Below are 89,580 nucleotides of genomic sequence, written 5' to 3' on the forward strand. Positions count from 1 at the left end.
AACTTATTTCAGGACAAGACATTAAGCACTTTCCACTTTGACACTGTAACCGCAATCTTTCTGCGGGCAGACTTTTTCAGTACCTTTACTCTTGGTGGTTTTGATACTCAAAATCGGCCAATTACAATTAGGGCAAGGCTCGGCAACCGGCTCATTCCATATCGCATAATCACAGGTTGGGTATTCCGAACAGGAATAGAACACTTTGCCGCGTCGTGATTTACGGGTAAGGATCTCACCTTTTTTACACTTCGGACATTCAACACCGGTTTTATCCGGTTGTTCTAATGATTCAATATGCTTGCATTTAGGATAACTGCTGCAGCCGATAAATTTGCCGTATTTACCTGTGCGAATCCATAAGTCCGAATCACATTTAGGGCATTTACGTCCTTCAACAACTTCAGGTTCACTTGCAGTAGTTTCTTCACCATCAATATTGCGGGTGTAATCACACTCCGGATAGCCAGTACAGCCGATAAATCGACCACTACGCCCCAACCGGCTGGATAGTTTTTTACCGCACTTGGGGCAGTCTTCGTCTAACAGCTCCTGGGTCACATCGCTGCGCTGGACTTCTTTATCCTTAGTTTCAACCTGCTCTTTAAACGGGCCCCAGAAGTTGCGTAATAGAGGAATCCACTCTGCCTCACCACGTGACACCGCATCCAGATCGTCTTCCAGTTTGGCAGTAAAGTCATAATCCACATAGCGGGTAAAGTGTTCAACCAGAAACTTGCCGACGACTCTTCCCACATCAGTGGGATGAAAACGCTTCGTTATCAATTCGACATATTCACGTTGCAGCAAGGTGGATATAATGCTGGCATAAGTCGAAGGCCGACCAATATCGTGTTCTTCCAGACTGCGTACCAGACTGGCTTCACTGTATCTCGGTGGTGGCTCAGTAAAGTGTTGTTCCGGTCGAATAGCGACCAGATCAACCACCTCGCCAACTTCCATGGGCGGCAGAATATTTTCGTCCTTATCGCCTTTGGTATCGTCTTTACCCTCAAGGTAAACGCTCATAAAGCCGGGATTCACCACGGTAGAGCCATTAGCGCGGAACGTATTGCCTTTGCCACAGCCTAAATCCACAGCAACGGTATTCAAGGTTGCATGAATCATCTGACTGGCCAGGGTGCGCTGCCAGATCAGGTTATACAGTTTGTGCTGATCGACGGATAAATATGCCTTCATTTCATCCGGTGTACGCAGCACCGATGTCGGCCGGACAGCCTCATGCGCTTCCTGTGCATTTTTGGATTTGGTTTTATATTCCTGTGGTTTACTCGGCACTGATTTGGCGCCATAACGCTGACCGATAAACATGCGGATTTCTTCAATCGCCTCTGCTGCCAGAGACACCGAGTCGGTACGCATATAGGTGATTAAACCTTCCGCACCCTCGCCAGTATCCACACCCTCGTATAATTGCTGGGCAACACTCATGGTGCGCTGCGCACCAAACCCCAATTTACGCGAAGCTTCCTGTTGCAATGTTGATGTGGTGAAAGGTGCCGCCGGGTTACGTTTGCGTTGTTTTTTCTCAACGTGAGTAACCAGTAACTTGCCTTCAGCAGCCTTCGTTAGGGTTTTAACGACATCCTCCGCCTGCTCAGTTTTCTCGATACTGAACTGGCTGAGCTTTTCATTTTTATAATGCGTTAATTTTGCCTGAAACGGGGTTTTCTCAGCGGTTGCGTCTGCCTCAATGGTCCAGTATTCCTGAGCTTTGAACGCTTCAATTTCCAGCTCGCGCTCGACGATCATTCGTAAAGCAGGACTTTGCACCCGACCCGCAGATAACCCTCTACGCACTTTTTTCCACAGTAATGGTGAGAGCGTAAAGCCGACCAGGTAATCCAGAGCGCGACGTGCTTGTTGTGCATTCACCATGTCCATCGACAGTTCACGTGGATTGGCGACCGCATCGTTAACAGCCTGTTTGGTGATTTCGTGAAAGACGACACGGAAAACTTCTTTATCTTTTAAAACGCCTTTCTTTTTAAGCAACTCAAATAAATGCCAGGAGATTGCCTCTCCTTCACGATCCGGATCCGTCGCCAGATAGAGCGAATCGGCTTTTTTCATGGCTTTGGCAATTGCATCAACATGTTTACTGTTGCGATCAATTATCTGATATTTCATCGCAAAATCATTAGACGGGTCGACTGCGCCTTCTTTAGGCAATAAATCCCTGACGTGACCATAAGACGCCAAGACTTCTACATCTTTGCCCAGATATTTTTTGATGGTCTTGGCCTTGGCCGGTGACTCAACAATGACGAGTTTATTTCCCATAAAATCCTGTACCAAAAATAGACGCTCTAAATAACACTGCCCGTGTAAAACGGGCAGTGTTATGAATTATAAGAGCGGTCAAATTCAGTGAATAACCGCCTCCAAATCTTCAAACACCAGATCTTCCATCCAGGCATAAGCCACTTCTCTGCCCGGTTGATAAAACAGCACCATAAGTACCACCCATTTGAGCTGTTCCAGATCAATTTCTTCACTATCCAGTGCCAACACACGCTCGATGACAACTTCGCGGGTTTCGACATCCAAAACACCCACCTGTTCCAAAAACAATAAATAGCCGCGACACTGAATGTCGAGACGCTCTATTTCACTTTCGCTGAAAACACGGATATGTGTATTGGGATTGTCTGTCTGCGGGGCCACCACAGTCATATTGTCAAGCCAATCAAGCGCTTTGTGTATCTCCAACTCCTGAAAGCCTACCTGCTCTAATTCAAGTTCCAGGACATCTTTATCAGGTTGGCTGCTATCTTCAGTATCGATATAGTTTTCGAACAGATAGAGCAACACATCAATTACATTTTCTTTCATCGGCTTCTCTATTGTGGGCCTGATCAGGTTCCGGCTCGGACGTATCGTCCTCCGGGTAATGATGCTACCTGACCTTGCAGCTCCAGTAATAACAGCATGGATGAAACGGCATCAGCCGTCAATCCGCTTTTGTCAATAAGTATATCGATGTGGATCGGGTCATATCCCAGAAACTCAAACAGTTGTTGATAATCTTTATCTAATTCCGCTGTCGCCAAAACCTTCTCTGTCGTCGCATAAGGATCCTCCAGTTGCGGGACAAATCCAGCTAAAGCTCCCAGCTCTTCAATAATATCATTGGCTGTCTCAACTAACTTGGCACCTTCTCTAATCAACTGATGGCAGCCCCGTGATAACGGGTTGTGTATTGAGCCTGGTATGGCAAATACCTCCCTTCCCTGCTCCATCGCCATTCTTGCCGTAATCAGCGAACCACTTTTAACGGCGGCCTCAACCACCAGCGTGCCTAAACTCAAACCGCTGATAATACGGTTTCGCCGGGGAAAATTTTCAGCTTTGGGTGAAGTCCCCAAAGGAAACTCCGAAACGATTGCACCGATTTCTGCAATATGGTGCGCCAAATCCCGATTGGCTGCCGGATAAACCCGGTCCAGTCCAGTACCAATGACGGCGATTGTTTTGCCGGATGCCGCTAAAGCGCCTTTATGTGCCGCCGCATCGATACCTGAAGCCAATCCACTGGTAATGACAATATCGCCATCTGCCAGATAGCGGGCAAATTCAAATGCTGTATCACGCCCCGAAGCCGATGGATTTCGGCTACCCACAATGGCCAGTTGCCATTTACCAAGCAAATTAATATCGCCCTGAACAAACAATAAAGCAGGTGGATCCGGTATTTGCTTGAGCAGCTCTGGATAGAGCGGATGCTGCTGATCAATAACATGACGATTATCAGCCGATAACCATTCCAGATCGCGTTCAACCTGATCCCAGTCCGGAGATTGCAGTAAGGTCAGGATTTTCGAATCAACACCTTTTAACAGGCGAGCTTCACGAAAGATATCGGCTGGCTGATTAACTTGTTGAACAAGTTTGGCAAAGGTAGCTGGCCCGACACCGGGAATACGCTGTAAAGCCAGCTGACATGCCAGGGACAGTTGCGAAGCGGAAAATCGATGCAAACTGTTTCCTTTATTCTGCGGAACGCACCTTGTCAAACAGGTGCATGGAGGTTGTTGCTTTCATCACGATGGCGTAACTTACTTTGTCATAAAGCTTGAAGACCATTGCTTCCCCGGCATGTTCATCCGGTAGGGTTACCATTGCTTTGCGATCTTCACTGACCGCATCGCGAATCGTTTTTCCTGCTTTATATACGGATAAAACATGGCCGGTTTCCAGGCCGTCGCGACGACCGATATTTAATACAACAATCTGATACTGACCCACCTGAGAAACACCATCAAAGACAGAAATAATCACCCCTTCCATCGGTTGCGAGGGTGCTCTTGGGAAGAAGTTAAGATCAAAGTCTTCCTCTTCAACCGCTAACAATCTATCACCCACCATGACTTCCCGATTGGTGTAGGTTAAATCCATGGTGGAAACGTCCCCAGGCTCCCTGACCACTGCATCGCCTGAATAAATAGCTTCAACACCAAGCTCTTCACCAGTATTCGGATCAAAATAAATCTTTCCGCCACGAAATACACTGAATTCATCTTGTTCCGGCTCGGTAATTCCGCGTGCATAAACAATATCACCGGCTCCGGATAACAATCTTTCATCAGCGGTCGCGACAACATAGGGGGCAGCATCAAGCACTTCGGCCCCAACGACCCGCGGCTTGGTGAGAAACGGACGAATAATCGATAAAGGAATGGTACTTATTGCTTCATCCATCCTGATTTCACGCATTTCTGGTGAAAGTTTGAATGTTTGCTGACCACGATTCAGTTCCAGTACTGGCCGACCATCCCGGTAAACCAGTACTAATTCATCACCGGGGAAAATAAGATGGGGATTTTCAACCTGTGGATTAACTTGCCATATTTCCGGCCAGTGCCAGGGGTATTGGAGAAACTTCGCAGATATATCCCAGAGCGTATCGCCTTTGACTACCACGTAGCGTTCAGGATGGTTTGGATTAAGGGCTACCTGATTCGCAAGTAACGCAGAACTCATCAATAGGGCCATTAAACCCAAACAGATGTGACGTATCATCATAAAATCCTCATGGACGCTACAGGGCAGCCATTATCCCTGGATAAGCAGCAACGGCTCATAGTGTCTAATAAGCGTATACACTTATCAAGTCATCCGGCAACAAACTTGGTCTATAATGTGTCGATATCTCGACTGGTTAAACTTTTTTTGCCTGGAAAGGCCCTCTTCCTTGACGGAGTAAACAATGAAATTATCAGCTTTCTTTATTGCCAGCATGGCTACGATTGGCATTAATTCCGCTGCGATGGCTGCAGGCGATGTAGCTGCCGGAAAAGCAAAATCCGCTGTATGCGCTACTTGTCATGGTGCTGACGGCATTGCCATTATGCCGGTATACCCAAATCTCGCCGGGCAGAATGCGGAATATTTAGAGTCAGCACTTAAAGCTTACAGAGATAAACAACGTCAAGGTGGCATGGCCGCCATCATGCAGATGCAGGCAACAAACTTATCTGATGAAGATATCGCAAACCTTGCCGCATATTACGCAAGTTTAAAATAAATAAACTGCTGGTTAATTGATTCATAGCAGGTATTAACATGGCCTTACTAAACATATTGCATTTTCCGGATCCCAGACTGCGTCAGAAAGCCTTGCCGATAAAACAGGTAACGGATGATATTCGCCAGTTGGCTCAAGATATGCTGGAAACCATGTACGATGCTCCCGGCATAGGTCTGGCGGCGACTCAGGTGAACGAACAAAAGCGGTTAATCGTGATTGATGTTTCCGAAGATAAATCCAGTCCGCTGTTTTTAATCAATCCTGAATTACTGAACACTGAGGGTGAACGTGATTTTGAAGAGGGTTGCCTCTCGGTTCCTGAAGCCTACGAAACCGTTACCCGTGCCGATAAAATTCGGGTTCGCGCATTAAATCTTCAAGGCGAAACCTTTGAAATGGATGCTGACGGTATTCTGGCCACCTGCATTCAACATGAAATTGATCATCTGGAAGGAAAACTGTTTGTGGATTACTTGAGTAATCTCAAACGTCAACGCATCAAAAAACGGCTGGAGAAACACCAGAAACAAAAACTATAAGGACATCCATGCGCATCATTTTTGCCGGCACTCCGGACTTTGCTGCAACTATGCTGGCAGCTCTACTGACGACGGATCATGAAATCTGCGCCGTCTACACCCAACCGGACAGGCCTGCCGGTCGTGGCCGGAAACTCACTGCCAGCCCGGTTAAGCAACTCGCTTTACGGCATCAGATTCCTGTCGAACAGCCCATTAATTTCAAAGCCGAAGCGGATCGGGGAAAACTCGCCAGCTATCAGGCCGATCTGATGATTGTGGTGGCTTATGGGTTGTTACTGCCTCAAACGGTATTAGATACGCCCCGATTGGGCTGTATCAATGTTCATGCTTCTTTATTACCACGATGGCGTGGCGCTGCGCCCATTCAGCGCGCCATATTATCCGGGGATACGAAAACCGGCGTTTGTATTATGCAAATGGAAGCCGGATTAGATACCGGACCGGTTATCCAGCGTAGTGAAATTGCTATTGAAATGTCGGATACCGGTGAGACTTTACACGATAAACTTGCTCTTCTCGGCGCTTCTACCCTGCTGGATACGCTAAGTCGTTTTGATGAGTTACAGAAACACGCTGTTCCACAAAATAATGCTGAGAGTTGTTACGCTACAAAATTACACAAAGCCGAAGCCAATATTGACTGGTCACATTCTGCACAGCAAATCGATCGTCAAATCCGTGCATTTAACTCGTGGCCGGTTGCTCAGACCCTCTGGCAAGATAAGGTACTCCGCGTCTGGAGTGCTGAAATAATCGATAGTGCCAACAATGCAGAACCCGGCACTATTCTTCAAGTTAATCGTCAGGGGATAGATGTGGCTACCGGAGCCGGAATCATTCGTCTGTTATCTATCCAGGCACCCGGAAAAAAAGCGATGCCTGTCAATGATTTTCTGAATGCCCACCCATTGATAGCGGGTGATCATTTTGGCTAAAAGCAAAATATTGTGCGCACGTAGTGCAGCAGCTTTAGTTATTCAGCGGGTGACTCAGGGTCAATCATTAACGACGGCTTCTGTTGATATCATCAAGCGTCTGGACGAAACACAGCGCAGCTTATTTCAACAGCTGGCTTATGGTGTGATTCGCTGGCATCCCTTGCTTGAAGCACTCAGCCAACAATTACTTTCCAAACCATTAAAATCCAAAGATGGCGATATTCAAGCGCTTTTACTGATTGGAATTTATCAACTTCGCTCATTACGCATTCCGGATCATGCCGCCCTGTCTGAAACCGTTAGCGCCTGCAAATTGCTCAATAAATCATGGGCTAGCGGCTTAATGAATGCATGTCTGCGAAATTATCAACGGCAGCAGCAAGCAATGGAAAAATCCATCGCGGAACAGCCTGTCAGTCAATATGCGCATCCCGCATGGTTGATTGAAAAGTATCAAAACGACTGGCCGGAGTTATGGCAGAACATTTTGACAGCCAATAATCAGCAACCACCCATGATGCTGCGGGTTAACCGCCGGGAGTATTCCACTTCGGAATATCTGGAATTATTGGCTAAAGCCGGCATCCAGGGTGAAGCTATTGAAAATTGCCCTCAAGGCATCTTGCTGGAACAGGCATGTGATGTATTTGCCTTGCCGGGTTTTGTAGAAGGTGCCGTTTCAGTACAGGATGGTGCCGCACAAAAAGTTGCTGATTTGCTTGAATTACAGTCTGAACAACGCATTCTGGATGCCTGTGCAGCGCCGGGAGGCAAAACCTGCCATATTCTGGAAAGATTTCCAGCAAACCAGGTAACCGCACTCGATATTAGTGAGGAGCGGCTCAAACAGGTGAACGAAAACCTTTCCCGATTACATTTATCAGCTGATTGTCTGGCAGCAAATGCCAGCGATACTCTAAACTGGTGGAATGGTGAGCAGTTTGACCGTATATTGATTGACGCACCATGTTCAGGCAGTGGAGTCATTCGTCGGCATCCGGATATCAAACTGCTGAGAAAACCAGACGATATCGAACAATTGGTTCTGCAACAGCGAGCTTTGCTGGATAATTTGTGGCCATTACTGAAACCCGATGGTTTACTGGTTTACACTACCTGCTCTGCATTTAAGCAGGAAAATGAATTACAGATAGAAGCATTTTTGCAGCGTCAGCCTGACGCGATGGAGCAGCATCCAGCAAAGGCTCCAGCACGAAGAGTACGTTTTGGCTATCAATTGCTACCGGGAGATAACGATCTGGATGGTTTCTATTATGCCTGCCTGCGTCACCGCTAAACGTCTTCTGACGTCTGTTTTTTTGGTCTTTGTATCAGTGCAAACTGTACACGCGGAAGTTTTTCGTGTTGAAGAAGCTCGGACATCTCCAGCAGGCAATGGTTATCTATTGAATGCCAATATCAGTTATCCACTGAATCCCCGTGTAAAAGAAGCGCTATACAATGGTGTCCCTATAACGTTCGTGCAGGAGATTCAGCTCATCAGGATCTATCCTGTTTTGGGTGAATGGTGGCAATGGCGCAGCAATATCTGGTCAACCGAAATCCGTTACGTTTTGCGTTATCACGATCTCTCCCAACAGTATTTACTGCACTCAATGGAAACCAAAACGCATCGTAATTTTCCGACGATGGAGAGCGCGCTGATGGGTATGGGGGTGATAAAAGATTTCAGCTTACCCCCTCAGCATACCCTCGATACGCATAACCTAGTTCTCAGAGTACGCAGCCAGATTGATTTGAACGCCCTGCCGTCACCGATGCGGCCCGGCGCATTTCTGTCCAGCAAATGGGATTTAGCCAGCGAATGGTATGAGGTGGCATGGCCTTCCAACTAATCAGGGGACTCAGCTCAGGAACTGCACCGTATTTTTCACTGGCCTTGCTACTGTTAGTTCTGGCCTATTTACTCAGTGCGGCAACTCAGGATACCTCACGACTCAGTGACTTGTTTCTCTATATTTTCGGGCTGGGGCTGGTGTGCCTTTTATTGCTGGCCGGAATTCTGGCCCGTGGGTTATATCGGCTTTACCGGGATTTTAAACGCAAAGCACCGGGTTCCCGACTCACACTGAAACTGGTCAGTTTGTTTGTATTATTAATCGTCGGCTCAACCAGTATTGTTTACGGATTCTCTGTCCACTTCCTGCAACGCGGCATTAACAGCTGGTTTGATGTAAAAGTTGAGCAAGCTCTGGAAGATTCTCTTGAGTTAAGTCGCAGCGCTTTTGGTATACGTATGCGTACTTTACTGCGACAGACACGAATGATGGCGGGTGTATTATCAGAATTGCCAGACACCCGTCTGACCAATAGTCTGCGAGAGCTGGTGCAATTGAGTGGCGCCCTGGAAATCAGTATCTGGAATATGAGTGGACAACTAGTGGTTTCCAGCATTGAAAACCCGGCCATTTTTCTTCCCCAAGGTCCTGATGAATCGATTGTGCGCCGTTTGCAGCAAGGCGAAGACTATATAGGTCTGGATCCAGCAGCAAATGATGAACTGGAATTACGGGCTGCAGTAATGTTACCGCGTAAATCGATTCTGGCCGAAGAACGGTTTTTACATGTGGCTTTTCCGGTCAATGAACACTTGAGCTCCCTGGGCAAAAATGTTCAGGATGCCTACACGGATTACAAAGAGCTGAGCTATTTACGCAAACCGTTAGTCACCATATTCACCCTGACACTGAGCCTGATAGTATTTTTGACCATGCTTGCTTCAATCTGGTTTGCAGTATGGATTTCAAGACGTATGGTTCAGCCGCTACAGGAACTGGCTGCAGGAACCCAGGCCGTCGCTTCTGGTAACTACAATATGCAATTAACCGCATCCGGACATGATGAGATCGGTTTTCTGGTACGTTCATTTAATCAGATGACGCAACGCCTGACGCAAGCCAGAAATGCCTCCGATAGAAGCCATCGGTTACTGGAACAGCAAACCAGTTACCTGACGACAGTACTTGGCAGCCTGTCAAGCGGTGTTATTACCATTGATAACGATCTGTATTTGCGTACCGCCAATGTCGCCAGCAGTAAAATACTTGGCGTGAACTTGCAGCAACGATTGGAAAGCTCTCTGGATACATTGGGCAAAATCAATGACAACCTGCATAGCTTTTCCCTGTTAATACAAAACTACACATTCAAATCAGTTGCCTGGCAACAGCAGATAGAACTGCAACAAACCAAGGGACGTCAAACACTGATGTGTCACGGCACCCCTTTACCGGCTGACACGGGCTGGGTTATCGTGTTTGATGATATAACGACATTGCTTCAGGCACAGCGAAATGCAGCATGGGGCGAAGTGGCCAGACGTCTGGCACACGAAATCAAAAATCCGTTAACCCCAATCCAATTATCTGCCGAGCGCTTACAACACAAGTACGCTTCATTAGTGCCACCGGATCAAACAGAGACATTACAAAAACTCACTGATACGATCGTGCAACAGGTTGAAGCCATGAAAGATATGGTCAACGAGTTTTCTGATTATGCCCGCAGTCCCGGATTACAGCTGGAAAAAGTCTCCATCGGCGAATTACTCAGAGAAGTATTGACCCTGTATCAAAGTCATTCCAATCATCAATTCACTTTACTGAACAGTCCAACAGAGATTCCTATCAGGCTTGATAAAAACCGGATGCGACAGGTATTCCACAATTTACTGAAAAATGCCATTGAAGCCAGTGAAGAAGCGGACAAAGCTGTGGATATTGTGATCAGTTATCACGTTATCATTCAGCAACATATGCCGTGGTTGGAAATTACCATTAATGATCAGGGGCCGGGTTTTCCCCAGGAAATGATCGATAAACTGTTCGAGCCATACGCTACCACTAAAATAAAAGGCACCGGGCTGGGACTGGCAATAGTAAAAAAAATCATCGAAGAACATGGCGGGGATGTTTGGGCAGAAAACCTTAACCCCGAAGGAGCAGGTATAATAATCCGGCTACCACTGGAGGAAGATTAGGCGTGAGTACTGAAAAACCACTTATTTTAGTTGTAGATGATGAGCCTGATATCCGTGAGCTCATTAAAGATATTCTCGAAGATGAAGCCTACAGGGTCATCACGGCAAGTAATGGTGAGGAAGCGCGTCTGATCTTTACCCAAAAACAGCCACAACTGGTGCTGCTGGATATCTGGATGCCTGATGTAGACGGTATCAGCTTGCTGAAGGAATTTAAGCAACAAAATACAGGTGTCACCATTGTTATGATGTCAGGGCATGGCACTATCGAAACGGCCGTAGAGGCTACCCGCTCCGGTGCCAGTGATTTTATTGAAAAACCCTTATCCATGGCAAAATTACTACGTGCAGTGGAATTAGCCATTGAGAACCGTGCAAAACAGGCTGCTCAGCGTTATGAGTTTGCTTTAGAACCGGTCGGTAAAAGTGCCAAAATGGCGCAGCTGCGTGAACAGGCCGAACGTGTTGCCGGGCATGAAATGCCGATATTACTGATTGGCGAAGGTGGCACAGGGAAACATTGTTTTGCCTATTATCTGCACAGATTAGGCTTATATAACAACGGGAAATTCATTGAGTTCAGTCCCGAAAGCTTCCCGCTTGATAGCCACAAATTGATTTCACTGGCTCAGAACAACACGATCTATATCAATGATGTCGCTTTACTCAGTGACGAAGCTCAAGCTTTGCTATTGCACTTGCTGGAAAGTGGCCGTCTCAGAGAATGCCAGTTGATTTGTGCCACCCAGCAGGGACTGGACAAGGTTATTGCTCGTGGAGACTTCAGTGAAGGTCTGTTTTATCAACTTAATACCATCACGTTACAATTACCCGCATTACGGGACCATGTTGAAGATATACCCGAACTGGTGCATTTCTTTGTTGATCAGCAGACCTCACAAGCGGATTTGCCCTATCGCCGTTTTACCGTAGCGGCTCAGAACCGCTTACGAAATTATGCCTGGCCAGGCAATGTACTGGAATTAAAAAATGTCATTCAACGGTTGTTGGTATTTGGCGATTCTGATGATATTGATGTCGATGATGTGGAAGCGGCTTTGCTGGCCGAGCAACCACCCCAGGCGGATGACGTAACCGGTATCAACTTTGATCAACCCTTGCGTGAGGCACGCGAACAATTTGAACGGATTTATTTACTGCAGAAACTGCAGGAAACCGATGGCAACGTGGGCAAAGCCGCTAAATTAGCCGGTATGGAACGCACCCATCTGTACCGGAAGTTACGGGCGCTGGGCATTGATAGTAAACAAGTTTAAGGATTTGCAATGAAGATTCTAATCCTCGGCGCTGGACAGGTTGGTGCCTCCGTTGCAGCTACTCTCGCCCGTGAGGATGATGACATTACCTTAGTTGATACAGACGCCAATAGTCTGCATAAACTTCAGGATCATTACGATATTCGTACTATTCAAGGTCTTGCTTCGCATCCGGCCGTATTAGAACGAGCAGGAGCGGCTGATGCCGATCTGGTGCTGGCTGTGACCAATAGTGACGAAACCAATATGGTGGCTTGCCAGATATGTCATACGCTGTATAACACACCCACCAAAATTGCCCGGATTCGTGCTCCTGAATATCTTACAAAACCAGAACTTTTCAACAATGAAGCCATTGCTATTGATGTGCTGATCAGTCCTGAACAGCTGGTCACCGACTACATTGAAAGATTAATCAGTCATCCTAATGCCCTGCAGGTTCTGGACTTTGCTGATGGCCTGGTGCAACTGGTTGCTGTCCGAGCTTTTCATGGGGGGCCTTTAGTCGGTAATCCGCTGCGCGAACTACGAAAACATATTCCAAAAACCGAAACCCGGGTGGCGGCAATCTTCCGTAATGGCAAAGCCATCCTGCCGGAAGCCGAAACCGTCATCGAAGCGGATGATGAAGTATTTTTTATCGCCGCCAGCAAAGATATCCGCTCGGTGATGGCCGAATTACGACGACTGGAAAAACCGTATAAACGCATCATGCTGGCCGGTGGTGGCAATATCGGTATCCGGTTGGCCAGAGCGCTGGAAAACGACTATCAGATCAAAATCATCGAAGCCAATAGCGATCGGGCAGATTATTTATCAGAAGAATTATCCAAAAGTATCGTCCTGTTAGGCGATGTCGCCAATGAAGAGTTATTACTCGAAGAAGAAATTGATAAGGTGGACTTATTCTGCGCACTGACCAATGATGATGAAGCCAATATCTTATCGGCAATGCTGGCGAAGCGCCTGGGTGCCCGCAAAGTATTGTCATTAATCAATCGTGCCGCGTATGTGGATCTGGTTGAAAGCGGCACCATTGATATTGCACTGTCTCCCCAGCAAGCCACAATCGGCAGCCTGCTCGCCCATATTCGGCGTGGTGATATTGTAGCGGTGCATTCCTTGCGCCGTGGCGCTGCTGAGGCTTTGGAAGCCATTGCTCATGGCGATAAAGGTTCTTCCATGGTAGTTGGCCGACGCATTGATGAAATTGATTTGCCACCGGGCACCTCTATTGGCGCAATCGTTCGCGGTGAAGAAGTTATTATTGCTCACCGAAACACCATGATTGAAGCAGAAGATCATGTCATTCTGTTTTTAACCAATAAACGCTACATCAAAGAAGTTGAACGCTTATTCCAGGTCGGGTTCACCTTCTTTTAATCTTATGTCCTATTCACTTAAACATCATTTTCTGATCGCCATGCCAACCCTGATAGACAGTTTTTTCTATCATTCAGTGGTGTATCTATGTGAACACGATGAAGAAGGTGCAATGGGCTTAATCATAAACCGTCCCACCCGAATCATGATGCAGGAGCTACTTAACCACCTGCAAATCACCAATACTTCCGAATGGGCTAGCAACACCGCCGTTTTGTTTGGTGGTCCAGTGCAAAAAGATCAGGGTATGGTGGTGCATGATGGTGGGGAACAATGGAAAAATACCCTTAAGATATCCGAGCAAACGTTTTTAACCACTTCCAGCGATATCCTGCAATCATTAGGCACCCAGAACGGGCCGCCACATTCAATAGTCACTTTGGGTTATGCTGCATGGGAAGCCGGTCAACTGGAACAGGAAATAGCGGAAAACAGCTGGCTGACCGTGCAGGCGACCCCTGAACTGCTATATCAAACGCCCGCAGAGGAACGCTGGCATGCGGCAGCTAAATTACTGGGCATCGACATCAATCTGATGTCTAATACAACTGGTCATGCATGAATTCTGAGAAAAATATACTCGGTTTTGATTTTGGCATGAAAAGCATAGGTGTTGCGGTCGGTCATCAATTAACCAACACGGCCAGAGGCATTGCCGCTTTATCCGCCCGTGATGGCATTCCGGATTGGGATAGCATCGCTAATTTAATTAAGGAGTGGCAGCCTGGTCTTATTGTGGTTGGCTTGCCGCTGAATATGGATGGCACCGAACAGTTAATGACCGCCGCCGCCAGAAAATTTGGCAACCGGATGAACAATCGTTTTAATATTCCGGTGGCCTGGCAGGATGAACGCCTGACAACCTTTGAAGCACTCGATCAAATGGGAATACGCAGTAAAATGCAGTCCGATAAACGCAGCGATGTCGATAAACTTTCGGCTCAAATTATTCTTCAATCATGGCTGGACCAACAATGACAATGCCCCAAACCACAGCGGAAATTCAAAGTCTGCTAGAAGAGATGGCTGAATCCATACGTGATGATCTCGCCGACAAAGATCCGTTGCTGATCGGAATCCATACCGGTGGCGTCTGGGTCGCAAAAGCCTTGCAGAACATTCTTGGCGAAGACTTTTTTGATGCGCCGCTTGGCACCCTGAATATTGCCTATTATCGTGATGATTTCACTCGCATCGGCATGCATCCTCAGGTTTCGCCTTCCGATCTGCCCTTTGAAGTAGACAATCGCCATCTGGTGTTAGTAGATGATATTTTTTACAGTGGTCGCACAACACGGGCTGCGCTGAATGAAATTTTTGATTATGGTCGTCCAGCGAGCGTGACGTTAGCCGTGCTGATTGAACGGGATGGTCGTGAATTACCCATCCGTCCGGATATTGTTGGGGCCTCCGTTATTTTACCCCGCAATCAACATTTAAAACTTCGTAACCGCGATGGTTTGCAACTGGAAACACGCGCAGCAGGAGCGCTGCATGCCGAGTAATCAACTGACAGAAGGTGGCCAATTGCGGCATTTTCTGACGATTGAAGGTCTGAAACGCCCATTACTGACAGAAATCATGGATCGGGCTGAGCAGTTTTCCAGTATCAGCCATCGCCAGGTAAAAAAAGTCCCATTGCTACGTGGCAAAACCATTATCAATTTATTTTTTGAAAACAGTACACGCACCCGTTCAACCTTTGAGTTAGCTGCCAAACGTCTTTCAGCCGATGTGATGAACTTTAATATCAGCACCTCTGCAACCTCTAAAGGTGAAAGCCTCCTCGACACACTGCATAACCTTGAAGCCATGCACACGGATATGTTTGTGGTTCGCCATGATCAAAGTGGTGCAGCAGAGTTTATTGCCCAACATGTCGCACCGCATGTCAGTGTTATCAACGCAGGCGACGGCTGTCATGCTCACCCCACTCAGGCCATGCTGGATATGTTTACTATCCGCCGCCATAAACAGGATTTTGCCAACCTTCGCGTGGCAATAATCGGCGATATTCTGCACTCGCGGGTAGCCCGCTCACAAATTCAGGCGCTAGCCACACTTGGTGTAGGTGAGATCCGCGTTATTGGTCCACAGACGTTATTACCGCGTGAGAGCCAAACACTGGGTGTGCATGTTTATCATGACATGGCTGCGGGTCTTGAGGGTGTAGATGTGGTCATTACCTTACGCTTACAGCTTGAACGTATGCAAGGCGCTTTATTACCCAGTGCACGGGAATATTTCCGCTGTTATGGGCTGACCGAAGAAAAACTTAAATATGCAAAGCCGGACGCCATTGTCATGCATCCCGGCCCGATCAATCGTGGTGTTGAAATAGCCTCGTCAGTTGCCGATGGGCCACAATCAGTGATTCTTGAGCAGGTAACCCACGGTATCGCCATTCGCATGGCGGTGATGTCGATGGCCCTGGCCAGTCAATCAGAACAGGCAGAAGTCGAATAATGAAGATTTGTATTCAAAATGGTCGTGTCATAGACCCTGCCAGCCAACTTGATATCGATCACAATGTTTACATCGAAGATGGCCGCATCATTGCCATCGCTGAAGAGTTGCCCGGTTTTGATGCCGATATCGAAATTGATGCCTATAACAAAATCGTCTGTCCCGGACTGGTCGACCTGAGTGCCCGGTTACGTGAACCCGGACAGGAGCATACTGCCACCATTGAGAGTGAAACCCGTGCTGCTGCTGCAGGAGGGATCACCACATTGGCCGTTCCACCTGATACCGATCCAGTAATCGATAATCCAGCAGTAGTTGAATTGATCGAGGATCGAGCAAAAAAGGCCGGCCGCACGATGGTGCTCACCGTAGGTGCATTGACCCAAAAACTGAATGGCGAACTGCTGGCAGAAATGGCCGCGTTAAAAGCAGCGGGCTGTGTGGGGGTCAGTAATGGCGTGACCGAAATTAAAAATACCGTAGTCTGGCGCCGTGCACTTGAATATGCTGCTACGCTGGACTTGACTGTATTTATTAACCCCGCTGATCCCTGGTTACAAAAACAGGGCTGCGTGCATGAAGGAACGGTCAGTGCCAGATTAGGTTTATCCGGTATCCCGGAAAGTGCGGAAACCATTGCCGTAAGTCGGGACTTAATTCTGATTGAACAAACCGGAGTGCGTGCTCACTTTCACAGTATCTCTACAGGAAAAGCGGTCAAACTTATTCGCGAAGCACAAGAGCGTGGCTTACCTGTTACTGCTGATGTCAGCGCCCATCACTTACATCTTTGTGAACATGATCTGGGAAATTACGACAGTTTCAGTCATGTGATGCCACCCTTACGAAGCGTACGGGATCGCGAACAGTTAAAACAAGGCTTACGTGATGGAGTCATTCAAGCGGTCTCTTCTCATCATCAGCCGCTGGATGCCGATGCCAAATTAGGTCCGTTTGCCGAAACCCTGCCGGGCCTTTCGGCACTGGAAACCCTATTACCCCTGACACTCAAGCTGGTAGAAGATGATGAAATCACCCTGCATCAGGCTATTGCCAGTCTGACCTGTCAGCCAGCCGCTATTCTGGGTATTGAAGCAGGACAACTCAAAGCCGGTGCCAGTGCTGATATCTGTATTATTGATGCGGATGTACAATATGACTGTCAGCCCTCCGAATTTGTCAGTGCCGGAAAAAACAGCCCTTTTGGCGGGTGGTTGTTTCAGCATCAGGTCAGCCATACGCTGTTTCAGGGTAAACTCGTTTATCAGCGCCAGCCCAACTAGCCCATGCGGAGTCTTTAAAATGACAATTATGCGTTATTGTTTTCGAGTTCTTGGTTTGCTCGCATTTACTGTACTGTTTTCAGCCTGTACTCCTGAAATTGGTTCAGATGAATGGTGTGTGCATATGAAAGAGAAGCCCAAAGGTGACTGGACAGCAAATGAAGCCGGTGCTTATGCGGAACATTGTCTGCTCTGACTATCATGTCGCAACCGTTATTTGCATTTGATTTTGATGGGGTAATTTGCGACAGCGCCATTGAAACCGGATTAAGTGGCTGGCAAGTTGCAGCGCAAATCTGGGGAGATATGCCAAAGCAAATGCCGGAACAAATCCTGACGGATTTTCGTCAGGTGAGACCGGTGATGGAAACTGGCTTCGAATCGATTCTGATATGTCGACTATTGTTTGAAGCGATTAGCCCAGATAGTTTATTAAATGATTTTACCGGCCAAATCGACAATCTTGTGCTACGGGACCAGCTTGATAAAACGGATTTAAAAAAACGGTTTGGTGTGTACCGGGACAGCTGGATTGACGCCGATTTTGCCGGCTGGATCAAAATGAATCCGCTTTACCCGGGTGTTATTGACCTGTTAAGTCAAATCCCCCGTCACCAGCTTTTTATTATTACAACCAAACAGGAACGATTTGTCAGTGCGATCCTTGAAGCCAATCAAATAACTGTGGAGCCTACACAAATCTATGGTTTGGAACGTAATCTGAAAAAGCCTCAAATTCTTAATCAGCTTCAGCAATCACATCCACAAACCGCTATTCTGTTCATTGAAGATCGACTGCCCACATTACTGGATGTTATTGCGACCGCTTCCCTGTCCAGCGTTCAATTGTATTTCGCAAACTGGGGTTACAATACTGAAGATGACAAACATCACGCATACCTGCATCCCAGAATCACCCATATAGATTCACCTTCTTTACAAAACTTGACACCATGTTGAGGTAACATCCCCTTGGAACTCTCGGCAGGGAAATTTGCCCATAAACGGAAACCAGACATCGCACCTAGCTGAATTCAGTTTAGACCATCATTCGAGACAACATCAGCCAATGAAGCACAAACTTTTATGGCATGCTCTATTGCTTACCATTATGGGCCTTACAGGGTGTGAGCGTGACAGACCACAGGCAACACAACAAATAAAACCTCACCTGGTTGAAGTCGTCACAGCTGAATTAAAAGATATTTCCGTTTCACGCGAACGTAACGGCACATTAAGAGCCATTCAGGAAATTCAGATCTTCAATCAGGAAGAAGGGCAAATTGCGGAGCTGCCTTTTTTTGAGGGCGATCAGGTTGAGAAAGGCCAGGTTATCGCCAGACTTGATGATCGCTTGCTTCGCTCCCAACTCACCCGCGCCCAGGCATTAACCAGAAAATCTGCTACCGATCTTGCCCAAATCAAAGATCTGGTTGCCCGAAAATTGACGACTCAGACCGAATTAACCCGTATTGAAACAGAACTCGCTGTCGCCCAGGCTGAACAGGAATCCCTACAAACCCGCCTATCCTATTTTGTCATTCGTTCTCCGATAAGTGGCGTCATTACACAGCGTAACAGTGAACCCGGCAACATTGCTGAGCGTTATTCACATCTGATGACGATTGCCAATCAACAGACGTTAATTACCGAAGTGCGCCTCTCAGAATTACTTTTAAACAATATTCAGGTCGGTGATGATGTATCCATTCAAATTGATGCATTACGTACTGGCCGACGTCCGCATCCAGACCTCACCGGTAAAATCAGTCGAATCTTTCCGGATATTGATCCAATGACCCGAACCGGAACACTTGAAATAGCGTTGTCCCCCGTTCCGGAAGGTGCCAGGGCTGGCCAATTTGTCCGTGTAACGCTCACCACACAACAGGCAAAAAGACTGTTAGTGCCATTTATCGCGCTGCGCCGTTCTGTCGAAGAGGAGTATGTGTTTATTGCAGATAGCGATAATGTCGTGAAGCGTGTGCCCGTCTCTACCGGGCTGGAAATTGCAGATCAGATAGAAATTGTAGAAGGCCTGGAAGGCGGTGAGCAGGTTGTTATTCGTGGATTTACCAATCTTCGGGAAAATAAAGCGGTGAAAATCGTTAATGCGCCTGCTGCAAGACAAGCCATGCCGGCATCAACCAAACAAATCACTTCCCAATGAAAATCCAGGGAGGTGGGCTGGCAGCCTGGTCGATTAAGCACCCGATCGGTGTCTCAATGATTGCAGCAACAGTCATCGTCCTTGGATTAGCGGTTTTAAGCCGCCTGGCAATCGATCTGCTACCCCAAATTGTCTATCCCGATATTCGGGTACGTATTCTCGATCCAGGTGTCCCCGCAAGTGTCATGGAAGATCAGGTCACACGGTTAGTCGAAGAACAGTTAGCGATTACCGAAGATGCGTTAAACGTGCAGTCCTCTTCTGATCTCGGTTTGGTTGAAATTGATATTACCTTTGATTATGGCAAAGATATCGATATCGCCCTCCGAGACGCCAGTACGCGATTGGATCGGGCCAAAACCCAGCTCCCCGATTCCATTCAACCACCTGAAATCTACAAACGTGACCCATCACAGATCCCAGTTATTGAATTTGTCGTTAGCTCTGATTTAATGGATTTAGTTGATCTGCGAACCTGGACCGACGATGTCTTAAGCAAATGGTTTATTAATTTGCCTGGGGTTGCTGCCGCAGAAATCGGTGGCGGGGTTGAACGCGAAATTCAGATCATCCCAGACCAGCAGCGCCTGGCAGCGATGGGACTCAGCTATCGCAATATTGTAGATGCCATTCAGACAGCCAACGATGATATCGCAATTGGACGATTGCAAATGCCGGGCAATGAGATTACCGGTCGCATTGGTGGCCGATTGAATTCGGTTGAAGCAATTCGGCAACTACCGATTGGACGATCAGATAATAATATTATCAAACTGCATGAAGTGGCTAAGGTTGTCGACAGCAGTGAAGATGAGAGACTGCGAATCCGGGCCAATGGTATCAGCGGCATCAAAATGGCCATCCAAAAACAGCCAACGGCCAACACGAATAATGTGGTTGAAGTGGTGAAACGCCAACTGCTCTGGCTTGAAGAACAGAATGTCATCCCCCCCGGCATCGATGTGACAACCGTGACAGACCAATCTGTCTATATCAAACAGTCTCTGAAAAATGCTGCAACAGCCGCTATCAGTGGCGGTATTCTGGCCATGCTGGTGGTGTATCTGTTTCTCGGCAATTTACGTCGTACCTTAATCATTGGCAGTGCTATCCCAATTGCCATTATGTTTACCTTTGTATTGATGGGCATGGGTGGACTGACGCTCAATATCATGACCTTAGGCGGTCTGGCGCTTGGTGTGGGAATGCTGGTGGACAACACCATTGTCATGCTGGAAAACATCTATCGTCATCAATGCAAGCATGAGCAACCCCTGGAAGCCGGTACCCATGCAGCAGCGGAAGTCAACGGTCCGATTATCGCTTCAACATCAACCAACCTTGCAGCCATTTTGCCGTTTTTATTTATCGGCGGTTTAACCGGATTATTGTTCAGCGAACTGATTTTCACTATTTCAGCAGCCATTTTTGCCTCTATGGTGATTGCCCTCACCCTGGTTCCAGCCTATGCCGCCAAAGTCACCCAAATCAGCAATAATCCCATCCGTAGAATGATGGATGGTTTAATTGGCTTTTTACAATTGGGTTACGGCAAAGTCATTCGTTTTTTCCTGAAAATCAAATTGTTAATCATCGCGTTATTTATTGGTGGCTTTGCCCTGAGTTTGCCAGTTTTTACCAGTGGTCATCAGATCTTACTGCCCAATATCGATGACGGTCGTATTGAAGTACGGATGATTTCTGACTCCGGTGTCTCGGTGGATGAGATGGACAGTTATGTTCAGGAGCTTGAACGAATCATGCATGCCAAACCGGAAACGATGACCATCTTCACTCTGGTAGGGGGCAGCGTCTTCGGACGCTCTCAGCGTGAAGAACCCAGTCGGGCAGAAATGACTGTTGAGCTTGTGCCTGCGGATGAAAGGGAGATATCCAGCCAGCAATGGATAAAAGATATCCGCAAACAGGTCGATGAACTGCAGATCGCGGGACTACGCGTGTTTTTATTTCAACGCGGCATTCGGGGATTACGCACTCATAGCGGAGATCAGGATATAAGTCTGCGATTACAGGGCAATGATTTTTCTGTCATGAAAACCGTTGCCGATGAGATCGCCGATAAAATGCGACGAATTCCGCAATTAAGCAATGTAGAACACTCTGCAGAAGATGAACGGTTTGAAATTTCCATCAAACTGAATCGGGATAGAGCACAGGAACTTGGGTTAAACATGCAGGATCTTGCTGAAGCCGCTCAAACGGCTTTGCAGGGACGCGTTATCAGTGATTTTCTTGAAGGTAACCGCTCTTATGATATCCGTCTGAGACTTCCTCAGGAAGAAATGAACAATCCACAGGCGTTACGATCCATCATTCTGTTTCCTTCATCAGATGGAAGCACACCGTTATATCTTGGCGATGTTGCCGAAATTGAATTACTGGATACACCGTCACGGATTCGTCGTGAAAACCAGATGCGTATTGTAGAGTTATCAGCTGCATTGGTTGATGGTGCAACGTTAGGAGAAGCCTTGATTCAACTGGATCAAATGCGTCAGGAAATTAATTTACCATCGGGTTATACCATCTACGATGGGGGGCAAAGACAAGCCCTTGAACAACAGCAAAATCAAAACCTTCTTCTGATTGCTCTGGCATTATTTCTGGTTTTGGTCGTTATGGCGATTCAGTACGAATCGTTGCTTAACCCTATCATTATTCTGTTAAGCGTTCCGTTTGCTGCGATTGGTGTAGCACTGGGAATTTATTGGATCGATCTGCCACTCTCCATGCCAATTTGGTTAGGTACGATTATGCTGATTGGCATTGTGGTCAATAACGCGATATTACTGGTGAACTATATTGAGCTTGAACGACGACACAACAACAACTTAACCGAAGCCGTCGTTGAAGCCGTGCGACTGCGGTTGCGTCCGATATTAATGACCACATTGAGTACGGTCATGGGGATGCTGCCACTGGCGATTGGTTTTGGGGAAGGTTCTGAAATGTTGCAGCCACTGGCGATAGCCGTAGTATGGGGATTAAGCTTTTCGATGATGGTCAGTTTACTGCTGGTTCCTCTGGTATATCACCTGTTTCACTCGATTAGAGATCGAAACACACTTGATAACCAGGCAGCTTTAACTTAGAGGGAAAGGTCTACCAAATAAATGGCGGAGCGGACGGGACTCGAACCCGCGACCTCCGGCGTGACAGGCCAGCATTCTAACCAACTGAACTACCGCTCCGCGACCTGATGGTTAACAGACAACCGGTCAGGAAGCGTGCAAGAATACAGCAAAAAATCAAAAGGTGTTAGTGTTCAACGGAAAAAAGCTTTTAGGACCAGATAAGTATTTGAAAAAACGTCTATTAAATGGGTCTATTGATTGCTGGACAGCTGCCTTGGCGAAGAATTAAAGACAAAAAAATCCCCCGGAAGCGTTAATAATTGCCTCACGGGGGATTTGGATTACATTGCTTCAGCTGCCTGGACCGCTTTATTTACCAATCGTTTTGCAGCACCCTTCGCGCCGGAGTTTTTGATCTGTTCCAGATTGACTGGCTCGCCTACGATAATAGCGCCGCCCATGCCAGCGCCGAAATGCGGTGTGCATTTATATATGTAGATACCTTCCTGAGTAAAAGTACGGCTGTAGTTTTCACTCATTTGAGACACCCACATTTCTGCACCTTCCGGAATCAGGCCTTCGATTGACTCGGTATTATGTGTACTCATATTGGTCCAGGATACAGAATCACCCGGTGCAATCGTGACAACAAGCGGTTCATAAATCAAACCTTGAGCAGTCACTGTATGATTTTTTGATTCTACCGTGGCGGGAGCAGCCACCTCTTCCGGCTCTGCCTTAATACCAGCTTCTTTAGCGACTTCTTCGAGTCTTGCTTCAGCATCAGCCCGGCCTTCAGCAGCTGCATTTTCTGCCGCAGCAATAGTTTCGCTGGCACGTTCACTGACACTTTGACTGGTTTCCTGAGCGCTCTCAATGGCAGACTCTACCGCATCGCTCGCGTTATCCACTACCTCTGTGTGTGTATTACTTTGCAATGCTTCTTTTTCCTGCTGTGAGGCCTCAGAAACCTGTTCACTGATTTCCGAAGTGGGTTCTGATTGAGCAACCTCCTCCGTCGACTCAGCAACCTCCGTCATTTTTTCGATTACTTCCTTAGGAGAGCTTGGTCGATCGTAATGATCACTGCTTCCAGAGATAAAGGATGAAACAGCAGCCACAACAAAAACCGCTATGGCAATAATAATGACCGCAGTAATAATTGAACGGGAATGACGCATTAGACTCTCCAATTTGATAAATTTTTACCGATCATACCATCCCCCTAACGCTATTTATAAGCAATTCAGTCCTTTTCTTTGACCTGGGACAATTTATGGTTAGCAATCCGTTTTCTTGGTGTTTTTACAACACGCCAAAATAGTTTTGCACTTTCATCCTCAATTAAAGGTGTTAACTAGCAAAAAAAGGGCATTACTCCTGAAATTATGTGCGCAACTTCCCGAAAAACATCGATAAAAATAAGTGAAAAGCATCACCTCGTTGCATTTATACAACAATTTTTTATGTTTTTTTTCATTCAAACAACACGTTACAGGTGGGGCTGCATTAAACCAGATGGACGGCTACTTACAACCAACTATTTACAGGCCATCCAAGAAAGCATGTTTTTTATGACTTCAACTTAATTCCTTCCCAAATTCATATTGGTTAAAAACAGCCACCCCCAAACTATGGCCATCTTAAACCGCATAAACACTTGGATTAGCGTGGTGATTTGCGTTGTTTTAGGAATTTTTCCTATATGAAGCTAAAACGGCTAAAGCTAGCCTGCATGAGCTTTTTACGCACAGGAGAGAGAAATGAATCTAAAACCAAAACTCATCAGCTCGGCGATAATGTCATCGCTGATGCTGATGCCTTATGCCGTTCTGGCTGAGGAAGATGCAATTGATACAGGTAAAATGACCGTCACCGGCATTTTGCCTGATCGTCTTGAATCTGTTCCAGGCTCTTTCGATATTATCGATGAGGAATACCTTGAAGAGCGCCGCCCCATTTCCAATATTGAAAGAATGAGATCTGTACCAGGGGTTCATGTTGTTGCGGATGGCAGCATGGGTTTTGATACCAATATTGGTATACGTGGCCAAAATCCACGTCGCAGTGCAAAAACAATGATTATGGAAGATGGCATGCCGTTGCAGCTTGCTCCATATTTAGATCCTGTTGTGCATTACACACCAGCATCAAGCGCTGTAAGTCGTATTGAGGTTGTTAAAGGTGCGGGCCAAATCCTTTATGGACCACAAACACTAGGCGGTGCGGTTAACTTTATTACTAAACCTGTACCGCGTAATGGCGAAATCGAAGGTAGTGTATCCACAGTTTTTGGTAATCAGGATTACCGTTTACTGCATGGTAATGTAGGTTTTGGTAATGAGATCGGTGGCGTGATGTTCGATTTCACCCAGAACAAAGGTGATGGCATCTTCAAAGGTGGTGAGTTTGATGTAAAAGATTATCGCTTTAAAGGTGAACTGAATATCACTGATCGCCAAACGCTTGGCTTAAAACTGGTTCACACCCGTGATCGTCGTAATCAAACAGAAAATTACTTAACCATTGATGAATATGATCGCGATCCATTTAGTCATCCAACAGTTGATCTGGATGATTGGGAGCAGGATCGTGATGTTGTTCAGCTGAGTCATATTTTTGAAGTCAATGATAACCTTACCTTACGGTCACAGGCTTATTATACGGATACTTTCCGGAACGGTTTACGTGCGTCTAACACTGGTCGTATTGATGGTGATGGTTTTAGTTCATCACGTCTACGCTCTTGTCCTGCGGCTGGTGGCGGGACTATTCTTGCCAGTGAAGTAGGTGATGTAAGCATTTGTGGTGGCCGTCATGCGCCACGCCAATACTACACCTGGGGTGCTGAAACGCGTGCTGACTTTGGACATAGTCTGTTTGGCCTAGAAAACGACGCGATTGTCGGTATTCGTTATCACGAAGAAAAAGCACATCGCCAGCAGGTCTTTGCTACCAACCCTGCTCAACGTGAAGACTACAAGCTTGCCTTGATTGAAGGTGAAGATCGCGAAGGTTCAAGGTTAGACGCTCAAGCTATTTCCTATTTCGCACAAAACACCACTTACATCGGTAACTGGTCATTAACTCCGGGGTTCCGTGTGGAAGATGTTCGTACCACGGATAAGGATGAGTTCACTGGCGAAAAAGAAAATGATAACTTCACCGAGTTTTTGCCAAGTTTTGGGGTTGCCTGGAATGGCATCGCCAATACAACCATCTTTGCTGGTGTGCATGAAGGGATTTCCCCAGCGCGTGCAGATCGTGAGTTCACAGCCGATGGTGGTAGAGCTGAACCTGAAGAAAGTACTTTATATGAATTAGGTTTCAGAAGTGCTTACTTTAACGGCGTTGTTGTCTCTGCAACCCTGTTCCACAACGATATTGAAAATACAGTTGTAGATAACGGTGCGACTTTTGACAACAGTGGTGAAAGTGAGCAGCAAGGTATTGAGTTAGCTGGACGTATTAATTTTGGTGATATCTATGGTACAACCAATAATTTCTATATTTCAGGTGCTTATACCAACTTATGGACAGCTGAATACAAGAAAGCTGAAAACCCAGATAACGATGGCAACAGAATGCAATATGCACCTGAGCATTTGTTAAATCTGGATTTTGGTTATGAACACGTCAGCGGTATCAATGCACGTATGGGTGTACAACACGTTAGCAAGCAATATGTTGATGACGAAAATACCCGTGATGAACTTCGTGATGGTGAAAATCCTGAGCGTCGTACAGGTGTTGCGGGCATTATCCCAAGCCAAACCATTTGGAATGCCAGCATTGACTATCGAGTACCAAATTCTGGTGTAACACTGTTTGCCGGTGTTGAAAACTTGTTTGATAAAGAATATCTGGCAAGTCGAAACGAAGGGAAATTACCAGGTCGTGAGCGTCTGTTCTTCGGCGGTATTACTTACGACTTTTAACCAGCTTCAACGTTGACGGAGAAGGTATGCAGAACATGTTTTAAATATGTAACAAAAACAGCCATTTCTCCCAGATTTGCTGTTTCTGCATCACCATTGCCGACAAGCCCGCCCTGTGCGGGCTTTTTTTTGCACAAAAAAACCCACCTTTTCTGGTGGGTTTATTGTGTTTTACAGGTATCTTTAGGGTTAGTCTTTTTGTATTTATGGTTTATCGAGATCCATCAGTATGATTTGTCTATCGGTATATTTCGTTTGAACCGCTTTTTCTGAACGTGCCATAAAAGCTTTTTAACCCGGGAGCAGGTTTCTTCATTTCCCAAGATTATCCAGAAGAACCAAGACCTGGAAGGTCATGGGAGTAGTATAAAAATCGTATGCTGCAATAACTGGAATAGGTTATTCGGTAGCTTCCAACTTTGTTTTCAATGACTTCATCGAAAATATACTGTCGATAATTTTCATGCTCTGCCAGAACGTAACCAGACAAAAACAAACCGCTGACATCAATAAGCTGAGCTTTCACGCCCCCAGTACTTTATTTAAAGCTCAGACTTAATTCTCACAAACCCCGGGTCCAGGTTATTAAGACTTTGAATCTCCCATTTTGCTTATGGTTTTGATAACCTCCATATAAGCTTCACCATGATCCCGTACTGCATCTGCATCATATTTTTCAGAGGCCAGGTGCACTTCTTCAAGTGTTGCAGCTAATTTGTCCAGCTCTTCATTTATTTTGGCCAGTGCATTTTCCAGGGTATAAGTCAGCTCATGGATTTTGGTCACATCTTCTGCCGACATTGAGTCTTTTTTCAGTAATGTCTCCAATCGATCGTTGTAGCGTTTGAAGTGCGTTACCGCTTCTTCTAATGACTCGGCTGATTCGCCTTTAAAATGCTCTACCGTTTCCGCTTTCGCCATTGTGGCCACACCAAAACTCAGTGCTGCCGCTGCCAGGTAATTTATTACTTTCATGTTGATACCTAAATGTAAATAAGAACCGTTAACATATACAACGATAACCAGACTTGCAAATATAATTGGATAAACAAATACAAAACTCCAAGGCATAAAAAAACCTTCCGTCATTTAACGGAAGGTTTTTAACGTGTGATTCTGAATATCGGGTTACATTGCTTCTGCTTCCTGAATGGCTTTTCTGACTACACGCCCTAAGCCCCCGCTAGCATCAGACGCCTTGATGTCGTCCAGATTAGTCGGTTCACCTACAATCACGGCACCACCCATACCGCTTCCGATATGCGGGGTACAGATATAAACGTAGATACCTTCTTTATCAAAAGTATGTTGATAGTTTTCACCCATTGGAGACATTATTTTTTCAGTACCTTCTGGCACAAGACCTTCAATGGTTTCCACATTATGTGTCGGCATGTTTTCCCAACGAACGGTATCACCGGGCGCGATCTTAACGACCATAGGCTCAAACTTCATACCTATGGCAGTAACCACATGGGTTTCCGCAAATACCGACTGAGTTATAAACAATAATGCTGCAGGAATCGTTAGAGCTAGTTTAGTTTTTGGCATAATGCCTCCTCTACAGAAGATGTATAAAAAAACACCATCAGGGTAAATTATTAATAATATTGAACGCTTTTCTGTGTGAAAAACTCCCTAATAATATTCAGGACAACGTTTTAGCCTTAGTGTTCCTATTTGATATATATAGATTTTTTTCATTTTGATAGTGGGATGATTTCCCGGGGAGTGCATTAACATGCGTTAATCATTTTGGGTCAGGCATTAAGTTTCGTGTTTAAAAAAGCTACTGACCTGGAAAATGAGAAAGCCCAGCGCCGATAAAACAATGGCAATTTCGTAATGAGCATAAGCGACCGACAAGCCAATAGCACCCGTCAGCCATATACCTGCTGCACTAGCTGTACCATTTATGGATCCTGATGTATTCATAATGGCGCCGTCACCAGAGGATAGGTTCGCATCCCAGCCCCTTTTGTCTTTTACTCACGGTTCAAGGCAATCGGAAGGCCAGCAAAAGACGATACCCAGTTGATATGAGTGATACCAAATCAGACCGACATTGATATCCATAAAACAACCTACTTTTGGTTAGGTTGATTTTGAACAAATAAATATAAAATGCTTACTTAATCTGAAGCAATTTGTGATTTTAAACTTCGTGGCCAGGCTGTCACCAGTGCCTTGAGTAAGGTTGCCAGAGGGATAGCAAAGAAAATACCCCAAAAACCCCAAACCCCACCAAAAAACAAAACGGCCAGAATGATCGACACCGGGTGCAGATTAACCGCTTCAGAAAACAAAATTGGAACCAGCACATTGCCATCTAAGGCCTGAATAATTCCGTAAGCCACCAATACATAGGCAAACTCCTCAGTGAGACCAAAATGAAAGCCTGCAACCGCTGCAACCGGCAATGTTGCTACTGCGGCACCGATAAACGGAATCAATACTGAAAATCCAACTAACACGGCCAGCAATGCCGAATAAGGCAAACCAAACCAGGCAAAAGTTATAAAAGCCACTGTACCCACAATAATGATTTCAACCACCTTGCCACGCACGTAGTTAGCAATCTGACCATCCATTTCATTCCAAATCCTGCTCATCAAGCCACGTTTTTCCGGCATCATTGATAAAATAAAGCCCACCAGCTTTTCTCTGTCTTTAAGCATGAAAAACACCAGAATTGGTACCAGGACCAAATAAACAATCAGACCAATCACATTGCCTAGTGAAGCTAAAGATAAAGTCAGTGCACGCTGACCGTAGATACTCAATTCTCTTGCCACCATTGAGATCCAGTTCTGAATTTCATCCGGAGTTATCAGTGTGGGATATTGCGCCTGAAGCTCATCCAGCCATTGCTGTCCGCTCGAAAGCATTCTGGGTGTTTCCAATACCAGATTAACCAGCTGATTCCATAACAATGGCATCAACAAAAAGGCCAGCGCTAACATCACACTGACAAAACCGACAAAAACGATTGCCACGGCAATCATTTGCGGCACGTGCCTCCTTGTTAGCATATTCACTACGCCCTGCAACAGAAACGCAATGATTAACGCCGTAAAAAAAGGGGCTAACATACGACCAAACCAGATGATCACAGCAAAGCCTAATACCAGTACAATCAGCATAATGACGGCTTCTTCATCAGAAAAATATCTTTCCGCCCACTTTTTGAATACTGCTCGCAAGGTCATATCTGTTTTGGTCCTGTTCAGCGTCTTAAGGTATGTCTGTTACTATTTTGGCATATCGTCATCAGACTTGTAGCGCATTAAATGCAGTCTAACATTCAAATTTGAGGAACTATCCAGGTGGATATCGTTCATTAATTGCATTCACCAACCATGCGAACCACTATGTTGAAATCATTTTCGTCAAGCAACCTGCTGGGTTGCGGGTTTATTTTTATACTATTCACTCAACCCGGCCTCGCGGCCACACCGGTAAGTGTCAGTAAGCCGATAGTATCAGAATCGACTGAAACACTGACCCTATCAGGCTCATTAACAGCTGAACGCAGGGCATTGCTGTCTCCAAGAGTTGATGGCTTAGTCAAAGAAGTTTTAGTGGATGCCGGCTTCCGGGTTAAACAGGGTGATGTTTTACTGAGACAGGATCCAGCTATCGCCAAACAACAGCTGGAACAGGCAAGGGCTGCAACAAATGAAGCTCAGGCCAGTGCAAGTGAAGCCGAGCGATTAGTCGAAGAAGCCAAACGGCTTCGTGGAGATAATTACATTTCGGCTACAGAGCTGGCTAATCGCGAATCCAATCTCTTATTGAGTCAAGCAGCTCTGGCAGCGGCCACGGCCATGCAAAACACCGCGGCAGAACAGCTGAGTCGACATGAACTGCCAGCCCCCTTCAGTGGTGTTATCAGCGCCAAAATGACGGAAGCCGGTGAATGGATTAATCGAGGTGATCAAGTGCTGGAATTGGTAGCTCTGGAGCCTGTCAGACTTGATGTTAACGTGCCCCAGGAACGATTTTCTGAGATCACGACAGAAAGCCGGGTCGAAATACTGCCTGATGCACTGCCGTCACAGAAACTCTCTGGAAAAATTACTGCTCTCGTCCCGGTCAGTAATACACAGGCCCGCTCATTTTTAGTCCGCATTGTTGTGGATTCAAATGATGTGACTCTGTTACCCGGCACTTCTGCCAGTGCAGTAATCTATATGGGTGGGGATAAAGCAAAAGGGTATCTCATTCCTCGTGATGCAGTATTACGTCATCCTGATGGCGGAAGAAGTGTATTTATTATTGATGACAACAACCGGGCGCAACGCCGAACTGTGAGTGTCGGTAGTGAAAGTTCTGACGGTATCATTATTACTGAGGGGTTAACAGCCGATGACTTAGTGGTAATTCGCGGTAATGAGGTGCTTAGCGATAACGATGAAGTTGAACTTGCCAGCGACGCCAGATAAAAGGAATTAACCCCGCATGCTAGAAGCACCGATTCGTAACGCCAAACTACTTACTGTCATGGTGCTGATTGTTTGTGTTCTCGGCATCTCTGCCGCACGAATGATCCCCGTACAGATGATTCCTGATTTGGATGTACGCACCATCAGCGTTGTGACGCAATGGCCTGGAGCAACGCCTCAGGATATTGAAAAGGAAATCCTGATCGAGCAGGAACGCTATCTGCGTAATATTCCAAACCTTAAACGAATGGAATCGTTTGCCGAAACCGGTGTTTCATACGTTGAGCTGGATTTCCCGTTTGGCGTCGATATAAATGAAACCTTAATAGAAGTCGCCAATGCGCTAAGCCAGGTTCCCAGCTATCCGGAAAATGTCGATCAACCCAGTATCCGCAGCAGCTCGTTTTCGGAAAACGCTTTTATGTATTTTGCGGTATCCCCGCTACCAGGCAACCCGCTGAATCTTGATATCGACATGATCACCGACTTTATCGATGACAATATTCGTACTCAGATGGAGCGTGTGCCGGGTGTTTCCGAGGTTCAGCTCCGCGGCGGCGCCGAACGACAGATGCAAATCTTTATTGATCCCGCCAAACTGGCTCAAAGAGGCTTAAGCCTTACCCAGGTGCGCGATGCCATCCGTGCCCGTAACAGCGATACCTCTGCCGGTGACCTGGATGATGGAAAAAAACGCTATTTAATCCGAACGGTTGGCCGGTTTGATAATAAGCAGGAACTGGAAGAATTGATTCTGGCGCATCGCAACGGCACTGATATTTTCCTGAAAGATGTCGCCACGATTAATCTGGGTCACTATGAAGTTCGTGAAGTCGCCGTGGTCAATGACGAGCGTGGCCTGACGATGGCGGTTAAGCGCGAACCGGGTTCTAATGTAATCGATATAAAATCCGGCATGATGCAGGTGGTTGAAGAGATGCGGCGAGATTTACTGCATCCGAATGGCCTGGATTTAGTCCTGATTGGCGACGATGTTCGCTATGTCGAATCATCAATACAGAATGTCTCTCAGAACTTGCTGCTAGGGGCATTGCTGGCCACCATCATACTTTTTTTATTCCTTCGCAGTATTCGTGGCACATTAATCGGTTTGATGGGGATGCCGGTGTGTATTATTGCGGCATTTTTAGGGTTATTGGTTTTTGATCGTACGATCAATGTGATTTCCTTGGCCGGTATTGCCTTTGCGATAGGCATGACGGTCGACAACACGATTGTTGTACTCGAAAGCATTGAACAGGCCAGGCGCCGCGGCCTGGATAGAATTGAAGCCGCTATTACCGGTGTTCGTGAAGTGTGGACAGCGGTCCTGGCTTCCAGCATGACAACGATTCTGGTTTTTGCTCCGGTATTATTTGTTCAGGAAGAAGCCGGCCAATTGTATTCGGATATCGCTATTGCCATTTCGGTAGCCATTCTGGCTTCAATGCTATTTGCCGTAACCGTGGTGCCCGCCGCCTGTGCTCACTTCGGCCTTGGCAAAAGTCGTGGTACTCATGAAGATTTACATCGTCGAGGCGTCATCCTCCATAGCGTCAACTGGATTACCGGTGGTTTTTTCAGACGCCTGATCACCATGCTCATTACGGTATCAGCAACCCTGGTTGCCGCATGGCATTTAATGCCGCCGGCTGAATACCTCCCTGAAGGTGAAGAACCCAAAGCCTTTACCAGTATGATTCCCCCCCCCGGCTATAACCTCTCGGAAATGTTGCGAATCAGTGAAGAGGTCATTGAAATTCTCAGTGAGGCCAAAGGAGCTGATCCAGCCTTATTTGATCGTGGAGAAGCCCCGCTTCCATCACTTGCCTATTATTTTATTCGTACCACTCCAACCGGTTTACGCGTGCTCAGTGAGCCTACCCGAACGCAAGATATCGAACTAATGATGAATGCGTTAACCGATTTATTTGAAAGTTATCCGGGTATGCGTGCTTTCTCAGGTCGTGGTTCAATTATTTCCAGCGATCAGGGCGGAACACGTGCGGTCAGTCTGGATATTGCCGGTCCGGATATGGAAAACCTATACAGTACGGCAGAATTTGCGCTCAAACGAGCCGAACAGTTGTTTGAAAACCCACAGATAGATTCCATTCCTGGATCGTTATCGCTGGATCAACCATTAATTGAAATCCGGCCTCGCTGGTCGCGGTTAACCGAGGTCGGGTTTACAGCCAACGATTTTGGTTTTTCAGTTGCAGCATTAAGTGATGGCGCTTTTGTTGATGAGTTTTTTATTGATGATGACAAAGTCGATATGTTTCTGTTCAGCACTGCAGGGCAACAACAGAATTTGTCAGGCTTAGCCGGTCTGCCCGTACTCACCCCCAATGGCGGTATTATTCCATTGAATGCTTTGGCTGATTTGGTCGAAACCGTTGATAGTGCAACCCTTAGACGGGTTGATAGTCGCAGAACCGTCACCCTGCTGATTATTCCGCCGAGAGATGTGGCTCTGGAAACCGCAGTGAATAAAGTTCGCAACGAAATGATTCCCGCCATGCAGGCTGAAGGTGAAGTCGCCAAAGGAATTAACCTTTCTATTTCCGGCGCTTCGGATCAATTGGATGCCACAAGAGAATCCTTATCTGAAAATCTTGTGGTGGCTGTTATACTCATCTATCTGGTTCTGGTCGCTATATTCTCACATTGGGGCTATCCATTAATTATTTTAACCACTGTGCCATTAGGCATCGCCGGAGGTATTGTCGGGTTGGTCGCCATCAATGCCTCCGGCAGCCTGTTAAACTCGTTCGGCTTACCGGCAATCATCCAACCATTCGATATGATTACTATGCTGGGCTTTGTCATCCTGCTGGGTACAGTGGTCAACAATCCGATTTTGATTGTTGAACAGGCAAGACGTAATTTGACCGACAAAGCCATATCGGTACATACGGCCGTTAATCAAGCCGTAGCAACTCGGTTGCGCCCGATATTGATGTCGACATTGACCACCATTTTTGGTCTGGCACCGTTAGTGTTTATCCCTGGTGCCGGTACTGAGCTCTACCGAGGTGTGGGTATTGTGGTTCTGGTGGGCATCGCGGTTTCCACCCTTATCACGCTGACATTCCTGCCAAGCTTGTTAATATCGATTTTATCGTGGACACAACGTAAACAATTGTCTCGGCAGCCTCAATCATCTAACGCTTGATCCTGTTCAACAAAGATCAGCTTGTCAGTATCAAAACCACGTTGCTCAGCCTCGTTAATAAAGCTGGCAATTAACTCGTCACTGACTTGCGGTGTACGGGCCAATAACCATAAATAGTTATGGTTAGGGCCTGACACATACGCATACTGGTAATCCTGTTTATCCAGACCAAACACCACATAACCACCATAAAATGGTCCAAAAAAGGATACTTTCAGGTGTGCAATATCAGCGTCTCTGACGAACTTTGCTTTACCTTCAGCTTCTTCCCATTGTCCTTTCTCACTGTTGTAGCCGCGATTGATCACCCTGACGGATCCATCTTCCCGCAAGCTATAGTCGGCGGTCACCGATGTTAAACCCCGTTCAAAAGAATGATCCAGTCTCGCTATTTCAAACCATTTACCCAGATAACGATCCAGCTCAAAATCAGGGACAGGCTCAACCCCTTTGGGAGTTCCAGTGCAAGCAGTTAACATCAGTGATAGCAGAAGAATGGTAAATAGACGCATATTTCACACACCTTTGGTTAATTTACGAGTTTATATCTGAGGTCGCATGTATGAGTGAGACGCTAAGTTTGGCGGATATTTCCCGAATCATTGAAATGGCGTGGGAAGATCGTACACCGTTTGAAGCGATTTTCCGGCTGTATGGCTTACCGGAGAATCAGGTCATTAAATTGATGCAACGCGAAATGAAACCAGGTTCATTTCATCTGTGGCGGGAACGGGTTGCAGGGCGAAAAACCAAACATCAGGCTTTGCGTGATCCGCGTATCTCGCGGGCCTACTGTCCGACTCAATATAAACCACGCTAAGCCACTTGAGTTTTATTAAACGGCGGTAAAGGCTCTTATCGCAATATAAACACAACTTAACCAGCCGACCATAAAAATCAAACTGCGAAAAACAGCCAAATCCAGGGCGTAAAAAATCGGGTGTAGAATACGACAGGCCAGAAACAAAATGGCTGCTTCACTCAAATCCCGCAGATTTACACTGGAATAAAACGCCAGCAACGTGACGGCGGAATAGAATATCAACGCCTCCCAGGCATTTTTCTGTGCCGCTAACACGCGGGCAGCCACACCGGTTAACTCAGACTGTTGCTCTCTGGGATGGCGGTTATCAAAGATATCAACGTGTTTATAACGTAAGTAGCCGCCGATAAATGCCAGTATCATCGGGAAAAACGTAACAATAAATAACACGATAAACAACGCAGGCATGTATTACTCCAGGCAGCAAAAGTTAAAGGAATTAATCAGCTGAATTCAGCTGCAATTTTCAGTTGGGCATAATTTTTTACAAACAACTCACTGAACGCTGGATCAAATGCTTTTCCTGATTGTTCGGATAAATATTCAAGTACTTTATCTTCCGGCCATGCATCTTTGTAAACCCGGCGATGATAAATCGCATCCCAGACATCAACAATGGCAAAAAGTCTTGCTTCAAAATGTATCTCGGTTCCCTTCAAACCCTGTGGATAACCTAATCCATCCCATCGTTCATGATGTTCATAAGGAATCATCATATACTGTCGCAGGTAATCGTTCTTTGACAAAATATCATAAGCGATTTGTGGGTGCTGTTTCATGATTTCCCATTCTGCATCGGTGAGCTTTCCGGGTTTTGTCAAAATCTCATCCGGGATGCCGATTTTGCCAATATCATGCAGAATTGCGCCATAACGAATCGATTCCAGTTGTTTTTCATCACTTATGCCGGACAGTTTTGCCAGTGCTACCGTCATTCGGGTAACCCGCTCGGAATGATCTTTGGTTTCCTTGTGCCGTGCATCCATCACATGAATCCAGCCCATCACTGCCTGTTCAATACTGTCCAGAATTTTACGATTGGCTGCCTGAATCGCCTTGAAGTCATGACGAATCAGCACATACAGGAATGCAGCCGTTAAGATTACAAACGCCCAACCTTTGAAATGTTGTATCTGAGTAACACGTTCTCCTGAAAATAAATACTCTACAGAGATATCTGAAAAAAATATCCAGGCTATCCCAACAAGCAAATACACCAGAACAATTCGGTAATGAGGGGGTAAATTCATGTATTTTTTATTGTTAGCTGTCGGGAAACCATCCTTCAGACCCCGCGCAATAGATTAATTTGGCAGTTTTGCTTCCAGAAACTGCAATAGACGCTGCCACGATTTCTGATCAGCTGCAGCATTATAGCGATCAACACCAAACACGGTAAAAGCATGTTCCGCACCGCCATAGGCAATCATTTCGTTGGGGACATTATAGGTTTCAAGCTCTGTGCTCAGCTGAGCAAACTCCTGCATGCTTATCGCTTTATCAGCGGCACCATGCAATACCAGAATTTCTGCTGAAGTACTGGCATAATCCTGTCCCTGAGGGGTTTTTAAGCCCCCATGGAAACTGACAAAACCTTGCAGATTCTCCCCCGAACGAGCCATTTCAAGCACCGCTGCACCACCAAAGCAATAACCGATAACAACAACCTTTTGCCGGTTGGCTCCCAGTTCAGCGGCTTTGTCCAAAGCACCTTTCAGTAACTGACGCATTTTCTGTCTGTCCTGATACAGCTCACCGGTATGTTGCTTTTTATCTTTATCTTCCGTGGGTCGAATGCCTTTACCAAATAAATCCGCGGCAAAAACCGCATATCCCTCTTCAGCCAGCATATAGGCACGTTTGATTTCGTAATCCGTCAAGCCGTCCCAGTCGTGGATCAATAACACCAAAGGGGCGCTATCTGCTGGACTGACATAGAAACCTTCGTAGGTTTCATCATTCACCTGATAATCGATATTATCAGCGGCTGCCGCCACTGAAAAACAGGTAAGCCCGATTAATAAATATTTTTTCAGCAACATGCTATCTCCCTGGCAATCGTCTATGAACTATTACGACCAAATGATCGCTGCAGAGTTGGCAAAAAAGCTACTTTATTGAATGCATCTTTAGTTAGCCATCATGATGGTAGCGAACCACTCTGTCGACTTCGTTTTTTGAGCCCATGATGACGGGGACGCGCTGATGAATGTTTTCCGGCTGGATATCCAGAATCCGCTGGGTTCCGGTAGAGCTTACACCACCGGCCTGCTCGACAATGAAACTCATCGGGTTTGCTTCGTACATCAGGCGTAACTTACCGCCTTGCCTGGCAATTTTGGAATCTGTCGGATACATAAAAATGCCACCTCGTGTCAGTACGCGATAAACTTCTGCGACCATTGATGCCACCCAGCGCATATTGAAATTTTTCTCCCGTACACCCTCGGTGCCTTTCATACATTCTTCGACATATTTCTGGACCGGAGCTTCCCAGAAGCGCTGATTAGACATATTGATAGCAAATTCAGCGGTCTCTTTGGGAATACGCATATTTGGGTGGGTCAATATAAATTCACCGACATCACTGTCCAAGGTAAAGCCATTTACACCGTTACCGGTGGTCAAAATTAACATCGTCGCTGGTCCATATACTGTAAATCCAGCACAAACCTGCTCTGTGCCTTTTTGCATAAAGTCTTTTAATGTCGGATTTTTACAATCATTGGGGCAACGTAAAATGGAGAAAATAGTGCCTACTGAGAGATTGATATCAATATTGGAGGAGCCATCCAATGGATCAAAGCAAATCAAATACTTACCTTTGGGAAATTTGCTGGGGATCTGAATGATTTCTTCAATTTCTTCAGAGGCCATTGCGGCCAGATGGCCGGTCCATTTAAGATGATCAACCATTACATCATTGGTAATGATATCAAGTTTTTTCTGCGTTTCGCCCTGAACGTTTTCACTTTCAGCAAAACCACCGAGACCAATGATGTTGCTGCGACTGACTAAATGAGAGATTTTTTTACAGGCACTGACTATATCGCCTAATAATCCCGTCAAATCGCCTGTCGAATCCGGATGGGATCTTTGCTCTTCAACGATAAGTTGATTCACTGATTTGCCGATATCAGACATGGCGTTTCTCTCTTTAACTATTTATTTTTCAGGGTGTCGAGCTGATGATTCGCAGCTGTTTAAAGCGAGAGTAAACCAGTGGCGATGAAAATGCCAAGAGCAGTTAGAAGTGTTTTAAAATGCAGGGGAACAGACCCGCTTTTCCCCTGCTAATAATAACTAGATTTTAACGAGAATCTCACCCATACCAATGCCACCGAGATCACCCGCATAACGCTGCACCCTGGAAAAACTCTCCACCTTGGCAAATTGGCTGTCCAGCTTTTTAAACGACGCAAACATCAGGGGTAAAAATGCCAGCGTGTGCGATCCACAATCATTGAAATTGGCGGTAATGCCATGCTGTGGCATTTTGGGCAGCAATATTGTGCCCCGTTTCATCGCATATCCCAGATGTTTGCCGACCTCACCGAGCACTGCAATAGTGCCGGATATCATTCGTGAACCACAGTAATCACCAGCATTGCCTTCAATCAGAATCATGCCACGGCGCATATGATCACCGGTACGTGCGCCGGTATTTCCGGTGACGATAATAATACCGCCGGTCATCCCGTTTTTATAACCGCTGCGTGCTGCGCCAACAAAATCACCTGCGTTACCGTTAATTTTGATTTGGCCACCTTTCATTTCACAGCCGGTATAAATAAATGTGTTTCCGGTAATTTCTATATTTCCGCCTGTCATAAACTGGCCCAGATAGGCACCGGCATCGCCCTCAATAGTGATGCGTCCATGAGTCATCGCATGACCGATATGATCCAGTTTGGCAGAACTGTTCTCAAAGCGGATATCATTGACATCATCGCCGCTGATATCAAACAGCTGATCAACCGGTAACGTTAAACGTCCACTGACCAGTTCCATCGCAGCAATATCGGCTACATCTTTACCCGCCAGTTTATCAGGCGTTAATGGGGAGCAATCGACACGTTGTGCCAAATCCATTTTGAGTTTAAGAGTCAGTGCTTTCATGCCATGATCTCCTGCAAATGAAAGTGGAATGGGCCGAGTTTGCCACCATAATTACCAGCACTGATTCGGCGAATACCGTTTTCAGCGCCTAAATCACATGCCGCCTGAATGCCGACCCGCATGGCTTTATCAATATCTTCTTTGCTCAGACCATCAATAACGATTTCCATCACCGATTCGACTTCCGGCGAACATTCGGATTTAGTCTGACCTTTTAACGTTGGACAGAAGGCATCATTGGTTGACGCATTAAGTGCTTTGTACTTTGAACCGACTTTCGATCCACTGCGAACGACGCCTCCGGGAAACGGCATAATGATATTCGGTAACTGTTTCATCGCCTTAACTGCTGCTTCGCAGGCCGCCAAGGCCTGAGGCTGAGATTCCGCCAGAATCAGGAAGTTACCCCCTCCAACAGAAGAAACCACACCGGTGTTTTCCTGGGTAAGGAATTCACCATCCATAACCGGAATACGCCAGTAACGCTTACCATCAATCATTTTTGAGATTTGATAACCATCACCAAAGAAACGCAGGTTTTTACCCAGGGCAATTTCTTTCCCATCTTCACCTTCAATACCCGAAAATAAAGCAGATGTTGGGGAAGTAAGTACACACTGACCAGCACGGGTTTCAACCTGTTTGGCTAACCCTTTGCCACCCATAGCAAAAATCAGACAGGCCACACCGGGACGACCATCAGGGGTTTCAGAAGGCTCTAATATTCTTTCCATCGAAGCTTCACAACCGCAGGCAATAACCGAGGTTGCAAACCCAGTGAAGGCAGTTGCTGAATGCATCGCCCATTCAAGATTCTGAGCAGTAATAATGATTCGCGTGCCTTTCATCGGAAAGGCTTCGGCAAAGGTTTTATCAATGCTGACGCCATTGATGATCATAGTCTGCCTCCCTTATGCAGCGGCTGAATGGTTAAGCTACCACGACCATCATCGACGATTTCGTCATTACTGATTTTGAAGTTGCTCATTTTCAAAGTGTGGAATTTATCAAAATATTCCTGTAACGGTTTTTCGATACTCACATCATATTCCGGTTTAACCACATGTGTGGTGCCCCAGGTAATTTTGATGACCTGGCCTTGACGCACCACCATTTCCCCATCTTTAAAGACATAATCCGGTTTTTCGAACATCTTCTCACGATCACTGTTATCGGTGTAAACAGTGATATCCGCTGCCGCGCCAATTCCCAAATGTCCACGATCTGCCAGACCAACGAGTTTGGCTGCACCTGCCCGGGTCATGATGGCAATTTCATACAACGAATATTCACGATCCAACGACGCCAGATGGGTTGCTTTTTGTGCTTCCGGATGCAAAGTAGAGAGCATGTCGTTACGGAAAGACTTATCCATCAATAACTTAATCAGATGCGGATAGCTGGTAAACGGTGCACCATTCGGATGATCGGTGGTCAGGAAAATCCGCCAGGGATCATCGACCATCAGGAAGGTTTCCAGACCAATCATCCATTGCAACGCGTTTACATAACTTTGATCTTTATATTTAAACGGTACTACACCGCAACCGGCTTCACATTCGATATCCATACACACCCATTTATTAGGATGTGCATGTGGTGCTCCGGCAAACTGACGCATATTGTCGCCCGATGCCGTCACCGTCTGGCCGAACAGGATCTGCCCGACATCCACAGTAATATTTTTATGTTTATTAATCGCTTCAGCGATTTCAGCTGCGCCGGATGAGAATTTAAAATCACCTTCGGTGCCGTAGCTGTGGAACTGAATATGCGTCAAATGCATCGGCAAACCTTCAGCGCCCTGAATGGTATCCAGCGTCGTTTGCATATTCCCGGGTACGCCCAGATTACAACCATGCACATGTAACGGGTGCGGCACACCGATTTCTTTTACTGCTGTAGACAGCCGGTGCAGGATATCGCGCGGTGTCACCCCATAAAAATCGTTCTTTTCATCCAAATCAAGTTTGCGCTGATTAAATTTAAAAGCACTGATACCACCAGGATTAACTACTTTGAGGCCGACTGCCTGTGCATGATTAATGGTCCAGGCAACATAATTGTTAATCGCTTCCTGATCCGAGTTGGCGGCCATCATCCGCAGCAGAAAATCATCACTGCCGAGCATCACGTAACCACCTTTATCAATAATCGGTGTGTCATGCATTTCCATATGGGCCTGGCGTGCATTAATCGGTAATACGGCTGGCTCAAACCCGGCGGTATAACCCATTTCTGCGTAACGGTAGCCCGTCGTTAACGTGCTGGGTGCCGCGTGACCAGTTCCTGACCGTAACAACTCCGTCCGTTCATAAACTGCTTGAGCATGATCTTCCGGCAACATGGTTCGGGCAATATTGACCTTCCCGCCACCAATATGGGTATGCATATCAATGGCACCGGCCATAATGACTTTGCCACGCACATCGATTTCTTCATCAACCCGACCATCTGTCGGTTTTTCGACAATACGCCCATCGCGGATATAGATATCCCGTACCACATCATTTTGATCGTGTGCCGGGTCAAAAATACGTCCGCCTGTTAATTTTAAAAGCATCTTTATCTCCGTTTACAGGGCCTGTTCGACCGCACTGAGTACTTCAAACACGCTGGGTAAGCCGCTGTCACGTAATTTTCTTAAAGGAACTGAAACAACACTGTCGGTACGAAAGGTCCGGCCTTCGTGATCGATACCGGGCACACCAACCGGAATATAGACTTCCGGTTCCGTTTCAAACTGCATACCGCTTCGTCCAAGCACAATAGTGGTGGCTGACGTTTTGGGTGGCGTAACGGTGGTGTTAAAGCTGGAAACCCAGATAACAACATCACTCTCACCTTCAGCAAGAATGCGTCGACCGTCATTTAAAAACGGGTCGTAATCTGGAAAGCGACGATTGAAGGTGGTTCGCATCGGATATCCACTTTGCCAGGAAGCTACGGCATTCACAGTGGTATCACCTTCTTTACCGCCTAATGGCAAGCCATTGCTGCGGGTGGTAGCGTTAATTTCCTTGATCAGTTCACAGACGTTTTGAATGGTGGCCTCAGCATGATCAAAATCCAGTTGGCCAGCTGACCAGGTCACTACCGAATATTTAGCGGCCATTAGTCTGTCGGCCAAGGTTTGTAATTCACTGACTGCTACTCCGGCAACGGCTTCTGCCTGAACCGGTTTACCTTTCAGCAAAGCGCGCAATACCGAAACCACTTCCGGCAAGTCAGCATTATCGCAGCCGATAACCTGAGCCTTTTTACCTTTTGGCGAAGTGGAGGCATCTCCACTTGGTTTCTTGCCTAAATAGATAACTTCACGCGACTCAATATCCTGGCCGAACATGCTCTCTTTGTTCCAGATCATTCGTTCAAAAAAGCGTGGGAATGTGGATTCGACATCCGTTCCTACAACCAGTAACAGATCGACCCGGTTTCTTACTTCGGTAAGCGTGGTCGTCATATAGCCGGTGTCCTGTAATACTAGGATATTGCGAAAGGCGGCTGGAGAATAAAAACTATCAATCGTGGCGCCGCTTTTATCAGCCAGTGCCATGGCAGAACGCGCACCGTTTAAGTCCGTACCCAAACCTGCGATTAACGGTTGTTTGCTGTTAATGAGTAAATCAGCAATATGGGAAACGGCCTGATCCAGAGTAACTGCTTTGCCTTGAATGCGGGGTTGTAAATCGGATATCGGCGTTTCAAAACCCGGACGAGTGACAGCATCACCATTTTCCAGAACTTTAATGTTGTTACCGCTGACTTGAATTGTCAGATCATCGGATGCTATACCACAAAATGGGCTGGCAACTTCATGCCAAACGGTTGCCGTGCTGTTTTCTGTCATATCGCTGTCCTCGATAAATCTCACATAAATAAACTGGGGCCGTTATAACCTGCTTCAAGTCCAGGCGGATATTTCAGCCGCAATATTGAAAAGCATTAACCATGTTTTGCGCGTAATAAAAGCGAATCAATATTGTTGTCACGTAACTGTTTCTGTAAGGCATCGGCTTTATCACGACCGATGACTGGTCCAACCTGAACACGGTGCCAGGTATCAGTATTATCTATTGTCACAGTTTGCACTTTTGATTCAATACCTAAAAAGGCTAACCTGGCCCGAAAACCATCCGCATCATCAAGCTTTTTAAATGAACCGACCTGAATCATATAGCTGACTGCATCAACGGCGGGCTCCGCAGCGGCTTGCTGGGTTTGTTCTGCAGTTTGTGCAGATGGCTGAGGGGCCTCAGCGACCTCTTCAGGTGGAGAAGAGACGATTGGTTTTTGCGGCTGATTGGCAATAGTTCTGGGTTTTTCAACCACCACTTCCGTTTCAGGCAATAAGGTATAAAAATCAAAAGTGGGCTCCACAGCTGATTTTTTTTGCTGTTGTTGCGTGGTTTTTGCCTGTTGCTGATCCGCTGGAACATTATCTTTCAGATGTAATAAAAACATCACAAAAGCACCTACCGCGAAACTGATTAACATAGGTCCCCAAGGCATACTTCCGCCCTGCTTTGGAGACTGTTTACGGGTATTTCTTCTGGCTGCCACAAAAACCTCTTACATCGTTTGTGGCGCTGAGACGCCCATTAAACCCAAACCATTAGCAATAACCTGTCTGACAGCAGTGATCAGTGTTAAACGCGCCTGACTGACATTGATATCTTCTGTCATAAACTGATGGGCGTTGTAATACGTATGGAAATCACGGGCCAAATCCATCAGAAAATGCGCCAGCAGATGTGGCGTGTAAGTTACTGCGGACAGTTCAACTACTTCCGGATAACGTGAAAGCATAGTCAGCAACGCTTGTTCGTGATCTTCGGTTAATAAAGACAAGTTCTGCAACCCGGCCTGTTCATCCCAGTTCAGTTGTCTTTCAGCTAATTGACGGAACACACTGCAAATCCGTGCATGCGCATATTGCACGTAATATACCGGATTATCATTACTTTGTGATTTCGCCAGCTCCAGATCAAAATCCATATGCTGATCAGCCCCACGCAGCACATAAAAGAAACGGGCAGCATCCTTACCAACTTCATCACGCAGTTCCCGTAGCGTGACAAATTCACCACTGCGAGTCGACATACCGACCTTTTCCTTGCCACGATACAATACGGCAAACTGCACCAATAAAACACTTAGTTTGCTGACATCCTGATGTAACGCCGTCATTGCCGCTTTAACACGTGGAATATAGCCATGATGATCGGCACCCCAGATATCAATGATCTGCTCAAAACCACGCTGAAATTTATTCAGATGGTAGGCAACATCAGAAGCAAAATAGGTTGCCTGACCATTATCCCGCACCACAACGCGATCTTTTTCATCGCCAAACTCTGTGGACTTGAACCACCAGGCCCCATCCTGCTGATAGAGCACATCAGCTGCTTTTAATTGCTCGATTGCCTCATCAACCACGCCCGATTCAACCAGTGATCGTTCGGAAAACCACTCATCATATTCGGCGCCAAATTCAGCCAAATCATTACGAATATCATCCAGAATGGCATTTAAACCTAAATCAAATAATTCACGGTACAGTTCAGCACCAAGTAATTTTTTGGCCTGTTGTGTCAGGCCATCAATATGCAATTCTTTGTCACCACCTTGCGGTTCGTCTGTGGGCACGCCATCAAATACCACTGCAGCTGGGTGTAATAGTGCATCGGCATGCTGATTTTTAAGGGTCTCAGCAATGTCAAAAACATATTCACCACGATAACCATTACTGGGAAAAATAAACTGTTCACCACATTTTTCCAGATATCTCAGCCAGACACTGGTGGCCAGAATGTCCATCTGACGGCCAGCATCGTTAACATAATATTCGCGATGTACATCATAACCTACCGCTTTAAGCAGACTGCCGACGACTGAACCATACGCAGCACCACGACCATGACCAACATGCAAAGGACCTGTCGGGTTGGCAGAGACAAATTCCACTTGAACTCTCTGGCCCTTACCGTAATCACTCAAACCGAACTGACCGGCTTTTTTCAATACCTCAGCAACCACTTCCAGTCTGGCATTTGCTGATAAAGTGAAGTTAATAAAACCGGGGCCAGCAATATCGACTTTATCAATCATCTCATGCTGCGGCAAAGCATCAACAATTAAAGTTGCTATCTGACGTGGATTCATTTTGGCCGGTTTGGCCAATACCATGGCAATATTGCTGGCAAAGTCACCATGGCTGCGATCTTTGGTTCGTTCCAACTTAACATCAACCGAGGAAATATCTGCAGGGAGGCTTTGTTGTGAAATCAGCGAAGCTAACGTGCTTTCGATAATTGTTTTCAATTGGTCTTTCAAGGTAATGAAGTCCAGATAACAGAAATGTGATGGCGAATTTTAACCGATCAGGCTGGTGGATGACACTATCCTTAGGTTCATATTAACTCCGTAGGATCGATGTCTATCGACCAGCGACCTTTTCGCGCCAGTTTAAGCTTACTGATGGAATTGATATGTTGATCAATTAATCGATGCAGAGCAGCACGATCTGCGGATCGCATCAGTAGTTGTGCACGATATCGTCCTGCACGCTTTTCCATTAAAGCGGGAACCGGTCCCAGAATCAGTACTGACGAAGTTGTGTGATGTAATAATTCAGAAATCTGTTGCAATAATTGCATAGCCAGATCCGCTTCTTTGCTTTCAGCACGCCAAACCGCCCAGAAACCATGAGGCGGTAATTGCATCTCCATCCGCTCTGCTAATAAATTTTCGGCTATGGTTTCATAACCGTGTTGTAACAGTTTTTTCCAAAACGGATGTTCCGGCTGTTCGGTTTGAATCAAGACTTCCCCGGCTTTTTTGCCACGTCCAGCTCTTCCCGTCACCTGAGTGATCAATTGTGCAAGATTTTCGGTCGCCCTAAAGTCGGCACTGAACAATGCCTGATCAGCATCTACCACCCCTACCAGGGTTACATCATGGAAATCATGGCCTTTAGCTAACATCTGGGTGCCGACCAGAATCGCGGCCTGCCCCTGATTAATCTGTTTAACCATATCGGCAAATGCATTCACCCGCTGGGTGCTATCCCGATCAATTCGCATGACAGGCACATCTCTAAAAATCGTTGTCAGAGCCTGTTCGACTTTTTCAGTGCCAATGCCATAACTTTTCAGTTCCGTGTTACCACATTCCGGACAACTTTTTGGCAACGTTTGTATCAATCCACAATGGTGACAGAAAAGACGGTTCTGCTGTTGATGTACCACCATTTTTGCATCACAACTCCGGCAATTAGCCTGCCAGTTACATTGGTGACACATCAGTACCGGAGCAAATCCACGACGATTGATAAACAGTAAAACCTGATGATTTTGCTCAATATGTTTTTCGATGGATTTTAACAATCCTGTACTTAAGCCATTGTTATCAATAGCACTATTTGCGGCTATCAGTTTCACTTTGGGTAAGGTGGCCCCACCGGCTCGTTGCGTTAACTTAAGCAGCTGATAACGTCTCTGATTTACTTGATATAAGGTTTCCAATGAGGGTGTTGCACTACCCAGCACAACAGGAATATTCAGTCTTTTAGCACGCATTAATGCCACATTTCTGGCGTGATAGCGTAATCCATCCTGTTGTTTATAGGAACTGTCATGTTCCTCGTCAATGATGATCAACCCCGGATTAAGCATTGGCGTAAAAACAGCTGAACGGGTACCGATAATAATATCTGCTTTTGCTGCTCTGGCCAGTAACCAGGCTTGTTTCCGATCGTTATCTGAAACGGAAGAATTTATGACTACAATATTTGCCGTTAATGATTGACGGAAACGTTCAACAAATTGCGTGGTTAATCCAATTTCCGGAATTAATACTAATATCTGTTGCTGGTTTTCAATGAGCTCCCGACAGATTTCAATATAAACTTCTGTTTTGCCACTTCCGGTTATTCCCTGTAGCAAAAAAGTGGAAAATTTATCCCTGGCCTTCAGTATTGTTTCAACAGATTGTTTTTGTTCATCATTTAGCAATACCCCCTGCTGTATTTGTAAACAAGGTAGTGGTAATGCAACTTGTTGGCTGGCAATAATCGATTCTTGTTTTTGCAGGGCAGTCAAGCTGCTTTTTACATTTCCTAATTGAACCCGCAATGCCTTTTCACTGAGTCCTTCCGGATAATCTTCCAATAAATTCAGGATCTGCTTCTGCTTTTTGCCGGGTTTATTGTTTGGTCGTTGTTTTAAAGACCAAAATGTTTCGGTTTGCATCTCATCAGCATCACCAAGTCGTAATTGTTTTGGTAAAGCGGCTTGAAAGCATTCTCCAATGGGATGATGGTAGTAACGGCTTACCCATTGCACCAGCTGCATGATTTCTGTTGGCAAAAATGCCTGTTTATCGACTTGCTGATCAATTTTTTTTAGTTTACTGACTGAAGCTTCCGTTATGGGTTTTATCGCAATGACAATTCCAATCAGTGGTCTACTCCCAAAAGTGACAGCTGTACGCATACCGGTTTGCCAGCTCTCTGCAGGATCATCACTTAGATAATCAAATGTCTGACGTAATGGACAGGATAAGGCGATTTCGACGATGCAGCTCATTAATCAATACTAAATAAATAAAAGAGATCTTTTTAATGATGTTAATGCTTTAGTCCTGTGTATAGCTGTATTAATCCAAAAAATACTTATTATTCATTGTGTTAAATAATGGTTAGGTTGTGCATAACTTTAAGCTTGCGGGATGGATCTCCTGTGTATAACTTTGCGACTTATCCACAGATAATTTTATCCACAGCTTATGATCTGTTTTATAAGCAAAGCATACCGTAGTTGTTAAGCTTGTTTTACCAGATTATCAATAGGGGGATCGGCTTGGCTGGTTTTAAAAAATGCTGTGGCTTTTACAGCTTGCTGACAGAGCCGCCTGAGTTGAGATATGGCTTGCAATTCTTTTTCCATGCGAGCAATAGAAAGTCTTCCTTCTGCACCACGTCTTAACAATAATGATTTTAATGAAAGATACGTTTTTTCGAGGGTATCGAGCTGATTGGATAAATCTGGACCGGGTTTATCCAGGGTGGCGATATCCAGCAACATTAAACAGTCCACATTGAAATGTGCCAGTTGTTGTTGTAATTCAGCCGCAATAGGATGATTGGATAAAGCACGATTTTCAGCAATACCAACCGTAAGTGAGGAAATAGCGTCACAGTATTGGGAAACACGTATCAAATCAGCTGTTTTTTCTGCGATCTGCTCATTAATATGTTGCTGGTAGAGTAGCCGACTGAATTCCCCTATTTTTAAAACATTTTGTTCAGTGAAACTGTGTTGCTGTTTTAACCAGCTCACAGGCCGATTTTTATGAATACAATGCGTCGCCATTTTTATTACATGCTGATTTAATCGAATTAATTCAAGACGGATTGAAGTAAGTGCCAGGTTCGGAATTTTTAACGTCGTTTTATCAAGATATTTCGTTTCGGCAATACTTTGATCAACACCGGAAAACTTGGTTTTCAGCCAGTTTTCCAAAGGGGCTGCCAGCTTCCAGATAAGTGCAACTCCTAATACATTAAAGACCGTGTGAAATAAGACTAATGTGGTGGTGAACTGCACATCGTCAACTATTAATTGCTGAAACCAGTGGATCAGCCATATTAACGGCACCAATAAAATTAGACTGACAATGGCCGTTAAAAGATTAAAAATGACATGGCTGGCAACGATACGCTTGGCTACTGGCTGACTACCGATAACCGAAAAAATGGACGTTGTGGTGGATCCCAAATTACTGCCGATGACAATTGCAGCTGCAGGCAATAAACCAATTATTCCACCAGCGAGCGAGGTTAACGCCAAGGTTAAGGTGAGGCTGGATGATTGCAGTAGCGTTGTCAGGAGCAACCCAGCTAACGCAAACAATATTATATCAACGACTAATAAGCCACTGGAAAAATGCAAATCAAACAAGCTGTCGGCACCACTGAAAGTGGCTTTTAAAGCGGCTATTCCTAAAAATAGCAGGCCAAAACCGGTTAATGCCAAACCGATATTGGCATAACCACGATTAATGCCTAATAAGCGCATCGCCATACCGATACCAATTAACGGTAAGGCAAATTTTTCAATATTCAGGTTGAAACCAACCAAGACAACTAACCAGCCCGTGACCGTGGTGCCGACATTACTGCCAAACACAATCCACATTGCTCTTCTCAGGCTGATAATGCCGGCATTGGCAAAACCAATTGTGGCCAGAGTGACGGCACCTGAGTGTTGAATAATAGCCGTGAGCAGGAAACCCGCACTGAGGCCGCGTAGACGAGTGTTGGTCCAGCTTTGCAGGATTTGATTGAGCTTATCTCCGGCAATTTGTTTGAGTCCGTCAGTCATCAACCACATGCCTAACATAAACAAACCCAAGCCACCGATTAGCGATCCCAGCATATTCAACATGTAACACCTACCAGATTCCTGAAGCATTGAATTGATGATACCGGATAAAATTTCAGCGATGCTATGCTATGCAAAGTAAATCAATGAGGTGTGAGATGAAAACGGCGTTTGTAGTAGCAATGGATGAACAGGGGTTAATTGGACGCGACAATGATCTGCCATGGCGACTGTCAGCGGATCTGCAATATTTTCGCTGTATTACTATGGGTAAACCCATTTTAATGGGCCGTAAAACCCACGAGTCGATCGGCCGAGCCTTACCTGGTCGGCAAAATATTGTGGTGAGTTCGTTAGCTGATTATCAGGCTGAAGGATGTGATGTCGTCAATTCGATTGAAGCCGGATTAAAGCTTGCCGCAGATGCGGATGAAATAATGGTGATCGGTGGATCGTCATTGTTTGAGCAGATGTTCGATAACGTCGATAAACTTTATCTCACAAGAGTTCATGCTGAATTGGAAGGCGATACCTGGTTTCCTGAATGGGATAAAACTCAGTGGCAGTTAATCAGCCAGGAATCGCACCCGGCAGATGAAAAAAATGATTATGCCTATAGTTTTGAGGTTTACCAGCGCGTTTAATTCGGCGGCGACATCAGCTGTATAGCAGTATGCAGATGTTCAGAGGCTTCATGACCCAAATCGGTCAGATATCCACCATCAGCCTGTGTAATTAAACCGTTATTAAATAATTGTTGCGCCGCTTCAACCAGACCTTCCCGCGCTGTTGAATGATGAATTTTTATACCTTGCAGCGTGTTGCTGGGATCAAATTGTAATAAGACTTCGATCTGGTCAATTTTTTGCTGTTGCATATCCGGCTCCATTACCAATTTATGTTCAGTCTACGCCTAAATTACTCAGCGGTGGATGATTTAATAAATTAAAAAACTGGTCAGCCGGGACAGGTCTGCTGAATAAATAACCCTGCATAAAGTCACACCCCTTGTTTTTTAATGCTTGCAGATGTTCTGTTGTTTCAACACCTTCCGCCAGCGTTTTCAAACCCAGTGATCGGGCAAGAGTGATAACGGCATCAACAATGGCTTCATCATCTTCATCTATCAGCATGTCAAACACAAAACTCTGATCAATTTTGAGTTTATTAATAGGGAATTTTTTCAGGTAATTCAAAGAAGAATAGCCGGTACCGAAATCATCCAGTGATAACCGAATACCAGCATCTGCAAGGGATCTGAGTTGTTTAATAGTCAGATCAATATTGATCATAGCGACCGATTCGGTGATTTCCAGCTCCAGGTTATCTGCTGCCAGCTGATGTTCATGAAGAATGGCATTTATCATGTTAACCAGCAAAGGATTATTGAATTGCACGGCAGACAGGTTTATCGCCACTAATAAATCCTCATGTCCGGCTTCAACCCATTGTTTACATTGCGCAATTGCCGTGTGCAAAATCCACTGTCCTATTGGATTAATCATGCCTGTTTCTTCTGCAATAGGAATAAACTCCATTGGCGAAATCATTCCAAACTCCGGGTGATCCCAGCGTAACAAGGCTTCTGCACCGGTAATTTTGTTTTGCTTGATATCCACTAAAGGTTGATAAACCAAAGACAGTTCATTACGGGCCAGTGCAAATCGCAAGGCATGCTCCAGTTCCAGTTTATACACAATCTGTGAATGCATCTCAGCGGTGAAAAACTGATATTGATTGCGTCCGGCCTGTTTTGCCCGATACATGGCTGTGTCTGCATGTTTATTGAGGCTTTCTGCATCTTTTCCGTTATCCGGATAAACACTGATACCTATCGAAACAGTAACAAACAGCTGGTTACCTTCAATTTCAAAAGGTGCGGTGATATTTTCCACTAACTTCTGGGCCACATGTCCGGCTCCATCAGCATCGGTGTCAGGTAATAAAATAATAAACTCATCGCCCCCGGTCCGGCATACGGTATCCTGTTCCCGCATTTGTTCGATAAGTCTTCCGGCCACTTTTATCAGTAAACTGTCACCTATCGCATGACCGAGACTGTCATTGATAAATTTAAACCGATCCAGATCCAGATACAGTAACGCCAGTTTTTGCTGATGACGCTCTGCTGAAATCAACGTCTGGTGAATGCGATCCTTGAGTAAGGCCCGATTAGGTAAACTGGTCAAGACATCGTGATGTGCCAGGAAATTTATTTTCTGTTCTGCTTCCCGGTACTTGCTGATATCCGACATGATGGCAACATAATTTTGCAGCTGCTCCTGCTCGTTATCAACACGGCTAATGGATAACCATTGCGGATAGATTTCACCATTCTTGCGACGGTTTTGTACTTCACCAGACCAGAAACCCTGTTGTTCAAGCTGATTCCACAACAGCTCGTAAAAGTATTTATCATGGTAACCAGAGCTGAGGATGGATGGGTTTTTACCGGTGACGTCTTCCAGAGAATACCCGGTCATAATGGTGAACGCCGGGTTCACAGTAACGATGAGATTGTTTTCATCGGTAATGATGATGCCTTCATTGCTGTTTTCAAACACTAAACTGGCCAGACGTAATTCCTTTTCAGCTTCGTATTGCCGACTGATATCACGACTGATGCCAAGCACACCTATCGTTTCACCGGTTTCATTCTTAAGCGGGGTTTTCAGGGTTTCAAACAATACCTCTCGCCCATCTGCTCCGTATTTACGTTCTTCATAAAATTGGCTGGTGTCGTGCTGCAAGGTGAGTTGATCACTGTGACGATAATTACGGGCTTCTTTCTCCGGGTAAAAGTCAAAATCTGTTTTTCCAATAATTTCCGATTCATTCGTCCCCAGGAAATTTATCACTGCCTGATTACAACGGATATATTTACCCTGTTCGTCCTTACAGAAAATTAAATCGGGTGATGAGTCAATAATACTTCTCAGCAAAACACGCTCTTGATTCAGATGGGTCTGAACTTGTTTGCGGAGGGTGATATCTTCAGTAATGGCTATACAGACGGTTTTTTCATCGTAGATGGCGGTTTGCAAATCCACATGGACTTCATAACGGCTGCCATTTTTACGATAGTGATAGGTTTCAAAATTCAGGCGTTGTGTTTCGCCGTTTATCAAGGGTGAAATTAAGGCTTCAAACGTTACCCGGTTATAGTCTTTATTCAGATCGATAGGCGTCATTTCCTGCAATTCTTCCATACTGAACCCCAGATTGGATTTAGCACCATGGTTTACTTGAATAAATTTGAATGTCTGGGCATCAAAGACATATATTTCATTTAACGAGCGTTCAAGAATTTCACCAAATAACGCATTTTGTTCAGCGGTTTGTTTTTGTTCACTGATATTCAGCACTACTCCGACGATTTGCACTTTTTGTGTCTGAGCATTTTTTACTGCAGAAAGATGATCCTCAACCGTAATGTAATGACCATCTCGATGACGAAAACGAAATTGATTACTGACTGGTTTATCCGTTTGTAAAGCCGCCAGCAAAGTACGCTTAACGCCATTGATATCATCAGGATGAACACTTTGTTGCCAGGCTTGGGGCTGGCTCAACCAGTATTCGGCAGGATAACCGGAATAACTGATGACGGATTCACTGACATAGCTCAGATGAAATTCTCTGTGGCTGGCTTCATTGACGTCCAGAATGTAAGTAACACTGGGGCTTATGGTCAGCAAGTTTTTCAGAAAATCGACGGATTGACGTAGCTCCTGACGCAGTTGGTACTGGTTGGTCACATTGGTAAAAACCAGTATCACCCCAAGAATTTCGGTCTGACGATCATGATCAACACGGATCGGTGCTGCACTATCAGAGATATGATATCGCGTACCATTTCGGGCAACCAGAACGGTATGATTGGCTAATTCGACGACTTCACCACTTTTGATGACCAGGTCTACCGGGTTGGTCATCTTTTCGCCGGTTTCCGCCTGATAAATATCAAATACTTCAGGTAATGGTTGTCCGATGGCATCCTTTTCATGCCAGGCCGTCAATTCACTGGCCACTCGATTCATTCGTGTAATATTACCGATAGCATCCGTGACAATAACCGCATCACCAATGGATTCCAGTGTAATTCGCAAACGCTGCTCGTTCTCAGTCAGAATACTGATGTGCGACTGTAGTTGTTGGGCGGCATCAACTAATGTCTGAGCGACTTGCGTCTGTTCAGTATTCCCTTTAAGGGGATTGATCAGATTAAATTGTTGATCCTGAATCTGTTCGGTCAGTTGTTTTAATGCCTGTAATGGTCTTATAACAAGCTTGCGAATAGTGACCATCAGAATGATGTGTGCCAGCACAATCAACAATAACAAAGGAATAATGGCATTGATGGTTTCTGCCCTGGCTTTTTCCAGCTTGCTTTCAATGGAATTTTGTAACACCAGTATCCATTGCTGTTCCGCTTCAAATAATGGTAACACCAGGTTCAGCAAGTTTTTTTTATCGTTGTCGAACTCGAAGATTTTTTTGGTAGTACGTGCCAGTTCAATATATGGCAACAATTGTTCGTCGAGCACTTTTTCAGCCGGTTGGTTTTGCCAGATAAAGTGTGTGGCGGATTGAATCTGATTATTCTGATCGATTAACACAGCCAGCTGGGCGTCGGCACGTAATGAAAATCTTGCCACATTGCTTCGGGCTTGCTGATAGTCATCGTTAGCAATGGCATATTCAAGGCTATGGCCTAATTGTAAAGCGGTTTCATGAAGCTGGGTTTTTGAGGTTTCTTTTATATCAGACAGACGGTGACGATATTCATTAACAGAATAAAAAAACAAAAGCCCCAGAAACAAAAAGGTAACGGTTAGAGGCAGCCAAAAAGTAAGCCGGTATGTTTGGATTGCAGACATGATTAATCCATACTTTCATAAAGCAGCTGTTGACTATCAACAGCATTATTTAATAAACCTGCCTCAGTCATGAGCCCACTCATCGATTCAATAATATTTTCAAGCTGATGGCTGAAAATATATTGTTGATGCTCGCGTTCTGGCAAAATCAGGTTTTGGTAAAAGTGATCCAGCTCTTCGTTTGAAACACCCAACCGCGGAGCCATTCTGGTTAATGCATCTTGCTGATTATCCGTCATATATTGACGAGCTTGCCAATACCCGTTCAGTAGCTGTTGAATGCTTTTGCGTTGCTGATGTACTGCTGAGTCACGGGTCAGCAGAACATCGACAATTTCACCGGGTAGCTGACTGCTATCAAGCAGATTAATGTAGCCCTGTTGTTGAAGCTGATAGGCAACAGGGTCAAAGCTGATAACAGCTTCAACCTGGTGATTACTCAACATCAAAAAATGTTGATTGATAGTCGATGGAACAATGATGACCTCATTACTTTGCAACTGAGCCACTCGCAAAACCTGTGACAGCATATAGGCTCCAACGCCACTTTGTTCGACCGCAATACGTTTATTTTTGAGTTCTGCCAGAGAGGTTATTCCGGGCTCAACGATCAGTTTGTCTGCCCCGTTCGAGATATTAAAGATCAGCACGATTTTAAGGTCTGAGTGAGTTTCAGCCATTCGCAGGGCTTCATCCAGCGTAACGGCTATTGCATCCAGCTGGCCCTGCCGAAAGGCATGCAAAACTTCCGTGCTGGAGGCTAATTCCTTGAGTTGGATTTGCGCGTTATCGTAATACCCCAGATCGCGAGCCAGGTAGAGTATCTCGTAGCCCGCCCACGGAATGGTCCCAACACGCAATGGCTTATCCGTTTGCGAACTACAGGCAACCAGGCTGACTATAAGTAACAGCAAATAAAAAATCCGTTTACCCATGGTGCATGACCTATTCCCCCTCAGTATGGGTCAGCTAAACGATAGCATAGAACACGCATAAAATAGTATTTGCTAATATTTCATGAAAATGAGAGAAAACCATGGTTTTTCAAATACCTGCGTTTACAATTCAGCAATGATAAGAGTAAGCTGTAACTAAAGACTTTTATACAGGAGTAACAAAATGGAAATTCCTGGTATCACCCCTTTTAGCGGTCAGCCCACACTGACTAATCCGTTATCTTCGGAAAATGTATTGGTCGGGCGGCAGACCCCGGTACAGCAAAACAGTGAAACTGCCTCGACTACGGTAGTGCAGGAGCAAGAGCCAGCCAGTTTGCAGACGGTTGCCGTTGTCAATGAAGCGACACAAAATGAAGCAACGGGCTTTGATCCGGAAAATCCGGGCGGTACGATTGATATTACAGTTTGAGGTTTTAGATGGCAGAACCAAAAATCACTCAAGATCCGCTCTATCAACTGTTGCGCGATGGAAAAATAGAAGAATTTAATCACCGTATTGCCAAGGGAGAGACGGTTGATTTAACCAGCTGTGATTTTCGACATCTTAATTTGCAGGGCTTAATTGCCAGCGGCCTCGATTTCAGTAACAGTTATTTCCGTCAGGCCGATTTACGCGGTATTGATTTCAGTCAATGCATCAGTCTTCGTGGAGCCAGTATTCATGGCGCTAAAATCTCGGGAGTATATTTCCCTACCCCATTAACAGCAGAAGAAATTTCCCTTTCATTGCAGCATGGCACCAGAATGCGCTACACAGACTAGGGCTTGTTGATCTTTCATAGTCACCACTGCTGGGACTATGAAAGATCAACAAGCCCTAATCCGCTATTTCTGATTTCTCTCTGTTTTTTGGAATAAACCGCGAAACCTGTAACCCCAGTTCAAATAACAACCAGATTGGAACCGCTAACAATGTTTGTGAAATCACATCTGGAGGGGTAAGTAACATGCCAATCACAAAAGCGCCGACAATCACATAAGGCCTTTTTTGTGAAAGACTTTCTCGAGTGGAGATCCCTGTCCAAATCAACAGTAACGTGGCGATTGGCACTTCAAATGCCAGACCAAAAGCAAAAAATAACTTCAAAACAAAATCCAGATAACTGCTGATATCTGTCATCACTGCAACACCTTCAGGCGCTGCCTGTGTCAAAAAGCCAAACACCAGCGGAAAGACGACAAAATAAGCGAACAATATGCCCAGAATAAACAGTAGCGTACTGGCAAACATCAGTGGAAAAACCAGCCGTCTTTCATGTTGATACAAGCCGGGAGCAATAAAGGCCCATAATTGATAAAGCAAAACAGGCATCGCCAGCATAATCGCGGCGGTCAGTGTTAATTTAAATGGGGTCAGGAAGGGTGAAGCCACTTCTGTGGCAATCATGGAACTGGTTTCTGGCAGATGTTCAAGCAAGGGCGCAGATAAAATAAGATATAAGTCATTGGCGAAGGGTAACAGGCAGACGGCAATGATTAATACGGCAAGGATAGCTCTGAGCAACCGATCCCGAAGCTCAACCAGATGAGAAATCAGTGGTTGTTGTTCACTATTTTCCATCGTCAGCCTGCTTTTTTTCCGCTGAATTATCTTCAGCGTTATCCGAGGGATTCGATTCAGGTTTTACCGGTTCATCAATATCAATGATTTCATTCAGATCGGGTAAATCATCGGGTTTTTTAAAGGCCTGCTTGATTTCTTCGGCTCGAAGTTCTTTGGCAATATCATTTTTGACCGCTTGAAGTGAAGCATTGGCTCGGCCAATCCACAAGCCACAGACACGAACCACTCTTGGCAGTTTTTCCGGGCCAATTACTATTAATGCCACAACGGCAATAATTAACAGTTCCCAAAAACCAATATCAAACACGGTGATTAGCGTTTGGTGTTGTCGTGTTCTTCATGTTGCTGTTGATGCTGCTCGGTCTCGTTGTCATGCTTCAGATTGCCAGCTTCATCTTTTTTTTCATCTTCGCCTTCACGTACCGAGGATTTAAAGCTGCGAATAGCACTACCGAGGTCACCACCCAGGGAGCGCAGTTTTTTAGTGCCGAAAAGCAAAATGACAATGACCAGAACAATCAATAATTGCCATACACTGATTCCACCAAATCCCATGACGCGCTCCTAATGAAAACCAGGCAGATTGTTACCGCCCAGCAAATGAATGTGTAAATGATCGACTTCCTGACCACCGCCGGGACCGGTATTGATAATGGTACGAAAACCGGTCTCCAGACCTTGTGACTTTGCCAGCGCTGGCAGTTTGAGAAACATATGAGCAATTAGGCTGCTATGACTTTCATCAAGATGATCCAACCGTGCGATGTGCTGTTTAGGAATCACTAACAGATGAACGGTGGCTTTCGGATTAATATCCTTGAACACAAAAATCAGCTCATCTTCATAGACTTTTGAAGAGGGAATCTCACCGGCAATAATTTTGCAGAAAATACAGTCGGTCATTTTTTGCTCCTGCTGGCTTTTTCTTCATGACCTGATAAACCAAAACGACGATCCAGCTCGGTTAAAAGGGCATCGATATCAATATCATTATGCGCCAGTAACACCATAGAGTGAAACCAAAGGTCAGCAGTTTCGTAGATGATTTGCTCTCGATCACCCGCTTTTCCGGCGATAACCGTTTCAGTGGCTTCTTCGCCTAGTTTTTTCAGAATTTTGTCGGTGCCGGCCGCATACAGGCTGGCGACATATGAACTGTCGGCATCAGCAGTTTTACGTTCATTCAGCACTGCCATCAGTTTATGCAAGGTATCACGCATTAATAAATCTCATCCGGATTTTTCAGAACCGGCTCAGTGGTTTGCCACTCACCGTTCTGCAGTTCTAGGAAGAAACAATGATGACGTCCAGTATGACAGGCAATGCCACCAATCTGTTCAACTTCAAGCAAAATAGCATCCTGATCACAATCAATACGTATCGACTTAATAAGTTGCTGATGACCGGACTGTTCCCCTTTATGCCACAGTTTTTGTCGCGAACGTGACCAGTAAACAGCATGACCGGTTTCAGCTGTCAGCTGTAATGACTGACGGTTCATCCAGGCTAAAGTAAGTACTTGCTTAGTCGAAAACTCTTGTGTGATAACAGGCGCCAAGCCATCACTGCCCCAGTTTACCTGATCCAGCCATGAGCTCATAAACGCACCTCTATGCCCTGCTCTGCCATTTGTTGTTTGGCTTCACCGACGGTATGTTCACCGAAATGAAAAATGCTGGCGGCCAGAACCGCATCCGCATGTCCCAACTTGATACCATCCGTCAGATCCTGCAGTTTACCCACACCACCGGAAGCAATAACCGGCACCACAACGGCATCGCTGACGGCCCGGGTGAGTTCCAAATCAAAACCGGATTTTGTGCCATCGCGATCCATGCTGGTGAGTAAAATTTCACCCGCGCCTAATTTAACCATTTTTTTGGCCCATTCGACGGCATCAATACCTGTTGGCTGTCGACCACCATGGGTAAATATTTCCCATCTCGGTGTTTCCCCGTCAGCCGATACACGTTTGGCATCAATGGCCACGACTATACATTGTGATCCAAATTTCTCAGCCGCTTCGCGAACAAAATCAGGGTTGCTGACGGCGGCTGAATTAATGCCGACTTTATCTGCACCGGCATTCAGCATACGACGAATATCCGCTACTGTTCTAATGCCACCTCCAACGGTAAGTGGAATAAACACCTGGCTGGCAACGGCTTTGACCACGTCTTCCATGGTGTCACGGTTATGGTGAGTAGCCGTAATATCCAGAAAAGTCAGTTCATCTGCACCCTGTTCATCGTAACGCTTGGCAATTTCTACCGGATCACCGGCATCACGGATATCGACAAATTGCACACCTTTTACGACGCGGCCGGCATCGACATCAAGACAGGGGATAATACGTTTTGCCAAAGCCATATCAGATCAGAATTGCAGTGGTGGATTTAAACGATCGGCCATTGCCTGGCCTTCGGCCAAATCAATGGTACCTTCATAGATGGCGCGACCAATAATGGCACCCATGACACCTTCGGATTCGTAATGACAAAGCGCTTTGATATCGTCATAGTTGGTTACGCCGCCAGAAGCGATGACCGGAATATTGATGGCGCGGGCCAGATCTCGTGTTGATTGCAAGTTCACTCCCTGCATCATTCCGTCACGACTGATATCAGTGTAAATAATGGCTTCTACCCCATCCTGTTCAAACTGTTGAGCAATATCGATCACGTCATGGTTGGATAATTTCGACCAGCCATCAATGGCCACCTTGCCATCTTTGGCATCAAGTCCGACGATGATATGGCCGGGAAACTCGGCGCAGACATCCCCGACAAAATGGGGTGCATTAATGGCTTTAGTACCGATAATGACATAGCGAACACCAGCATCGAGATAGGTTTGAATAGTGTCTTCATCACGAATACCACCACCCACCTGCACATCCAGATCCGGGAAAGCGGCACAGATTTGATGAATAACATTAGCGTTAACAGGGTTACCCGCAAAAGCACCGTCCAGATCCACCATGTGCAATCGCTTGGCACCGGCTTCAACCCACCTTGTCGCAACGGCCAGCGGATCTTCCGAAAATACAGTGTTATCTTCCATGCGTCCCTGACGCAATCGAACGCAGTGACCCTCTTTAAGATCAATGGCAGGGATTAATAACATAACGCTTTCTCCATCAAACAAATTGTCAGGACTGACCGTCCCAGTTAATAAAATTTTTCAATAACTGCAAGCCGGCATGTTGGCTTTTTTCAGGGTGAAACTGTACGGCAAACAGGTTTTCTTGTGCCAATGCGGCAGCAAAAGGTAAAGCGTAATGACTGCGGCCGGAGATTTTGGTTTCATCTGCAGGCTGCACATAAAAACTATGAACAAAATAAAAACGACTATTCTGAGGTATATCTTGCCACAAGGGGTGTGCGAAGGTTTGCTCGACTTCATTCCAGCCCATGTGCGGTACTTTCAGCCCCTGTTCAACCGCCTTTTCAAAGTACAGAACGTCACCTTCAATGATGTCCAAGCCATCTGAGCCCTGGTTTTCCTGACTATGGGTTAATAAAGCCTGCATGCCGAGACATATTCCCAGGAATGGTTTCTGACTGGCCATTTCGATGATGAGTTTGTCGAGTTCAAGTTTTTTGAGTTCTGCCATGCAGTCCCGAATAGCGCCTACGCCAGGAAACACAATATGATCAGCGGCATGGATCTCGGACGGATCAGCGGTAACAAAAATCTGAGTGTGGTTATCGGCTACGGTTTCCAAGGCTTTGGAGACTGAGCGTAAATTACCCATGCCGTAATCAATAACTGCAACGCGACGCATAAAACAAGGACCTGAGCTAGAAAAGTAGAGTTAGAAAATCGTTAATCGATTATAAAGCACCCTTGGTGGAAGGCAATTGTTGTAAAGCACGTTCATCCAGCGTGACAGCCATACGCAGAGCCCGCCCGAAAGCCTTAAAAATCGTTTCTGCGATGTGGTGCGCATTACGCCCTTTGAGGTTATCAATGTGTAAGGTGATGCCGGCGTGATTGACCAGTCCCTGAAAGAATTCATAAAACAAATCCACATCAAATTCACCAATTTTGTCGCGGGTGAAAGTCACATCAAATTCGAAGCCGGGTCTGCCTGATAAATCAAGTACTACTCGAGATAAAGCTTCATCCAAAGGCACATAGGAATGTCCATAACGGACAACGCCTTTTTTATCACCCAGTGCCTGTTTTAATGCCTGGCCAATGGTGATGCCAACATCTTCAACCGTGTGATGAGCATCAATATGCAGATCACCATTTGCTTTGATTTGCAGATCAAATAAGCCGTGACGGGCAATTTGTTCCAACATGTGATCGAGAAATGGCACGCCGGTTTCGGATTGGAATTTTCCGCTGCCATCCAGGTTGATGGAAACTTCAATTTGGGTTTCGAGCGTGTTACGCGCAACATTGGCGCTACGAGCGGTCATTAGCTTTCCTGAAAACTGAAATAAAAACAAATAATAACTGTTTCAGTGCCGGGTTTGAAGCGTTATCATGGCCTGTGACTTTTTTAGGGAAAATAAAATGACACAAGCCAGGGTGATAACGCCATTATTTGAGGATTTTGCCAAGGTTGAACATCATCATCAACTTGCCTGTCAATCATGTGCTTTATACCGGCTATGCCTGCCTTTGGGGCTGCATCGGGATGATTTATCCAAACTGGATCAGATCATCAAGCGCAGTGCTGGCTTCAAACGACATCAAATTCTGTTTGAACCTGCCTCAACCTTCAAGACGATATTTGTTGTTCGTTCAGGTTCGTTCAAAACCACCATTTCAGCGGCTGATGGACGCGAACAGGTCACTAGTTTTTATTTTCCCGGAGAGTTTATCGGGATGGATGCCATTTACCAGCAACGTTATTTATCAACGGCTCGTGCACTTGAGGCCAGCAGCATCTGCGAATTACCTTACGAGCGCTTGCAGGAGTTCAGTGCCACGATTCCAGAGTTACAGAATCAGTTAATGACGCGATTAAGTAAAGAAATGTCAGCCGATAAAAATTTATTACTGTCTTTGGGTAAAAAGACCGCTCAGGAAAAGCTGATTAGTTTCTTATTATCACTTTCTCAGCGTTTCAGTGAACGTGGATATTCTGCTTTGTCGTTCCAGTTGACAATGTCACGTGGTGATATCGCAAACCATCTTGGCCTGGCGATTGAAACGGTCAGCCGTTTATTTACGCAATTACAGGAACAGCAGTTATTAACGACGCAAGGTAAAGAGGTAACGATTCTGGATCTGCCGGCATTAAAACAACGTTGTGGATAACCTGAAGTCTGTTGATCTTCAATAACGCAATCCTAAGGGCCGGAACTTATTCCGTCGCAGGGCGTTGAACATGACTTAAATAGTACACCGCAGTATTTCCCTCTAGAGAGAATACAGGAGCTCCAGTAGAACTGCGCTCAAAGATAAACACACCCAAAAAACATTTTATTGACCTGGATCAATGCCGAAACACCGGTACTCCGTATGATCTGAAACTGTGTATCACAACAGATTATTATTCGGAGTCGTCCCATGAAAAAAATTCCCCTGATTTCTTCTATCCTGCTGGCTGCTGGTTTGGCTGGACCTGTTACTACTGTTATGGCTTATGAGGCGGGTGACTGGTTAATCCGGGGACGTATTATCAATGTTAATCCTAATGACAGCAGTGGTAGTCTGACGGTTAATGGCGCTGATACAGGAACGAAAGGTGTGAAAGTAGACAGTGATACGGTTCCGGAGTTGGATATTACCTATATGATCACGCGAAACTGGGGGGTAGAGCTGATTTTAGGTTATTCAGAACACACGGTTACTGGTGAAAAATCTTGGGCAGTCCTGGGCGATGTTATTGATACCAAAGTGTTGCCACCCACTTTGACATTGCAATACCACTTTCTGCCAGACTCCAATATTCGTCCTTATATTGGCGCCGGTGTGAATTACACGTATTTCTTTGATGAAAAAGTCCCCAGTAGTTCTCTGTTAAGTAATTCCGGCGATAAAGTTAAACTGGAAAGCTCATGGGGCTGGGCGGCACAGGTCGGTGTGGATATCGCCATTAACCAGGACTGGTTCGTCAATATGGATATTAAATACCTGGATATTGATACCACTGCCCGGTTTAAAAATACAGCGGTCGGTAGTGCTAAGATTAATGCAGATATTGACCCGTTTGTTTACGGTATCGGTATCGGTCGACGCTTTTAAGTTTCTCTCCAGGTTTGTCGAAAAGCCCTCTTCAACGAGGGCTTTTTTATGTATTGGAGTGCGGCATGACCAGAGTTTTCAGCCTAACTCCACATGCTGCGAGAACGGCAAAATAAATCATCGCAGACAGTCCAATCAGCCCCATTAATACACCAAACCGGTGCCAGCCTCCCCAGCTTATCCATTCATTACTGTTTGGATTAGTCCATAACAGGAAAAATACAAGAGCGAGATTGGCTAATAACATGCGGATAAAGAATATTCCCCAGCCGCTAATCGGCTGATAAACCGCTTTTTTGCGTAATGTGTAATACAGCAATCCGGCATTGAGCATGGCAGACAATGCCGTTGCTAGAGCCAGGCCGACATGGGCCAGATAAATCATCAGGATAATATTCAGCCCCATATTGCTGACCATCGCAATAATACCGATTTTGACTGGGGTTTTTGTATCCTGGCGGGCATAAAAGCCCGGCGCCAGAACCTTGATGAAAATAAACGGCAACAATCCAAGGCCATAAGCCATTAAGCTTAAAGAGGCCTGATGAGCATCATAAGGTGTAAATTCACCATATTGAAACAGGGTAATCAATAATGGCTCAGCCAGAATGATCAAGCCGATAGCTGCCGGGGTGCCGATTAAAAATACCCAGCGTAATGCCCAGTCAATTGTATGTGAGAACTCCTGCATCGAGGCTGTTGCATGTTTACGGGAAAGATTGGGCAAGATGACCGTCGCCAGGGCAATGCCCAAAATGCCCAAAGGAAATTCAACCAGTCGATCCGAATAATACAACCAGGAGATACTGCCGGTGATTAGAAATGAAGCCAGCAAGGTATCCAGCAATAAATTGATTTGTGAAACAGATACGCCAAACATGGCAGGTATCATTAGTCGCAGAATTTTCTGAACGCCCTCATCTCTCCAGCCCCAGCGGGGTTTTGGAAGACTGCCGATCTTCATTAAAAACGGCATCTGAAAGAGTAATTGCACTATCCCGCCGATAAATACCCCCCAGGCTAATGCTTTAACCGGCTCATCCAGATGTGGTGCCAGCCATAAGGCACAGCCAATCATCGAAATGTTCAGGAAAACCGGGGTAAAAGCAGGTACGGCAAACTTGCCATAACTATTCAGAATCGAACTGGCGAGTGCGGTTAATGAGACAAACAGAATATAAGGGAAAGTTATTCTTAACAGCTCTCCGGCCAACTGTAATTTTTCCGGTTGATCAATAAAGCCGGGGGCAAACACAAGAATGATGACAGGCGCGGCAATGACGCCAATCAGCGTAATGAAAAATAAAACCCCCGCCAGGGTGCCGCTGGTAGCAGCAATAAGTTTTTTTAAATCACCATCGCCACGTTCACGATATTCGGCAAGAACGGGGATAAAGGCCTGGGAAAAGGCGCCTTCGGCAAACAGGCGTCGCAGAAAGTTGGGTATTTTGAAAGCAACAAAAAAAACGTCAGCCCCCATTCCTGCCCCAAGGAATCTGGCAATCACAATATCTCGAACAAATCCCAAAATTCGGGATAAAAACGTCATCATGCTGACAACGATAGTAGACTTAAGCAATTTTTCTTTCATGGGCGCTTAATTATTTAGTGAGTAAGCCTGCCAACGTGTCGCGGAGAGCCAACGATGCAGAATATGTTTAAAAATGTCCATTCTAAGCGTTTTTTGCTGACATATCTTGGCTTGGTGGCATTATTATTACTGTTTTTTCTTACGTTCAGTCCGCAACACCAAACGGATGAGTCTTCAGGCCAGGTTGACGCGATGCTGACGCAGTTTGAACCAGTATTGGAAATTCCACAGTTTCTGGGACATAACATTGAAAATACGGTGTTTACCAATGACGCATTAGTGGGTAAATGGAGTTTTGTGTTTTTCACATCAGCAGATTGCCTTGACTGTGATGCGATCCTGAAAGTTTTGAGCAATTTAAAGGCTGGTCTTGCCAATCGAACAGTTCAAGTTGTGCTGATTGATACCACCGGTCAGCAGACAAGACAGTTGCTTGCGCTGAGCCAGTCTCACAACCTTCAGGGCCATGTCATTTCTGTTTCTGCCGCAGCATCTGCTAAACAGGAACTACAGGCATTTTTTACCCGAAGCCGGGCATATGCACATCAGGATCTGGCTCATGCGGTATTTCTGGTCAATCCAAAAGGATTACTTACTGCCCGCTTTCAGGCACCATTCACCTCGGTCATTTTGAGACAGAGTTTTATTCAAATCCGCGCTGAATATGCCAGTAAAGGTTAATCACTCTCTTCCATGGCTGCGGTAAAGCTCAATGATAATTGTTCCAGTGTGCTGGTTCGGCGGAAGCTGGGTCGCCAGACCAGTCCGATTTCACGTTTTGCGAGACTATCCTGCTTTAGGGGGCGCAGACAGATATCTGCATGACGCACCATATCTGAATTAATCGCCATCTGTGGAATCAATGTTATTCCTAATCCGCTGGCCACCATTTCTATCAAGGTATACAAACTGGTCGCCTGAAAACTCCGCCGCTGAGCAGATGCCGGTAACTGACAGGCACTTATGGCATGTTCCCGCATACAGTGGCCTTCTGCCAGAAGTAATAATTCATTGATGGGTAGTTGGTGGGGTTGCAATGTTTCATAACGGCTTAATGGGTGCTGTTTGGGTAATGCAACCCAGAAAGGTTCTTCAGCGATAACACGATAATTAAGATTTCGAGTATTAAACGGAAAGGCTAATATCGCCACATCAATACTGCCATTTTCAACTTGTGTTAATAATCTTTCGGACTGATCCTCAATAAGTAATAGCTCTAACTGTGGTAATTGCTTGCGTATACGGGGCAATACACGGGGCAATAAAAATGGACTTATTGTCGGAATGACGCCAATTCTTATCCTGCCGGATAAAGGGTTTTTTTCTGCTTGAGCCAGATCCACTAAATCATCACTGAGTGACAATATTTGCCGAGCTCGTTCTGCCACCTCCTCCCCAATAGGTGTGGTCAATACTTTTCTATTGGTTCGCTCAAGTAAACCTACTTCTAACAGGTCTTCCAAATCCTGAATTCCCGCGCTTAAGGTAGATTGTGTCACATGACATTTTTCTGCAGCTCGTCCGAAATGTTTTTCTTCAATGACAGCGGTTAGATACTGCAGTTGGCGTAAAGTGGGAAGTCTCATAATCGTTTTAATCACTTAATAAGTTGATAATGATTTGCTTTGAACAATTTACCATAATTTGAATGACAATTATGCAATCAACGTAAAACCTGTTTTGTTGTAAGATGTCACCATATATATTTAACAATTTTAGTCGGAGATGTTTATGCGTAAATGGCAGTGTTTGGTTTGTGGGTTTATTTATGATGAGGCTAAAGGATTGCCGGAAGAAGGTATTCCGCCAGGTACGGCATGGGATGATATTCCTGATGACTGGGAATGCCCGGAATGTGGCGTTGGAAAAGAAGATTTTGAAATGCTGGAAATCTGATAACAGCATTACTTGATTAAAACCTAAATGTATCGATTTTGAGGTTATGAGATATATAAGGCCGAAATCATAAAACGAAACGCTCTTATTATTATTTGATAGATATAACGTGCTGACGGAATTAACTCTTACCCATTTTCGAAATATTCAAAAGGCCGTTGTTTATCCAGACCCTGGTATAAACATCTTGTCAGGCGAAAATGGATCTGGCAAAACCAGTGTTCTTGAGGCCATCTATTTACTTGCTATGGGGCGCTCATTTCGTACCCGAAATTTAAAAAATGTAATACAAACGGATGAAGTGCATTTTCAGGTGTTTGCCAGAATCAAACCAGGTATTCCTGTGGGACTGCAGTTTTCTTCTGCTACAGGGATTCAAATCCGACTTAATAATGCGCCCTTGAAAAAGCTTTCTGAGTTAGCCAGTCATCTCCCCCTACAGTACATACCAGCAAATTGTCATCAGTTTTTTGAATTGGGGCCAGCGTTCCGAAGGAGAGTTGTTGATTGGGGATTGTTCCACGTGGAACAAGATTTCTTGTTTCATTGGCAAGCCTATAAAAAAATACTTTCTCAAAGGAATGCTGCTTTACGAAATAATAAGCCTGTAACTGAAATTAGGGTATGGAATGTATCTTTAGTAGAGCACGGTTTACATTTATCAAGATACAGAAACGAATATTTAATGCAGTTATTAATCAGCTTTGAAAAATGGTTTAACAAACTATGTAAAGATTTTAATAATGCAAAGTTTGAATTAAGGTATTTGTCTGGTTGGCCTAAAGAACATGAGTTCAAAAATGTCATCGAAACCACAATTGATAGAGATCGTGCATTGGGATATACACGGTCAGGACCACATGCGGCTGATTGGTCAATCCGAATAAATGGAAATGATCCTGCTGAAGTCCTATCTAGAGGGCAGCAGAAGTTGTTTTTTTTGGCGATTAGCCTTGCACAAATTTCGCTCCTTCAGCAGTTTAATGAGCAAAAAAGTATTTTATTGGTAGATGATATTAGCTCAGAACTGGATGTTCAACATCAGCATTTGGTGCTAGATTGTATTAAAGATTTACGGGTTCAGACCTTTATCACAACAACTAGCTCTGAGCTTAATGCAGCTATTGAAAATGATGAAAATGGAAGTTTGTTCCACGTGGAACGTGGGGAGTTAAGACAGATATAGTCACGCTGTCAACCAACGACGATACATAGTAGAATGGACGATTATGCATCACCTTGCTGTAAATGGATTAATTTATGACCACTGAAAATAATAGTTACGATTCTTCCAACATTAAAGTTTTAAAGGGATTAGACGCTGTCAGAAAACGCCCAGGCATGTATATAGGAGATACAGATGATGGTACGGGCTTGCATCACATGGTCTTCGAAGTTTTAGATAATTCAATTGATGAATCTCTAGCAGGACATTGTACTGAAATCAATGTTCGTATACATCCAGATGATTCAGTTTCAGTAGAAGATAATGGCCGCGGAATTCCCGTGGACATGCATGAAGGTGAAGGCGTTTCTGCCGCAGAAGTTATCATGACTGTACTGCATGCCGGCGGCAAATTTGATGATAACTCATATAAAGTCTCAGGTGGTCTTCATGGGGTTGGTATTTCAGTGGTCAATGCATTATCAAAAAAACTGACACTTGAAATAAAACGTAACGGTTATTTTCATAAACAGAGTTATACACACGGTGTACCCGATGCACCATTAACAGCATTTGAAGCAACCGAAGAAACTGGTACAAAAATACAATTTTGGCCAAGTGAAGAAACCTTTACCCAGATCACCTATGATTACAAAATTCTTGCCAAACGAATCCGGGAACTCGCTTTTTTAAACTCAGGCGTCAGAATAGTACTGACGGATGAAAGGGATGAAAAAACCGAAGTCTTTCATTATGAAGGTGGTATCAGCGCATTTGTTACGCATCTGAATAAAAATAAAACCTTCGTACATGAACACGTCATTAATATAAGTGGCACAAGAGACGACGTCGTTGTTGAGTTGGCAATGCAATGGAATGATTCTTATCAGGAAAATATTTATTGTTTTACCAATAACATTCCACAACGAGATGGTGGTACACATTTGGCTGGTTTTAGGGCAGCACTGACCAGAAGCTTAAATCAATATATCGACAGCGAAGGTTTGGCGAAAAAATCAAAAGTGGTCACCAGTGGTGATGATGCACGTGAAGGGCTGACTGCTGTGTTATCGGTTAAAGTACCTGACCCGAAATTTTCATCACAGACAAAAGATAAGCTGGTTTCATCAGAAGTTCGTACCATTGTTGAGTCACTGGTAAATGAACATTTCCAGGACTTTCTGATTGAAAATCCAAGCGAAGCAAAACTGATCGCCAATAAGATGATTGATGCGGCACGTGCACGGGATGCTGCACGTAAAGCACGTGAGTTAACGCGACGCAAGGGCGTATTGGATATTGCCGGTTTACCGGGAAAACTGGCAGATTGCCAGGAAAGAGATCCTGCACAATCTGAACTGTTCTTAGTGGAAGGGGACTCGGCCGGTGGAAGTGCCAAACAAGGCCGCGACCGTCGAACTCAGGCAATTCTACCTTTGAAGGGAAAAATCTTAAACGTTGAGCGCGCTCGATTTGACAAGATGATTGGCTCTGCTGAGGTAGGAACATTAATTACGGCACTAGGGTGTGGTATTGGCCGTGATGAATATGATCCGGAAAAGCTTCGCTACCACCACATTATTATAATGACCGATGCGGACGTCGACGGTTCACACATCCGTACCTTGTTACTCACGTTCTTCTACAGACAAATGCCAGAATTGATTGAGCGCGGACATGTGTATATCGCACAGCCTCCTTTGTATAAAATCAAAAAAGGTAAACAGGAACGTTACGTTAAAGATGACGCTGAAATGGAACGCTATCTGACGGAAGTCGCTTTGACCAACGCGGTACTCTATCCAACCGCAGAGGGTGTTCCAATCGAAGGCAATGCGCTGGCGCAACTGGTAAATGAATATCAAACTATCAGAGCGATCATCACCCGGTTAGCCAATCATTATTATCCGGCATTTCTGGATGAATTGATCTATCAAACAGCGATACCTGAATTTACCGATAACGCGGCAATGAAAGCATGGTTGAAAGCCATTGAGCAACGGATGAACTCAATTATGCCAACCGGCACTTATTTTGTTCTGGATCTGCAAAAACATGACAAAGAGCCTATGCCGCATGTGAATATCAGCTTTACCCGGCATGGCATCAGTAATGACTTTCATGTGCCCGGTGAGTTTTTTGCCAGTACGGAATATCAAAAAATCATGTCTTTCTCTAATAAAATCAATGGCCTATTCGGTGAAGGGGCCAGAATTGAGCGTGGAGAAAGAAATGAAAATGTTCAGCATTTCTCCCAAGCGGTTAGATGGTTAATGGCCGAAGCGCGTCGTGGCCAGCATGTACAACGTTATAAAGGCCTGGGTGAGATGAATCCAGAACAGTTGTGGGAAACCACCATGGATAAATCAAAGCGTCGCCTGCTCCAGGTAAGAATTTCAGATGCCATTACTGCAGATGAAACCTTTAACACTTTAATGGGCGATAACGTAGAGCCGCGGAGAGAATTTATTGAAACCCACGCTTTACAGGCATCGAACTTAGATATATAACTATAGGGAATTCTTCCCGTTCCACACGGTCATAGAGAAGGCCATTCAGTAAATCTGAATGGCCTTTTGTTTATTATTCAGGAGAGAAAAATGTCGATGAATGACGCTCGTTATGATCAAGGCCAGATAATCTTGCATTGGTTAATAGCGGCGATGATATTTTTTATGTTGGGTTTGGGATTGTGGATGGTAGGATTGCCAAAAGAATCTGAATTGCCACCAGGACAGGAAAGCGTACGTGCATTCTGGTTTTTATTACATAAATCAATGGGAATCACGATCGCTGCATTTATTATATTACGTGTAATATGGCGATTGACCCATACTGCTCCCCCGTTACCAGATAGCGTGCCGAGTTGGCAGCAAAGACTGTCTGGCTTTGTCCATTTTCTATTATATGGATTGATGATCGCCATGCCGATAACAGGCTATCTTCAATCAATGTACAGTAAATATGACACAAAGCTGTGGGGGGTAACGCTACCTCGATTAGCAGAGGGTGATGCAGTCGCCAGAGAAACGTTCACCGACATTCACCAGGCATTAGCGTATATTTTTATTGCTGTATTAGTACTACATGTTGGGGCCGCTATGAAACATAGGTTAAGCGGCTCTGAGGTGACGCGCAGGATGTCATTATGGAAATAGCGGTAAAGATGTCGCTAAATATAAAAAAAGGCCCTTATAAGGGCCTTTTTTTAGGAATACGCATCGTGGATTAATGCAATTTAATCTTGGGATGAACACTCCGGCGGAACAGATGTGATAACGAAAGCATCAGCACACGAAATGGGCCAAATAAAGCAACCTGATGCATTTTGTATAAAGACAAATACATCATGCGTGCCATCAGTCCTTCAACCTTCATACTGCCCTTGCTTAAATTACCCATCAGATTACCGACCGTACCATAGCGTCCTAAAGAAACCAGTGAACCATAGTCATGGTAGTGATATTCCGGCAGTTCCTTGTCTTTCATCCGATTGACAATAGACTTGTAAACCAGCGAGGCCATTTGGTGCGCGGCCTGGGCACGCGGGGGAACATTCTGATCCTGTCCTATCCATTTACAGGCACAGCAGTCACCTATCGCATAAATATCATCGTCAAATGTGGTTTGAAGCGTCTGTTTTACGACTAATTGGTTCATCCAGTTGGTTTCAAGCCCGTCAATATCTTTGAGAAACTCAGGCGCTTTAATGCCCGCAGCCCAGACCTTGATTGCGGCAGGGATATTACGGCCACTTTGCGTTTTGATCTCAGTATCAGTCACTTCTATGACACGCTCACCAGTAAGGATTTCTACGCCAAGTTCATTCAGCTCCTGTTGAGCCGCGGCAGAAATATTCTCGGGCAACCCAGGCAAAATACGATCAGCAGCTTCGATTAAAGTAAGCTTTACATCTTGTGGTTTAACTTCATCCAGTCCATAAGCATTTAACAGATGTGAGACTTCGTAGAGCTGCGCGCATAACTCGACGCCAGTAGCACCAGCACCGACAATGGCAATATTTAACTGCCCCTCATCAAGAGGGCGACCTTGCGTATGGGCACGCAGATAAGATTCTAATAACTGATTCTGGAAATATTCGGCTTGTTTAGTGGTATCCAGGAACAGACAATGATCGCTAACTCCTTTGATACCAAAGTCATGACTGACACTGCCAACAGAAATAATGAGATAGTCATAATCAAAACTACGACGCGGAATAATTTCAACACCGTCTTCGTTGAAGGTTGGCGCAACGGTTATTTGTTTATTTTGACGATCAAGGCCTTCCATTCTACCGAGACGAAAACGAAAACCACTGCACATGGCCTGACTCAAATATTCAATTTCGTCTTCATGAGAGTCAAGAGTTCCGGCAGCAACTTCATGTAAAAGGGGTTTCCAGATATGCGTGTGAGTACTACTCACCAGAGTAACTTGGGCTTTCTTTTTCTTACCAAGTTTTTTCCCCAGTTTGGTAACCAGTTCCAGGCCACCTGCTCCACCACCGACAACTACAATTTTTGGCACTTCTTCAGACATAGATATGCGACTCCCATCAATCCGTTGCAAATTATGTGGTTAATTTTAACTTATCTGTAAAGCCGTAACCTATCTAATTTTTACTACTAGGTCAGAGTCTGGCAAAATTCAAGGCTTAACATCAAGTGAGAACGAACAATGCAATCACGGCCTGAAAAGCCAAAACTGGCCTGGGCAATCTCAGGGTCGGGGCATTATCTGGACGAATGTCTGGAAATAATCCGCGATTTACCTGATGTCGACTTGTTTTACAGCAGAGCCGGGGAAGAAGTTATCCGTATGTACGGTCACGATCCTAAGGCGTTGAACAATGGGGGACATGTCTATCGGGATAGAGCTGCCAGCTCACCGCCTGTCGGGTTATTTTATCGAGGCGATTACCACACCCTGGTAGTTGCACCGGCAACGTCAAATACCGTGGCCAAAATGGTAATGGGCTTATCTGATACGTTGGTTACCAATGTTTATGCGCAAGCAGGAAAATGCCGTGTACCAAGTATTGTATTAGCCTGTGATGCTATTCCTGAAGTTGATACCCCTGCTCCCGATCGGATGGTGCGATTATGGCCCAGAGCTGTGGATCTGGGGCATACCGAAAAACTGCGCACCTTTGAGGCGACAACCGTAGTGGAATCCGCAGAAGCGTTATACGAAACACTCAAAAAACGTCTGGAACAAGTTAACGCCGATCATGGCTGAAACCATTCTTTTTCTCACCGGAAAACTTGCTCAACCGAGTGTTGAAAAGGTGTTGAATGAAATGGCGCCTTTGCCGTTTGACTATAGAGTGCATCAGCTAGGCTTATCCGTGGCGGCATTAATGACAGATAAAATGATTGCTCGGCGGTTGAAAGCGGAAGACTACGCTGGATGCAAACAGATTATCGTTCCTGGACGATGTCGTGGGGATTTAGCAGAGTTGAGTAAAAATTTAGGTATCGAAGTCGTTCGCGGTCCAGATGAAATTAAAGATCTACCGGTGTTTTTTGGCAAAGCCCGAAAAATTCCAGATCTTAGTCGTTATGATGTAAATATTTTTGCTGAGATTGTCGATGCGCCGCAACGAGATATCGAAGGCATTCTGGAACGAGCCCGTTATTATGGGGACTCGGGTGCCAATGTGATTGACATCGGTTGCCTGCCGGAAGAAAAATTTCCATTAATGGAAGAAGCCATAGCCGCCCTGCATGACAATGGCTTTAAAGTTAGTGTGGACTCACTATCGATGGATGACTTGAGACGAGCGGCTAAAGCTGGGGCAGATTACCTGCTTAGTCTGACAGAAGACACCATCGATCTGGCTAAAGAAACCGATGCCATCCCTATTCTGGTGCCCGCAGAACCAGGATCCTTGGCATCGTTAGAACGCGCCATGGAAGCCATGGATAAAATCGGTAAACCCTGGATAGCCGATCCGATTCTGGATCCGATTCACTTTGGCCTGACCGACTCCATTGTTCGTTATCATACGCTAAGACAGAAATATCCCGATGCGCCAATGATGATGGGGATTGGTAACCTGACGGAGCTGACGGATGCGGATACCAGCGGAATCAATGCCCTGCTGTTTGGCATTATTTCTGAGTTAAAAATTACCAATGTGCTGGCTACCGAAGTCAGCCCTCATGCCCGGCGAGCAATTAAAGAAGCAGACGTTGCTAGACGGATGATGTTTGCTGCACGAGATGATAATAGTCTGCCTCGTGATTTCACAGCAGACTTACTGGTCAGTCACGAACGCAGGCCATTTACGGATACGGAGCAGGAAATTATTCAGCTCTCGGAAAATATAAAAGATCCTAATTACCGGATTAAGATTGCCCCGCAGGGCATTTATGTTTTTAACCGTGATGGTTTGATACAGGATACCGATCCGTTTGCTTTTTATCCGCAATTGCAGGTTAAAGACGATCCAGGTCACGCCTTTTATCTTGGGGTGGAGTTGGCCCGTGCTCAGATAGCCTGGCAACTTGGCAAACGTTACACCCAGGACGAGGATTTGCAATGGGGTTGCGCCGTTGAGCCCGAGCCAGAGGATCTGACCGAGCAAAAAGCGGAAGGTACCACTATGAGAAAACGTAAACAGCGTGCCTGTGGAACGGCTGAAACTGAGAAACCAAATAAAAAGGAGCGCGCCTGTGGCACGGCTGATCAGTCGGATACATGAAGTTATCGTTGTCACGATAGCTGAAAATGGTAAACCGCATTTAGCACCAATGGGTATATCGGAAGTAAATGGTCACTTTCAGATTAAACCCTTTAAGCCCTCGAGCACTTATGACAACCTGATCCGTCATGGCCAATGCTCAATTAATTTTGTCGATGATGTGCGGATTTTTGCCGGGGCGTTAACCGGCCACCGGGATTGGCCTACATCCCCTTGTCAGCAGATTGAGGGCGAGTACATCAGTGATGCGTTATCACATATCGAACTGGAGATGGTTCGATTGGTGGACACCGATCCACGTGCCTGTTTTTACGGTGCGGTGATTTGCGATGTTAATCACAAACCGTTCAGAGGTTTTAATCGTGCGCAGAATGCTGTGATAGAAGCGGCTATTCTGGTGAGTCGCCTGGACATGTTATCTGAACAGAAAATCCGTGAGGAGATCGCCTATCTCACCATTGCAATAGATAAAACCGCAGGTGAACGAGAACTGGAAGCATGGAACTGGTTAATGGAAAGAGTAAAACTTGCCGGAATAGAATTAAATCATGACTAGGTGGCTGGCCAGCGTACAATCCCTTGAGGAAGCTCAATCATTGATTGAGCACCTGCCAGATATCCTGGATATGAAAAATCCTTCACAAGGCGCTCTAGGCGCATTAACGCATCAAACCGTAACAGAGATTGTTCGCTGGGTTAATCATCGTTGTCTGTGCAGTGCGACGGTGGGAGATTTAACGATGCAGGCGGATATCTTATCTGCTGCAATTTCAGACATGGCTGCGACGGGTGTTGATTATGTCAAAATCGGTATCTTTGATGAACCGGATCTTAGCCGTTGCATTGAGCAACTCGAGTCAACAATCAAAGCCATCCATACCCCGGTTATCGCTGTAATGTTTGCCGATCAATTGCCAGCACAAAAAATGATTCCGACGTTAGCCAAAGCAGGTTTTGCCGGAGTAATGCTGGATACCGCCATAAAGAACGGTCAGGGTTTACTCGACCATTTATCCATCGGAACATTAAAGAGATTTGTAGTTGAAGCCAAATCCGCAGGGTTACTGTGCGGTTTGGCCGGTGCCTTGACAATCGAAAATATTCAGCAGCTAAGCCCGTTGGAAGCCGATTATTTAGGTTTTCGTAGTGCGTTATGTCATCAGCAGACCCGCACCAGTTTTCTGGATCCAGAGTTAGCTAAACAGATCCACAGCCAAATGAATGCAGGTATGCCAAAAGCCAAAACCGGTTAATTGCCAGCTGAAACGGTTCGTTTAACCAAAGCCATGACTAAAGGTCGTACGAACAAAATACATACAAATGCTGCTGGCATGGCGACTTTATAAGCAACCAATGCATCATAAAGAAGCTTTCCATTAATACCCTGATGTACTGCGGTAATAATCAAACACATCAATGCTGCCATAATCGAAGCCATGTAAAAGGCAAATACATAAGGTGTAAGGCGCGCTGGTAGTTTGCCAAATGTTCTTTTAGCCACGTTGACACAGTTGGAATTATTTTTCATTTAAGTCTCCAGCTCGTTGAATGCTGGGGCTACCTTACCGCTGGAAATTGCTTATCAGTAGCCGCTAGACACTATAAACACTCATAAGCTAATCTTACGAAACTCTCAAACAATTGATATTAATGACTTATGGATACAATGCGCGGTGTGGAAACATTTGTTCGAGCAGTTGAATTGGGAAGTATTGCAGCCGCTGCACGCCGTCTTGGTATCAGCGCCGCGGCAGCCAGTCAAAATATTGCTCGACTGGAAACCGCGCTGGGAGCGCGTTTATTAACTCGAACAACTCGTAGTCTGGCCTTAACCGATAATGGTGAGGTGTATTTCCAGCGGGTCAAAGGCTTGTTGAATGAGCTGGAGCTTGCCAAACAAGCGGTTTCAGCGATGCAGGGTCAGGTTGGAGGAAAGCTCACCATTGCCTGTTCAGCTGCTTTTTCGCGGCATGTTTTGGCGCCATTAATTCCAGGGTTCAATCAACGTTATCCACAAATCAGTCTGGAATTACTGGCTACAGATCGACGTATTGATCATCTAAAAGAAGGTATTGATATCAGTATCCGTATTCGCCAACAATTACAGGATGGATTGGTGGCAAGACGAATTGCGACATTGCCATTAATCTTTTGTGCATCGCCGGAATATCTCCAGCGAGCAGGTTATCCGGATACCCCGCAGGCTTTGTTAAATCATGATTGTTTGATGTTTCGGATCCCGGTGGATGGTCATATTTTCCGCTGGGCTTTTATTCGGGAAGGTCGGCGTTATGAGCCTGATATTAACGCAACAGCGGTAAGTGATGATATTGATATGTTGGCTAAAATGGCGGTAGCAGGTGGCGGCATAACCCGTTTGGCAGCATTTGTCGCAGAACCTTACCTGGCATCAGGTCAATTAAATCAATTATTTGGGGCGGAGCATCTGTCAGAGGTTAAAGCGGAAGCGGAACCCTTAGAGTTTTATTTCTGTGTGACAGATCGTTATGCCAAAACACCTAAAGTCGCCGCATTTTTTGATTATTTGTATGAGCATTTGCCCGACAAATGGCATGTAAAAAGCGGGTAGAGAAAACGATTCTCCCTACCCGATTTTTCTAGCTAAGCGGCAAGTTGATTTCTCAACAATCTGGCAGCTGAAACCATCGCTTTCAGCGCCGGCTCTACTTCCTCCCAGCGACGGGTTTTCAAACCGCAGTCAGGATTGACCCATAATTGCTGCTTATCGATACGCTGTGCAGCGAGTTTTAATAACTCGACCATCGACTGTTCAGAGGGAGTGTTCGGGCTATGAATATCATAAACGCCGGGTCCAATCGCGTTTGGATAGTCAAAGTCACGAAATACATCCAGTAATTCCATCTGTGACCGGGAGGTTTCAATGGTGATCACATCGGCATCCATTGCGGCGATGGCTTCGATAATGTCATTGAACTCGGAATAACACATATGGGTATGGATCTGTGTTTCATCTCCTACTCCATTGGCTGAGATCTTGAAGCTTTCCACCGCCCAATCGAGATACGCCTGCCATTGAGATTGTCGTAAAGGCAAACCCTCACGTAACGCGGCTTCATCAATCTGGATGATTTTCACACCTGCTGCTTCCAAATCAATCACTTCATCACGAATGGCCAATGAAATTTGCTTACAAGTCTCGCTGCGCGATTGATCATCTCTGACAAACGACCAGTTGAGAATCGTAACTGGCCCCGTCAACATGCCCTTAACCGGTTTGTCAGTAAGAGATTGGGCATATTGGGTCCACTCTACCGTCATTGGACGCGGCCGTGATACATCACCAAAAATAATGGGTGGTTTAACACAGCGTGAACCATAGGACTGCACCCAGCCATTATCCGTAAATGCAAAGCCTTGTAGTTGTTGACCAAAATACTCGACCATGTCATTCCGTTCTGCTTCACCGTGCACCAAAACGTCCAGATCCAATTCCAGCTGTTTATCAATGGCGTAGCGAATTTCTGCCTGCATCTGCTGTTGATATTCGGCATTGCCCAGTTGGCCCAGACGAAATTGTTTACGTGCCTGACGAATCACATTGGTTTGTGGAAAAGAGCCGATGGTGGTGGTTGGAAATGCCGGTAATTGTAAGTCCGTCTGTTGGATCGCAGCACGTTCAGTGTAATTACTTTGACGCAGTGCCAGCTCGGGCTGGATAGCCTCGCAGCGTTGCTTGACTGCAGGATTGTGAACCCGAGTCGATTGCTGGCGGTGTTGAATGGCCTGATTATTGTCTGCCAGTTGTGTTGTTACGCTATCACGTCCTGCATTAAGTGCCCGAGCCAATACTTGCAGCTCATCCAGTTTTTGTACAGCAAAGGCTAACCAGTCATGTACCTCAGCATCCAGATGCTGTTCAGATTGCAAATCAATAGGCACATGTAACAGTGAGCAGCTTGGTGCCAGCCATAAGCGATTTGCAAGGCGTTTGTGTATCGGTTCAAGCAGATTAAGTGTTTGGTTTAAATTGGTTTTCCAGATGTTTCGACCATTGATAACCCCCAGCGATAAAATTTTATGCGATGGCAGCCAATCCACCACACGGATAATTTCATCCGCCGCGTTTATCGCATCAAGATGAAAGCCTGCCGTTGGTAATTCACATGCCAGTTGCAGATTCTGTTTTAGTTGACCGAAATAGGTGGTCAGAAGCAGCTTAACCTGAGACTTGGCTAATGAAAAATAGGCTTTTTGCAGAGCCTGCTGCCACTCAACAGAGAGCTCAGTAACCAGAATGGGTTCATCAATTTGTACCCATTCAACACCGGCCTTAGCTAATCCATCCAGAATTTCAGCATAAACCGGTAATATTCTTTCCAATAAAGCCAGTTTGTCGCTTTCATCTTTGGTTTTGCCCAGCCATAAATAGCTGACTGGACCAACCAATACAGGTTTAGCGTTGTAACCCGCAGTCTTTACTTCTGTAATTTGAGATAGCAATCTATCTGGATGAGCTGAAAAGTCGGTATCAGCAGTAAATTCAGGCACCAGATAGTGATAGTTGGTATCAAACCATTTAGTCATTTCAGCTGCGTCAATTTGATGATCACAGCAAGTCGAACCAGCCTGACCACGTGATGCCTGAAAATATTGGATTAAAGCATCGGCATTTTTATCCACCCTTGTCGGCAGATTGCCGAGCATCTGACTGGTGTCCAGCACATGGTCGTAAAAAGAAAAGTCTCCGACAGGCAACAGATCCAGTTCGCCTTGCAGTGCCCAATGCCGTAAACGTAATGTTTTGCCGGTTTCTTCTAATGCCTCGGTATTAATTTCGCCCCGCCAGTAGCGTTCCAATGCAAATTTTAATTCGCGTCGTTCACCAATACGTGGAAAACCAAGATTATGTGTGCTGACCATTCGATATCCTCTCAATCGGTTTTAAAGCAGCCCATTGTAATCAGCTTAATTTATGAGTAATAATGATGATTGTTAACAAATTTATGAGATATATTCATATATGATCGAGCGAGCGCATTTACGCATTATTCAGGCATTGGCTGAAAACGGCAGTTTAACGGCGGCAGCGAATGCATTATTTGTTACGCAATCGGCTTTATCTCATCAGATCCGCTACCTTGAGCAGAAATTGGAAATCAGTTTGTGGCAGCGCGATGGACGAAAATTAAGACTGACCCAGGCTGGTGAATTGATGTTGCAGGTTGCTCAGCAAGTTTTACCGGTTTTAGAGCAGACCGAGCAAACCTTGCAGGCATATGCTGAAGGACGTGCAGGAATACTGCGCATCGGCGTGGAATGTCATCCCTGTTATGAATGGCTGAAAAAAATTCTGGCTGATTTTCTGCGGGAAATGCCGCAGATGGATGTGGATATCGTGCATCAATTCCAGTTTTCCGGAATGGAAGGTCTGTTAAATCATCATATTGATTTGCTGGTGACACCGGATGCGGTTAATCAGGTTGGAGTACTTTATCAACCGATGTTTGATTATGAGCTGGTGCTGTTGGTGGAAGAAAATCACCCATTAGCCCGGCAAAGTTATATTGAGGCATCAGCTCTACAGAATGAGTTATTGCTGACCTTTCCGGTAGCCCATGAACGCCTGGATGTCTTTACTCAGTTTTTAATGCCTGCGGGAATTCATCCACGAAGCAAAGCCATGCAATCCATGGATATCATGGTACAAATGGTGGCCTTGCAAAGAGGTATAACCGTTTTGCCTAACTGGTTGGCGATGGAGTTTTGTCAAACCCTGCCGGTAAGGGCTATACGTCTTGGCAAAAAAGGCCTGGCTAAAAAACTTTTTGCGGCTATCAGAGAATCGGATGAAGAGGTCAGCTATTTACAACGGTTTATCACTCTCGGCAAACAATCCAGGATACCCCCTACGCTCTAACGCTTAGGTACGATCGTCCAGAACACGGTACAAGATTTCGCGGATGGACTGCGGTTCAAAAGGCTTATCAAGAATCGCTGAAACCCCTGCTTGTTCAACCTGACCCAGTCGGGTCTGATTTTGTTCACTGGTCACTACTAAGATCGGTACAAATGTATTGCCCATTTCGCTGCGAATGTGTTCCACCAGAGCCTGACCATCCATTTTTGGCATATTCAAATCGGTCACGACCAAATCAAAGCTTTGCTGTTTAAGAATTTCAATGGCTTCAATACCATTTTCAGCCTGATGAATCTGATTAATTCCCATGCTTTGAAAAACCCGACAAAGGTGATTTCGTGAGACCAGACTGTCATCAACCAGTAACACTTCCAGTTGATCGACTTCATAATTCTGCAATTCGATTTCAGTTGGATCAATGTGCTGTAGTGTTGTACGTATAGCTCTTTGCAGGTTCGCGTGATCAAAAGGTTTTGGCAGGATGGCAACCACACCGGATTGTCGTAATGGTTCCAGGGCATCAATATTTGATTCGCTGGAGATCAGCATAAAATGCGTATTTTCCAGATTATCTATGCTGCGTATCGAGGAAAGTAGTTCGGTGGCAGTCATATCAGGCAGATACATTGCGCTGATAACGAGGTCAGGAGGATATTTTTGCATGGCTTCAATGGCTTGGGCCCCATCATGAACACCGTCGATTTTAGTGACCCCCGCCTGTTGCAATTCGCGCATAATAATTTTCAGCTGAACGGAAGATGGTTCAACCAATAATATTGAGAGTTCTGATTCATTCAGTGAATACATGCGACTTCCGTTTTAGCGAATGACAAGACCCGTTTCGACTTGCTGGCGGGTAGTTTTATTGATCAATTTTTCGATAATCATCAAGGCAAAACTGATTGCCGTCCCCGGACCTCGTGAAGTAATGACGTTATTGTCACAAACGACAGCTTCATTACTGAGTTGGATTTCAGGCCACTCAACAGCCTCAAGTGCGCCAGGGTAACAGCTGACCTTGAGTCCCTTCAGTAAGCCGGAATGCGCTAACACCATCGGTGCCGCACATATTGCTCCAATCCATTTGTCGCCTTGATGCAAACGTTTAATCAGCGCATGAATGCGAGGATCGACATCAAGATTATTAGTGCCGGGTTGTCCTCCCGGCAAAATCAGCATATCAAAATCATCATTAATAACTTCATCCAGAGTGGTGTCCGCAACTAACCGGACACCACGACTGGCATTGATTTGTTGATGCCTGGTTAAGCTGGCAGTAACAACGTTTATTTCCGCTCTTCTGAGAATATCTATCACAGTCACGGCTTCGAGCTCTTCAAAGCCTTCTGCAAGCGGTATTAATACAGTTTTCATGATGTGAATAACGTTTTAACGTTTGCTCATGAGGCTCATGCCTTTCAACAGGTTTAATGCTTGAGACAGCGGATAATCACGCAGCGCTAAAGGTTGTTTTTCCTCTTCATCTGCAGACGGTTTTTCGCCCAGCTCTTCCAGCATGCCATTTTCCAGATGACGACTCAGATCCGCCTCACGTAAAGGTTGAAAGCCGTTATCTTCGGCTGCACTGATTTGCAGAGCATCAAGCTTGATATCCGGTTCAATACCATCCGCCTGTATGGAACGGCCGGATGGCGTGTAATAACGTGCAGTTGTCATTTTCACTGCTGTATCATTGGTCAGTGGCATAACCGTTTGAACGGATCCTTTGCCAAAGGTTTTAGTGCCAAGAATAACCGCTCGCTGATGGTCCTGCAGGGCGCCAGCCACGATTTCGGAAGCAGAAGCCGAACCACCGTTGACCAGCACCACAATCGGCGCGCCATTCAGCATATCGCCCGGTTTGGCGTGGAATTTTTGATCTGAATCCTGAATGCGGCCTTCAGTGTAAACAATCATGCCTTTGTTAAGGAAAGCGTCAGAAACTTCAACCGCTGCATCTAATACCCCACCCGGATTATTACGTAAATCCAAAACCAGACCTTTTAATTTTCCACCATTGTCAGTTTTTAGTTGATTTATGGCCTCGCGCAGGCTTTCTCCCGTTGGAGATTGAAAGGTACTTATGCGGACATAGCCATAACCTGATTCTAAAGTTTCTGTACGGACGCTTTTCACTTTGATGATGGCGCGAGTCAATTCAAGCTTAAGCGGTTTATCAGCACCTTCACGGATAATTGTCAGCATAATTTTACTACCCGGTTCGCCGCGCATAATTTCAACTGCTTCAGCCAGGCTTAATCCTTTGACCGGAGTATCATCCAGACGAATAATTAAATCACCTGATTTGACACCAGCTTCTGCAGCTGGGGTTTCATCAATAGGCGCTACTACTTTAACGAAGCCATCTTCCATTGAGACTTCAATACCCAGGCCGCCAAATTCACCGGAGGTTCCTTCACGTAAATCTTTGAATTCACCTAAGTCCAAATAGGCTGAGTGGGGGTCGAGCCCGGATAACATGCCGCGAATGGCATTTTCCAGCAAAGTTTTGTCTTCCACCGGCTCAACATAACTGCTTTTTATACGGCCGAAAATTTCAGAGAAAGCCCTTAAATCATCAATCGGCAAGTCAGGTTTGGCGACAGGGTTTTTATCGGCTAACACCATTTGGCCAAAAATCAATGTGATGCCGATAATGACACCCGCTGTTACCAGCGCAAAATCTCGTTTCAAAAAGCGCATATGAACTTTATTCCTTATTTCTAATTAACCCTGCTTGCGCAGCCATTGTATCGGATTGGTTGGACTGCCTTTATGACGTACTTCAAAATATAATCCAGCGGTTTGTCTGACACCTTGGTCGCCACTCTGTGCAATTACCTGACCGGCTTTCACAACATCACCCGTGTTTTTAAGGAGACTGTCATTGTTGCCATAAAGTGTCATGAATTGTTCGCCATGGTCGATAATGATTAACAAGCCAAAGCCTTTCATCCAGTCGGCAAACACGACTCTTCCATCCGCGCTGGCCTTTACTGATGAACCTTTCTCAGAAGCTATCAGTATGCCCTTCCAACTGAGTTTATCAAGATTACGTTGACTACCATAGCTCGCCAGAATTTTCCCCGTCAAAGGCCACTGTAACTTTCCACTCAGACTCGAGAAACGTTCACTTGGTTTCACTGGCGCTGCAGGTGGAGGCCTTTTGGCCGCCTTTTTGGCAAGAGTGTCTAATAAAGACTGTAAATTTTTTTCTTCTTCTTTTAATGCTGAGAGTTGAGCATCTTGCCCGGAGATTTTCTTATTCAGTGCCGCAAGCGTTCTTTCCCGTTCAGCGGTTTGTTGTTTTAAAGCTTCCTGTTGCGACAGTTGTTGCTGTTCAAGTTCGCCAAGATTTTTTTTAACAGCATAAATGGCTTTTTCCTGTTCAGTTAAATTCTGTAATGTGGCTTGCAGGGCGTCAATCTGCTCCTGACGAGCGGTATGAAAATAACGGTAATACGTATTACTGCGACTGACATGTTCTGGTGATTGTTCTGACAATAATATCTTCAGGTAGCTTGGTTGAGCATTCATAAAGGCTGAGCGAATCTGTTCATTCAGCGCTGCCAGTTGTTTTTCCTGTTGCTGCTGGTTAAGTCCCTGCTGTTGCTGCAGATTGAGTAATTCGTCATCTTTGACAGCGATTGACTGTTTTATCTGGTTTAACTCACGGTTGATTTCTGAAACCTTAAGACTTTGTTTCTTTAATTGCTGTTGCAGCTCGGCCTGGGTTTTTTTATTGAGATTAAGGGTTTTATCCAACTCAGAGATTTCGCCCCGTACCGCTTCCAGCTTTTTAGCCGATGAAGGTTCAGCCGTCAACGTTAACGGCTGAACCAGCCAAAACAGCAGAATTAAATATCGTGTCATGGTGCGTATGTTCAGAGTAATTTTACCAGCAGGTGAGTATTCATTTCGGCCGGAATGGTCAGGCCCATAAGGTTTAACATGGTTGGCGCAATGTCAGACAAGCCTCCCTGCTCCGCACAAATGGCTGGACGACCAGCGTAAATAAACGGTACAAGATTGCTGGTATGAGCTGTGTGAGCTTGTCCTTTTTCATCATCAAGCATTTTTTCTGCATTGCCGTGATCTGCAGTCACCAGCATCTCACCACCACTTTCTTTTAAAGCCGACCAGATTTTGCCAAGACAGTTATCCAGGGCTTCAATGGCTTTGACGGCGGCATCAAAATTACCGGTATGGCCTACCATGTCGGCATTAGCAAAGTTACAGATAATGACATCATATTGATTGCTATGAATGGCTTTGACTAATTTTTCAGCAACTTCAGCGGCATTCATTTCAGGTTGTTTATCATAGGTATCAACTTTAGGAGATGGCACCAGAATTCTGTCTTCTCCCTCGTAGGGAGCATCTCGCCCACCGTTGAAAAAGAAAGTGACATGCGCATACTTTTCGGTTTCGGCTATACGTAACTGTTTTAAGCCAACATTAGCAATGCACTCCCCCAGCAGATTATTGAGTTTTTCCGGCGGGAAAGCCACGGGAACAACAAAATCCTTTTTATACTCGGTTAACGTCACATACTGAGAAAGTTTTGGCGTTCGCGGCTTGGGGAAATCACTAAAGTCAGGATCAATAAATGTCTGTGTCAGTTCACGAGCCCGATCAGCGCGAAAGTTCATAAACACGATACTGTCGCCATCTTCAATTGGCGCCGCTTCGCCAATAAGGGTCGCTTTAACAAATTCGTCTGTTTCACCGCGAGCATATGCATTTTCAATGGCTTCAAAAGCAGTGTCTGCGTGATAAGGTGCATTTGCGTTGGTAATCAGCTCATAAGCCTGCTGAACTCTATCCCAGCGCTTATCGCGATCCATTGCGTAATAACGACCGATCACGCTGGCAAAGCGTCCCTCGCCGGTTTCGTTAAAACTGGCTTGCATATTTTCGACAAATTGCAGGGCAGACTTGGGTGAAGTATCCCGGCCATCCAGAAAGGCGTGTAAATAGATTTTTTTGGCCCCACGATCGGCCGCTAGCTTAACCATGGCATGAATATGGCTTTCGTGACTGTGGACCCCGCCATCTGACAGCAAACCCATAATGTGCAGGGCCTTATTGTTTTGTACAACGTCATCCACCACATCTGTAAGGGTTTGATTGCTAAAGAATGATCCCGTACGAATGGCACGGCTTATCCGGGTAAACTCCTGATAAACCACGCGGCCAGCACCGATATTTAGGTGCCCTACTTCTGAATTCCCCATTTGTTCGCCTGGCAGGCCGACGCCTGCACCGGAGGCGTTGATCAGGGTGTGCGGGTAATCATTCCAAAGATGATCCCAGACAGGGGTGTTGGCTGCCATGATGGCATTATGCTTTGCTTCCTCACTATAACCCCAGCCATCCAGAATTATCAGCGCAAGTGGGCGGTGCATGTGGCTCATGGATTTATCCTTATAACACGGGTTGAGACGGCTTGCGGTTGTCAAAAACAGTGAACACTGCAAATCAACAACAATGCTGTGTATTATATGGGCTTTTGTAATCAATTACAGTTGCAATCGCATTGACTGACATCATTTCACATACTGGAAACCCGCAAATGCATGCTTTAGATGAAGATATTGAACGCGCCGCATTTGCGCTGAAAGCAATGTCAAATCCATTGCGTTTGAAAATTCTTTGTACCTTAGGTGATAAAGAGCTGTCAGTGCAGGATATTGTCGATCATGTTGGCACCACACAGAGTAACGTGTCTCAGCATCTTGCCAAATTAAAAGAAAAAAATATTTTAGCGGCCAGACGAGATGCAAATCGGATATTTTACCGCGTTAAAGATGATCGTCTGTTGCGACTCATCAGTATGATGTGTGAACTATTTGGCACGAAATAAATATCATCAATATTCTTAATTTTAGGGTTGTTTAATGGAAAATCTGGGCGAATTTATTGTTAATCATTGGATACTGTCCAGCTTGTTTGTCGTACTGCTATGGTTGGTGTTTTCCGATTCCTTAACACGCAAACTCAGTGGTTTTAATACAGTTGATGTAACGACGGCTGTCAATCTGGTGAATCAGCAGAAAGGCTGTTTTGTGGATGTGCGTGATAAAGCCGCATTCGAAAGCTCACATATCGTTGATTCAGTGAACGTACCGCTGGCAGATATCGATGCGAACCTGAAGCCATTAAAAAAGAAAGAGCAACCAATCGTCTTGGTTTGCGACAGCGGCCAACGTGCTAAATCTGCGGCAAAGCAGTTTAAGGCTCGTGGTTACACCAATATTCATGTGCTGTCTGGCGGCTTACACGCTTGGCGAGATGCCAAATTGCCGCTGTTCAGTTAAAAGCTTGGAACGCACTGTTATGAATAAAGTCATCATTTACTCATCCGCACATTGCCCTTATTGCGTTATGGCAAAGCAATTATTGGATCGTAAAGGCATTAGCTACGATGAAATCCGAGTGGATCAGCATCCTGAAAAACGTGAAGAAATGATGCAGAAAAGTCAGCGTCGTACCGTGCCGCAAATATTTATTAATGGTAAAGCAGTCGGTGGTTACACCGATTTGGTTGATATTGATCGTTCTGGTCAGCTCGATGCTTTACTGACAAAAAATTAAATTTTAACGAGAGGGAAAATCATGGCTGAAGAAAATGCAGCAGCAACAGAAGAGCAACAACCTAAGTTCATCATTCAAAAAATCTATACCAAAGATATTTCATTTGAAACGCCTAATTCGCCGGCAATCTTTCGTGAAGAATGGAAGCCGAAACTGGATCTGCAGTTAGGTAATGAATATACCCGTCTCGATGAAGATACTCATGAAATCATTCTGATTGTTACCGTAACAGCCAAAGTGAATGATCAAGTTGCCTTTATTGCTGAGGTGAAGCAGGCTGGAATTTTCACTTTAACGGGTTACAGCAAAGAAGAAATGGGGCCTTTAGTTGGCAGTTATTGCCCGAATACGATTTTTCCTTTTGCCCGTGAAGTCGTTTCAGATGTCGTTATCAAAGGCGGTTTCCCGCAGTTGGTATTGGCACCAGTGAATTTTGATGCAGTTTACAGACATCAAATTGACCAGGCACGCCAGCAAACTGAAGCAGCACAGAATACGCATTAGAACCTGAATTCACGGCAATGACCTCATTTGCTTTAATGCCAACTTTAGTGATTGGTGCCGGTGCCTGGGGAACAGCGCTGGCGATTGCTATGGCCAGAAATGGCCATGAAATCTGGTTATGGGGCCGTGATAAAGAACAGCTTGCGCGAATAGCGGCAGAACGGATGAACAGCCGTTATCTGCCGGAAATTATTCTGCCGGACACATTAAAAATTGAAATGGATCTGGAAAAGGCACTCACCCACTGCAAACATGTAATGGTGTCAGTGCCTAGCGCGGCTTTTAGTGAGACATTGCTGAGAATCAAACCTGTTTTGCCACAAGGTATTCCTGTTAGCTGGTCAACTAAAGGTTTAACGCCGCATACTGGTCAGTTTCTGCACGATACGGCGATTGAAATACTTGGTGCAAAACACTCACTGGCAGTCGTATCGGGCCCATCATTTGCAGCAGAAGTTGCAGCCGGATTGCCCACCGCTTTAACCGTAGCTTCCCGGAATACCGAATTTGCGAATGCATTAGCCAATGCCCTTCACAGCAGCACTTTACGAGCTTATACCACCAATGATGTGTTGGGTGTGCAAGTTGGTGGCACCGTTAAAAATGTGCTGGCAATCGCCGCAGGGATCTGTGATGGCCTGGGGTATGGTGCCAATGCGAGGGCAGCTTTATTAACGCGAGGCATGGCTGAAATCATGCGGTTAGCCAGTACGTTGGGCGCTGAACCGGAAACCATGTTTGGCTTGTCTGGCATGGGAGATTTGATCCTCACTTGTACAGACAATCAGAGCCGTAACCGCCAGCTAGGCTTAGCCATAGGTTCCGGACTGACAGTTGATGAGGCGGTGTTAAAAGTGGGTAAAACAGTGGAAGGCATGCATGCTGCCAGAGAAGTTTTATTACGCGCGCAGCAAGCCGGAATTGAAATGCCGATTGTTGAGCAGGTATGCAAAATCCTGTTTGAAGGGTACGATCCGCGCAAATCTGTTCAGGCGTTATTATGTCGTGAACAAAAAGCAGAGTCTCCGGTAGTCGGATAAACGTGATACGAATTAATTGAGGAAATTTATATGCAAGGCATTGTGAAATACAGCAGCATCATTGCACTCAGTATGGCAATGACGGTCGGCTTGTCTGCCTGTGGCAACCCCTTCAGTAAAAAATCATCAAATGATGATGAAGTTGTCATGTCACAAAGTGGTCCGATACTTTGGGAATCAAATCTGCAATACGTTCGGTTGGTAGAGCGTGATCAGCCAGGAACCAATCAGCATCCGTTGCCAATAAATCAGGACGAAATGCGTGAGGTACTGTCATCGCTTTACGTCAACCAACGCGTATTATTAAGAACTCAGCAAGTCCCCTTGTTTTCTCCGGGTGAACTGCAAATTTTAAGTTCAACATTAGCGCAGGGGCTAAACCGTGCCCAGCCCAACGAAGATATTACGTTTGTTACCTTGGGTGTTCATGCCGGTGCGATTGCGGCAGAACGCAAAACCAATAGTGGCCGGGTATTTGTCGATAATAATGGCCGTTTGAATATCATTTTTGGTCTTCTGCATGAGGAGTACCGTGATAAAGAACAGTATACCGGCCAGGAGATTGATCGCCGGGTAAATCCATTATTACCGGGTAACCGTAGATCAGACTCTCAGCCAGCAACCAAAGTGGCTTTGGATAATGGTGTGTCATATTACCAAGAGGATGGATCGGAACGGTCTGACTGGGTTGTAATTGATATTCCAACCGTATTAGCCACTGCAGCCGAGCGGAAAGGCCAGGATACGGGTGCATTAACCCCGGAAATGCGTGAAGAGATTGCCAGAACCAAGCGCCAAACAGATAATCTGACTGACGATGTAGCCAATATCAAGGAAGTCCTGTTTGAAATGTCTGAGCAACTTGAACAGCTCAAACAGCAACTGGAAGAAAATAAGGAATAAACTATCCTGATAATGATAAAAAGGCGCTTAAAGCGCCTTTTTTATTGGTCTTGACCCGTCCTAAATAAGGTTG

Annotated in this window: 88 protein-coding genes and 1 tRNA gene; 43 read left to right on the forward strand and 46 right to left on the reverse strand. The window is 45.4% G+C overall.

The annotated features are described in order from the left end of the window. Window positions 1-21 precede the first annotated feature (21 nt). The 4 genes from topA to B2W60_RS00335 all read right to left on the reverse strand — a co-directional run bounded on the left by topA (window position 22) and on the right by B2W60_RS00335 (window position 5,043). Window positions 22-2,304, reverse strand: coding sequence for a type I DNA topoisomerase (topA, locus tag B2W60_RS00320; RefSeq protein WP_292361180.1), 2,283 nt, complete (start codon window positions 2,302-2,304; stop codon window positions 22-24). Between the two features lie 84 nt (window positions 2,305-2,388). Next, window positions 2,389-2,856, reverse strand: a complete 468-nt coding sequence (locus tag B2W60_RS00325) for a DUF494 family protein (RefSeq protein WP_292361179.1) — start codon at window positions 2,854-2,856, stop codon at window positions 2,389-2,391. Between the two features lie 23 nt (window positions 2,857-2,879). Next, window positions 2,880-4,001, reverse strand: coding sequence for a DNA-processing protein DprA (dprA, locus tag B2W60_RS00330; RefSeq protein WP_292361178.1), 1,122 nt, complete (start codon window positions 3,999-4,001; stop codon window positions 2,880-2,882). A gap of 10 nt (window positions 4,002-4,011) precedes the next feature. After that, entirely contained in the window at window positions 4,012-5,043 is a 1,032-nt protein-coding gene (locus B2W60_RS00335; protein WP_414673315.1) for a LysM peptidoglycan-binding domain-containing protein, read from the reverse strand. Window positions 5,044-5,230: 187 nt separating this feature from the next. On the opposite strand from B2W60_RS00335, the gene B2W60_RS00340 reads away from it, so the two are divergent. The 17 genes from B2W60_RS00340 (at window position 5,231) to B2W60_RS00420 (ending at window position 22,723) form a co-directional block, all read left to right on the forward strand. Beyond that, entirely contained in the window at window positions 5,231-5,548 is a 318-nt protein-coding gene (locus B2W60_RS00340) for a c-type cytochrome (protein WP_292361176.1), read from the forward strand. 38 nt (window positions 5,549-5,586) lie between these two features. Continuing rightward, window positions 5,587-6,090: a peptide deformylase gene (gene def / locus B2W60_RS00345; RefSeq protein ID WP_292361175.1), complete on the forward strand. Its 504-nt coding sequence runs from the start codon at window positions 5,587-5,589 to the stop codon at window positions 6,088-6,090. A gap of 8 nt (window positions 6,091-6,098) precedes the next feature. Then, a complete protein-coding gene (gene fmt, locus B2W60_RS00350) occupies window positions 6,099-7,028 on the forward strand; it encodes a methionyl-tRNA formyltransferase (RefSeq protein ID WP_292361174.1) in 930 nt (309 codons plus the stop codon). Beyond that, window positions 7,012-8,328: a 16S rRNA (cytosine(967)-C(5))-methyltransferase RsmB gene (gene rsmB / locus B2W60_RS00355; RefSeq protein ID WP_292363953.1), complete on the forward strand. Its 1,317-nt coding sequence runs from the start codon at window positions 7,012-7,014 to the stop codon at window positions 8,326-8,328. The genes fmt and rsmB overlap by 17 nt, the downstream gene beginning before the upstream one ends. A 37-nt stretch (window positions 8,329-8,365) precedes the next feature. Further along, the gene (locus tag B2W60_RS00360; protein ID WP_292361172.1) at window positions 8,366-8,887 is read left to right on the forward strand and encodes a DUF4390 domain-containing protein; all 522 of its coding nucleotides are present in this window, start codon (window positions 8,366-8,368) and stop codon (window positions 8,885-8,887) included. Then, window positions 8,872-11,031, forward strand: a complete 2,160-nt coding sequence (locus B2W60_RS00365; RefSeq protein WP_292361171.1) for a sensor histidine kinase — start codon at window positions 8,872-8,874, stop codon at window positions 11,029-11,031. The genes B2W60_RS00360 and B2W60_RS00365 overlap by 16 nt, the downstream gene beginning before the upstream one ends. Window positions 11,032-11,033: 2 nt before the next feature. Further along, window positions 11,034-12,308 carry a sigma-54-dependent transcriptional regulator gene (locus B2W60_RS00370; RefSeq protein ID WP_292361170.1) on the forward strand — a complete coding sequence of 425 codons (1,275 nt, stop codon included), beginning with the start codon at window positions 11,034-11,036 and terminating at the stop codon, window positions 12,306-12,308. Between the two features lie 9 nt (window positions 12,309-12,317). Continuing rightward, window positions 12,318-13,691, forward strand: coding sequence for a Trk system potassium transporter TrkA (trkA, locus tag B2W60_RS00375; protein ID WP_292361169.1), 1,374 nt, complete (start codon window positions 12,318-12,320; stop codon window positions 13,689-13,691). A gap of 40 nt (window positions 13,692-13,731) precedes the next feature. After that, the gene (locus B2W60_RS00380) at window positions 13,732-14,253 is read left to right on the forward strand and encodes a YqgE/AlgH family protein (protein ID WP_292361168.1); all 522 of its coding nucleotides are present in this window, start codon (window positions 13,732-13,734) and stop codon (window positions 14,251-14,253) included. Then, window positions 14,250-14,669 (forward strand): Holliday junction resolvase RuvX, encoded by a 420-nt coding sequence (ruvX, locus tag B2W60_RS00385; protein WP_292361167.1) that lies wholly within the window; start codon window positions 14,250-14,252, stop codon window positions 14,667-14,669. The genes B2W60_RS00380 and ruvX overlap by 4 nt, the downstream gene beginning before the upstream one ends. After that, on the forward strand, window positions 14,666-15,196 hold the full coding sequence (gene pyrR / locus B2W60_RS00390; protein ID WP_292361166.1) for a bifunctional pyr operon transcriptional regulator/uracil phosphoribosyltransferase PyrR: 531 nt from the start codon (window positions 14,666-14,668) through the stop codon (window positions 15,194-15,196). The genes ruvX and pyrR overlap by 4 nt, the downstream gene beginning before the upstream one ends. Continuing rightward, window positions 15,186-16,157: an aspartate carbamoyltransferase catalytic subunit gene (locus B2W60_RS00395; protein ID WP_292361165.1), complete on the forward strand. Its 972-nt coding sequence runs from the start codon at window positions 15,186-15,188 to the stop codon at window positions 16,155-16,157. The genes pyrR and B2W60_RS00395 overlap by 11 nt, the downstream gene beginning before the upstream one ends. Next, the gene (locus tag B2W60_RS00400) at window positions 16,157-17,440 is read left to right on the forward strand and encodes a dihydroorotase (protein ID WP_292361164.1); all 1,284 of its coding nucleotides are present in this window, start codon (window positions 16,157-16,159) and stop codon (window positions 17,438-17,440) included. Before B2W60_RS00395 ends, B2W60_RS00400 begins: the two co-directional genes overlap by 1 nt. A gap of 19 nt (window positions 17,441-17,459) precedes the next feature. Continuing rightward, a complete protein-coding gene (locus tag B2W60_RS00405) occupies window positions 17,460-17,636 on the forward strand; it encodes a DUF3012 domain-containing protein (protein WP_292361163.1) in 177 nt (58 codons plus the stop codon). A 5-nt stretch (window positions 17,637-17,641) separates the two neighbouring features. Continuing rightward, window positions 17,642-18,400, forward strand: coding sequence for an HAD family hydrolase (locus tag B2W60_RS00410; RefSeq protein WP_292361161.1), 759 nt, complete (start codon window positions 17,642-17,644; stop codon window positions 18,398-18,400). Window positions 18,401-18,509: 109 nt separating this feature from the next. Continuing rightward, window positions 18,510-19,610 (forward strand): efflux RND transporter periplasmic adaptor subunit, encoded by a 1,101-nt coding sequence (locus B2W60_RS00415; RefSeq protein WP_292361160.1) that lies wholly within the window; start codon window positions 18,510-18,512, stop codon window positions 19,608-19,610. After that, window positions 19,607-22,723: an efflux RND transporter permease subunit gene (locus tag B2W60_RS00420; protein ID WP_292361158.1), complete on the forward strand. Its 3,117-nt coding sequence runs from the start codon at window positions 19,607-19,609 to the stop codon at window positions 22,721-22,723. The genes B2W60_RS00415 and B2W60_RS00420 overlap by 4 nt, the downstream gene beginning before the upstream one ends. 22 nt (window positions 22,724-22,745) lie before the next feature. Here B2W60_RS00420 and B2W60_RS00425 read toward each other — a convergent pair. Both B2W60_RS00425 and B2W60_RS00430 read right to left on the reverse strand, forming a co-directional pair. Continuing rightward, a tRNA-Asp gene (locus B2W60_RS00425) sits at window positions 22,746-22,822 on the reverse strand. Between the two features lie 224 nt (window positions 22,823-23,046). Next, window positions 23,047-23,886, reverse strand: a complete 840-nt coding sequence (locus B2W60_RS00430) for a plastocyanin/azurin family copper-binding protein (RefSeq protein ID WP_292361156.1) — start codon at window positions 23,884-23,886, stop codon at window positions 23,047-23,049. 582 nt (window positions 23,887-24,468) lie between these two features. On the opposite strand from B2W60_RS00430, the gene B2W60_RS00435 reads away from it, so the two are divergent. Further along, on the forward strand, window positions 24,469-26,643 hold the full coding sequence (locus B2W60_RS00435) for a TonB-dependent receptor family protein (RefSeq protein ID WP_292361154.1): 2,175 nt from the start codon (window positions 24,469-24,471) through the stop codon (window positions 26,641-26,643). Between the two features lie 585 nt (window positions 26,644-27,228). Here the strand turns inward: B2W60_RS00435 and B2W60_RS00440 are convergent. From B2W60_RS00440 to B2W60_RS00455, 4 genes are all read right to left on the reverse strand, one after another. Beyond that, window positions 27,229-27,618: a DUF6746 family protein gene (locus B2W60_RS00440; RefSeq protein WP_292361152.1), complete on the reverse strand. Its 390-nt coding sequence runs from the start codon at window positions 27,616-27,618 to the stop codon at window positions 27,229-27,231. Window positions 27,619-27,771: 153 nt separating this feature from the next. After that, window positions 27,772-28,194 carry a plastocyanin/azurin family copper-binding protein gene (locus B2W60_RS00445; RefSeq protein WP_292361151.1) on the reverse strand — a complete coding sequence of 141 codons (423 nt, stop codon included), beginning with the start codon at window positions 28,192-28,194 and terminating at the stop codon, window positions 27,772-27,774. Window positions 28,195-28,410: 216 nt separating this feature from the next. After that, entirely contained in the window at window positions 28,411-28,581 is a 171-nt protein-coding gene (locus B2W60_RS00450) for a hypothetical protein (RefSeq protein WP_292361181.1), read from the reverse strand. A gap of 194 nt (window positions 28,582-28,775) precedes the next feature. Beyond that, window positions 28,776-29,852, reverse strand: coding sequence for an AI-2E family transporter (locus B2W60_RS00455; protein ID WP_292361149.1), 1,077 nt, complete (start codon window positions 29,850-29,852; stop codon window positions 28,776-28,778). 162 nt (window positions 29,853-30,014) lie between these two features. Between B2W60_RS00455 and B2W60_RS00460 the strand changes: the two genes are divergently transcribed. Next, window positions 30,015-31,088: an efflux RND transporter periplasmic adaptor subunit gene (locus tag B2W60_RS00460; protein ID WP_292361147.1), complete on the forward strand. Its 1,074-nt coding sequence runs from the start codon at window positions 30,015-30,017 to the stop codon at window positions 31,086-31,088. A 16-nt stretch (window positions 31,089-31,104) separates the two neighbouring features. Continuing rightward, window positions 31,105-34,266 carry an efflux RND transporter permease subunit gene (locus tag B2W60_RS00465; protein WP_292361144.1) on the forward strand — a complete coding sequence of 1,054 codons (3,162 nt, stop codon included), beginning with the start codon at window positions 31,105-31,107 and terminating at the stop codon, window positions 34,264-34,266. On the opposite strand, the gene B2W60_RS00470 is transcribed toward B2W60_RS00465, so the two are convergent. Beyond that, complete coding sequence (locus B2W60_RS00470) at window positions 34,248-34,778, reverse strand: lipocalin family protein (protein WP_292361142.1); 531 nt, start codon at window positions 34,776-34,778, stop codon at window positions 34,248-34,250. The genes B2W60_RS00465 and B2W60_RS00470 overlap by 19 nt on opposite strands. A 50-nt stretch (window positions 34,779-34,828) precedes the next feature. Here B2W60_RS00470 and B2W60_RS00475 point away from each other — a divergent pair, with 50 nt between their 5' ends. Continuing rightward, window positions 34,829-35,086, forward strand: a complete 258-nt coding sequence (locus B2W60_RS00475; RefSeq protein ID WP_292361140.1) for a TIGR03643 family protein — start codon at window positions 34,829-34,831, stop codon at window positions 35,084-35,086. Between the two features lie 15 nt (window positions 35,087-35,101). On the opposite strand, the gene B2W60_RS00480 is transcribed toward B2W60_RS00475, so the two are convergent. The 12 genes from B2W60_RS00480 to B2W60_RS00535 all read right to left on the reverse strand — a co-directional run bounded on the left by B2W60_RS00480 (window position 35,102) and on the right by B2W60_RS00535 (window position 49,656). Beyond that, the gene (locus B2W60_RS00480) at window positions 35,102-35,497 is read right to left on the reverse strand and encodes an MAPEG family protein (RefSeq protein ID WP_292361138.1); all 396 of its coding nucleotides are present in this window, start codon (window positions 35,495-35,497) and stop codon (window positions 35,102-35,104) included. Window positions 35,498-35,532: 35 nt separating this feature from the next. Then, window positions 35,533-36,339 carry an HD-GYP domain-containing protein gene (locus tag B2W60_RS00485; protein ID WP_292361136.1) on the reverse strand — a complete coding sequence of 269 codons (807 nt, stop codon included), beginning with the start codon at window positions 36,337-36,339 and terminating at the stop codon, window positions 35,533-35,535. Window positions 36,340-36,393: 54 nt separating this feature from the next. Beyond that, entirely contained in the window at window positions 36,394-37,131 is a 738-nt protein-coding gene (locus B2W60_RS00490; protein ID WP_292361133.1) for a dienelactone hydrolase family protein, read from the reverse strand. A 91-nt stretch (window positions 37,132-37,222) separates the two neighbouring features. After that, window positions 37,223-38,233 carry a class 1 fructose-bisphosphatase gene (locus tag B2W60_RS00495; protein ID WP_292361131.1) on the reverse strand — a complete coding sequence of 337 codons (1,011 nt, stop codon included), beginning with the start codon at window positions 38,231-38,233 and terminating at the stop codon, window positions 37,223-37,225. 159 nt (window positions 38,234-38,392) lie between these two features. Continuing rightward, window positions 38,393-39,208 carry a formylmethanofuran dehydrogenase subunit C gene (locus tag B2W60_RS00500; protein ID WP_292361130.1) on the reverse strand — a complete coding sequence of 272 codons (816 nt, stop codon included), beginning with the start codon at window positions 39,206-39,208 and terminating at the stop codon, window positions 38,393-38,395. Then, the gene (gene fhcD / locus B2W60_RS00505; protein ID WP_292361128.1) at window positions 39,205-40,107 is read right to left on the reverse strand and encodes a formylmethanofuran--tetrahydromethanopterin N-formyltransferase; all 903 of its coding nucleotides are present in this window, start codon (window positions 40,105-40,107) and stop codon (window positions 39,205-39,207) included. The genes B2W60_RS00500 and fhcD overlap by 4 nt, the downstream gene beginning before the upstream one ends. After that, window positions 40,104-41,771, reverse strand: a complete 1,668-nt coding sequence (locus B2W60_RS00510; RefSeq protein WP_292361127.1) for a formylmethanofuran dehydrogenase subunit A — start codon at window positions 41,769-41,771, stop codon at window positions 40,104-40,106. Before B2W60_RS00510 ends, fhcD begins: the two co-directional genes overlap by 4 nt. Window positions 41,772-41,783: 12 nt before the next feature. After that, the gene (locus tag B2W60_RS00515; protein ID WP_292361125.1) at window positions 41,784-43,058 is read right to left on the reverse strand and encodes a formylmethanofuran dehydrogenase subunit B; all 1,275 of its coding nucleotides are present in this window, start codon (window positions 43,056-43,058) and stop codon (window positions 41,784-41,786) included. Between the two features lie 95 nt (window positions 43,059-43,153). Then, on the reverse strand, window positions 43,154-43,771 hold the full coding sequence (locus B2W60_RS00520) for an SPOR domain-containing protein (protein WP_292361123.1): 618 nt from the start codon (window positions 43,769-43,771) through the stop codon (window positions 43,154-43,156). Window positions 43,772-43,780: 9 nt separating this feature from the next. Beyond that, on the reverse strand, window positions 43,781-45,544 hold the full coding sequence (argS, locus tag B2W60_RS00525; protein ID WP_292361121.1) for an arginine--tRNA ligase: 1,764 nt from the start codon (window positions 45,542-45,544) through the stop codon (window positions 43,781-43,783). 77 nt (window positions 45,545-45,621) lie between these two features. Then, on the reverse strand, window positions 45,622-47,796 hold the full coding sequence (locus B2W60_RS00530; protein WP_292361119.1) for a primosomal protein N': 2,175 nt from the start codon (window positions 47,794-47,796) through the stop codon (window positions 45,622-45,624). Between the two features lie 234 nt (window positions 47,797-48,030). Then, a complete protein-coding gene (locus tag B2W60_RS00535; protein ID WP_292361116.1) occupies window positions 48,031-49,656 on the reverse strand; it encodes a Na/Pi cotransporter family protein in 1,626 nt (541 codons plus the stop codon). 95 nt (window positions 49,657-49,751) lie between these two features. Here B2W60_RS00535 and folA point away from each other — a divergent pair, with 95 nt between their 5' ends. After that, window positions 49,752-50,237 carry a type 3 dihydrofolate reductase gene (gene folA, locus B2W60_RS00540; RefSeq protein WP_292361115.1) on the forward strand — a complete coding sequence of 162 codons (486 nt, stop codon included), beginning with the start codon at window positions 49,752-49,754 and terminating at the stop codon, window positions 50,235-50,237. On the opposite strand, the gene B2W60_RS00545 is transcribed toward folA, so the two are convergent. The 3 genes from B2W60_RS00545 to B2W60_RS00555 are packed head-to-tail and all read right to left on the reverse strand — an operon-like array spanning window position 50,234 to window position 55,408. Continuing rightward, on the reverse strand, window positions 50,234-50,470 hold the full coding sequence (locus B2W60_RS00545) for a TIGR02647 family protein (RefSeq protein ID WP_292361113.1): 237 nt from the start codon (window positions 50,468-50,470) through the stop codon (window positions 50,234-50,236). The two genes, folA and B2W60_RS00545, sit on opposite strands and share 4 nt — an antisense overlap. Window positions 50,471-50,495: 25 nt before the next feature. After that, the gene (locus tag B2W60_RS00550; protein WP_292361111.1) at window positions 50,496-54,473 is read right to left on the reverse strand and encodes a sensor domain-containing protein; all 3,978 of its coding nucleotides are present in this window, start codon (window positions 54,471-54,473) and stop codon (window positions 50,496-50,498) included. Window positions 54,474-54,475: 2 nt separating this feature from the next. Continuing rightward, window positions 54,476-55,408, reverse strand: a complete 933-nt coding sequence (locus B2W60_RS00555; RefSeq protein WP_292361109.1) for an ABC transporter substrate-binding protein — start codon at window positions 55,406-55,408, stop codon at window positions 54,476-54,478. 184 nt (window positions 55,409-55,592) lie between these two features. On the opposite strand from B2W60_RS00555, the gene B2W60_RS00560 reads away from it, so the two are divergent. Together B2W60_RS00560 and B2W60_RS00565 are read left to right on the forward strand one after the other, a co-directional pair. Beyond that, entirely contained in the window at window positions 55,593-55,841 is a 249-nt protein-coding gene (locus B2W60_RS00560) for a hypothetical protein (RefSeq protein WP_292361107.1), read from the forward strand. 8 nt (window positions 55,842-55,849) lie between these two features. Continuing rightward, window positions 55,850-56,194 carry a pentapeptide repeat-containing protein gene (locus B2W60_RS00565; protein ID WP_292361105.1) on the forward strand — a complete coding sequence of 115 codons (345 nt, stop codon included), beginning with the start codon at window positions 55,850-55,852 and terminating at the stop codon, window positions 56,192-56,194. A gap of 55 nt (window positions 56,195-56,249) precedes the next feature. Here B2W60_RS00565 and tatC read toward each other — a convergent pair whose 3' ends face one another. Genes tatC through hisB form a run of 10 tightly spaced genes read right to left on the reverse strand, consistent with a single transcriptional unit; the run spans window position 56,250 to window position 61,426 of the window. Next, entirely contained in the window at window positions 56,250-56,993 is a 744-nt protein-coding gene (gene tatC / locus B2W60_RS00570; protein ID WP_292361103.1) for a twin-arginine translocase subunit TatC, read from the reverse strand. Next, on the reverse strand, window positions 56,983-57,303 hold the full coding sequence (gene tatB, locus B2W60_RS00575; RefSeq protein ID WP_292361101.1) for a Sec-independent protein translocase protein TatB: 321 nt from the start codon (window positions 57,301-57,303) through the stop codon (window positions 56,983-56,985). Before tatB ends, tatC begins: the two co-directional genes overlap by 11 nt. A 5-nt stretch (window positions 57,304-57,308) precedes the next feature. Beyond that, a complete protein-coding gene (tatA, locus tag B2W60_RS00580) occupies window positions 57,309-57,551 on the reverse strand; it encodes a twin-arginine translocase TatA/TatE family subunit (RefSeq protein ID WP_292361099.1) in 243 nt (80 codons plus the stop codon). Between the two features lie 9 nt (window positions 57,552-57,560). Continuing rightward, the gene (locus tag B2W60_RS00585) at window positions 57,561-57,899 is read right to left on the reverse strand and encodes a histidine triad nucleotide-binding protein (protein ID WP_292361097.1); all 339 of its coding nucleotides are present in this window, start codon (window positions 57,897-57,899) and stop codon (window positions 57,561-57,563) included. Then, window positions 57,896-58,216, reverse strand: a complete 321-nt coding sequence (locus B2W60_RS00590) for a phosphoribosyl-ATP diphosphatase (RefSeq protein ID WP_292361096.1) — start codon at window positions 58,214-58,216, stop codon at window positions 57,896-57,898. The genes B2W60_RS00585 and B2W60_RS00590 overlap by 4 nt, the downstream gene beginning before the upstream one ends. After that, window positions 58,216-58,596 (reverse strand): phosphoribosyl-AMP cyclohydrolase, encoded by a 381-nt coding sequence (gene hisI / locus B2W60_RS00595; protein WP_292361094.1) that lies wholly within the window; start codon window positions 58,594-58,596, stop codon window positions 58,216-58,218. Before hisI ends, B2W60_RS00590 begins: the two co-directional genes overlap by 1 nt. Next, a complete protein-coding gene (gene hisF, locus B2W60_RS00600) occupies window positions 58,593-59,366 on the reverse strand; it encodes an imidazole glycerol phosphate synthase subunit HisF (RefSeq protein ID WP_292361092.1) in 774 nt (257 codons plus the stop codon). Before hisF ends, hisI begins: the two co-directional genes overlap by 4 nt. 6 nt (window positions 59,367-59,372) lie before the next feature. Then, a complete protein-coding gene (hisA, locus tag B2W60_RS00605) occupies window positions 59,373-60,122 on the reverse strand; it encodes a 1-(5-phosphoribosyl)-5-[(5-phosphoribosylamino)methylideneamino]imidazole-4-carboxamide isomerase (protein ID WP_292361091.1) in 750 nt (249 codons plus the stop codon). 25 nt (window positions 60,123-60,147) lie between these two features. Continuing rightward, complete coding sequence (hisH, locus tag B2W60_RS00610) at window positions 60,148-60,783, reverse strand: imidazole glycerol phosphate synthase subunit HisH (RefSeq protein WP_292361089.1); 636 nt, start codon at window positions 60,781-60,783, stop codon at window positions 60,148-60,150. Window positions 60,784-60,832: 49 nt separating this feature from the next. Then, window positions 60,833-61,426: an imidazoleglycerol-phosphate dehydratase HisB gene (gene hisB, locus B2W60_RS00615; protein ID WP_292361086.1), complete on the reverse strand. Its 594-nt coding sequence runs from the start codon at window positions 61,424-61,426 to the stop codon at window positions 60,833-60,835. Between the two features lie 97 nt (window positions 61,427-61,523). Here hisB and fnr point away from each other — a divergent pair, with 97 nt between their 5' ends. Continuing rightward, on the forward strand, window positions 61,524-62,273 hold the full coding sequence (fnr, locus tag B2W60_RS00620) for a fumarate/nitrate reduction transcriptional regulator Fnr (protein WP_292361084.1): 750 nt from the start codon (window positions 61,524-61,526) through the stop codon (window positions 62,271-62,273). A 252-nt stretch (window positions 62,274-62,525) separates the two neighbouring features. After that, a complete protein-coding gene (locus tag B2W60_RS00625) occupies window positions 62,526-63,203 on the forward strand; it encodes an OmpW/AlkL family protein (RefSeq protein WP_292361082.1) in 678 nt (225 codons plus the stop codon). A 46-nt stretch (window positions 63,204-63,249) separates the two neighbouring features. Here B2W60_RS00625 and murJ read toward each other — a convergent pair whose 3' ends face one another. After that, on the reverse strand, window positions 63,250-64,794 hold the full coding sequence (gene murJ, locus B2W60_RS00630) for a murein biosynthesis integral membrane protein MurJ (RefSeq protein WP_292361080.1): 1,545 nt from the start codon (window positions 64,792-64,794) through the stop codon (window positions 63,250-63,252). Between the two features lie 54 nt (window positions 64,795-64,848). Here murJ and B2W60_RS00635 point away from each other — a divergent pair, with 54 nt between their 5' ends. After that, complete coding sequence (locus B2W60_RS00635; protein WP_292361078.1) at window positions 64,849-65,475, forward strand: redoxin domain-containing protein; 627 nt, start codon at window positions 64,849-64,851, stop codon at window positions 65,473-65,475. Here the strand turns inward: B2W60_RS00635 and B2W60_RS00640 are convergent. Next, the gene (locus B2W60_RS00640) at window positions 65,472-66,380 is read right to left on the reverse strand and encodes a hydrogen peroxide-inducible genes activator (protein WP_292361076.1); all 909 of its coding nucleotides are present in this window, start codon (window positions 66,378-66,380) and stop codon (window positions 65,472-65,474) included. The genes B2W60_RS00635 and B2W60_RS00640 overlap by 4 nt on opposite strands. Before the next feature lie 145 nt (window positions 66,381-66,525). Here B2W60_RS00640 and B2W60_RS00645 point away from each other — a divergent pair, with 145 nt between their 5' ends. The 4 genes from B2W60_RS00645 (at window position 66,526) to B2W60_RS00660 (ending at window position 71,013) form a co-directional block, all read left to right on the forward strand. Further along, the gene (locus B2W60_RS00645) at window positions 66,526-66,690 is read left to right on the forward strand and encodes a rubredoxin (RefSeq protein WP_292361074.1); all 165 of its coding nucleotides are present in this window, start codon (window positions 66,526-66,528) and stop codon (window positions 66,688-66,690) included. 109 nt (window positions 66,691-66,799) lie between these two features. Next, a complete protein-coding gene (recF, locus tag B2W60_RS00650; protein WP_292361072.1) occupies window positions 66,800-67,876 on the forward strand; it encodes a DNA replication/repair protein RecF in 1,077 nt (358 codons plus the stop codon). A gap of 74 nt (window positions 67,877-67,950) precedes the next feature. Continuing rightward, on the forward strand, window positions 67,951-70,365 hold the full coding sequence (gyrB, locus tag B2W60_RS00655; RefSeq protein ID WP_292361070.1) for a DNA topoisomerase (ATP-hydrolyzing) subunit B: 2,415 nt from the start codon (window positions 67,951-67,953) through the stop codon (window positions 70,363-70,365). 90 nt (window positions 70,366-70,455) lie between these two features. Further along, window positions 70,456-71,013, forward strand: coding sequence for a cytochrome b (locus B2W60_RS00660; RefSeq protein WP_292361068.1), 558 nt, complete (start codon window positions 70,456-70,458; stop codon window positions 71,011-71,013). A gap of 70 nt (window positions 71,014-71,083) precedes the next feature. Here the strand turns inward: B2W60_RS00660 and B2W60_RS00665 are convergent, their stop codons facing one another. Next, complete coding sequence (locus tag B2W60_RS00665; protein ID WP_292361066.1) at window positions 71,084-72,397, reverse strand: NAD(P)/FAD-dependent oxidoreductase; 1,314 nt, start codon at window positions 72,395-72,397, stop codon at window positions 71,084-71,086. A 138-nt stretch (window positions 72,398-72,535) separates the two neighbouring features. Between B2W60_RS00665 and B2W60_RS00670 the strand changes: the two genes are divergently transcribed. Genes B2W60_RS00670 through B2W60_RS00685 form a run of 4 tightly spaced genes read left to right on the forward strand, consistent with a single transcriptional unit; the run spans window position 72,536 to window position 75,817 of the window. Then, the gene (locus tag B2W60_RS00670; protein WP_292361065.1) at window positions 72,536-73,096 is read left to right on the forward strand and encodes a flavoprotein; all 561 of its coding nucleotides are present in this window, start codon (window positions 72,536-72,538) and stop codon (window positions 73,094-73,096) included. Beyond that, window positions 73,089-74,564, forward strand: a complete 1,476-nt coding sequence (locus tag B2W60_RS00675; RefSeq protein WP_292361063.1) for a DUF6513 domain-containing protein — start codon at window positions 73,089-73,091, stop codon at window positions 74,562-74,564. Before B2W60_RS00670 ends, B2W60_RS00675 begins: the two co-directional genes overlap by 8 nt. Then, window positions 74,536-75,120: a DUF447 domain-containing protein gene (locus B2W60_RS00680; protein ID WP_292361061.1), complete on the forward strand. Its 585-nt coding sequence runs from the start codon at window positions 74,536-74,538 to the stop codon at window positions 75,118-75,120. The genes B2W60_RS00675 and B2W60_RS00680 overlap by 29 nt, the downstream gene beginning before the upstream one ends. Next, window positions 75,113-75,817 carry a (5-formylfuran-3-yl)methyl phosphate synthase gene (locus B2W60_RS00685; protein WP_292361059.1) on the forward strand — a complete coding sequence of 235 codons (705 nt, stop codon included), beginning with the start codon at window positions 75,113-75,115 and terminating at the stop codon, window positions 75,815-75,817. The genes B2W60_RS00680 and B2W60_RS00685 overlap by 8 nt, the downstream gene beginning before the upstream one ends. Here B2W60_RS00685 and B2W60_RS00690 read toward each other — a convergent pair. Further along, window positions 75,814-76,092 carry a DUF2798 domain-containing protein gene (locus tag B2W60_RS00690; protein WP_292361057.1) on the reverse strand — a complete coding sequence of 93 codons (279 nt, stop codon included), beginning with the start codon at window positions 76,090-76,092 and terminating at the stop codon, window positions 75,814-75,816. The genes B2W60_RS00685 and B2W60_RS00690 overlap by 4 nt on opposite strands. Window positions 76,093-76,221: 129 nt before the next feature. Between B2W60_RS00690 and B2W60_RS00695 the strand changes: the two genes are divergently transcribed. Continuing rightward, on the forward strand, window positions 76,222-77,154 hold the full coding sequence (locus B2W60_RS00695) for a LysR family transcriptional regulator (RefSeq protein ID WP_292361055.1): 933 nt from the start codon (window positions 76,222-76,224) through the stop codon (window positions 77,152-77,154). A gap of 32 nt (window positions 77,155-77,186) precedes the next feature. Here B2W60_RS00695 and metE read toward each other — a convergent pair whose 3' ends face one another. Further along, window positions 77,187-79,466, reverse strand: coding sequence for a 5-methyltetrahydropteroyltriglutamate--homocysteine S-methyltransferase (gene metE / locus B2W60_RS00700; protein ID WP_292361053.1), 2,280 nt, complete (start codon window positions 79,464-79,466; stop codon window positions 77,187-77,189). A 100-nt stretch (window positions 79,467-79,566) separates the two neighbouring features. Between metE and B2W60_RS00705 the strand changes: the two genes are divergently transcribed. Next, window positions 79,567-80,463, forward strand: coding sequence for a LysR family transcriptional regulator (locus B2W60_RS00705; protein WP_292361052.1), 897 nt, complete (start codon window positions 79,567-79,569; stop codon window positions 80,461-80,463). A gap of 3 nt (window positions 80,464-80,466) precedes the next feature. Here the strand turns inward: B2W60_RS00705 and B2W60_RS00710 are convergent, their stop codons facing one another. Genes B2W60_RS00710 through gpmI form a run of 5 tightly spaced genes read right to left on the reverse strand, consistent with a single transcriptional unit; the run spans window position 80,467 to window position 85,880 of the window. Further along, window positions 80,467-81,270 (reverse strand): response regulator, encoded by an 804-nt coding sequence (locus B2W60_RS00710; protein ID WP_292361051.1) that lies wholly within the window; start codon window positions 81,268-81,270, stop codon window positions 80,467-80,469. Window positions 81,271-81,282: 12 nt separating this feature from the next. After that, complete coding sequence (locus B2W60_RS00715; RefSeq protein WP_292361049.1) at window positions 81,283-81,837, reverse strand: DJ-1 family glyoxalase III; 555 nt, start codon at window positions 81,835-81,837, stop codon at window positions 81,283-81,285. A gap of 15 nt (window positions 81,838-81,852) precedes the next feature. Then, window positions 81,853-83,166: a S41 family peptidase gene (locus tag B2W60_RS00720; protein ID WP_292361047.1), complete on the reverse strand. Its 1,314-nt coding sequence runs from the start codon at window positions 83,164-83,166 to the stop codon at window positions 81,853-81,855. Between the two features lie 24 nt (window positions 83,167-83,190). Beyond that, complete coding sequence (locus tag B2W60_RS00725; protein ID WP_292361045.1) at window positions 83,191-84,336, reverse strand: murein hydrolase activator EnvC family protein; 1,146 nt, start codon at window positions 84,334-84,336, stop codon at window positions 83,191-83,193. A gap of 11 nt (window positions 84,337-84,347) precedes the next feature. Continuing rightward, window positions 84,348-85,880, reverse strand: coding sequence for a 2,3-bisphosphoglycerate-independent phosphoglycerate mutase (gene gpmI, locus B2W60_RS00730; RefSeq protein ID WP_292361043.1), 1,533 nt, complete (start codon window positions 85,878-85,880; stop codon window positions 84,348-84,350). A 158-nt stretch (window positions 85,881-86,038) separates the two neighbouring features. Between gpmI and B2W60_RS00735 the strand changes: the two genes are divergently transcribed. From B2W60_RS00735 to B2W60_RS00760, 6 genes are read left to right on the forward strand one after another with little or no spacing between them, the layout of a single operon-like run. Next, the gene (locus B2W60_RS00735; RefSeq protein WP_292361041.1) at window positions 86,039-86,329 is read left to right on the forward strand and encodes an ArsR/SmtB family transcription factor; all 291 of its coding nucleotides are present in this window, start codon (window positions 86,039-86,041) and stop codon (window positions 86,327-86,329) included. A 34-nt stretch (window positions 86,330-86,363) separates the two neighbouring features. After that, entirely contained in the window at window positions 86,364-86,783 is a 420-nt protein-coding gene (locus B2W60_RS00740) for a rhodanese-like domain-containing protein (protein WP_292361039.1), read from the forward strand. Window positions 86,784-86,802: 19 nt separating this feature from the next. Then, window positions 86,803-87,060, forward strand: a complete 258-nt coding sequence (gene grxC / locus B2W60_RS00745; protein ID WP_292361037.1) for a glutaredoxin 3 — start codon at window positions 86,803-86,805, stop codon at window positions 87,058-87,060. 21 nt (window positions 87,061-87,081) lie between these two features. After that, window positions 87,082-87,564: a protein-export chaperone SecB gene (secB, locus tag B2W60_RS00750; protein WP_292361035.1), complete on the forward strand. Its 483-nt coding sequence runs from the start codon at window positions 87,082-87,084 to the stop codon at window positions 87,562-87,564. Window positions 87,565-87,581: 17 nt separating this feature from the next. Beyond that, window positions 87,582-88,604, forward strand: a complete 1,023-nt coding sequence (locus B2W60_RS00755; protein ID WP_292361033.1) for an NAD(P)H-dependent glycerol-3-phosphate dehydrogenase — start codon at window positions 87,582-87,584, stop codon at window positions 88,602-88,604. A gap of 30 nt (window positions 88,605-88,634) precedes the next feature. Further along, a complete protein-coding gene (locus tag B2W60_RS00760) occupies window positions 88,635-89,507 on the forward strand; it encodes a hypothetical protein (RefSeq protein ID WP_292361031.1) in 873 nt (290 codons plus the stop codon). The last annotated feature ends 73 nt before the right edge of the window (window positions 89,508-89,580 follow it).

The organism is Methylophaga sp. UBA2496 (assembly GCF_002341635.1).
In the GTDB taxonomy this organism is placed as follows: domain Bacteria; phylum Pseudomonadota; class Gammaproteobacteria; order Nitrosococcales; family Methylophagaceae; genus Methylophaga.

Bases quoted from the DNA above. Each gene is read 5' to 3' on its own strand.
- topA (WP_292361180.1), bottom strand. From the start codon at position 2,304: ATGGGAAATAAACTCGTCATTGTTGAGTCACCGGCCAAGGCCAAGACC.
- B2W60_RS00325 (WP_292361179.1), bottom strand. From the start codon at position 2,856: ATGAAAGAAAATGTAATTGATGTGTTGCTCTATCTGTTCGAAAACTAT.
- B2W60_RS00335 (WP_414673315.1), bottom strand. From the start codon at position 5,043: ATGATACGTCACATCTGTTTGGGTTTAATGGCCCTATTGATGAGTTCT.
- B2W60_RS00340 (WP_292361176.1), top strand. From the start codon at position 5,231: ATGAAATTATCAGCTTTCTTTATTGCCAGCATGGCTACGATTGGCATT.
- def (WP_292361175.1), top strand. From the start codon at position 5,587: ATGGCCTTACTAAACATATTGCATTTTCCGGATCCCAGACTGCGTCAG.
- fmt (WP_292361174.1), top strand. From the start codon at position 6,099: ATGCGCATCATTTTTGCCGGCACTCCGGACTTTGCTGCAACTATGCTG.
- B2W60_RS00365 (WP_292361171.1), top strand. From the start codon at position 8,872: ATGGCCTTCCAACTAATCAGGGGACTCAGCTCAGGAACTGCACCGTAT.
- trkA (WP_292361169.1), top strand. From the start codon at position 12,318: ATGAAGATTCTAATCCTCGGCGCTGGACAGGTTGGTGCCTCCGTTGCA.
- B2W60_RS00380 (WP_292361168.1), top strand. From the start codon at position 13,732: ATGCCAACCCTGATAGACAGTTTTTTCTATCATTCAGTGGTGTATCTA.
- ruvX (WP_292361167.1), top strand. From the start codon at position 14,250: ATGAATTCTGAGAAAAATATACTCGGTTTTGATTTTGGCATGAAAAGC.
- pyrR (WP_292361166.1), top strand. From the start codon at position 14,666: ATGACAATGCCCCAAACCACAGCGGAAATTCAAAGTCTGCTAGAAGAG.
- B2W60_RS00395 (WP_292361165.1), top strand. From the start codon at position 15,186: ATGCCGAGTAATCAACTGACAGAAGGTGGCCAATTGCGGCATTTTCTG.
- B2W60_RS00400 (WP_292361164.1), top strand. From the start codon at position 16,157: ATGAAGATTTGTATTCAAAATGGTCGTGTCATAGACCCTGCCAGCCAA.
- B2W60_RS00405 (WP_292361163.1), top strand. From the start codon at position 17,460: ATGACAATTATGCGTTATTGTTTTCGAGTTCTTGGTTTGCTCGCATTT.
- B2W60_RS00410 (WP_292361161.1), top strand. From the start codon at position 17,642: ATGTCGCAACCGTTATTTGCATTTGATTTTGATGGGGTAATTTGCGAC.
- B2W60_RS00415 (WP_292361160.1), top strand. From the start codon at position 18,510: ATGAAGCACAAACTTTTATGGCATGCTCTATTGCTTACCATTATGGGC.
- B2W60_RS00420 (WP_292361158.1), top strand. From the start codon at position 19,607: ATGAAAATCCAGGGAGGTGGGCTGGCAGCCTGGTCGATTAAGCACCCG.
- B2W60_RS00430 (WP_292361156.1), bottom strand. From the start codon at position 23,886: ATGCGTCATTCCCGTTCAATTATTACTGCGGTCATTATTATTGCCATA.
- B2W60_RS00435 (WP_292361154.1), top strand. From the start codon at position 24,469: ATGAATCTAAAACCAAAACTCATCAGCTCGGCGATAATGTCATCGCTG.
- B2W60_RS00440 (WP_292361152.1), bottom strand. From the start codon at position 27,618: ATGAAAGTAATAAATTACCTGGCAGCGGCAGCACTGAGTTTTGGTGTG.
- B2W60_RS00445 (WP_292361151.1), bottom strand. From the start codon at position 28,194: ATGCCAAAAACTAAACTAGCTCTAACGATTCCTGCAGCATTATTGTTT.
- B2W60_RS00455 (WP_292361149.1), bottom strand. From the start codon at position 29,852: ATGACCTTGCGAGCAGTATTCAAAAAGTGGGCGGAAAGATATTTTTCT.
- B2W60_RS00460 (WP_292361147.1), top strand. From the start codon at position 30,015: ATGTTGAAATCATTTTCGTCAAGCAACCTGCTGGGTTGCGGGTTTATT.
- B2W60_RS00465 (WP_292361144.1), top strand. From the start codon at position 31,105: ATGCTAGAAGCACCGATTCGTAACGCCAAACTACTTACTGTCATGGTG.
- B2W60_RS00470 (WP_292361142.1), bottom strand. From the start codon at position 34,778: ATGCGTCTATTTACCATTCTTCTGCTATCACTGATGTTAACTGCTTGC.
- B2W60_RS00475 (WP_292361140.1), top strand. From the start codon at position 34,829: ATGAGTGAGACGCTAAGTTTGGCGGATATTTCCCGAATCATTGAAATG.
- B2W60_RS00480 (WP_292361138.1), bottom strand. From the start codon at position 35,497: ATGCCTGCGTTGTTTATCGTGTTATTTATTGTTACGTTTTTCCCGATG.
- B2W60_RS00485 (WP_292361136.1), bottom strand. From the start codon at position 36,339: ATGAATTTACCCCCTCATTACCGAATTGTTCTGGTGTATTTGCTTGTT.
- B2W60_RS00490 (WP_292361133.1), bottom strand. From the start codon at position 37,131: ATGTTGCTGAAAAAATATTTATTAATCGGGCTTACCTGTTTTTCAGTG.
- B2W60_RS00495 (WP_292361131.1), bottom strand. From the start codon at position 38,233: ATGTCTGATATCGGCAAATCAGTGAATCAACTTATCGTTGAAGAGCAA.
- B2W60_RS00500 (WP_292361130.1), bottom strand. From the start codon at position 39,208: ATGAAAGCACTGACTCTTAAACTCAAAATGGATTTGGCACAACGTGTC.
- fhcD (WP_292361128.1), bottom strand. From the start codon at position 40,107: ATGATCATCAATGGCGTCAGCATTGATAAAACCTTTGCCGAAGCCTTT.
- B2W60_RS00510 (WP_292361127.1), bottom strand. From the start codon at position 41,771: ATGCTTTTAAAATTAACAGGCGGACGTATTTTTGACCCGGCACACGAT.
- B2W60_RS00515 (WP_292361125.1), bottom strand. From the start codon at position 43,058: ATGACAGAAAACAGCACGGCAACCGTTTGGCATGAAGTTGCCAGCCCA.
- B2W60_RS00530 (WP_292361119.1), bottom strand. From the start codon at position 47,796: ATGAGCTGCATCGTCGAAATCGCCTTATCCTGTCCATTACGTCAGACA.
- B2W60_RS00535 (WP_292361116.1), bottom strand. From the start codon at position 49,656: ATGTTGAATATGCTGGGATCGCTAATCGGTGGCTTGGGTTTGTTTATG.
- folA (WP_292361115.1), top strand. From the start codon at position 49,752: ATGAAAACGGCGTTTGTAGTAGCAATGGATGAACAGGGGTTAATTGGA.
- B2W60_RS00545 (WP_292361113.1), bottom strand. From the start codon at position 50,470: ATGCAACAGCAAAAAATTGACCAGATCGAAGTCTTATTACAATTTGAT.
- B2W60_RS00550 (WP_292361111.1), bottom strand. From the start codon at position 54,473: ATGTCTGCAATCCAAACATACCGGCTTACTTTTTGGCTGCCTCTAACC.
- B2W60_RS00555 (WP_292361109.1), bottom strand. From the start codon at position 55,408: ATGGGTAAACGGATTTTTTATTTGCTGTTACTTATAGTCAGCCTGGTT.
- B2W60_RS00560 (WP_292361107.1), top strand. From the start codon at position 55,593: ATGGAAATTCCTGGTATCACCCCTTTTAGCGGTCAGCCCACACTGACT.
- B2W60_RS00565 (WP_292361105.1), top strand. From the start codon at position 55,850: ATGGCAGAACCAAAAATCACTCAAGATCCGCTCTATCAACTGTTGCGC.
- tatC (WP_292361103.1), bottom strand. From the start codon at position 56,993: ATGGAAAATAGTGAACAACAACCACTGATTTCTCATCTGGTTGAGCTT.
- tatA (WP_292361099.1), bottom strand. From the start codon at position 57,551: ATGGGATTTGGTGGAATCAGTGTATGGCAATTATTGATTGTTCTGGTC.
- B2W60_RS00585 (WP_292361097.1), bottom strand. From the start codon at position 57,899: ATGACCGACTGTATTTTCTGCAAAATTATTGCCGGTGAGATTCCCTCT.
- B2W60_RS00590 (WP_292361096.1), bottom strand. From the start codon at position 58,216: ATGCGTGATACCTTGCATAAACTGATGGCAGTGCTGAATGAACGTAAA.
- hisI (WP_292361094.1), bottom strand. From the start codon at position 58,596: ATGAGCTCATGGCTGGATCAGGTAAACTGGGGCAGTGATGGCTTGGCG.
- hisF (WP_292361092.1), bottom strand. From the start codon at position 59,366: ATGGCTTTGGCAAAACGTATTATCCCCTGTCTTGATGTCGATGCCGGC.
- hisA (WP_292361091.1), bottom strand. From the start codon at position 60,122: ATGTTATTAATCCCTGCCATTGATCTTAAAGAGGGTCACTGCGTTCGA.
- hisH (WP_292361089.1), bottom strand. From the start codon at position 60,783: ATGCGTCGCGTTGCAGTTATTGATTACGGCATGGGTAATTTACGCTCA.
- hisB (WP_292361086.1), bottom strand. From the start codon at position 61,426: ATGACCGCTCGTAGCGCCAATGTTGCGCGTAACACGCTCGAAACCCAA.
- fnr (WP_292361084.1), top strand. From the start codon at position 61,524: ATGACACAAGCCAGGGTGATAACGCCATTATTTGAGGATTTTGCCAAG.
- B2W60_RS00625 (WP_292361082.1), top strand. From the start codon at position 62,526: ATGAAAAAAATTCCCCTGATTTCTTCTATCCTGCTGGCTGCTGGTTTG.
- murJ (WP_292361080.1), bottom strand. From the start codon at position 64,794: ATGAAAGAAAAATTGCTTAAGTCTACTATCGTTGTCAGCATGATGACG.
- B2W60_RS00635 (WP_292361078.1), top strand. From the start codon at position 64,849: ATGCAGAATATGTTTAAAAATGTCCATTCTAAGCGTTTTTTGCTGACA.
- B2W60_RS00640 (WP_292361076.1), bottom strand. From the start codon at position 66,380: ATGAGACTTCCCACTTTACGCCAACTGCAGTATCTAACCGCTGTCATT.
- B2W60_RS00645 (WP_292361074.1), top strand. From the start codon at position 66,526: ATGCGTAAATGGCAGTGTTTGGTTTGTGGGTTTATTTATGATGAGGCT.
- gyrB (WP_292361070.1), top strand. From the start codon at position 67,951: ATGACCACTGAAAATAATAGTTACGATTCTTCCAACATTAAAGTTTTA.
- B2W60_RS00660 (WP_292361068.1), top strand. From the start codon at position 70,456: ATGTCGATGAATGACGCTCGTTATGATCAAGGCCAGATAATCTTGCAT.
- B2W60_RS00665 (WP_292361066.1), bottom strand. From the start codon at position 72,397: ATGTCTGAAGAAGTGCCAAAAATTGTAGTTGTCGGTGGTGGAGCAGGT.
- B2W60_RS00670 (WP_292361065.1), top strand. From the start codon at position 72,536: ATGCAATCACGGCCTGAAAAGCCAAAACTGGCCTGGGCAATCTCAGGG.
- B2W60_RS00675 (WP_292361063.1), top strand. From the start codon at position 73,089: ATGGCTGAAACCATTCTTTTTCTCACCGGAAAACTTGCTCAACCGAGT.
- B2W60_RS00685 (WP_292361059.1), top strand. From the start codon at position 75,113: ATGACTAGGTGGCTGGCCAGCGTACAATCCCTTGAGGAAGCTCAATCA.
- B2W60_RS00690 (WP_292361057.1), bottom strand. From the start codon at position 76,092: ATGAAAAATAATTCCAACTGTGTCAACGTGGCTAAAAGAACATTTGGC.
- B2W60_RS00695 (WP_292361055.1), top strand. From the start codon at position 76,222: ATGGATACAATGCGCGGTGTGGAAACATTTGTTCGAGCAGTTGAATTG.
- metE (WP_292361053.1), bottom strand. From the start codon at position 79,466: ATGGTCAGCACACATAATCTTGGTTTTCCACGTATTGGTGAACGACGC.
- B2W60_RS00705 (WP_292361052.1), top strand. From the start codon at position 79,567: ATGATCGAGCGAGCGCATTTACGCATTATTCAGGCATTGGCTGAAAAC.
- B2W60_RS00710 (WP_292361051.1), bottom strand. From the start codon at position 81,270: ATGTATTCACTGAATGAATCAGAACTCTCAATATTATTGGTTGAACCA.
- B2W60_RS00715 (WP_292361049.1), bottom strand. From the start codon at position 81,837: ATGAAAACTGTATTAATACCGCTTGCAGAAGGCTTTGAAGAGCTCGAA.
- B2W60_RS00720 (WP_292361047.1), bottom strand. From the start codon at position 83,166: ATGCGCTTTTTGAAACGAGATTTTGCGCTGGTAACAGCGGGTGTCATT.
- B2W60_RS00725 (WP_292361045.1), bottom strand. From the start codon at position 84,336: ATGACACGATATTTAATTCTGCTGTTTTGGCTGGTTCAGCCGTTAACG.
- gpmI (WP_292361043.1), bottom strand. From the start codon at position 85,880: ATGAGCCACATGCACCGCCCACTTGCGCTGATAATTCTGGATGGCTGG.
- B2W60_RS00735 (WP_292361041.1), top strand. From the start codon at position 86,039: ATGCATGCTTTAGATGAAGATATTGAACGCGCCGCATTTGCGCTGAAA.
- B2W60_RS00740 (WP_292361039.1), top strand. From the start codon at position 86,364: ATGGAAAATCTGGGCGAATTTATTGTTAATCATTGGATACTGTCCAGC.
- grxC (WP_292361037.1), top strand. From the start codon at position 86,803: ATGAATAAAGTCATCATTTACTCATCCGCACATTGCCCTTATTGCGTT.
- secB (WP_292361035.1), top strand. From the start codon at position 87,082: ATGGCTGAAGAAAATGCAGCAGCAACAGAAGAGCAACAACCTAAGTTC.
- B2W60_RS00755 (WP_292361033.1), top strand. From the start codon at position 87,582: ATGACCTCATTTGCTTTAATGCCAACTTTAGTGATTGGTGCCGGTGCC.
- B2W60_RS00760 (WP_292361031.1), top strand. From the start codon at position 88,635: ATGCAAGGCATTGTGAAATACAGCAGCATCATTGCACTCAGTATGGCA.